The sequence below is a fragment of the Marinobacter maroccanus genome, from assembly GCF_002933275.1.
GTDB lineage: Bacteria > Pseudomonadota > Gammaproteobacteria > Pseudomonadales > Oleiphilaceae > Marinobacter > Marinobacter maroccanus.
Map to the genome: position 1 here is coordinate 282994 of NZ_PSSX01000001.1, position 115343 is coordinate 398336.

The window sequence follows — 115343 nt, forward strand, 5'->3', positions numbered from 1 at the left end:
GAGCAATAAACCGAGTGTGAAACGCATGCCTGGCCATCCGTGCAGAAAATACAGGCAAACAGTCTAACAGTCGGATTCTCGGGAAAGCGTGAGGAAAAGCACGAAAGGGTTATGGAGAGAACAGGAAACGGGCCTACAAGACGAGGCCCGTTTCGGAAAGGCCGGGAATCAGAAGAAAATCTTCATGCCCGCCATAACGCCTTCATCAAGGTTAACGTCTCGTGAGGAGTTCTCGATATCGGTGTTCAGATAACGGTAGCCGGCAAAGAGCTCGGCGTTACGGATAACGCGATAGCTGCCACGCAGCTCCAGGCTGGTCATATCGTCGGAATCGCCGAACGAGAGAATGCTCGGCGCGTAGTGCAGGCCACCGGTAAATGACAGGCCGGGCACATTCGGGATGTTCACGGTGGCGAAACCACCGAGACCCAGAGCTCCACCGTCGGCACGGCTCTGATCCCAGAAGATGCCACGCATACCGATGCCGGCAGTGGTCGGCAGGTTACCGATAGCAGTGCGGCCCTGGGCGTGGAAATCTGCGTTGAAGATGTCGCGGCCACCTTCGTGATAGGTGTAGCCGGTGCCAAGCTGGACATCATTGTTGGTGTTGAAGAAATTCACCTGGCCTTTCACCGAATCGTTGGTGAGGCTGAGGTCGACATCACCTGCAAAGGCAGGCGCGGCAGCCAGTGAGAGAACCATCAGGGAAATCCGGGACGCTTTCATATGTGTGCACCTTTGTTACGTTTTTAGCAGAATTGGCGGTATGTTAACGGGGTGTACCGGGCCACTCAACTTAAATGCCAGTAAGTCCCCGTTAACTTTCATTTTTCGCAGGTCAGTGCCGGGTGGTCTCGCCGCCCTGGTCCAGATCCTCTGGTGATGCGTTCTCTGCGGGTACCCGGTATTCCTCGTTGGCCCAGGCCCCCAGGTCGATCAGTTTGCAGCGCTCGGAACAGAAAGGGCGCCAGGGGTTGGTCTCGGTCCATTCCACGGACTTTTTACAGGTTGGGCATTCAACGTTCATGGTTGCCTTCGGGGTTTGGAAACGTGTCTGGATGTCTGTGCCCTGATTCAAGCAAACAGCTTTCAGGAGGCAGCAGACGCCTGACAATATTGTTCCAGTACTGCCCGCAGCATTTCAATATTGACAGGCTTGGCAACGAAAGAATCCATACCGCACCGGCGGCAGCGTTCCTCATCTTCTTCCATGGCACTGGCGGTCAGGGCGACCACGGGGATTCGCACGCGGTTGTGGGTTTTCTCCCACTCCCGGAGGCGGCGGGTGGCCTCAAAACCATCCACGCGGGGCATTACACAATCCATGAATACCAGATCGAAGGGATGCCACTGCCACAGGCTGGCTGCGGCCTCGCCGTCGTTGGCGGTCATCACGTCGCAGCCGAGCTTCTCGAGCAGTCGGCGAGTCAGGGTACGGTTAACTGGATTGTCCTCAACCAGCAACACCTTCATGCGGCCACAGGGAAGTTCCCGGCGCCGGGCCGTGTCGCTAACCGCCTGCAGGGAAAACCGGGTCAGGAAACGCCGTTCATCCTTGGCAGCATCGGCAAACAACTGGTTAAGAATGGGAGTCAGGCAGGATTCCCGCAGCGATTTGCTCAGGAAGGCATCGGCGCCGGCCTGCCGGAAATGCTCGGCATCGCCCCTTTGCGGGTTGGATGACAGAATCAGCAGGCGCATATCCGACCACAGCGGATTACTACGGATCTGCCGGCACAGCAGGTCGCTGTCCATATCCGGCACAAAACCGTCCAGGATAATCGCGTCGAAGGGCTGCTGGCCATCGAACGCCGTGCGCAGGGACGTCAGTGCTTCGCCGGCGGACTTCACCGCCTCAATGTGCACCTCGTGCCGGGACAGCATTTCCAGTGTGATCTTGCGGGACAGCTCATAGGAATCCACCACCAGAATCCTGCGATTCTTCACCATCCGGGTGTCCGGCCGAACCCGGGCAGCGTTCTCCGGGGCCACGGGCAGGGTCAGCTCCATCCAGAAAGTGGAGCCCTCGCCGGGGCGGCTTTCCAGATCCATAGAGCCGTCCATCAGGCCAACCAGCTGGCGGCAGATGGTCAGGCCCAGGCCGGCACCGGGTAACTGGCGCTGGAATTGCTGGCCAAGCTGCACATAGGGCTCGTAAACCAGGGGAACATCTTCCGGGTTAATTCCCACACCGGTATCTTCCACTGCGATCCGAAGGCGCGCCTTGTCGTCCCGGCGACCCAGCACCTCGATACTGATCAGCACATGGCCGGAATCGGTAAACTTAATGGCGTTTGAGGTGAGGTTCAGCAGGATCTGGCGGAGTCGCACCGGATCGCCCTTCAGGGCCCAGGGCAGGTTCTCGTCAATTCGAAGCTCCAGCGCCAGCCCCTTTTCCCGGGCGCGGGCGCCAAGCATGTGCACCAGATCATTCAGGGTTTCCCGAAGATCAAAGGGAATGTCGTCCAGTATCAGCTTACCGGCTTCCATGCTGGAAATATCCAGTAAGTCATTGATGATGGCAGAGAGGCTTTCGGAGGCACTCAGCAGCGTCTGCACATACTCCCGCTGCTCCTGATCCAGGGGCGTGTCGGTCAACAGGTTGGCGTAACCCAGCACGGATTGCAGCGGAATGCGCAGCTCGTGACTGACATTGGCCAGGAACTGATTCTTCGCGTGGTTGGCCCGCACCGCCTCGTCCCGCTCACCCTGGGACTGGATCGTGGTCTGGCGCAGGGAACGGGTGTCCTCGAGGATCTGCAGGCGCATCTTGTTCAGGGCCTGCTCCAGCTCCGAAAGCTCGTCCGGCGTTTTCCGGCTTTTGCGTTTGAGTTTCAGCGGGTCCACCAGCGCGTCCAGGTTCAGACGGGCGGCGTAATCGGCCATGGCTTCCAGGTGCCGGGATAGCGTCAGACGAACGATTACCAGCAGCCCCAGGGTGCCGAGCATGACCACAATGGACTGGAACAGCAGGTTCAGCAGGGCACGGTTGCGCAGATCTGTGTATATCTGGTCGATGGAGGAGGTAACCGTCAGTGTACCCACGTTCTCCGGGCTGCGGGTACTGGAACGGTCGAACACAAGCGGGAAAGTCTGGGAAAGCACCCGGCCCTCCGGATAGGTGCCGGTACTGAATGTTTCACCAGTGCTGGTCACCACCCGGCCATACTGGACAGCGGGTACCGCCTTCATATCATCCAGGCTGTTAGCCACCTCGCTGAAATTCATCAGCCAGATGTTGTTGCTCATACTCCCGGAAACCAGCTCCGCGGCTCGGGTCTGGTCGTTCAGAAGATCAGTCTTCCGCCGCTCGAATTCGCCGATCAGCTGAACGCCGGTTGCCACCAGAGACAGAAACAGACTGAACAGCAATACGTAGGCGAGCAACCTTGCCGCCAATGGCCGTATTCCCAATCGTTTGAAGAGCCGTTTTGAAGGCAAGGCACAAATTCCCTGTGTCGACTACAAAATCACCAAAAGCAGTTTAACAGACCGTCAGCACTTCGACACGTTTCCGTGAATGATCATTCACGAATCGAAATCGCACGTTCAGATCGTACAGATGCGCACCGTAAATGCGCTCTTCATCCCGCCCTCTGCGAAAGGAGGGGCGTGGATCGTATGCGACCACATCCTCGATCAGCGGGCGCAGTTCCGGATAGTCTTCCGATGAGAGCTGACGGATCTGCGTCTCCGCTTCCGGCAGAAAAACCACCTCCAGCCTTTCCGTGGGCGGAGAATCTGCCCAGCCCAGGGTGGCCTCGGGCACGGAATCGGCAAAGGGAAGGTAGGGTTTGATATCGAGGATCGGTGTGCCTTCGATCAGGTCATGATCGCTGATGCGGAGTATGAGTTCGCCATCTCTGCGAATCAGCCCCTCATTGCGCACCACCGACAGACCAAGACTGTTGGGTCGAAACGGTGAGCGGCTGGCAAACACCCCCATCTTGCGGTTGCCGCCCAGCCGGGGAGGGCGCACCACCGGCCGCCATTCAGCGCGTACAGCTTCGTGAAACTGGAAGGTCAGCCACAGGTGGCTGGCGGTCTCCAGCCCCCGGAACGCATCTTCCCGGTCAAACGGTGGCTGGATGATCAGGTCGGCCCGGGCATGACGGGTCAGCCCCGGTTGACGAGGCACCCCGAACTTGTCCTGAAAGCAGGAGCGTGTGACGGCAACTGGCGTAAGGGTAAGGGCCTCGGCCGCTGGCTTTGAGGGGTGTCTTGGCATTACAAACGATCATCCTCGATAGTACCGGAGAAAAACATCTCCACCCGGAACACCACAGAAGCCCGGTCTTTGAAACTTTCCTCCCGAGGGAATTCCAGAGCGGGAATTAGCTCCGCGTATAGCCAGTTGCTGTGCAGCCGGTAGCGAAATGTAAGATCCGTAAACGCGGAGGTGGTGCGCCAGGAAGGTTTGCTCTCCCCAAGCAGGCCCAGCCTCGGTGTTACAATCAGCCGGTTATTCATGCGCTTACGCATGCTGAAGATCTGGCCCGCCACAAATTCCTTGTCGTTGTGCACCCACTCCAGTTCCGAAGACGAGCGGAAATACCAGTCGTTGCCAACCGGGCGCCCAACGCCAATCCAGGTTCGCTCGCCCCAGCCGTCCTGATGAAAGTAGTAAAACCGCTGCTGAGCGTTCAGAATCCACTTGTCGTCCAGGCGCCAGCGTTTCTCCGCCGTTGCCCGCCAGAAGGCATCCGGAGGGAGCCGCAGGCGCACACCCACGTCGTTGGAGAAATTGATGGCATCGCCAATTTGGGTCAGGTAACGCAGCGCGCCCGTGGCCTCCGTATCGGAGCGTTCCGGCTCGGTAAGCTGCCGGTCCCGCTGGCGCTCCCCGAGAGGAATCAGGTCTTCGCTTTCGCTCTCAATAACGAGCCGCAGCTTTCGCTCGGTGGTAGGGATATCCAGCCGAAATCGAGCCTCCGGCTCAAACTGTGCCGGGTCTCCATATTCGGATTCCGTCGCAAAGCCAACCCGCAGATAGCTCTCATTATTGGGGAGGCTCTGGGCGCTGCCGGAAAGCGTCCGGTCTGCCCACTGGCCAACCGACTGGATCTTCTGCCCGTGAAGGCGCTCCTGCCGCAGCACCCAGTTGCTGAATTTGAGCCAGTAGGAATCCCGCCGATCCGCCCAGTATTCATCCGGCTCAAACGTGTAAAAGCCGATCGGAAGCTGGACCGGAGACAGAAGCTCAGCCACAGAGCGCTCCCGAATCTCAAACACCGGCTCGATGCTGTAGGTTGGGGAAGAGAGTGTCAGGACAAGTGCAGCCGCAAGACCTGCAAAACGAGAGCGGAAAAACCAATCAGCCAAATTCCACCAGCAACCTTTCATGCAGTTCCCGCACCTGACGCGTTACATCATCCAGAGGGCGGTCATTATCAATCACCTCATCGGCGCGCGCCAGCCGATCTTCACGGGACATCTGAGCCGCAATGATCCGTTCAACCTGCTCTTGGGAGTTGGTGTCCCGAGCCATGGTGCGTTCAAGTTGAACGTCCTTGGGCACGTCGATCACGATAATGCGGTCAACCAGCTCGTGTTGATCGGTCTCGAGGAGGAGAGGGGAGACCAGAAGCACATAGGGGAGCTGGTAGTTTTCCGGATTCAATTGCCGAATCAATTCCTCGCGGATGATCGGATGCAACAGCGACTCCAGCCAAACTCGCTCTTCCGGCTCCTGAAAGACAATTGTGCGAAGCTGCGCACGATCCAATGCACCCTCGGGCGTGAGAATCTCCTCCCCAAAGTGCTTGGCAATCTCAGCAAGCGCTGGCGTACCGGGCTCAACCACCTCCCGGGCAACATCATCGGCATCCACCCAGTGCACGCCAAGTTCGCCGAACAGGCGAGCGACCGTGGATTTTCCGGAACCAATCCCGCCGGTGAGGCCTATAACCGCCATTGAAACTCCGTGTTAGGATTATTTGTCGGATTACGCTTCGCTAATCCGACCTACAAAAGAAATGCTGCAAGTTCCGCGTAGGTCAGATTACCAGTAGGTCGGATTAGGCGAAGCCGTAATCCGACAACCAACCCCACGTAGGTCGGATTAGCGCAGCGTAATCCGACGCCCCACTAAACTCCGAGGAATCCGTACCAGAGCGCCTGAATCTCAGTCCCGAACCACAAACAGAGCAGCCCGGCAGTTGCCAGATACGGCCCAAACGGAATCGGTACCTCGCGCCCATGCTTCTTGAACACCATCAGGCTGATACCCACAACCGCCCCAACCAACGAGGAAAGCAGAATCACCGCCGGCAACAACTGCCACCCCAACCAGGCGCCGAGTGCGGCGAGCAACTTGAAGTCCCCGTGCCCCATGCCTTCCTTGCCGGTAACCAGCTTGAACAGCCAGTAAACAGACCACAACGAAAGATACCCGGCCACTGCACCCCAGAAAGCACTGTTGAAGTCCGTAAGCACACCAAAGTAATTCAGCACCAGGCCCAGCCACATCAAGGGCAGGGTGATGCTATCCGGCAGAAGCTGAGTGTCGAAATCAATCACGGTCAGGGCCACCAGAGCCCAAACCAGCAGAAGGGCCCAAAGCGCCGATTCGTTAGGCCCGATGACAGCAATGGTCACCACCGAGAAAATCGCGGTAACGGCTTCAATGATCGGATAACGGGGCGAGATAGGCGCCTTGCACGAAGCGCATTTGCCCCGAAGAACCAGCCAGCTGACCACAGGAATATTCTCCCAGGCCCGAATGCCATGGCCGCAGGAAGGGCAGGTGGAAGCCGGTTTGGAAAGCGTAATCCGGTCTTCTTCCTTACGCTGCTTCTCAGGCAGCTCCAGGAATTCCTCGCACTGGCAGCGCCAGTCCTGGTGCATCATTTTCGGCAGCCTCAGAATGACAACATTCAGGAAGCTGCCGATGCAGAGGGAGAAGAATATAACGGAAACGTAAAGAAGCCAGGTTGTCGTCAGGAATGTGTCTAGCGCCGGCATCAACCCACAACCTGACCCATCTGGAAGATCGGAAGGTACATGGCAATGATCAAACCACCTACCAGCACGCCCAAGACCGACATAATGATCGGCTCCATCAAGGCAGTAAGGTTATCGACCATATCGTCTACTACCGCCTCGTAGTGTTCCGCCACTTTGCCGAGCATCTCATCCAGATTACCGGATTCCTCGCCGATAGCGGTTAGCTGAACAGCCATTACCGGGAAGATATCCTGTTGGCGCATGGATGCCTGCAGTTGTGTGCCGCTGGCCACATCATTCTTAATCCGCTCGATAGCGTCGCGATAGACCGCATTGCCGGTAGCTCCGGCGACAGAATCCAGAGCATCCACCAAGGGCACACCGGCCGCAAAGGTTGTGGAAAGAACTCGGCCAAATTTCGCAACAGCACCCTTGTCGAGAATTTCGCCCACAACTGGAAGTTTAAGAACGTATTTATCCACCAGGTCAGAAAACTTTCTGGAGCGGTGTTTCGCTTCTTTGAAGAGGAAAATGGTGCCCACTATTCCAAGCAGAACAACAAACCACCAACTTTGCATCCATTCAGATAAGCCAACCACCATCTGTGTGAAAACAGGCAGTTCGGCCCCGAAGCCCTGGAATAGGCTCTCGAACTGAGGAACGACTTTAACAAGAAGAATCGCCGTAACAATGATCGCGACCACGATAATGGCCACAGGGTAAGTCATTGCTTTTTTGACTTTCTTCTTCAAAATTTCAGTCTTTTCCAGGTAGGTTGCGATCCGGTCCAGCATGGCCTCAAGTGCACCGGCCTTCTCACCTGAATCGACGAGGTTGCAGTAGAGATCATCGAAATGCCGCGGGTACTTGCGAAGCGCGCCGGCAAAGCTCGTACCTGAAGAAATGTCATTCCGAATACCCATCACCAGTTCTTGAAGGCCCTTGTTCTCAAGGCCATCGGCAACAATATCGAAACTCTGAACCAGCGGCACACCCGCTTTCATCATTGTGGCCAGTTGGCGGGTGAGCATGGCAATATCGAAGGGAGTGATTTTCTTGCTGCCGCCGAACAAGGGCTTGGGCTTTTTCTTCACCTTGTCTGGAATAATGCCCTGCTTGCGCAGCTGCGCTTTCACCAGCGCAAGATTAGAACCGGTGAGTTCACCTTTGGATTTATTACCCTTACGGTCCTTGCCTTCCCAAATGTACGATTCCAGCTTTTGTGCTTTCTCTGCCATGCTTAATCCTTCGTCACGCGATTGGCTTCCTCAAGGCTTGTCACGCCCTCGATCACTTTCATGAGTGCGGACTGTCGCAAGTTGCGGAAGCCTTCTGCCTGAGCCTGCTTTGCAATTTTGATGGAGCTGGCTTCTTCCATAATCATGTTCGCCAGCTCGTCTGTAATCTTGACCACCTCGTAGATACCAACGCGGCCCTTATATCCTCCATTGCATTTATCACAGCCCTTGGGGCGGTACAACGTGAAGCCTGTATCAATTTGTTCCTGTGTGAACCCCTCCTCCAAAAGCACGTCTTTGGGAACATCGAAGGCTTGCTTACAGGAATTGCAGAGCCGCCGGCCCAGGCGCTGGGCAATAATCAGGCTTACGGAGGTAGCGATGTTGAACGAAGGCACGCCCATGTTCATCATCCGGGTGAGTGTTTCGGCTGCACTGTTGGTATGCAGGGTTGAAAGAACCAGGTGGCCAGTCTGCGCAGCCTTGATAGCAATATTGGCCGTTTCAAGATCCCGAATCTCACCCACCATGATCACATCGGGGTCCTGGCGTAGGAAGGCTCTCAGGGCCTCCGCGAAACCTAGCCCGACCCTTGTGTTCACGTTTACCTGGTTGATGCCCTCCAGGTTGATTTCCGCCGGGTCTTCAGCAGTGGAAATATTGATGCCCGGCGTATTCAGGATGTTCAGGCCGGTGTAAAGGGAAACGGTCTTACCAGAACCGGTAGGGCCCGTTACCAGAATCATGCCCTGGGGTTGAGCTAGGGCATCCATATAGAGTTTCTTCTGGTCTTCCTCGTACCCGAGCACGTCGATGCCCAGTTTTGCCTGGCTCGGGTCCAGAATCCGAAGCACGATCTTTTCACCCCACAAAGTAGGGAGCGTATTCACCCGAAAATCGATGGCCTTGGTTTTGGATAGCTTCATCTTGATGCGGCCATCCTGGGGCACTCGACGCTCGGAAATATCGAGCTGCGACATAATCTTCACGCGGGCGGAGATCTTCGGTGCAAGCTTGATAGAGGGTCGAGAAACTTCCTTGAGAATGCCATCCGTGCGGTAGCGCACGCGGTAGATCTTCTCGTAAGGTTCAAAGTGGATATCCGACGCGCCACCGCGAATGGCATCAAGCAACATCTTGTTCACATATTTTACGATTGGAGCGTCATCGACATCGCTGGCAGTTACGGCGCCATCGTCATCTTCCTGCTCGCCACCTTCCGTTTCGACCCCTTCAAGGTCAGCATCGTTAAGATCGCCCATCGTCGTGTCATGGGATTCCAGATACTTGTCGATGGCCTCCCGCAATTTTGCGTCGTCTACCAGAATGGCATCTGTGCTAAGGCCGGTATTAAACTTGATCTCATCCAGTGCCTGGATGTTGGTCGGGTCCGAAACCGCAATAAACAGTCGGTTCCCTCGTTTATACAAGGGAAGCGCATTGTGTTTGCGGATCAGCTTTTCGTCCACCACCTTGTCCGGCATCATCTCCGGCGTAAATGCCGAGAGGTCCAGTACTGAAACCCCGAACTCCATCGCTGCGGAAAAAGCAAGCTTCGAGCTATCCGCCAGGTTGTTCTGGGTCAGGTAGGTGATGAGTGGAATACGATTCTGCGAAGCCTGGAGGAATGCGTCCTTGGCGGTGGCTTCATCAAGAAGCCCATCATCTACGAAGCGCCTGGCCAGCCCGGTTAGAGTCACGTTGGTTTTGTTGGTAGACATAAATCGATTAAAAAAAGCTGCCTAAGTTGCTGAATCGGGTGTTTTGTCAATGCCACTGAGTTTAGATGTCTGGTGTTGGTTTGGAAAGGCGCTTTCTGTATTCATTGAGTGACGATTATCTGGAATGAATCAATCAAGCGCTCCTCGGAACTGACAAAAATCGTCACCTGGTGACGTATCCTGTCGCTGCGGATCCGTTTCCATAGGGTCATGTTCGGCGACACTGGGGAGCGTAGAGGACTGAAAATAAAGCCTTAAAGCAGTAAGTTTCAAAACTGGCACGCCAGCTGCTTTGAATCGCTCAGGCTCAAAGACCGGTCGCGGGGCACGGCTCCACCGGGCCCGGGCCATTGAGAGTTGATAACCGTCAAACACAGAGGTCGACAATGAAGAATATTCAAATCAACCACGCCCAGAAGGGTTTCACGCTGATCGAACTGATGATCGTAGTTGCGATCATCGGTATCCTGGCTGCTGTTGCTATTCCTCAGTACCAGGACTACACCGCCCGTACACAGGTATCCCGCTTGGTGGGTGAGCTTAACGCTCTGAAATCCAACGCCGAAAGCATCTTTAATAGCGGTGGCGTTGTTGCCAACGAAGATGATCTTACCGTCAATCCGCGCGAAATCGGCATTGGCTGGACTGGTTCTAACCTCGTCGCCGGCGCAAACACTGCTCCTAACTTTGGTTTGACCATCAACGACGGCAACCTTGCGACCTTGTCCTGGGAAGCCACAATGGGCACCGATGCCTCTACAGCAGTACGTGGTGCGGTTGTCACTGTATCTCGTAGTGCAAACGGCGCGTACACCTGCACCATCACTGCCCCTGCAGCAGGTGGCGGCTGGAAAGACAGCTACGCACCTGCAGGCTGCCCGGTATCCTAATGTAGGATAGCTGAGAAGTAGTCTCCGCCACGATTCGCCAGAATCAGCGCGGAAGGTGAGAAAGCCCGGGTCTACGGCCCCGGGCTTTTTTGTTACGAAGAACGCTACATTAGTTGATTCGGGTTGGGTTCTATCAACCGATTAGCTGGAGGACCAAAAAGTTGAGAGCCAATCAGGTGGTGTCTGTAGTGGCTGGGTGCGCAGTAATCCTCTGTATGTGTGTCGTGATGTTTGCGGATTTTCTCCCCACCTACGGGGGGGCGTACGCGGATCAGCGCTTTCTTTTGGTGGGTTTAGCTGGTTTTCTCTCCTGCGCGGCCACTATTTGGTTCCTATTCAAAGGATTACCGTCGGCTAAGCTCTCGCAACACTTGTTACCTGCGATTGCGTTTATTCTCGGCTTTTCTGTTCTTTCGCTTGGTTTCATTGAAAAGAATTACGCTTTTGTGGAAGCAGGCCTCTACTCGTTTTATTTCGCTGCAATTGTATTTTCGGGGCTGGTTCTGGCTATGCAGGGGCTGGTCCATCGCTACCTCGAGATTTTCGTTTCCGTTGCTGCCGGTTCGTGCTTTCTCTATGGCGCCATGTCGGTCAATGTGTACCTGTTTGCGTTGGCCGATGGCCAGTCAGAACTTTCAGATCTGATTCCATGGGGCTTCGTGAATATTCGGTACTGGAGTCATGTGGCCACCTGGCTTTTGCCAATTTTGCCGCTCGCCGCTCTTATTGGCCCACTGCGAGATTACCGGCTTTGGCGCTCCTTGGTCGCTATTGGGGCAGGGCTCTGGTGGTGGATCATTCTGTTGTCTGCTTCCAGAGGAACGATGGTGGGTGTTGCGAGCGGTGTACTCTTTGTAACACTGTGTTTTGGGCGTCACAGCTGGCCCTGGTTGCGACAATTCACCATTTATCTCCTTGCTGGGATAGTGATCTGGTTGGTCCTTTCTGTGTTCGTGCCATCAGTACTGTTTGGTGAATCAGAGTTGGGTTCGGTCAGCGCAACCAGCTCTGGAAGGTTGCCCCTTTTTATCGAGGCTTGGCACATGAGCTTGCAGCATTTTCCATTTGGTATGGGGCCCCAATCGTGGTTGACCCACGATATCCTCACTGAGGAGTATTCAGCAAGCCGTAAGTTTGGGCATCCGCATAACATGTATCTGATGTGGGCTGCCGAGTATGGGTGGCTGCTGGTCTTCCTGCTCGCCATATTTGCGGTTCAGTGCACTTTCCTTTTCTGGAAGCGCCGAAGCACCTTGCTTTTGGAAGGCAAAACAAAAGATATCAATGTGTTGTGTGGCGTTGTTGCCTCCGTGATTGGAGCGCTGGTACACGCGGGCGTGTCCGCAGTATTCATAGCGCCGGGGTCAATGTTGGTTGGAGTGTTGGTACTGGCCGGCTTCTGGGCGTTAATTGTCCCGTGCGGTTTGTTTGAAGTGCGAGGCGCACAAACGAACCCAAAATCGTATGGGAGACTTGTGGTTACAGTCTTTTTGGCGCCATTGATTGTCCTGCTTTGGCTTTTATGGCTGGGCCAAGTGCACGCCTATTATGTCGATATGAGGACCGATGAGATTTACTACAAAGAGGAGCTAAGGCAGCCCACAATGCCGCGCTTCTGGTTTCATGGAAATTTTCCTCGAACTGACTCTCCGTAAGTCCAGTCTGGATGCGAAGAAAGAGAATCTTTTCCGATTTGCCAACGCTTTGGTCCAATCTTTGCTCCGTTAAAGATGTCGTAGAGTCTGTGGAATACAAGGCATGTCTGCAAAAAATCGTGGTTTTACCCTTATTGAACTCATGATCGTTGTTGCGATCATAGGGATTCTTGCGTCCTTTGCGTTGCCAGCCTACCAGGGGCACGTGATGCAATCTCAAATTAATCAGGCGCTTGGGGAACTAGCCGCCTACAAGTCGGCCGTGGAGGAGCGCCTTGTCCGGAACGGTACGCTCGCAAACTCCGATATCGGTTATTCCCCTTCACCCTTAACTACGGGTACCCCGGCGACTGATATAGCAGTGTTAAATCCTGACGGTTCTGGGCACCTCCAGGTGACCATGGGCGGCAATGCACACGGCGACCTTTCGGGGTTGGTGTTGAGGCTCGAACGCACGGTCAACGGAACCTGGAATTGTGTGGTTGATACAAGCGGTGCCTCAAACTGGAGAGACAGGTATAGCCCATTAGGTTGTACTGTTATTTAAACCTCCACTTCTTCAAACAGTTCAGGCACCTCTGCATCCCAGCCGAATTTTTCGCAAATCCGCTTGCGCATTACGTCACTCGCAACCAGCTCGCCGTGAGTGACGTACACCTTCTCCGGCTTAAGTGAACCTTGCTCCAGCCAGGTTAGAATCTCGTTGTAATCACCATGGGCGGAGAGAGAGTCGAGGTTATGAATTTCGGCTTTCACCGGCCAGTACTCGCCATGAATCTTCACCGATTCCGCACCATTCACTAACGCATCACCACGAGTACCCGGTGCCTGGAAGCCCGCAAAAACTATGCTGTTTCGAGGATTCGGTAGCAGCGTTTTCAGGTGGTGCAGCACCCGCCCACCACTGGCCATCCCGCTGGCAGAAATAATCACGCAGGGATAGCGCACCGCGTCCAGTTTGATCGATTCTTCCACCTTGCGAACAAACTGGGTTTTCTCATCAATCAGCTCACACTGGGCCGCATTCAGCTTGTGTTCCTTATGGTGCTTGCAGAAAATCTCTGTAGCCTTGATGGCCATCGGGCTGTTCAGGAACACGGGAAGCTTGGGGATCTTCCCGTCTCCCATAATCTTGTGTATCACATAAAGCAGCATCTGCGCCCGGCCAACGGCGAACGCCGGTAAAAGCACAATGCCGCCGCGCCCGGCGGTTTTCGTGATGATTTCGGCCAGCTCCGCTTCCGGATCTGTTTCACCATGGGCGCGATCCCCGTAGGTTGATTCGCACACCAGCACGTCGGCTTTCTGCAGCGGCTCCGGCGGCCGCATGATGATGTCGTTTTGTCGCCCCACGTCCCCGCTGAACACAACCGTTCTGTCTGCGCCCTTGTGATGAACGTGCACACAGGATGATCCCAGAATATGGCCTGCCGGAGTAAAGGTTACCTGGAACCCTTTCACCGGCTCGAACGTCTCATGGTAGTGCAGGGACTCAAAATGTTTGAGCGCTTCCCAAGCGTCTTTCTCGGTAAACAGCGGCTCCGGCTTCTCGTGCTTTGAGAACTTCTTGCGGAAGGCGTATTTTGCATCCTCCTCCTGCAGGAAGCCGGCGTCCGGTAGCAGTACCTTGCACAGTTCATGGGTGGCCTTGGTGCAGTATACCTTGCCTTTGAAGCCGTTTTTTACGAGGGCTGGCAGGTAACCCGAGTGGTCAATATGAGCGTGGGTAAGCACCACCGCATCGATGGTGGAAGGATCCACCGGAAACTTCGCCCAGTTTCGCCGGCGCAGGGTTTTAACGCCTTGGTACATGCCGCAGTCCACCAGCACCCGGTGCTTATCATCCGAGAGCAGGTAGCGGGAGCCGGTGACTGTGCCTGTGCCGCCAAGGAAGCGAAGTTTCATAGAGGCGTCCTTCTGGTTCTTTGTTAAGGGAGTGTTACTATTACCCATCATAGTTCATAACGTTTTGATCTGAAGCAGGAAGCGAATCGCATGCATTACAGCTCCGTTCTCCCGGATGTCATCAAGGTAGCAGACGAAGCCAGCGAAAAAGTGCTGCATATCTACCAGTCTGATTTCAAGGTGAGCTACAAAGCAGACGATTCTCCGATCACGGCCGCAGACACCGCCGCCCACGACATCATCACCCACGGGCTGCGCAGAATTAGCCGGGATATACCCATCCTTTCGGAAGAGGGGAAGGATATCCCCTGGGAAGAGCGCAAACACTGGCGCCGGTTCTGGCTGGTGGACCCTGTCGACGGTACCAAGGACTTCACTCAACGCACCGGCGAGTTCACCGTCAACATCGCCATGATTGAGGACGGTGAGCCGGTTATGGGTGTGGTCATCGCTCCGGCCCTGAAAGAAGCTTATTGGGGGGTGGTAGGTGAGGGTGCCCACATGCGTGATCGAACTGGCAAAGTTCACCGAATTCGGGTGGCAGAACCCAAGGTGGTCAAGCGCGTAGTGGCCAGCAAAAATCACCTTAATAAGGAAACGAAAGCTTTCATTGAGGAAAAGCTAGGTGAGCATGAGCTGATTCAGGCGGGAAGCTCCCTCAAATTCTGCCGAATTGCCGAAGGCCATGCCGACATCTATCCCCGCCTGGGGCCTACCTGTGAGTGGGATACGGGTGCTGCTCAGGCCGTTTTGATGGCGGCTGGCGGAAAAGTGGAAACGCTTGATGGCATGCCATTGAAATACGGTAAACAAGATGTGTTAAATCCGTATTTCGTAGCATCGGGAAGCTGGTACAGTCTCCGGCCATGACCTGGTACGCACTTCAACACAAGCCCGCTCAGGGCGACCGAGCTCTTCAGCACCTACAGAATCAGGACATTGCCTGCTTCTACCCGAAAATCAGTGTTGAGGAAATCAAGGGCGGAAAGCGCTCGAAGAAACTGGAGCCGCTGTTTCCCGGTTATCTGTTCGTAAATCTTGAGCAGAGCGATCCAATGTGGTCGAAGCTCCGGTCTACCCGGGGGGTTCTTCGTGTTGTGGGCTTCGCCAACAAACCTGCACCCATCAGAGATGCTGTGATTCAGCACATAAAAGAGAGCCTGGACTCGGTGGCAGAGCTGGGTGGCATAAAGCCAGGCCAGGCAGTGCAATTGAATGAAGGGCCGTTTGAGGGCATTAATGCCATCTTCCAGTCCTACGACGGCGAGGCGCGTGCAATCGTGCTGATAAACTTTATGCAAAAGCAACAAATGGTAAGGGTTCCTGTCTCTGCTCTAAAAAGGTGAGATAACCTGAAAAAACACCTTCCTTCCCGCTGCGGTGGCTGGCAATAATTGCATCTTCAACTCTTTAACAATTCTTTACTGCCGCAAGTCCCTGAAACCATAGTGTCAGACTTTTTGTCACTTGCTTGTCACAGGCGATGACGTAGAATCGTCACGCTTCTGAAACAGAACATTCATCTACCGACAGGGATACAGTTGGGATTCAGTTGTTCCCTCCCTTTTGCCTGTTTCCTGTCATTTTTCAGATAATCTAATTTTGACCTTAAAACACTGGGCCCTGGTCGGTGGGGCGGTAGCGTGCTTGAGAGATTCCAGCTTAAATGAATGACATGTCCCGAATTCAACCTCCTGTTGAGGCCTTGAACAGAGTGTCGCTTAACAAGAGAACTCACGAGTTTCCTCTCGCGCCACAGGCGAGTGGCCGCGTTCAGTTTGCCTTTTGGATGCAATGGGCTGTAGCCACGTTCATTCAGTGCAGCCTGCTCATCTGGCTTGCGGTTGAAAAAACAGGGAGCGATGTAGCTTCGCACTACAGAATGCTGGCAGTAGTTTCTTCGTTGCTCGCCATTCCTCTTTTCGCTGTCTTCCGCGCTTACAGTATTCGTAGTGGCTATCTGGTGGGTATCGCCAGGATTCTTGCCGCCTGGTCGACGCTGGTGGCCATGCTCGCATTCATTGCGTTCGTAACCAAAACCAGTGAAAGCTATTCCAGGGAAGTCATATTGCAGTGGGTAGCAGCAGGCTTCGGGCTCCAGGCGCTGGCGTTCGTACCAGTACACAAGATTGTTCGTAGAATGGACAAGCGCCACCGCTTTGCGAATGCTTCAGTGATTATAGGCTGTGGCGACATTGCACTTACGTTGGCAACCAAGCTTCGTCACGAGCGCAAGGAAAGTATGTTGGGCATGGTTTGCCTGGACGACGAAGACCCTCACAACGGTAACGCCGAGACCCCTTATTATCCGACTCTGGGAACGGTCAGCCAGTTAAGGTCGATTCTTCGCGATAACCGTGTCAACCGCGTCTACATCGCGTTGCCCGCCAAGGAAACGGACCAGATTGAAGGCCTTTATGTTGACCTTCTCGATGCCAGCGTTGATGTGGTCTGGGTGCCCGATTTTGCCAATCTCAAGCTGCTGAACCACAGTATCTACAACCTGGGTGGAATGCCGGCAATCAACCTGAACGAAAGCCCGCTAACATCCTACCCGGGCAGCGCCTTCCTGAAGTCCATCATGGACAGAACCTGTGCGCTTCTTGGTATTCTATTGCTCAGCCCACTTTTGTTGGGTGTCGCCATTGCAGTGAAACTCAGCTCGCCGGGCCCTGTGCTGTTCCGCCAAAAGCGCCATGGCTGGAACGGCAACATTATCGAAGTTCTGAAGTTCCGCTCAATGCGTATGCACGATGATCAGAAAGTAAAGCAGGCCACCAAGGACGATCCCCGGGTAACGCCGGTTGGAAGATTCCTGCGCCGCTCCTCAATCGATGAGCTGCCGCAGCTATTCAATGTGCTAAAAGGGGATATGTCCCTCGTCGGCCCCAGGCCGCATGCTATTGCCCATAATGACTACTATTCCGATAAAATAATTGCCTACATGGCGCGGCACCGCATCAAACCGGGAATAACCGGGCTGGCACAGATAAGCGGATACCGCGGAGAAACAGAAACCATCGACAAGATGCAGAAGCGGGTAGAGCTCGACCTTGATTACATCAACCACTGGAGCTTGTGGCTGGACGTCAAGATTCTCATCAAAACGCCGCTAACACTGATCTCGAAAGACATCTATTAACCAGACCTTTTCGGCTTGAATCAATGCGACGTGTAATAACAATACTGTCTGCGGGTGTGTTTCTGGCAGCCCCGTTGCAAGCTTTTGCCGCCCCCTGGCTTGGGCCCGGAGACGCGCGGGCGCGCCACTCCATCCAGAAACTGTCCGACCGTGGTCACCTCGATGCATCCACAACCACCTGGCCAATCAATTGGGCAGATCTGGAGCAGGGGCTGGATGAAAGCAGTGACAGCTCGGTGGCCACTCAGCGCGCCTATTTGGGGTTTGAGAGGGAACAGCAGGCGGAAACTGGTTTCCGTGGAGAACTGAAGCTTGAGGGCGCCAACGATCCAGCCTTCCTCCGTGGCTTCCACGATCTGCCCCGGGAGGAAGGCCAGCTTACCGCAACGCTTCAATGGCAGGGCGAAGCCTGGGCAGCAGGGATTTCACCATCGGCAGTCGCAGATCCTGGCGATGGCAAGGAGTTCAGGCTTGATGGCTCTTACGTTGCCGCAACCGCAGGGAACTGGGTGCTCGGTGTTGGGGCTATCGACCGGTGGTGGGGCCCGGGCTGGCAATCCACCATGATTCTCTCTAACAACGCCAGGCCCATTCCAGCCGTATGGATTGACAGAAAAAGCAGCCTGGCACCGGAATCGGACCTGCTCTCATGGATCGGCCCCTGGAAGTTGAACCTGTTTCTGGGGCAGCTGGAAGAAGAACGCACCATTCCCGACGCCAAAATGATCGGTATGAGGGTAACCTTTGTACCCATTGAGCGGCTCGAAATCGGGCTTTCCCGAACCATTATTTTCGGTGGTGAGGGCAGGCCCGAGGGGCTCTCTACAATATGGGATGCACTTATCGGCCAAGACAACACTGTTGCCGGAGAGTCCACGCAGGACGATCCCAGCAATCAGTTAGCAACCATCGACGCCCGGTACGGCTTCCCCCTGGGTGAACAAACCATGGGGCTATACGCCCAGATGATGGGCGAAGACGAAGCGGGTTACTTGCCTTCCCGTAAATCATGGCTCTTTGGCGTAGACTGGACAAGCCAGTTGCTCCGTTCGGATCAACAATGGTTTGTCGAATTTACCAACACTTTGGCGGAGGACCTGCTGGGTGACCCTCGTGCGGATTACGCGTACGATCATTTTTTATACACCACGGGTTACCAATACTATGGCAGAGCGATAGGCTCCACCTTCGATGCAGACGCCGAAGCCCTGTCTCTGGGCCTGCTGAATTTCCTGCCGGACGGAAGTAACCTGACAGCTACATTGACCTACGCCAACCTCAACAAAGACGGCGGTAACCGTGTGAGCCAGCCCGACGACGAGGTTTTTTACAACGTACCGGATGGCGCTCAGAAAGTTGCGATAGCCAATCTCGGTTACGGCAACGAAGTGCTCGGTGGGTGGCTGGATCTGAACCTTCAACTGACCGACAAAGAAATTCAACTTCTGGGCGGGGAAAAGGACCGTTGGTCCCTCTCCGCTTCCTGGAAGTACCGCTTCTAATTCAAATTCTATAGGCCCGGATTGAAAACAGTGACGGTTAAAAAACTACTTATTACCCTTGCTCTTTTGCTGCCGCTTGCCAGCTATGGGCAATCGATATCCCCCGCCCAGATCGAGCAGTTCAAGCAATTGCCCAGAGCCCAGCAGGAATCCCTTGCCCGGCAATACGGTGTGGATCTTGACAGCCTTACTGGCAGCAGCAACCAGACACAACGCCCCCAAAGGCAAGATGTGGTTGAGCCTGTTTCCAGGGCTGCCGATGAAGAGAGGGAACGGGCCGAGGCCGAGAAGCAGAGAGAGGATGAGGAAGCCGAAAAGAACGATGGCCTAAGACCATACGGTTACGATTTGTTTGCTGGCAACCCCACCACTTTCGCACCCGTCACCGAGATCCCTGTGCCTTCGGATTACACCCTCGGCCCCGGCGACGTGCTGCGCATCCAGCTTTGGGGCAAAGAGAACCAGAACCTGGAATTGCCCATAAGCCGGGATGGGTCTATCAGCTTTCCGCAGTCTGGCCCAATGAGTGTTGCAGGCCTGAGTTTCGATGAGGCGCGGCAGCAAATCAAAAAGCGGGTTTCCGAGCAGTATATTGGCGTAGAGGCGAGCGTTTCCCTGGGCGAGCTTCGCAGCATGCGTGTATTCGTGCTGGGTGAGGCGAGGAACCCCGGTTCCTATAGTGTGAGCTCCCTCTCTACCATCACGAACGCACTTTATGTTTCCGGTGGCATCAAGCAAACCGGCTCCCTTCGGAATGTCCAACATAAGCGAGACGGCAAACTCCTGGGCACCCTGGATCTTTACGACCTGCTAATGGCCGGCGACAGCTCGGAAGACAGCCGCCTGCAGCCAGGCGACGTGGTCTTCATCCCGCCCGTGGGACAGCGCGCCGGTATAGATGGCGAGGTTTATCGGCCCGCTCTGTACGAACTTCAGGGAACCAATACCCTTGCTGACCTGATTCGTATGGCCGGTGGCCTGACACCACAAGCCTACCCGCAACGGATCAATATTGAGCGTACTAACGAGGATTTCCTGCGGATTATTGCCGAAGCCGATTACACCTCGCCGAAAGGACAAAGTGCGAGAATCCAGGCCGGCGACAGAGTCCAGATACCCTCTATTTCCGATGTCACAGGGCAGTACGTTGAAGTAAAAGGTGCGGCGACCAGAACCGGTAAATTCGCATGGATGCCGGGAATGCGGGTTACCTCACTTATCGATAATCTGAACAGTGATTTGTTGCCGGTAGCGGACAAGCAGTACGCGGCCATCGTACGAACCAATCCGTCCGATGACAGCATCTCTGTACTGAATCTTCGCTTGCGCAAGGCGGTGCGCAACCCTGGGGGTGAGCACGACCTGCAGCTGGAGGAAAGAGACCGTTTGTTCTTTTTCTCAGATGCAGGGAAGGTGGATATTCTCGATAAGGAAGAGGGTGAGACCACTGAGCGCATGAACGGAGAGAAGGCAGAAATTGAGGAAAAAGAAGCGGGGCCTGAAACCTTCACCCGGGAAATTCTTTTTGCTCCGGTTATCCAGCGGCTCAAGGCTCAGGCGAGCCCCGATAAACCGCAACAGACAATCCAGATAACCGGCCCGGTTCGTTACCCTGGTGAATACCCGATGCCGGCAACCCGTAACCTGACCGATGCCATTTTTGTAGCCGGCGGTTTGAAAGACTCTGCCTCGTTGTACCAGGCAGAAGTGGCGCGTTATACCGTTGATGAGAATGGTACCGGCCAAACCCGGATCCTGAACGTGGATCTGGCCGACGCCATGGCCGGAAAAGCAAACCTCAAGCTGGAAAGCCGTGACAGAATCCTGATCAAATCCATACCCGACTTCGCCAAAACCCGTACCGTTGAACTGAAAGGCGAAGTTCGTTACCCGGGCCAATATACCTTCAGAGATGGTGAGACCCTCAGAGAAGTGCTGGAGAGAGCCGGGGGGCTCACAGACAATGCATTCCCAAAAGGCGCCGTATTCTCCCGTGAAAAACTCCGCCAGTTGGAGGCTCAGCGCCTTAGAGAAGCAGAAGAGCGCCTGCAGGGGGATTTACTGGGTGTTCAGCTGGAGGGCGACAACTTCTCCGGCCAGAGCGCCGATCGAACCCAAGAAGTAAAGAGCTTACTTGAAGAGGTCCAAGGCAGTGAACCGGTAGGCCGGCTCGTGATAGATCTTGCAAGTGTTATAAACGATCCCGATTACCAATCCATTCGATTGCAAGATGGTGACACTCTCACGGTACCAACTATCCCCCAGTCAGTAACGGTCTTTGGAGAAGTCCAATTCCCGACCAGCCACCTGCATCAAGTGGGACTAACGGTGGATGACTATCTCGAGCGCTCGGGCGGACCCACTCGCCAAGCGGATGAGAGCAGGGTTTATGTAGTGAAGGCGGATGGATCTGTATTGTTGCCGGAGAAAAGCCGCTGGTTCGGCGGCAGAAGCCAGCAACTGGAACCGGGCGATACCGTTATTATGCCCATTGATGTGGATCGTCTGAACCAGCTCGAACTCTGGACCAACGTAAGCCAGATCGTTTACCAGATTGCCCTTGGTGCCGCTGCTGTGGGGAACCTGTAATGAATCAAGGAACAGAGCAACAGCACTACCCAGACGATGAAATTGACCTTCGCGACCTTTTTCTTACTCTGTGGCGGGGAAAGTGGATTGTTATCCTGACGACAATCGTGTTCGCTGCCGCTGGCGTTGGCTATGCGCTCAACAAGCCCAATATATATAAAACCAGTGTGCTGGTCGCCCCTGCACAAGAAGACGGTGGCCTCAGTGGCCTTGCCGGCCAGTTCGGTGGTTTGGCGAGCCTTGCCGGTATTAATCTGGGTGGCGGCGGCTCCAATCAGATCGTGATTGCCAAAGAGGTGATGCAGTCTCGGGCGTTCCTCACCGGTTTTTTCCAACGCCACGATATGGAAATTCCGTTAATGGCCGTGGAAGGATGGAACGAGAAGACCGGGGATTGGGTGTACGACCGGGATAAGTACAATCCCGAAACAGGCGAATGGCTGCCCTATAGCGATGGTGAAACCCATAAGCCCACGGATTGGGAGATGGTAGAAGTCTTCCGGGAAGACCACTTCGGTGTCAGCGAAAACAAAGATACAGGCATGATCACGGTGAGCGTTCAGCACTATTCTCCTATTTTGGCTAAGGAATGGGCTGAGAAGCTGATGGAAGACATTAATGAATACATGCGCAAGCAAGATGTGGAAGAAGCCGAGGCCCGTATTGAGTATCTCGAGGAAAAGCTGAACGAGATCACGATTGCTGGTATGCAGCAGGTGTTCTACCAGTTGATAGAAAGCGAAACTCGTACGGTAATGCTGGCGAATGCTCAAAAGGAGTACGTTTTTAAAACCATTGATCCGGCAGTGATACCGGAAGAGAAAAGTGAGCCAAAGCGAGCACTGATGACTATCGGAGCAACTGCATTCGGCCTAATGCTTGGAGTTTGTATCGTTTTGGTCAGAGCGTTTATCGGTAACGGTCAGCAAGAAGAAGGGTGCGCATGAAAGTACTTGTAACTGGCGGCGCCGGCTTTATCGGCTCCGCTGTCATCCGTCACATAATCACCAACACCAACGATGAAGTGGTCAACCTCGACAAACTCACATACGCAGGTAACCTCGAAAGCCTGGCGGACGTGAGCGATAGCGAACGCTACATCTTTGAGCAAGCCGATATCTGCAACCGCGCCGAAGTCGACCGTATACTGTCCCAAAACCAGCCAGACGCCATTATGCACCTTGCGGCGGAAAGCCACGTAGACCGCTCTATCGACGGCCCAGCCGAATTCATTGAAACCAACATTGTCGGCACTTACACCCTGCTGGAAGCCACTCGCAATTACTGGGATACACTGCCGGAAGCAAAGAAAACTGCGTTCCGCTTCCACCATATTAGCACCGACGAAGTTTACGGCGACCTCCCCCATCCAAACGACACCGCCGATGCCGAAGAGCATCTGTTTTTAGAGGAAACCCCCTACGCGCCAAGTAGCCCCTACAGTGCCAGTAAAGCCAGCTCCGACCACCTGGTAAGAGCTTGGCACCGCACCTACGGCTTGCCGGTCTTGCTAACCAACTGTAGCAACAACTATGGCCCGTACCACTTCCCGGAAAAGCTCATCCCGTTGGTGATCCTTAACGCTCTGGAAGGCAAGCCGCTCCCCGTTTACGGCAAAGGCGACCAGATCCGAGACTGGCTGTTTGTGGAAGACCACGCTCGCGCCCTCTACAAAGTTGCTACCGAAGGCAAACCCGGCGCAACCTACAACATTGGCGGCCACAACGAAAGACAGAACATCGAAGTGGTACACACCATCTGCGACATCCTTCAGGAACTCCGTCCACAAAAATACAGCTACCGGGACCTGATAACCTTCGTGACCGACCGCCCCGGCCACGATATGCGCTATGCCATAGATGCGAGCAAAATCCAGAAAGAACTCGGCTGGGCGCCCCGTGAAACCTTCGAAACAGGCATCCGGAAAACCGTTCAGTGGTACCTCAATAACGTCGACTGGTGCCAGCGAGTACAGGACGGCATCTACCAACGCGAACGCCTTGGAGCAGCAGTATGAAGGGAATCGTCCTGGCAGGTGGCTCTGGCACCCGCTTGTACCCGATAACACTCGGCACCTCGAAACAACTCCTGCCAGTGTATGACAAACCCATGATCTACTACCCGCTCTCTGTCCTCATGCTGGCGGGAATTCGGGACATCTTAATCATTACTACTCCGGAAGATCAGGCGGGATTCAAGCGAGCACTGGGGACTGGTGAACAGTTCGGCATTAACATTAGCTACGAAGTGCAGCCAAGCCCAGACGGCCTCGCCCAGGCTTTCATCATTGCTGAGAAGTTCATCGCTAGTGATAGCGTGTGTCTTGTTTTGGGCGACAATATTTTTTATGGGCAAGGGTTCACCCCAAAACTACGCGAAGCCGTCCAAAAAACTCAGGAAAAAGGTGGTGCCACCGTATTTGGCTACCAAGTGAAAGATCCGGAACGTTTCGGTGTGGTGGAGTTTGATGAAAACCACAAAGCGCTTTCCATCGAAGAGAAGCCCAATAATCCGAAATCCCACTATGCCGTAACCGGTCTCTACTTCTACGACAACAGCGTGATAGACATTGCCAAGCAAGTGGAACCCAGCCACCGCGGCGAACTGGAAATTACCTGCGTAAACCGGGCTTATCTTGAACAAGGTAGCCTTAACGTAGAATTGTTGGGCCGTGGCTTCGCCTGGCTAGACACTGGCACGCATGAAAGCCTGCTTGAAGCTGCACATTTTGTAGAAACCATCGAAAAGCGGCAAGGGTATAAGATCGCCTGCCTTGAAGAAATCGCCTTTAACCAAGGGTGGTTAACCGCGCGGCAAATGAAAACTCAGGCGGACCAACTCAAAAAAAACGGTTATGGCGAATACCTGGCGGATTTATTAAAGGGTACGGCGAAATGAGCCTTATTAAATGGTTGGATTTCCCAAGTCTTGGAGATCAGAGAGGAAGTCTCGTTGCGGTAGAAATGGGCCAAGATAAAGTTGTCCCGTTCGACATCAAGCGTGTGTATTACATCTACCACACCGAGCAAGGTGTGAGCCGTGGTTATCACGCCCATAAAAACCTGAAGCAGGTTGCCATCTGCTTAGCTGGCCAGTGCCGCATGTTGTTGGATGATGGTACCACCCGGGAAGAAGTCTGGTTGGAATGCCCAACCAAGGGCTTGTTGATCGAGGATCTGATTTGGCGGGAAATACACGACTTTAGCCAAGACTGCATATTGCTCGTCTTGGCGAGTGAACACTACGACGAATCAGATTACATCAGAAGTTACGAAGACTTTCTAAAGTGGGTGAATCGATGATTTATATCCATCCACTTGCAGACGTTGCCGAGTGCACCATAGGCGAGGGTACAAAGGTCTGGCAATTTGTAGTTATCCTCAAAGGCGCGAAAATTGGTCAAAATTGTAATATTTGCGCCCAAACTTTAATCGAAGGCGATGTAATCGTCGGCGATAGGGTGACAGTGAAGTCAGGCGTTCAATTATGGGACGGAACTCGTATAAAAGACGATGTGTTTATAGGCCCGAACGTAACACTCACAAATGACCCATACCCCCGCTCTCAGGAGTATCCGGAAAAATTCACCGGCGTAGTTATCGAAAGCAATGCCAGTATTGGAGCAAACGCGACATTACTTCCAGGGATAACTATTGGTAAATCAGCTATGGTGGGAGCTGGTGCGGTTGTCACAAAAAACGTTCCAGCTGGTGCCGTTGTAGCTGGCAATCCAGCGAAAGTAATTAGGTATATTGATTAATGATTCCCTTCCTAGATCTCAAAACAATCAACGCCCAATACCGAGATGAACTCGTAGCCGCCGCCACCCGCGTAATCGACTCCGGCTGGTACATCCACGGCAACGAAGTAAAAGCTTTCGAAGAAGAGTTCGCCGAATACTGCGGCAGCAAGCATTGCATAGGCGTAGCTAATGGCCTGGAGGCGCTTATCCTGACCCTCAGGGCTTGGAAAGAAATGGGGAAGCTGAAAGAGAATGACGAAGTCATCGTTCCGGCCAACACCTATATTGCCAGCATACTAGCCATCACCGAAAACCGGTTAAAGCCGGTGTTGGTCGAGCCGGACGAGAGCACCTTCAACCTGTGCCCTGAAAAAACCGCTGCGGCCATCACCCCCAACACCAAAGCCATCGTTGCCGTTCACCTCTATGGACAGATCTCCCCAATGTCAGAGCTGATGCGATTGGCGGATAAAAACGGTCTTTTGGTAATGGAAGATGCGGCCCAGGCCCATGGTGCCAGCATAGATGGTCGCAAAGCTGGCAGCTGGGGCCATGCGGCCGGATTCAGCTTTTATCCAGGCAAGAATCTGGGTGCCCTTGGGGATGCGGGTGCTGTTACCACAGATGATGAAGAGTTGGCCAAAACCATTCGGGCATTAGGTAATTACGGCAGCCAAAAGAAATACGAGAACCTCTACCAGGGCGTAAATAGCAGGTTGGATGAGATGCAGGCCGCCCTACTGAGGGTAAAGCTTGGCTATCTCGATGCCGAAACACGCCGGCGCCAAGAGATTGCTTCAGCATATGTTGTCGGAATCCAAAATGATTTAATCATTCAGCCTACAGGGAGGAACGAAACTCGGGATAGGCTCCAAAGCCATGCGTTCCACCTTTATGTAGTGAGATCCACTCGGCGTGATGCGCTATACGACCACTTGCAGAAAGCACAAGTGCATACGATGATTCACTACCCTATACCACCGCACCAGCAGCAAGCCTACAGAGAGTGGAATACCCAAGCCTATCCGATCACTGAAGCAATACATCACCAAGTTCTGAGCCTGCCGATCAGTCCAGTTATGAGCGATCAGCAGGTTCAGAAAGTTATTGAGGCTTGTAACGACTTTGCTAATAGCAATTAATAGATGACACTTATCAAGACCAGCCTACTTAATGGTATTGCGGTAATCATAAAGATGCTAACCCTGCTCGGGTTAAACAAGATCCTTGCAATCTATGTTGGCCCTGCCGGGTATGCAGCTCTGGGCCAGTTCCAGAACGCAGTACAGATGATTACCACGTTTGCAAGTGGCGCCCTCAATACTGGCGTTACAAAGTACACGGCGGAGTACCATGAGGACGAAGCGCGTCAACACACCGTTTGGCGTACAGCCGGCACAATAGCGTTGATAGGTTCACTGACTACATCGTTATTGGTAACTATTTTTAATCGACAGTTGGCCGCCTCGTTTTTAAAAGACGATTCTCTAGGTAGTGTGTTCATATGGTTTGCCCTTACCTTGGTATTGTTTGTCTTCAATACGTTATTGCTGGCTATTCTCAATGGAAAAAAAGAAATACAGCGTTACGTTATAGCTAACATTGCCGGTAGTCTGTTCTCCCTTGCTGTTACCAGCATTATGGCTATCCAGCTAGGGTTATATGGCGCTTTAGTGGCATTGGCAATTTATCAGTCACTCACTTTCTTTGTCACGCTACTCCTGACCTACAAAGCGCCGTGGTTTAAATTTCGCTACCTATTTGGAAGGGTGGATCGGCCTACGGCCAAGAACCTTGCAAAGTACACTGCAATGGCGCTCACAAGCGCAGCCACTGTTCCTGTAAGCCACATTCTGATTCGCAACCATCTTGGCCAAACTCTTGGGTGGGATGCAGCAGGGTATTGGGAAGCTATGTGGCGTCTGAGCACCGCTTATTTGATGCTCGTTACAACCACTCTAAGCGTGTATTACCTTCCAAAATTAGCAGAGCTGAAAAATAAAAAGGACATTAGGCGAGAAATTCTGCAAGGGTACAAAGTAATCTTACCGCTAGCTTCAGCTGTTGCCTTGATAATTTATCTGCTGCGGGATTTTATCATTCACGTTCTTTTTACTCCGGACTTTTTGGAGATGGAGTCCCTATTCGCCTGGCAAATGTTGGGGGATACATTAAAAATTGGTGGTTGGATACTCGCTTATGTCATGTTGAGCAAGGCAATGATTACACTGTTTATTACTTCTGAAATTACATTTGCGGCATTGTTCTATGGATTAACAGTAATCTTTACCGACCAGATCGGCTTAGAGGGGGTTGCACTCGCGCATGCGGTTAATTATCTGGTTTACTGGATTCTAATGGGAGTGTTCATTGCGCGAGTTTTAGTTAAACAGGTCTAAGATTTAATTTTATGATTTTGATCCATTTTTAAGATCTAAAAAATCCGAAAATTATTAAAAATTTCTTCTTAAAAGCTAAGTGGCCCTGAGAAATGCAAACGCAAAAAGAAGATAGCCTAAATTTGACCAAGCCTTTAGTAAGCGTTGTTGTACCATGCTACAATCATGAAGAATATATTCAGGGCTGCATAAGCAGTATCATAGCTCAGGATTACGACAACATTGAATTAATTATTATCGACGATGGGTCGAAAGATCGGTCTAATAGAAAAATTCAAGAATTAATTCCCGAATGCACTCGGACATTCAAACGGTTCGAGTTTAGGAGCAGGGAAAATAAGGGCCTGTGTGAAACCCTTAATGAAGCTCTAGAGTGGTGCAATGGCGAATACTTCACCATCGTAGCGTCAGACGATATGATCAAAAAGAACAAATTGTCTTTGCAAGTGGATAAGATGAGTGCTGAGAATTCTGATGTGGCGGCAATGTTTTCTGGTTATGAGATTGTTGATGCAATGGGGAATATTTCAGCTAAAGTAGAGTATCCCTTGGAGAAGACTCTAACTTTTTCGAAATACTATGGGCGCTCCTGGCTTTGCGCATCTTCGGCACTTCTTCGAATGACCGCCTTAAGAAAGACTGAAGGTTATGATAACAGCTTGCCGTTCGAGGATCTCGATATGTGGATTCGTTTGTTGAAAGAAGGATACAGATTTACCGTCTTAAGGGAATCTCTACTGTTTCTGAGGAAGCACGATAATAATTTTAGCAATAATAGGTGGGCAATTTTTAAAGGGGAGTTAAAAATTTATTGGAAGCACAATGGAACAGTTCTTTTTCCTTTAGCGATTTTTGCTTCGCTCAAAAGATATCTGAAGTCCCTTCTTTGAAATGATGAAGGTTAAAGTCGTAAGCCGTGAACGGATTGGCTTAAATGCCGTAGGCTTTTATCTTATTGCTTTATATCCTTTGTTGATACAATTGAAGAAGGTTTTTGCAATAGATCTTAAGTATTTTTCTATTACACCCATTTCTCTTGTATTGACGTTAGTTTATTTTTTTTTGCTGGCTAGTCGGCCGATCAAAATTGATTTCATTATCCCATTATTGGTTATCCTCGCGCTTGCCTCAAATGCAGTCATCTGGAATGTCGACCAGGGGATATTAAACTCTTATCTCCAGTATTATGTTTTCGAAATATTGGTATACTTTTCTATTCTGAGAAGATTGCAGCTCGACACATTAGTAAAGGCAATACTTTTTCAGATGATTTTGAGTATTGGTTTTGTTGGCCTTGAAATTGCGCTTGCGGGAGGAATTGATCTTAATGCAATTGCTTCACGGAAAATTGGAATTGGCCAAGGCGGTATCACTGGTTTGTTTGATGAGCCCGCTCTTTTGTCGTTCTCATATATGTTGAACATTTTTATAATTGCTTATGGTATTGAGAGAAGGGTTGTAGCTCAGCGCCTCGGGTTGTTTGTTATAATTGTCGCAGTAGCTATAATAGTTCTCACTCTTACTCGTGCGACGCTTCTGTTTTTCGCAATTGTGTTTTTAATGGTTCTGGGTTTTTATTTTTCTTCGCTATTTAATAAGAGCTTGAAACAGTCTTGGTTGTATCAGCAAAGAAAGGCCTTCTTTCTTTGCTCTGGAATTTCAATTTTTCTAGGTTTTCTGTTGAAAGGTTATATAGATTCTAGATTTGGGGACACTTCCGAGTTGACATATATGACAGAGATTCTCTCGGAAAATTTGGGGCTCCCACTTCCGACAATTACGGCAAATTTGATTTACCGTATTGACCAGACCCAAGCCGCTTTAATGCTCATTGCGCAGAATCCTCTCGGTATAGGTCCTTTGAATAGTGTTGATGCGCAGAAGAATTTTTTAATTTTCTCGAATTTTGCTAACTATAACTCTGGTAATTTAATAACTGATTTTTTTGTAAATTTTGGTATTCCAATATCCCTAATATTTTTCTATGTCCTGTTTCGTATGCCAAGCGGTTGGGTTGCAGGGTCAAGTGCCCAAGTACTGATTGTTCGACTGGGTGTTTGGTTCCTAGTCTTCAACGTATTAATCGCAACAAATTTTTTGGTCGCTGTCACTGCTACTGTTGTTGAATTTATGGGGCAAGCTCCAAATATTTACCTTGGTTTTCCCGTTTATGTGGGGCCACGTAATATTGATGGGTTTATTTTTGTCACCTACCTTTCTTTTGTTTTTAAAGCAAAAAGTGAACCTGATCAGGCTGGGGTGTAGAGGTCTGAAGAGATATTTAGTAATCGTGTTAATATGAATTCTCAATTAGGTGCCCTTCTCTTATGCTATATTTTAACTTTCTGTATTCGCCAGATGGTGGTGGCTACCAAAACTCCGCGAGTTTTCTATCTTCGCTTGTCAATTTAAAGTACGACTTCACAAATGTTTGTGCCCTAGTATATAAGGGTACCAGTATTCATGAAATGTGTAAGCGTCATGGGATACAGCATCGCGCAATTAAGAAAAATGTGATATCTAAGCTGTTGTTTGAGCTTTTCTCAATACGTTTCGTAAAGAAAGGCGATGTTGTTTTTTCGATTTTTGGTCCTCCAATGCTATTGTCAAAAAAGTACTCTTTAAACGTTGGTGGTATGGCAATATCGAATGTTCTGTATCCTGATATTGATTTTTGGGCTCATTTGTCGTTTCTGAAGAGAATGTTTAAAAAGGTGAAGGATAGGTATAGGGTTGCTCGGTATCGTAGCTTGGATTATTTTATTTTTGAAACTGAGCTTCTTCGCGAAAAGGCAATTAATCAAATGGGAATACCAAGGAAGAGGACCTTTGTAGTAAATATGTCACCCAGTACTTTAGTTTCCCCTGAAATGATTCAGGCTTCCCCGGCCGCTAATCTGATAGCCGAGCGTAAATTAAGTAATAAGTTTTTATTTCTATGCGGGCCTCATCCGAATAAACGCTTACATGTGTTGCCGGATATAGCGTTAAAGTTGAGTAGTGCAGGCATTGATTTTAAATTTATTTTAACGTGTAAAAGTAGTCCGTATTTGGAATCTGTTTTTTGCCGAGCGAAGTCATTGGGCGTGTCCGATTATTTCCTAAATGTCGGGTCTGTTAAAGCCGAAGATGTTGCTGGCGTTATTGATGTTTGTGATTATTTATGTTGCTTCAGTGTGTTAGAAAGCTTTAGTAATAACTTTGTTGAGGCTTGGGCCATGTCGAAACCTTTGATGGTTACAGATTCTGATTGGTCTCGCTCATCATGTCGGGATGGGGCTATATACCTAGACCTTTCATCGTTGGACGTTTGTGTGGACCAAATTCTTTCAGTAATTTCTGACTCCATTCTCATCAAACGGACTATAGAGAAGGGCCGGGAGGTTCTGCAAGAATATCCGTCTTCGATCAGGAAAGCTGAGGAATACCTTCAGGTTATTGACGTTGCGCGGCGTTCCGGAAAACCACAGGATGCGAGCTTTTTATGATTCGCCGAATACTTGTCGCGTTATATGAGTTTCTTTTGGTTACTGTGTTTAATCTACCCAGAGTTCTTTTCTTTAGTCGATTAAAGGCTTTGATTCTTAGCGTGGTTGGCGCGAAAATTGGGGCGAGACCTGTTATTTATCCGAATACTTGGATATTTCCCGGGAAGGGCTTGGTGGTTGGTGATGACGTTGACCTCGCTCTTGGCGTGATTATCACCACGAACGGCGGAGTATTGATAGGCGATAGGGTGCTAATTGGTTACCGATCCCAAATATTATCTGCAAACCATCGAATTCCAGAAGGCAAAGGTCAGATTTTTGGCTCGGGTCACAATTATGCGGAAGTTAACATTGGCGATGACGTTTGGATTGGTGCCAACGTGATTGTCTTGCCGGGCGTTACGATTGGAGAAGGTGCCGTGATAGCAGCAGGAAGTGTTGTTACCGGTGACGTGCCAGCCTTTTGTATAGCGGCGGGTGTTCCAGCTCGGGTTATTAAAGAACGCTAATTTCATTGGATAATCAGGGGTATTTATGAAGCAGGTAACCCAAACGCTGCGAACCGGTGTAATTGAGGTAAACGATGTTCCCATTCCTTCGCTATTCGATAACTTCGTTTTAGTTCAGAATTCGACCTCTGTCATCAGTGCCGGCACTGAAAAAACGAAAATTGATATGGGTAAAAAGAGCTTGCTTCAAAAGGCGAAAGCTCGCCCGGACTTGGTTAAGCAGGTGGTTAACAAGGTCAGAACCGAAGGCCTTCAGAAAACTCTGCAAACGGTGAATTCTCGTTTGGACTCTCCCTCTGCGTTGGGATACAGCTGTTCAGGGACCGTTGTAGCCGCCGGAGGTTTCGTTGAGGGTCTTCAGCCTGGTGACCGCGTGGCTTGCGGTGGCGCTGATTACGCCAATCATTCTGATTTCGTTGCTATACCAAAGAACTTGGTAGTAAAAGTTCCTTCCAATGTGTCTGATGAGGAAGCGGCTTTTACGACCGTTGGATCCATTGCGCTTCAAGGCGTTCGTCTTGCGAAGCCCTTGTTGGGCGAAACGTTCCTGGTTGTTGGACTTGGCTTGCTTGGCCAAATTGCTTTGCAGCTATTGAGGGCGAACGGTTGTAATGTAATTGGTACAGATCTTGACTCTTCCTTGGTCGAGCGCGCTGAGGGTTTTGGTGCTGTTGGAGTGGCTCCCGGCGGTGATGTGGAACGTGTTTGCCAGTCCCTCACTGGTGGCCATGGGGTTGATGGCGTCTTGGTGTGCGCAGGCAGTTCCAGCAATGCGATCATTGAAATGTGTGGTGCTGTTACTCGTGAGAAGGGGCGAGTGGTGGTTGTCGGTGCGGTTCGCATGGACATACCCAGAGAGGATTTCTTCAAGAAGGAAATCAGTGTCGTCATCTCCCGGTCTTATGGTCCTGGCCGGTACGATCCCTTCTATGAGGAAAACGGCAACGATTATCCGCTTGCGTATGTGCGGTTTACAGAGCAGCGGAACATGGAAACGTTTCTTAGTCTGGTTTCACAGGGCAAGCTGGATATAAAAAGTCTGATCACGCACCGGTTCCCGGTGGATGATGCGGCAAAAGCCTACGACTTGATTGAAGGAGACAAGACCGAGCCCTACCTGGGCATTCTTCTTCAGTACGATCCGGAGCCCTTTGACCCGGCGGAGTCATCACGGATCCCGGTTGCACCGGAGAAGGTCTCCGGTGACAAGGTAAAGCTCTCGTTCTACGGAGCGGGAAATTACGCAACCGCCAGTTTGCTGCCGCCCTTGCAATCCAGTGGAAAGGTCAGCTTCAGTGGATTGGTCACTGCTAGTGGGCGCTCTGCGCAGGGTGTTGCCAGTCAGTTTGGCTTCGGTTTCTGCGCCGGGAGTTTTCAAGAACTTTTGGAAGCGGACACGGATGCAATCGCGATTACTACCCGCCATAACACCCATGGCGTTGCCGTTCGGGATGCGCTGTATGCGCGCAAGCATGTATATGTTGAGAAGCCGATGGCGATGTCTGTTGAAGAATTGGCAGATATCCATCGTGCGCACTCAGAGTGTGCGGCGGCTCAGGTGATGGTCGGGTTCAACCGTCGGTTTGCGCCGGCTACCCGCCAGGCGGCTGAGCATTTTTCTGGTATTAAAAGCCCTCTTGTGGTGAATATTCGGATTAACGCGGGCCACATCCCAGCAGACCACTGGATCCAGGACCCAGAGATCGGCGGCGGGCGGATGATCGGCGAGGGGTGTCACTTTATTGATCTTGCCTCTGCTCTGGTGGGCAGTAACGCCAAGACCGTCTATGCCGTTGGTACAGGAAAAGCCGAAAAATCGGCACTCCTCAATGATAATCTTTGTCTGTCTTTAACTTTCGACAATGGCAGTGTGGCCAACATTACTTACACGGCCGATGGTTCCAAGGCCATGGCCAAGGAGTACATTGAGGTTTTCGGTGGCGGGCGCTCAGCGCAGATTCATGACTTTAAAGAACTGGTATTGTTTACAGGTGATACCGGTACCAAACGGAAAAAGTTGGGTGTGCAGGATAAAGGCCAGAAATCCATGCTCGCCGCCTGGCTTGATGGTCTGAAGGAAGGTAAACCCTGTGTGGATTATGAGTGCCTTATGGCAACCAGTCTGGCGACGGTAATGGCCGTAGAGTCGCTGGCCTGCGGTATGCCAATGAACGTTGATCCTTCTGTACTTGCCCACGCTGAATAAAGGGAAGCCGGGGGCAGGCACGCCCCAATTCAATTATGGACTCACTTATATTGCTGAACTTCCGCTTGCTGAACAAGCTGCGTGAGGAAGACTTCGCGGGATTTGATCCCTTCGATTCCCTGAATAGCCGGCTCTTATCCGCCACTCCGTTTTACAAAAACAGCTTTATAAGGTTGGCCTGGCTTCAGTTGGGGAAGCGTTCGCCCATTAATCTGAGACCCTTGTTGGGTGTGCCCAGAAGAAGAAACCCAAAGGGAATAGGATTGGTTATTTCCGGGTTGGTCAACGACTATCATCGCACTGGGCAAGGTGAGCTGCTGGCAGAAGCCAGTGAGCTGGCTCAGTGGTTGTTGGAAGAGCGCAGTAACCTTGATGAGTGGGGGCACAGTTGCTGGGGCTATCACTTTGATTGGCAGGCTCGCGCATTCTACGTACCTGCGGGTAAGCCAAATATCATTACTACCTGTTACGTTGCCCGGGCATTGTTTGAGCTCGGCAAGGTTACGGGGAACGAGTCCTTCGTAGCAGCCTCACTGGATGCCGCCCGATTCATCTCCCGGCATTTGTACACCGAGGCGGATGGACGGTGCTTTTACGCCTATATTCCCGGTGAATCGGCATTTGTTCACAATGCCAGTCTTTGGGGCGCCGCCTGGTGCGGTTTTGCCGGCAAGGCGCTAGAAGATGAAACATTAGTAGAGCAGGCCCTTGAGGTTGCTCGTCAATCTGTGAGGGAACAATTGGATGACGGTTCGTGGGTGTATGGGGCCCGGCATCACCATCAATTCAAAGACGGGTTCCACACCGGGTATAACCTCGAGGCGCTAAATCTTTTGCGCGAAGCGGTGCAGACTGACGAGTTTGATGAGTGTATTGCCAAGGGCTACCGGCACTACGTAGAAACTTTTTTCGAGCCTGATGGAACCGCAAAGTATTACGATAACTCTTTGTATCCGCTCGATATGCACAGCTTTGCTCAGGCTATTTTCACCTTGCTGAAGGTAGGCGGACGTGCGGAGGATCTCGCATTCTGTGAGAAGGTAATACAGCGGGCGATTGAGCTGATGTACAGACCGTCTACCGGGCTTTTTATTTACCAGAAGACTCGCCACCTCACCAATCGGATAAATTACATGCGATGGACACAGGCCTGGGCTTACTGTTCCTTCTCTTTTTACAATCGTTTCCGGGCAGAGTTTGAACATGCATCGAATTGATTTATTGGGCTGCCCGATGGATGTGGGCACCATGGACGAAACAGTGGGTGCCATTGACGAGGCTCTGGCGAGCGCGCGTTTCACTCAGCATGTGGTAGTGAATGTCGCCAAACTCGTAAATATGCGCAAAGATCCGGAACTCGATGCCTCCGTTCGAGAATGCGACATCATCAATATTGATGGAATGGGCGTGGTTTTGGGCGCTCGCATGCTGGGGCATGATGTGCCCGAGCGTGTTGCCGGCGTTGACCTTTTCCATGAATTGCTTGCGATGAGTGCGCAGAAGGGATACTCGGTGTTTTTGTTGGGAGCGAAGGATGAGGTGGTGTCGGAAACGGCGCGCCGCGTCCAGCAGCAATATCCTGATCTTAAACTTGCTGGTTATCACCACGGGTATTTCTGGGATGATGAAGAGGCAATGGTCGAGCGCATTCGCGCTTCCGGAGCACAGCTTCTTTTTGTGGCCATTACCTCGCCCAAGAAAGAGAACTTCATCAATAAATGGCGAGACCGGCTGGGCGTTACTTTTGTAATGGGCGTTGGCGGTACCTTTGATGTGGTTGCGGGCAAGGTCCAGCGGGCGCCTGTGTGGATGCAGAAAGCCGGGTTGGAGTGGTTTTACCGTGTACTTCAGGAGCCGGGGCGCATGTGGAAGCGTTACCTGGTTACCAACTCGGTTTTTGCCTGGTTGCTGCTGCGTGAAAAGCTGAAGTTCAAGCGAAAGGCTTGAATACCCCTCTGTTTTCTTTCCTTCCTTTCTATTTTGTCTTTTTCTTTCGTTTTTAAGGAGTCTGTCTGAATGGCGTTCAACCGGATTTCTGTGGTTGGTCTTGGTTATATTGGTTTGCCTACGGCGGCGGTGATTGCTTCCCGTCGTTGTGAGGTGATCGGCTTGGATGTTAGCCCGAAAGTTGTGGATACCATCAACCGTGGGGATATTCACATTGTAGAGCCCGATCTGGACATGATTGTGCATGCTGCTGTGAAGGAGGGCTACCTGAGAGCCACCTTGGATCCGGAACCTGCGGACGCCTTTCTGATTGCGGTACCTACGCCGTTCAAGGCGGAAGATGGGAAAGAGCACGTTCCCGATCTTAAGTACATAGAGTCTGCTGCTAAGGCGATAGCGCCAGTGCTGGAGAAGGGGAATCTGGTCATTCTTGAGTCTACCTCTCCCGTTGGGGCCACGGAACGCATGGCTGAGTGGTTTGCGGAGGCGCGCCCCGATCTGGTGTTTCCGCAAACGGGTGGGGAGGCGTCGGATATCCGTATTGCCCATTGCCCCGAGCGGGTTTTGCCGGGCCATGTTATCCGGGAGCTGGTGTCCAATGATCGCGTGATCGGTGGCATGACACCGAAATGCTCAGACGCTGCTGCCGAGCTTTACAGTCTGTTTGTGGAGGGCGAGTGCGTAAAGACGACCGCCCGAACCGCGGAAATGGCCAAGCTGACAGAGAACAGCTTCCGGGACGTGAACATTGCCTTTGCCAATGAGCTGTCACTGATCTGCGATAAGCTGGAGATCGATGTGTGGGAGTTGATTGAGCTGGCAAATCGCCACCCACGGGTGAACATACTGAAACCTGGCCCGGGTGTTGGTGGGCACTGCATTGCAGTGGACCCCTGGTTTATTGTGAGCGAGACGCCGGAGCAAGCCAGGTTGATCCGCACTGCCCGGGAAGTGAATGATGGCAAGCCACAGTGGGTAATTGAAAAAGTTAAGTCTGCCCTTGGGGATTTCCTGGTGAAGAATCCTGGCCGCTCGGCCAGTGATGTGTCGGTGGCGGTATTTGGTTTGGCGTTCAAGCCGGATATTGACGACCTGCGGGAAAGCCCGTCTCTGGCAATCGCTGAGCAGCTTCATAAAGAGCTCCCACAGCCTTTGCTGCTGGTGGAGCCCAATATTCAGGAGGTGCCCGGGTCTCTGGAAGGTTGCTCCCTGGTTAATGCCGATGCAGCGATTGATAAGGCAGACATCTGTGTCATCCTTGTGTCGCACAAGCAGTTCCGGGGGCTGGACTATTCGGCCATCGCTCCGGGTTGTGTGATTGATGTTGTTGCCAGTGGCCGGGCGTGAACGCCATCGCTAGAGAACGAGTAGGGAGACAGGTTTGAAAGTATTAACGGTGTTTGGTACCCGCCCGGAAGCCATCAAGATGGCGCCCCTGGTGTTGGCCTTGCAGGAAGATAAGCGTTTCGAATCCTTACTGTGCGTTACCGGCCAGCATCGCGAGATGCTGGATCAGGTATTGTCTTTGTTTGAACTGGTGCCGGATTACGATCTGAACATCATGAAGCCGGGGCAAGACCTTACCGATGTAACGACCGGGATCTTGCAGGGCATGAAGGAGGTGCTGAGGGAAGCCCGGCCTGATGTGGTGTTGGTACACGGAGATACGGCAACAACCTTTGCGACTACTCTCGCAGCCTATTACGAGCAAATACCGGTTGGGCATGTAGAGGCGGGTTTGCGAACCGGCAATCTGTACTCTCCCTGGCCGGAGGAGGCAAACCGGAAACTCACCGGCGCGCTGGCAAAGCTGCACTTTGCGCCAACGCAAAAATCTGCCGATAACCTGATGGCAGAAGGCGTTGCCCACAGTGATGTGCACATTACCGGCAATACCGTGATCGATGCGCTGTTCGAGATTGTGGAGCGTTTCGATAAAGATTTTGAGTTGGCAGGCTCTTTGGCAGAGCATTTTCCGTTTCTGGATAGCAGCAGGCGTTTGATTCTGGTCACGGGGCATCGTAGGGAAAGTTTTGGTGACGGTTTTGAACGCATATGTGAGGCTTTGCGCCGCACAGCTGAAGCCTTTCCGAATGTGGATATCGTTTACCCGGTGCACCTGAATCCGAACGTAAGAGAGCCGGTAAACCGATTGTTGCGGGGATTAGATAATATCCATTTGATCGAGCCGCTGGATTACTTGCCGTTTGTATACTTAATGAGCCGCTCATACATGATTCTCACGGACTCAGGGGGTATTCAGGAAGAAGCGCCATCGCTTGGCAAGCCAGTGCTGGTAATGAGAGAGACTACAGAACGGCCTGAAGCAGTGGAGGCGGGCACAGTGGAGCTGGTCGGCACGGATGTCGAGCGCATATGCAATCGACTACAGGTGTTGCTGACTGACCAAAGGGCTTATGATGCGATGAGCCTGGCCCACAACCCCTATGGAGATGGGCGAGCCTGTAAGCGTATTTTGGACATGCTAGCTACTGGATTGTGAATCCTAAGGGTAATTCAAAATACGCATAGCTATCATCAATGACTATCGCTTGGTCGAAACTTGGCAGAAGTTTGGGAAAGGAATTCTTGCATGGTTGAATGGAAGAGTAGCCTCCAGATGAAAGCTTGGCATTGGCCCAGCGCAATCCTCATAGGCGCTCTAATTGGCGTTGTGATCGGGTGCGTTCAACTGCTCGTTTTTAGTGACCAACGGCATACTGCATCACTCAAGCTTTATGAGCGAGTTCTATTCGATGAGTTCTGGGAGGCCGCCCCGCCTTCGTTGTTAAGGGCCGAATTGCGCAGATCAGAACTGTCCAGCCAAGGCTCAGTGAAAAAGGAGCAACGAGACGTTGTTGTTGCAGAGTTGTTGAATGGGTGGTTCAGGCTGATAGATGGAACGCTGTTTCGATTCGCCATTGATGAAGCGTTGAAGTCTGGCTCGATCAGCAGAGATATTCAGCGTTACGCCCGCCTGAATAAGGGGTATGCAGATGGCCTCAACCAGCGTTCTATTTCCTTCCAGGTAGTTGGTGGCGATGAATCGGTTGTTGAACAAGAGCTGGAGCGTTGGGTAGCGAGCGTTCAGGAAACGAGCACCCTGCAAGCCCACTCGGCCGTTAAATCCTGGTTGTCCCGCAAGGCTTCTAGCCTGGAAGCCTTATCGGAAGGAAACGGCGCAGCCCTTTCGGAGGACGCGAGGTTTGAATTCAAACAAATGGCGGCGGAGTTCCACAATGCAGCGGATAGTTTTCCTTTGATCGAACCATTCCAGGCAGCGTTGTCTGAAGTCGAAGTTTACTCACACCCCCGAACATGGGCCCCCAGAATGGCACTTTGGGCTTTGATTGGTGCAGTTATTGGGGGTGTCCTTCTGCTGGGTTTCCGAGCGAAGAGGGCCGGGTGAGTCTGCGCAGTCGGTTCCTGAAGTTGCTGTTCGGTCCGGTTATAACGTTATTGACCGGCATGTTGTCGGGGCCGCTAATCTCCCGCCTTTTTACCCCTGAGGAGTTCGGACGCTACTCGGTTTTATTGGCAATTGTTGGCATTGCTGTTGTTGCCGTTACCATTCGTTTCGAACAACTCATCCCGACCAGTAAAGACCCGGCCGCCAGCTTTTGGATAGTCGTTTTGAGCGCGGTGGTTGGTGCCTTGGCTCTGGGAGGGATAGCCTATCCGTTTTTTGCGTTGGAAGAGGCGCTGTTTATTGCATTGGCTACTCTGGCGGTTGCGGTTTTTAATGGGTTCTATTACCTCAGAGTTAATGCAGATGAACCTTTACGCGCATCTGCCGGCCGGGCAGTGCAGGCAGCCGGGGTTCTTGGTGGTCAGGCGTCGTTTGGAGCTGCGGGCTGGGGAATATTTGGATTGATCTGGGGAGAGCTGGTGGGGCGCTTTGCTTCACTTTTGTTTGTTTTACAGAAAGTAGATGGCCGAAGTGTTGCTGTTTTAAAGCGGGAGTTCGGCGAACAATGGCCCGCAGCGAAATGGCTGCTGCCCGGGTCTCTCCTCGGCGCCCTTGCACTTCAGCTACTTCCTTTAGGTATGGCTATTTCGGTTGGCGCAGCATCTGCAGGCATTTTCTTGCTTGTTTATCGAATGGTAGTCATTCCAAACTCCATTCTTTCGAAGGTTGCAAGCGATACGCTGCTTGTTGAGTTCAGCCGATTGGAAAAGGACGATCTGCCAATTCGCAATGCGGTCGAAAACGGATTTCGCAAGCTTACCCTTACAGCGGTATGTCTGTATGGGAGTTTGGCGATATACGGCGGTTGGTTGTTCTCAGTTCTGCTTGGCGATCAATGGAGCAACTCCAGCGTTTTTATCCCCTGGTTGGCACTTTTGGTGGCATTTTGGTCAATCGCCTCACCGCTTGCCATGGTTTTCGTCTCGCTTCAGAAGACCAGATGGTCGTTTGGTTTGAGCAGTCTGGACGTTCTTAATCGCTGTTTTGCTTTGTTCGTGGGTTTCTTCTATCAGGATGTCTTGGCTGCTGCGGTTTCGCTGGCAATTGGCGGGGCCTTCGTTTACGGAGCTACGGTTGCAAGCGCGATGAGAGTTTCAGGTGCCAGTTTCGCTGGCGCAATTGCCCCTGTCTTGCTCAGTGGCGCATTCGTTGTGTTTTTGCTGATTGTTGCAAACGTTCTCTTTGAAGGCGGTTCATGGGAGCTTTCGATCGTGCCAACAATTCTTGCCTTCAGTATTTGCGGGAAAAAACTGCTTTATGGCTAAAAGGGTGGCTGTAGTTGGTACCTACATGTGGACAAGACGCCTTTCTGCGTTGTTGGAGAAGCACGCGGGGGTAGTCTGTTCTCCTGTGTCAGAGGTTCGACTGCGAGATGTCGTTGGGCTAGTGGGCATGTTCCGTGTTAATACTGCCATCCGTGTTGGCTTCAGGCCCGGCCAGCTACGGCCTAGAGCTCTGATATTGGATCTGGTCTGTCTTCTTTATGTTTTGCTCGGAAAGAATCTGGTGTTTTACTGGACTGGATCAGATGTGCCCAGAACCGCTGGCTTGCTATCTGCCACTGGTTGGTTCTCGAGACTATGGTCGGTTCCCATTACCCGTTTACTCCTCCGAAAGAGTCATCATTGCGCCGCAGCCCCCTGGTTGGTCAATGAGCTTGAGACCCTTGCCTGCAGCGCCGAAAGCTTTCCCTTTCCTACTCCTACAGAACGGTTTGAACGCAAATCGAATGATGGACATGGCTCTTGGCCACACGACTTCACTGTTCTTTCCTATGTACCTGACCACAACTATCAAAATTACTGTGGCGATGAAATTCTGGCTTTGGCGAAAAGAATGCCGCACCTGCAGTTCAGGATAATGGGGGGCGAAGGAAAGTGGTGCCTTAACCCGCCGGACAACCTTTTGTTTCTGGGGTGGACAGATGCATTTGCAGAGTACCAGCGGTGCGTCGTTCTATTGAGAGCGGTGCGTCATGATGCCCTCGGTGGTACTGTAAGAGAGGCTCTTTTGTGCGAACGGTACGTCTTGTACACGTATCCCCATGAGTTTGTAGAGTTGCTTCCCTCGCCGGATGAGTCTATTGATTTTGTTGGGGCAATGGAAAATAAGTTGAATGGGCTTTTCGGTCAGTTTCGGGATGGCCAACTTTCAGCTAACCAAGAGGGTTCTGAGTGGGTGAAGCGAAACCTTTCCGAGCAGGTGCTTGCTAGAAGGCTCGCCAGCCGCTGGATCGAATAGTCGCATGTTTGAAGTTCGCTTGAAGTATTCGATTATTGTAGCGTTATCCTTGGTGGCCACTGCGTTTTTCACTGCTGATTTGTTTGGTATTTTTTATGACACGGCGCTCGCTTCATCTCTTTTATTGATCGTTCTGTGTGTGCCGTTGCTGTCTCGGAACCTTAAATGGTATGAGCCGGTTTGCGCGCTAAATGTAATGTTTGCGCTATTAGCGCTGGCAGGAATCTATCTCGCGTTCACTGGATTTACGACAGCAGAGCATGCTCTCCATCGCTTCCCGTTACTAGCGCAAAGAGCGCCACTGACCCTTTGTTACGTTTCCGTGTGGATTCTTTGCTTCTATGCAGGTTACTACCTCTTTAGAAATGTGCCCGTAGAAGGTTCCGAAGACCGGGCGCTTGTACCTGCCTTGATGGGAAAGCAGGCTGGCGCGATTAGACTATTATCGCTTATCTGTTTCTCATTTGCGTTGATAAATTTGTCTTACAATGTCTGGCTATATAATCCAGTTGACCCTTTTTCCTATTTCACCAGCTTTGGTGTTTCCAGGTATCGGGACCAGGTGAATGAGGGTTTTTATACAACTTTAGGTTACAACCTATTTGTGGTGGCGTTGGTTTTTTATCGCTACTCCTTCCAGGTATGGTCACTAAGAAAATTCATTCTGTTTTCGGTATTGTTGGTAATTTCTTTGATTGCCGTGTTATCTCGAGGACAGATATTTTTTACTTTCTCAATCCTGCTATTTTTGTTTTGTTTGGAATATTTTTTTTCCAGGGATCGAAAGCGGTATTTTCGGTTGGCAACGCGGATTGTGCCTTTGATTTTCGTTCTTATTGTCTTTTCTTATTTTGCAAGGCTTGTAAGTGTTGAACTTTTCCTGGCAGAACAAGCTGGAAATGATCTGAATGTTGTTGAGGCATTTTTCGAGAAGTTTTCGGATTTTGGGGCATTGATTTTTGGCAAAGGTAATGTCCCTAACCTGCCAGCAATGATTGTTTACGAAGATCACTTCGGAAGTGTTGAAGCGTATCTTTACGGTGAGTCTCTTGTCGCCTGGATGGCTGCATTTTTTCCGTTTTTTGATGCTACCTATATTGGATACGGTATTAGTGATACTTGGTATCCAAATAATGTCGGCGGAATCCCCCCGGGTGTTGTTCATGAGATGATAGCAAATTTCGGTTTTTTGGGAGGTTTTCTTTCGGCATTCAGTTTTGGTGTCGTTAGCGTGCTTATATTTAATCTTGTTGTTAAGAAGGCTGGTTTTTTAATTGTTGTTGCTTACTCAGCTTTATTTGTCAGGTTTTGGTTTATTTTGCCAAAAGTTGAATTTTCCGTTCTGAGTAATGCTATCTGGTTATTCCTTCCAACCGCCTTGGTTTATGCAGTCTATTGTTTGGCAAATAAAAATTTTCGTTGGCCGATTAGAGAAAAATTATGATTCATATCTCTAATAACTTTATCAGTAGTACTGTGCACGCGAGTGTTATCTCTGAGTTGTCGAAGACTTTTGAGGATCAGCTGGTAATTGTTCCGATAAGGGAGAAGGCCCAAGAGGGTAAGAATACTGAAGGATTGGTAAATATCCGGTTCAGATTTATTTATTTTAATAATAAGGTTATTAAGTTTTTTCCATTGCTGAAAGTTCTTTTACTGTCGCTAAGAGTTCACTCGCTTCTCAGCGCTGCTGGTAAAGCATGCGGCGGCCGGGGCAAAAAGTTGAATGTTATTGCACACAATTTCTGGTCGGATGGAACGCTCGCTTTTTTCAATTCTTTCTTCATACCGATGCGCTATATGCTGGTTGTAAGAAACACGGACATCAACTATTTCATTGCCAGGTTGCCTCATTACAGATGGCTGATGGCATGGGCTATAAGGCGTTCAGAAGGTTTGACTTTCGTTAGCCGCTCCCACTATCTCCGGTTTAAAGCCCAGTGGCCCAACCTGCTTGCTCATGCCTCTAAGGTAGAGATAATTCCCAATGCGCTCTCGCACTGGTGGCTTGATAACATCGTTGAAAAACGTATTGCCCGTCCTGCACAAGTGTGCTTTGTCGGTCGGTTTGACGCCAACAAAAATCTAGTAAATTTGCTGAATGCTGCCCAGATTGTTCGGGCGGCTATGCCTGATTTCAGGCTGGTACTTGTTGGGGGAGACGAGTCCGAACTTCGGGCGACAACAGGGTATGCCTGTATTCCGGATTTTGTTGAGGTTCGGGGCAGGCTTCAACCAGAGGAGTTGTTGGATGTTTATCGGCGTTCCCGGGTGTTTGTGATGCCCTCTTTTACGGAGACCTTTGGGCTGGTTTATCTGGAAGCTCTGTCTCAAGGCTGCTCGGTAATATGTAGCATCGGGGAAGGTATCGATGGCATGTGGGAAGTGCCTTTCATCCGGGCGGTAGATCCAAAATGTGTTGATGCTCTTGCCAGCGATGTGATTGAGCTGATTAACCGGTTCCCGGAGGGAATACCCGTATCTTGGAGTGTTACTGAAATTCGGCGGTTCGATTGGAAGCGCGTTGCAGACAAGTATTTGGAGTTTTTTTCTTGAAAATTATCTACCTGCATCAGTATTTCCGTACTCCCGCAATGTCCGGAGGCACCAGATCCTATGAGATGGCGCGTCGCCTTGTCGCCGCAGGGCACGAAGTCCATATAGTCACTTCGAGTACCGACCCTGATGAGGCTTTGAATGATTGGTATGAAGAAATGGTGGACGGAATTCATGTTCACTGGTTGCCAGTTCCCTACAGTAACACAATGGGTTTTGCCAAGCGGCTGATTGCGTTTTCTACGTTCGCAAGGAAGGCTGGTAGGTACGCGTCGAAATTGAGCGGAGACATTGTATTTGCAACCAGTACACCCCTTACCATTGCTATCCCCGGTGTTAGGGCCAGTCGCACTTTGAAGGTGCCACTGGTCTTCGAGGTTCGCGATCTTTGGCCGGAAATTCCAATTGCTTTGAACGTGTTGAAATCTCCTATTACCAAATATCTTGCCAGACGCCTTGAGAAGTGGGCATATAAAAATTCAGACAGAGTGATAGGTCTATCTCCCGGGATGTGTGAGGGTGTAGTCAGAGCTGGCTATGATGCTTCGAGAGTGCATTGTATTCCCAACAGTGCCGATCTTGATCTGTTCGCTGTGTCGGAGAAGGCGGGCCAAGACTTTCGTGATAGCCGTGCATGGCTGGGTGACAGGCCCTTGGTGTTATATGCCGGAACATTTGGATTTGTGAATGGTGTCGGTTACTTTGCGGATATAGCACGAGCAGCGCTCCAGCTTGATCCAAAGATTTGTTTTTTGGCGGTTGGTAATGGGGCGGAGTATGAAAAGGTTAAGCAAAGAGCCGCGGAAAACGGGGTCCTTGGGAAGAACTTTTTTATGGAGCCTCCCGTTACGAAAAAAGAGATGCCAGCATTACTCAACGCTGCAACGCTTACGACTTCACTGGTAATTCCTAATCGAGCTCTTTGGCATAACTCTGCCAACAAGTTCTTCGATTCACTTGCGGCCGGCAGGCCCATTTTTGTTAATCACGGGGGATGGCAGGCCGAGCTTCTTGAGGAGGCAGGCGCCGGTTTTGAAGTGCCCCCTGATGATGCTTCGGCATCAGCTGAGAAGATCATAAATTTCCTGAATGATCGGGCCAGAGTAGAATCAGCTGGAAAAGCTGCTCTTGATCTGGCGCGAACGCGGTTCGATCGCTCAGTGCTTGCTGGCCAGCTAGAGAGGGTATTATCTGAAGCAGTGCAGGCAGTTCATGCTTAAGCGGTTTTTTGACATTGTAGTAGCTGGCATCCTCTTGATCGTCTTGGCACCCGCCTTTTTCCTGTTGATTGGGGTTGTCAGGGCGAACCTGGGATCACCGGTTTTTTTCAGTCAGTTGCGGCCTGGGAAAAATGGCAATCCGTTTCGGATGGTTAAGTTTCGTACTATGCTCAACTCTGTTGATCACGAGGGGCGGTCCTTGCCGGATGAGCAGCGTATGACATCTTTTGGTCGCTTTCTCAGGTCTACCAGCCTCGATGAGCTGCCGGAGCTTTGGAACGTTCTGAAGGGCGAAATGAGTCTTGTTGGACCGCGTCCGCTGTTGATGGAATATCTCCCACTCTACTCCAAAGAACAGTTTCGTCGACATGAAGTGCGTCCGGGTATCACCGGATGGGCTCAGGTTAACGGACGCAATGCGATCTCGTGGGAAGATAAATTCAGGCTAGATATATGGTATGTGGATAACCAATCCTTCTGGCTTGATATCAAGATCCTGATTATGACGGTGAGGAAGGTATTGAAGAAGGATGGCATAAGTAGTGAGGGTGCGGCTACGGCGTCCAGGTTCACCGGGAACAAGAACTGATGCGTTTAGCGATTCTTGGGGCCAGTGGGCATGGAAAAGTCGTTGCCGATACGGCAGTTTCGGCCGGTTGGAACGACGTTGTTTTTTTTGATGATGCCTGGCCAGGCGTCACCTGGAATGGCATCTGGCCAGTGGTTGGTTCGACCGGAGACTTGATTTCACAGCGGGGAGATTTCGATGGCGTGGTTGTCGGGATTGGGAATAACTCGACCAGGGCAGTATTGCAGAGAAAGCTGATGGTTGCTGAGCTCAATATTGTCTCGGTATTCCATCCGTCAGCGGTTATCAGTACTCACGCACATGTTGGAAGCGGGGTCGTAGTTTTTGCCAATGCTGTGATTAACGCCTTTGCTCAAGTAGGTGCCGGATCGATTATAAATACCGGGGCCGTTGTCGAGCACGATTGCTCGATTGGTGATTTTTGCCATGTGAGCCCGAACGCAGTCCTTGCCGGTGGAGTGTCTACGGGGTTTCAGGTTTGGGTTGGTGCAGGCGCCTCGGTAAAACAGTTAATTCATCTAGGTAATGAAGTAACGGTGGGTATGGGAAGCGTGGTTTTGCACGATGTTCCAGAGGGCCAAACCGTCGCAGGTGTACCGGCCAGTCCCATTTTTTCTCAGGATTAGGTTTTTATGTTGAACACGACGTTCTCACCCTGGCCATCATTTACCCAGGAAGAAGCCGATGCTGTTTCGTCAGTGTTGTTGTCAAACAAAGTGAACTACTGGACTGGCACGGAGGCAAGGGAATTCGAGAGGGAGTTTGCTGAATTTACAGGTACAGAGCATGCGATAGCTGTGGCCAATGGCACTGTTGCTTTGGACCTCGCTCTCAGGGGGTTGGCAATTGGGCGTGGTGATGAAGTTATCGTAACTTCCAGAAGCTTCCTTGCTTCTGCATCGTGTATTGTTAATGCTGGTGCCAGGCCAGTTTTTGCAGATGTGGATCGCGATTCGCAGAACATCACTGCCGAAACAGTTCGACCGTTAGTGAACGAACGGACCAAAGCGATTATTGCCGTACACCTGGCCGGGTGGCCATGCGATATGGATGCCCTGAATGTGTTGGCACTTGAGCATGGTCTGTACCTGATTGAAGACTGTGCACAGGCCCATGGCGCCACCTTTAAAGGTCGCTCGGTTGGTGGATTGGGGCATGTGGCGGCATGGTCGTTCTGCCAGGATAAAATTATGACAACCGGTGGAGAGGGTGGCATGGTCACCACGAACGATCGGGAGTTATGGTCTCGCATGTGGTCGTTCAAAGATCACGGAAAAAGCTGGGATGCTGTCTACGAAAGGGAACATCCTCCAGGCTTTCGTTGGTTGCACGAGAGTATTGGTACCAACTGGCGCATGACTGAGATGCAGGCAGTCATCGGGCGTATTCAGGTGAAGCGGATGCATGACTGGAACCGTGCTCGGAAGGCGAACTGCGAAAAGATCTGGGCGAGCGCTGCAAAGCAGAGCGGGTTAAGGGTACCTGCAGTGCCAGATGAGATTGGTCATGCCGGTTATAAGTGTTATGTGTACGTGGAGACTGAGCGGCTGAGGGCTGGCTGGAATCGTGACAGGATCATGGCCGCAGTGATTGAGCGTGGTGTGCCATGCTTTTCTGGTTCATGTTCGGAGGTGTATCTTGAAAAATGTTTTCAGGATGCGGGTTTGGCTCCCGCCGCCCGACTTCCCGTGGCTAAAGAGCTCGGGGAAACAAGCCTTATGTTTTTGGTACATCCAACGTTGACTGATGCCGAAATGTTAAAGACGGTTGAAGTGCTTTCCGATGTGTTAGCCGAAGCATCGAAATAAAACAGGGTTTTCAGATTGAGAAATAAACTGATCAACTTTGCTTTACATTTGTCGAGGCCTGAAAAGCGGGCGATTTCTGTGGTGACGGATTTCTTTTTGCTGTCTTTCGCCATTTGGTCGGCATTTGCTCTGCGTTTCGAGAACTCCGCATGGGTGCCCTCGGATAAGCAGTTATGGGTTTCATTGGCTACGGTGATCCTTACCATAGGCGCCTTTGTAAAGCTTGGCCTATATCGGGCGGTTATTCGCTACATTAGTGAGCACGCCTTCCTTGCAATTTTAACTGGGGTTGTTTTCTCGAGCGTTTCTCTCATTGTGCTCGGATTCCTATTCCAGACACTTGTTCCCCGTTCAGTGCCGGTAATCTATGGCGCATTTGCCTTTATGTTGGTTGCTGGTACCCGATTCTGTGTCAGAACCATTGTACGTCGGCGAAGCGACCTTTCGAGGGATGGTGTTCTTATCGTTGGTGCCGGACGAAAGGGCATGCAACTGGCGTCGGCCCTGGCTCAGGGCGTTGAATACCGTCCTCTGGGGTTTGTCTCAACAGTAGAGGGCAATCATAAATCGGTCATTGGCAATCTTCCGGTCTATTCGCTCGATTATATCAATAAGGCAATTCGCGAACTGGGTGTGTGCCGAGTGTTATTGGCAATCGAGGATTCTGAGCAAGTTGACCGCAAGGATTTAATGCGAATTCTCGAGAGTCTGGCCGTTCCAGTTCAGACGGTCCCTTCGATGTCTGAGCTAGTTACAGGGGTTGCCAGGATTAACGATATCCGAGACCTTGAGCTTGAAGACTTGCTGGGTAGAGATCCGGTGAGGCCTGACACCGCGATGGTTTCGCAGGGACTTTACGGGAAGTCGGTATTGGTGACTGGAGCCGGAGGATCGATTGGGTCGGAACTGTGCCGGCAGATTATTCAGCACCGCCCCTCCAAGCTAGTTTTAGTGGAGCAATCAGAATTTTCGCTCTATGCGATTGAACGTGAGCTTCAAGCCTTGAATCGGACTGAGGCGCTCGGGGTAGAAATTCATCCCTTGTTGGGAAGTGCTTCTCATCGTCGCCGCTGCGAGGCGGCAATGCGAAGCTTTGGGATTGACACCGTCTACCATGCGGCTGCATACAAGCACGTGCCCTTGGTTGAGCAAAATGTTATTGAAGGTGTTCAAAACAATGTCTTTGGTACCTTCCACGTTGCAGAAGCGGCCATTGCGGCGGGGGTAAAGCGCTTTGTGCTGATTTCTACCGACAAAGCGGTGCGTCCCACCAATGTGATGGGGGCCAGTAAACGTCTTGCAGAGCTTGTGCTTCAGGGTTTGGCCCAGCGGCAGTCAGATACAATCTTTTCCATGGTGCGGTTTGGCAATGTGCTTGGCTCCTCCGGTTCTGTGGTACCGCTGTTCCGGGACCAGATTCGCGATGGCGGGCCAGTAACCGTGACCCACCCGGATATTATCCGTTACTTCATGACCATTCCGGAGGCAAGCCAATTGGTCCTTCAGGCCGGGACGATGGGGCAGGGCGGTGAAGTCTTCGTTCTCGACATGGGGGAACCTGTAAAAATTGCCGACCTCGCCCGCAAGATGATTCACTTGATGGGTTTGACGGAAAAAACAGACGAACGACCGGACGGGGATATCGAGATTGTGTTCACTGGGCTGCGACCGGGTGAAAAGCTGTATGAAGAGTTATTGATAGGGGACCACCCGCAGGGTACGGCCCACCCTCGGATCATGATGGCCAAAGAAGTCGCGATGCCGTGGGATGAGGTGGAGCAAACCTTGAATCGGTTGATACGAGCAAGTCATGAGTTTGATTGCTGGGAGATCGTTGAGATTCTTAAGACTGCACCCACCGGATTCTCTCATAACGGTGGTGTGGCGGACTTGATTTGGTGTAATGGCGATCGCCAACTTACAGTTTCTCCTTCCGGGGCTGATAAAATAAGGCGGTTCCCTGCCTGAAATATTTTATTGGCCGTTCGCGCCTGACTACAAAGACCAGAGGCACCTGACACCCGATGTTTGAAAACAGCTCCATACTGATCACCGGCGGTACAGGCTCCTTTGGCCATACCTTCGTCCCCATGCTCCTCGAGCGTTTCAATCCCAGAAAAGTGATCATTTTCTCCCGGGATGAAATGAAGCAGTGGGAGATGGCCAAGAAGTTTGCCGGCGATCACCGCGTTCGCTTTTTTATCGGCGACGTGCGCGATAAAGACCGGCTATACCGGGCCCTGGATGGCGTGGACTACGTGGTGCATGCCGCAGCCACCAAGATTGTTCCGACGGCGGAATACAATCCCTTCGAGTGCATCAAGACCAATATCAATGGCGCCATGAACCTGATCGATGCCTGTATCGATAAAGGTGTGAAACGTGTTGTCGCTCTCTCGACGGATAAAGCCAGCAGCCCGATCAACCTGTATGGCGCTACCAAGCTGGCCTCAGACAAATTGTTCGTTTCTGGCAATTCCTACGCGGGTGGCCATGAGACACGCTTTGCGGTCGTGCGCTATGGCAATGTAATGGGATCCCGTGGGTCGGTTATTCCATTTTTCATGTCGGTTAAGGATCAGGGCGTGTTGCCCATTACCGACGAGCGGATGACCCGCTTTATGATTTCGTTGGAAGAGGGTGTGGAGCTGGTATGGCATGCCTTTGAGGATATGGAAGGTGGGGAAATCTACGTGAAGAAAATCCCTTCCATGAAGGTGACCGATCTTGCCCGGGTGGTCTCGCCAGATGCCAAACACGAGATCGTTGGTATCCGCCCCGGCGAGAAGCTGCATGAGCAGATGATTGGTGCCGAGGATTCCTATTACACCTATGAGTACCCGGAGCACTTCAAGATCCTCCCAGCCATTCATGACTGGAGCGCCGATGCTGCGCGCATCAAGGACGGCAAGAAAGTGCCTGAGGGATTCGTTTATTCCAGTGACAACAACACGGAATGGATGTCTCAAGATGATCTGCAGGCCTGGATTGATGCCAACCGGGAAAAGATCGGGAGTATCTGATTGATGATTCCTTACGGGCGCCAGGAAATCACGCAAGAGGACATTGATGCCGTTGTTGAAGTTCTCAAATCGGACTTCCTGACCCAGGGCCCGAAAGTTCCAGAATTTGAGAACACGGTTGCCACTCACGTTGGTGCAAAGTTCGGCGTGGCTGTTAACAGCGCAACGTCGGCCTTGCACGTTGCCTGCGCGGCTCTTGACCTGGAAGAAGGGGACTGGCTGTGGACTTCGCCGGTCACTTTTGTGGCCTCGGCAAATTGTGGCCTTTATTGCGGCGCAAAGGTGGATTTCGTCGATATCGACCCCCGCACCTACAATCTTTGCCCGGATGCGCTTGAGCGGAAGCTGGAACAGGCCAGGGAGCAGGATCGTCTGCCCAAGGTGGTTGTGCCTGTTCATCTGTCTGGCCAGCCTTGCGACATGGAACGGATCAAGGCGTTGTCTGATCGTTATGGTTTTCGCATTGTTGAGGACGCGTCCCATGCCATTGGTGGCCAGTATCAGGGCGAGTTTATTGGCAGCGGCCGGTTCAGCGATATCACGGTGTTCAGCTTCCATCCGGTAAAAATTGTGACAACTGCGGAAGGCGGCATGGCAGTGACCAATGACGCTGAACTGGCGCAGCGTATGGAGATGCTCCGTAGCCATGGCATAACCCGGGACCCCACCCGCATGACCCATGAGCCAGACGGCCCCTGGTACTATCAGCAGGTGGGCCTGGGCTTTAACTACCGTATGACCGAGTTGCAGGCGGCCCTGGGTGTCAGCCAGATGGCGCGGCTCGACGACTTCGTGAAGCGTCGGCATGAACTGGCCCGGCGATACGATGAACTGTTGGCGGATTTGCCGGTACTGAGCCCATGGCAGCATCCGGACAGCTATTCCGGCCTTCACCTTTACGTGATCCGACTGAAATTGGGAGAGATTCGTGCCAGCCACCGTGAGGTATTCGAGTCGCTCAGGAAGCAGGGGATCGGTGTAAACCTGCATTACATCCCCGTCCACACCCAGCCCTTCTACGAGGCCATGGGGTTCGCACCCGATGATTTTCCGGAGTCCATGCGCTATTACAACGAGGCGATCAGCATTCCCATGTACCACGGCCTGACGTTTGAACAGCAGGACGCGGTGGTTGCAGCACTGAAGCAGGCCCTTTCGGTATGAAGGTTGCGGTAATTCCCGCCCGCGGAGGCAGCAAGCGGATTCCGGGCAAGAATATCCGGGATTTCTGCGGCAAACCGATGATCGCCTGGTCCATTGAAGCGGCTCGAGCGAGTGGCTGTTTTGACGAGGTGATCGTTTCAACCGATGACGAGAAGATCGCCGAAGTAGCCAGGCAATTGGGAGCGGCAGTTCCTTTCATGCGTCCTGAGCATCTTTCAGACGATTATACCGGAACACTCCCGGTAATCCGTCACGCGGTTGAGTGGTTCGTAGGTGCCGGCCATGTCGTCGATCTGGCTTGCTGCATCTACGCGACAGCCCCTTTCATCATGCCTGCGGACATTCAGGAGGGCGAAAAGCGGCTTCAATCTGCGGGCTGCAGCTTCGCGTTTTCTGTGACCAGCTACGCTTTTCCTATTCAGCGTGCACTTCGCCTTGCCGATGGCGGCCGGGTAGAGATGATGCATCCCGGGCAGTTTGCAACACGATCCCAGGATCTGGAAGAAGCCTGGCATGACGCCGGTCAGTTTTACTGGGGAACCGCCGAAGCCTGGCTTGAGGAGCGCATGATCTTTGGGAGGGACTCTATCGGAATCCCGATTCCCCGCTACCGTGTTCAGGATGTTGATACCCATGAGGATTGGGAGTCGGCCGAGTATATGTTTGAAGCGTTGAGAGCCCGGGCGCGCAATGGCTGAATCGCTCGCGGTTGCTTTTCGGGTGGATGCATCCACGCTTATAGGGTCTGGCCATGTGATGCGCTGCCTCACTCTTGCAGACGCTCTGGCAGAAGCCGGTGCCCGATGTTTTTTCGTAATGCGGCAGAAGCCGGGAAATCTGGAGGGAGCGGTGCGCAGCAGGGGGCATCAGGTATTGATGCTTTCATCGGGCGGGGCGGAGCAAAGCGCCAACGAATTTGAAAATGAGCCACCCCACGCCGGTTGGCTGGGAGTGAGTTGGGAAGCCGATGCCTCGGACACTCTGCAGGCATTGAAAGGCATCGAGTTGGACTGGCTGGTGGTAGACCACTACGCACTCGATCATCGCTGGGAGTCTGAGGTTGTTGGTTGTTGCCGGCGCCTGATGGCTATTGATGACCTTGCAGACCGAAAGCATCAGTGTGATTTGCTTCTGGACCAGAATCTGGGGCGTAAACCGGATGATTACGATGGTCTGGTACCGGGCCACGCCAAGCGGCTGATTGGCTCTGATTACGCTTTGCTCAGGCCCGAGTTCTCACGGGCACGTGCACTGTCTGTTGAAGAAAGGAAAACCCGGGAGCCCGGGAACATACTTGTTAGTATGGGGGGCGTGGATGCGGCCAATGTTACCGGCGATCTTTTGCGGGTAATGGATACCATCGGGGTTGTTGCCTCTTGCCGGGTTACTGTCGTTCTCGGGGCGGCCTGCCCTCATATCGACGAGGTGATAGAGCAAGCGGAATCAATGCGTCTGGATACACGAGTGGTAGTAAATGCCAGCAACATGGCGGAGTTGATGAGCCAGGCAGATCTTGCCATTGGTGCCGCTGGGGGCTCTGCCTGGGAACGCTGCTGCCTTGGTTTGCCCAGTTTGCTTGTGGTAATGGCGGACAACCAACGGCCGGGCGCTGAGGCGCTGAAACGGGCTGGCGCATCACTCAGTTTGGGGTGGCCGGGCGCTATTGAAGAGACATTGCCCAGGGCGATGCGTGAAGTATTCGCGCCCGGAAGGTTGCTTGAGATGAGTCAGAACGCTGCCGCAATCTGCGATGGCCTGGGTGTGCAGCGTGTGGCTGATGCCCTCCGGGAGGTTTCGGATGAGTAGTGGGCGGCTGAGACTTATGCGCTCCGGGGACCTGGCGAGGGTTCTCAGTTGGCGGAATCATCGCGATGTGCGCCAGTTTATGTACACCAGCCATGAGATCTCTCCCGAAGAGCATGAGCAGTGGTTTGCCCGGAACAGTGAAGCCCCCGGTGTGTGTCTGCTGATCTACGAGGTTGATTCGGCCCCTGTCGGCTTCGTTAATATCTCCTCGAGCCGCTGTGCCCAGGTTGCAGACTGGGGCTTCTATCTGGCACCGGATGCAGAGCCAGGAACCGGGCGGTCGCTTGGTGAGGCTGCCTTGAGGTACGCCTTTGAAGAGCTGGAATTGCATAAACTCTGCGGGCAGGCGCTCGGTTTTAACGAACGATCAATCCGCTTCCATGAGCGTCTTGGATTTACCCGGGAAGGCGTTCTTAGAGAGCAACACTGCGATGGCGAGGGTTATCACGACGTTATCTGTTTTGGCCTTCTGGCTGCCGAGTGGAAAAACGCGAAATAAAAGTTTAAGGGCGTGTTTATGAGTGAAGCAAAAATTGTCATTGATGGTCGTGAAATTTCATCATCTCAGACGCCTTACATAATTGCGGAGCTGTCCGCCAATCATAACGGCAAGCTTGAAACGGCTCTGAAGATCATTGATGAAGCGGCCGAAGCCGGGGCAGACGCGGTAAAATTGCAGACTTACCGTCCCGAGACCATCACCCTGGACTCCGATGCTGATGATTTCAAAATCAAAGGCGGGCTCTGGGACGGTCGTACCCTCTACGAGTTATATGAAGAGGCTCACATGCCCTGGGAGTGGCACAAGCCTCTATTTGAGCGGGCGCGGGAGCGGGGGATTACGATTTTCAGCTCCCCGTTTGATACCACCGCTGTTGATCTGCTTGAGGAACTCGGCGCACCTGCCTACAAGATCGCCTCGTTTGAGGCTGTAGATCTGCCATTGATCGAGTACGTGGCCCGCACCGGCAAGCCGATGATCATTTCCACCGGAATGGCGGATGCGGAAGAAATCCGGGAGGCCATTGATGCGGCGCGCGGAGCTGGCTGTAAACAGCTGGCGATTCTTCACTGTGTAAGTGGCTACCCGGCGCCGGCAGAAGACTACAATCTGCGGACCATTGTCGACATGCAGCAGCGTTTCGGCCTGGTAACAGGGCTTTCCGATCACACCCTGGACAATACAACGGCGATTGCCAGCGTTGTACTGGGTGCATCAATCATTGAGAAGCACTTCACGCTCGACCGTTCTGGCGGTGGTCCGGATGACAGTTTTTCCCTTGAGCCTGAGGACCTCAAAGCGCTTTGCCGGGATAGCAAGACAGCCTGGAGGGCACTTGGCGAGGTGAATTACGGTCGAAAATCCAGCGAGCAGGGTAACGCGCTGTTTCGCCGTTCCCTGTACTTTGTGAATGATATCAAGGCGGGGCACGTCATATCCGGCGAAGATGTACGGAGTGTTCGCCCGGGCTTCGGGTTGGCGCCCAAGCACCTGAAAGCCGTTGTTGGCAAGGTAGCCACGCATGACATAAGCAGGAACTCTCCGGTCAGGGAAGAAGATTTTCGGTAACCGGTAAACGAATAGAAAACCTGGCCGGGGACTGGGGCGGGTTCAGAATTATCAACAAGGACGTTTAAGCATGATTTCGATATCTCACCACGGCGCCACTTCTGGCGTAACTGGCTCTTGTCATGAATTGACTCTGACTCCGGGCATGAAAACGGGGTCTGACCCCATGGGGTCAGACCCCAACTTCACCGCCACAAACTCCGCCGGCATCCTGATCGACTGCGGCCTGTTTCAGGGCCAGGATGAGGGCCGCGGCGCTTCTGCTTCCGATCTCTCCATTGATTTTTCCATCGAACATATCCGGGCCCTGGTGGTCACCCACGTGCATATCGACCACGTGGGGCGCATTCCCTATTTGCTGGCTGCGGGTTTCGACGGGCCCATTATTTGTTCCGAGCCTTCAGCCATTATGCTGCCGGAGATTCTGGAGGATGCCCTGAAAATCGGCTTCACCCGCGACCGGCAGCTGATTGAGCGGGTTCTGGGGCTGATACGTTCCCGCCTGGTGCCGGTCCCTTACGGCCAGTGGCATTCGGTGTTTGCCGAGGGCGACTTCTCGTTATCGGTTCGGCTGCAGAGAGCAGGGCATATTATGGGCTCGGCCTATGTGGAGTGTGATGCGGTAGAGGGGGATGTTGCAGAGCGGATTGTGTTCAGTGGCGACCTCGGGGCGCCCCATGCACCCTTGCTGCCGGCGCCCCAATCCCCGGAGCGGGCGGACCGGCTGGTGATTGAGAGTACTTATGGGGATAAGGACCATGAGGACCGGGAAACGCGGCGCTATCGGCTGAAGGCGGTTTTGGAGCACGCCCTAGAAGATGGCGGCACGGTGTTGGTGCCGGCGTTCAGTATTGGGCGGACGCAGGAGTTGCTTTATGAGATGGAGAGTCTGATCCACGAATTTGGGGATAGGGCTCTGGGTGGGGTGTCGGATTACGCGCCGCATAGCGGCGCTAATCCGACCTACGAAGATGAGTCCGAACCAGTAGGTCGGATTAGGCAAAGCCGTAATCCGACAACCCAAGACAGGCCCGCACCCGTAGGTCGGATTAGGCGAAGCCGTAATCCGACAACCCAAGACAAGCCCGCACCCGTAGGTCGGATTAGGCGAAGCCGTAATCCGACAAAGAAGCTAACGTGGAACGATCTTGAAATTGTGGTTGATTCACCGCTTGCAGCGGAATTCACCCGAATCTACCGAGACCTGAAGCCCTACTGGGATGCTGAGGCCACAGACCTGGTACGCCAGGGCCGGCATCCGCTCTCTTTTGAGCAACTCACGGTCATCAATTCCCACGAAGACCACCTGAATGCGGTGGATTACCTGGCCCGCTCCCATCGCCCTTGTGTGGTTCTGGCCGGTTCCGGTATGTGCGCCGGTGGCCGGGTGGTGAATTACCTGAAGGCGATGCTGGGGGATAAGCGGAACGATGTACTCTTTGTGGGCTACCAGGCCGCAGGAACGCCAGGAAGGGATATTCTTACTTATGGGCATCGCGGTGGCTGGGTTGAGTTGGATGATGAACGCTACGATATCCGGGCACGGATTCATCAGGTCGGGGGGTATTCGGCCCATGCGGGGCAATCGGATCTTGTGGCGTTTGTAGCAGGTATACCTGTACCTCCCCGTGAGATTCGAATTGTCCACGGTGATTCGGTCGCCAAACTGGCGTTGAAAAGGTGTTTTCAATCCCTGGCTGGTACAGACATAATTATTCCATCAGAGTAGGGCGAATGATCGCCGGGCTATACTTTCTGGGAAAGGATTTCAAATGAAGAAAATTGCAGTTATTGGTCTGGGTTATGTGGGGCTGCCTCTCGCCGCGGCCTTTGGTGAAAAGCGGGAAATTGTCGGTTTCGATATCAATAAAAAACGGATTGCCGAGCTGAAAGATGGCGTTGATTTCACCCGTGAGGTGTCCCGGGAAGAATTGGCTGCCGCGTCGGGTTTGTCTTTTACCGATAATCTTGAAGGCATTCGTGATTGCCAGATTTATATTGTCACGGTGCCTACCCCGATTGATGAATTCAAAACTCCGGATTTAACCCCTCTGGTAAAAGCCAGCGAAACCGTAGGCAAGGTTTTGAAGCAGGGCGATATTGTGATTTACGAATCCACGGTATATCCCGGCGCCACGGAAGAGGTTTGCGTGCCGGTACTGGAGAAAGTCTCCGGTCTTGCGTTTAACAAGGATTTCTTTGCAGGTTACAGTCCTGAGCGAATAAATCCGGGTGATAAAGAGCATCGGGTAACCAGCATCATGAAAGTGACTTCTGGTTCCACTCCGGAAATTGCCGATGAAGTGGATGCGCTTTATGCCAGTGTTATTACTGCAGGCACTCACAAAGCCAGTTCCATCAAAGTGGCCGAAGCGGCAAAGGTTATCGAAAACACCCAGCGTGATTTGAATATAGCGCTGATGAATGAGCTTTCGATGATTTTTTCGCGTCTGAAAATTGATACCCATGAAGTGCTGGCGGCAGCGGGCACAAAGTGGAATTTCCTGCCGTTTAAACCCGGCCTGGTAGGTGGCCACTGTATTGGTGTTGACCCTTATTATCTCACTCACAAAGCCCAGGCTATTGGTTACCATCCTGAAATTATTCTGTCCGGCCGGCGGGTAAACGACAATATGGGCCCCTATGCAGCAGCCGAACTGGTTAAGGCAATGATTAAAGCCGGGCATACTGTGGCGTCATCAAAAGTGCTGGTAATGGGTCTTACCTTTAAGGAAAACTGCCCGGATTTGCGGAACACCCGGGTGATTGATGTTATTCGAGAGTTGGAGGATTTCGGCTGTTCCGTGGATGTAACGGACTGCTGGGCGGATAATACCGAAGCCGATCATGAATATGGTATTTCTCTGGTGGAGTCACCGAAATCCGGAGATTATGATGCGCTGTTTCTTGCGGTGCCCCATCGTGAATATGCCGCCAAATCTTCAAAAGAGCTGCGAGCTTATTTGAAAGATAATGGTGTTCTGTTTGATCTGAAGGGGGTTTTGCCGTTGGGTGAAGCGGATCTCAGACTGTAAGTACAAAATTTGTACAGAGTGTGATTTAAAAGCCGGTCAACTTGACTGGCTTTTTTATTAAAGGCTCGTAAATAAATAATTTTGCCAGATCACATTTATTTGATTATTATCTTGGTTGACTTTTGGTCAACTCCAATTAAGTTTTTAAAGCCCCTATTTGAATAAGGTTTTAATTCCATGGCAAAGATTAACGACTATTACCAGAAAAAACAGCTTATGGAAAAGCTTGCTGCAGAGCTGGAACAGCTTGAAAAAGATCAGGCTCTGAAAGGTGAACTGGAGTTTGAAAACAAGGTTCGCGCCTTGATGAAGGAGTATGACAAGTCGCCGAAGGATGTACTTCAGATTCTCTCTGCTATTGATCCCTCAGTGGCGGGTGGCAAGACCGATTCAACTGCTGGTAGCCGCCCGAAGCGCCCAATGAAGACTTACAAGAACCCGCACACCGGTGAAGTGGTCAAGACTCGCGGTGGCAATCACAAGACGCTGAACGAATGGCGTCAGAAGCACGGTAAGGAAGCTGTGCAGAGCTGGCAGCAGGACTGATGCCAGCTGGCCCTTCTCCTTTCGAGGAGAGGGGCTTTTAACCCACCACAACCCGATTCCGACCACCTTCCTTCGCCGCATACAACGCCTCATCCGCTTTCTGCATCCACTGCATATAGTTCTCAGGCTCTTCCGTTAACTGGGCAATGCCAATGCTGATGGTATAGCGGATCGGTGCCCCGCTGGTTTCCACCACGCTTTGTTCAATGGTTTCCCGTATTCGCTCACAGATGATGCGTGCGCCTTCGGCGTCGGTTTCCGGCAGTATGATGCCGAATTCCTCACCACCGTAGCGGCCGGCGCTGTCGGATTGGCGGATGGCATTGCGGGTGATGCTGGCGGTGTGTTTAATCACTTCATCCCCGGCCAGGTGGCCGTGGGTGTCGTTCACCGGCTTGAAGTGGTCGATATCAAACATTACCAGGCTGGTGGTGTGGCCGTAGCGGCGGAAGCGTTCAAATTCAGCATCCACCAGGTTTTCCCAGGTGCCCCGGTTGAGCAGGCCGGTGAGGCGGTCTGTCATGCTAAGTTTGGCCAATTGTTCGTTGGCCCGTTCCAAAGCCATTTTACTGCTGGCGATGTCGGTAACGTCGTACACCATCAGGCACACTTTCTCGACTTCCCCATTTGTGCCGGAGAGCGGGCTGATGGTGAGGTTCTGGAACATGTACTCTTCGGTACCGGTGATAGGCCGGGTATTGCGGAACTGGAACAGGTAGGGGCGTTGCTCCCACGAGGTAAAGGCTTTGGTGTTGAGCAAAGCTACGGCGTCCACTTTGCGGGTCAGCCAGGCTTGGGGGATATCCGGGAATACATCAAACAGTACCTGGCCCTGGATCTTGCTGGCGGTGATGCCGCTGTGGTTTTCCATGAATCCGTTCCAGACTTCGACTTTGAAATCCAGGTCCAGCACCACCAGGCCCACTTCCACAGATTCCAGCATGTCCATCAGCCAGTGAAACGAATTGGCTTCAGATTCTTCTATGGCCATGAGTCAGTCCACCAGATATTGCAGGCGATCTTCGAGAAAAGGCACTGAATCCTCGGTGAGGAGGATCAGCATGTCGCATTCGATGTCGCGGTCTTCCAGGGTGTAGCAGATTTCGATGCACAGCAGCTGTTCTTCCCTGGCGCTGTGGTGTTCCAGCAGTTCGTAGATTTGCCGGTGTTGGCCGAGCACGGTGGGGTGGCCCAGGCCAAGCTTCAGGTCCAGCTGGTCGCCGATGCCTTTGAGGAAGGCGCCGAAGAGAATGCTGGACATATCCATCAGCACTTCCACATTCACCGCTTCACCCTCAAGGGTGTCGTAGTGAAGCATCTCTGCCATTTCCCGGAAGCTGGCGTCTGCGAATAGCAGCAGTGCTTCCCCGGCAATACCGGCTCCCGTGAACCCCTGGCACACGGCGGAATAGGTGTTGCTGTCGCTGACGGAGGAAATGGCCATATGCAGTTCGGAGTTGGCCAGGAAGGCGACCTTGGGAATCGGCTGCTTTACGAACACGCGCAACAGGCGGGCCAGCAGATCCGAGGACCGGCCCATGGCGACGTTGGAGATTTCCTGCAGGTAGTCGTTCAGGGAAACGGAGATTTCAGGGGTAGGGCTGCCTGCGCTTTTAAGACTGGTGTCCTGCAGTGCCGTGTCTTCGAGTTCTCCGGGGCGATACACCCCGTATTCCACCAGCAGGTCGAGCACAATGCAGGTTTCGGTGGGTTTCTTGATAAAGTCGAGGGCGCCCAGCTTTTTTACCCGCTCCCGGGCTTCTGGCTGGATATCGCCGGAAACCACGATGGTCATGACCGGCAGATCTTCCTTGCGAACCTGCTCCAGAACCTGATAGCCGTCCATCTCCGGCATGTTCAGATCCAGGAACATCAGCTCGGCCTCGTGCCGGCGCAATTTCTCCAGTGCTTCCACACCGTCTTTCGCGAAGCTGACATCCCCACGCAATCCTTCTGGCAGGGCCCGGGCCATTTGCTTTCTGGCAAGGGCAGAGTCGTCGCAGATCAGTATGCGGGTGGTCATTGATGGGGCCAGGGGGTTGATCATAAGGTGCGAAAGTATACCAGCAGTCTTTGTTGTGTACACGTTTGCTACAGCACTCGTAACAATGAGTAAGAAGCTGTAAGTATATTAAGCCAAAGGTTTTGTGACTGTATTCAAAGTTGGTTGAGTATTACTGAATTGTAAACGGCGATTGTGACTCTGCTCACTCTATTGGCCGTTCTGCCTTGGTTATAGTGTGTTTGCGGCAAATAAAAAATAATGCAAAACCCTGCCGCCTGTGAGTACCGGAAAATCAAAAATAAACCGGGCTGCAGTGGAGTCGGGCGTCGGAAACTGGCTCAAGGGAGCCTCTGACTAACTCCGGATCACCTCTGGCCTACAGAGCGGTTCACAATCAAGGCGCGACTTTGCAGGAAGGCTGGGTGCCTTTCAAAAAGTCGCAACGCGGAGTGTGAATCGCTCTGCAGGCCCCGGAGGGCGAGTTCTGAGGGCTTCATCTGCTACGTTGCAGCTCTTGCCAAGGGCTACGGCCATTGGCTGCGAACTGCGCCTTGCACCTGAAGCCCTCAGAGCTCGCAGAGGTAATTCGGAGTTAGTCAGAGGCTCCCTCAACACTACTTCAGAGACACAAAATATGAGACAGCGAGCGTATGGATACGCTGCCGTCACCCTGTTCTGCCTGGGTATTGCGCCCGTTGCCCAGGCCGAGCTGAAGCCCATTTCTGAGGAAACAATGGGTGAGGTGACCGGGCAGGCTTTTATGCAGATTGAGAACATACCGGGGGATACCCACGCCTTCACGCGTATGACGCTGACCATGGACGTGGAAACCCGGATGAACGTGGATGACGTGCAGGCCGGCGAGATTGATGGCGGTGTGGACTTCGCTGCACAGCATGTTGCGCTGGGCCATATTGCCCGCAACGACGGTGAGCAGTTCAACGGCCGTACCTACAGTGCCGGCGATACCGTTCATTTCGAGGCGTTCAAACCTTATATCGAGCTGGCGGAAGACCCTGCAGAGGGTAAGCTTTCTGGCTTTCGTATGGGGTTCGGGCAGGCGAGAGGTTCAATTTCCTCGCTGACCAGCAGTTTCAGTGGCGATATCGGACTGAAGCTGGTGAGTGATGGCCAGGAATACGACGCTACGCTTTTTGATGAGAACACCCAGGCCACCAATTACCGGGCCAGCCATATCGGCATTGACGATGGAACGGCAGACTGTGCCTCAGGCACTAACTGCGCACCTCTGACGCACCTTCAGTCGCTGTATGTTGGCGAAGAGGGCGCTGATGGTGTTACCGATTTCACCAGCGATTTCTTCATTGGTTTCCAGCGCGAAGGGGTGGACTGGCAGAGCCCGGACGGTGCCAATGTAATCAACGCTGGCAAAGGGGTGTTTATCAATCTGCCCACGAGTATGAAAGTGGATATGAGCCAATTGATTACCCAAGGCGTCGATCGGCTGCAGACCCATCGGGACGATATGGGTACCCAATTGTTTTAAATGCTAAACTCCTGCCAGTGTTTAACCCATTCGGCAGGAGCTTAGTCCCTTGATCCGTTCGTTTTACTGGCACGATTACGAAACCTTCGGGGTAGACCCGGTTCACGACAGGCCTTCCCAGTTTGCCGGCGTGCGAACGGATGCGGATCTTAATGTCATTGAAGAACCGCTGGTAATCTACTGCAAGCCTGCCGATGACTACTTACCAGCGCCAGAGGCCTGCCTGATCACCGGCATTACTCCTCAAAATGTCCTGGAAGACGGTTTTCCGGAGGCCGAGTTTATCGCCCAGATCAACGAAGCTTTCAGCCAGCCAGGTACCTGTGTGGTTGGCTACAACAGTCTGCGCTTCGACGACGAGGTTACCCGCCACACCCTTTACCGCAACCTGCGTGATCCCTACGCCCGTGAATGGCAGAACGGCAATTCCCGCTGGGACATCATTGATATGGTGCGCCTGACCTACGCCCTGCGCCCGGAGGGCATTAACTGGCCCCGCAAGGAAGATGGCAGCCCCAGCTTCAAACTGGAGGAACTGACCGTTGCCAACGGCATTGCCCACGAAGCCGCCCACGATGCCATGTCGGATGTTGAGGCGACTATTGCAGTGGCCAAGCTGATCAAGGAGAAACAGCCAAAGCTCTTTGATTTTGTTTTGCAGAACAAGGATAAACACTCTGCCCGCGCCATGCTGGACACCGCCACCATGAAGCCGGTGTTCCACATATCCGCCAAGTACCCGGCCAGCCGGGGTTGCTGTGCCCTGGTCGCACCCGTAGCCGAGCATCCCACCAACAAGAACCTGGTGATCGTATACGACCTGCGTGAAGACCCCAGCGAGTTGATAAACGCCAGCCCTGAGCAGATTCGTGAGCGGGTGTTTACTTCCCAGGCGGAATTGGGGGAGGGCGTAAGCCGCTTTCCACTGAAAGGGGTGCAACTGAACAAGTGCCCGGTGCTGGCGCCGGCGAACATGCTCTCCACTCTTTCACAGGAACGCCTGGAAGAACTGGCCTTGGATGGTGATACTTTGCGGGCCAACCTGGCCATCTTGCGCAAGGCCCCGGATCTACCAGCCAGGATTGCCGAGGCCTTCGACCAGCCCCACGAAAGCGACCTCACGGACCCGGACGAACAGCTCTATGCTGGCGGCTTTATCAGCAAAACTGACCGCGAGAAGCTGAACTGGGTGCTTGAGCAGCCGGTGGAAACTCTCGGCGAGCTGGAGGTGACCTTCGAAGATGATCGCCTGCATGAACTGTTGTTTCGCTATCGGGCCCGGAACTATCCGGGCAGCCTGATGGGTGAGGAGCTGGAGCGCTGGGAAGAGTTTCGCAGCCAGAGGTTGATGCACCCGAAGAAGGGATGGCGGTCTTTGGAGGCGTATGCCCAGGAGCTACAGCGCCTGGCGGCGGACCCGGAACTGACGCCGGAGAGGCGGCATATTCTTGAGGATTTGCATTTGTATGGGGAGTCTTTGATTCCTTATATCTGAGGATAAGGATGTTGGCCGTTCCGGCCGCCGCTTTCTTTATTGTTTGGGGGGCAAGGTTTAAACTCCAAACACATACCTGCAAGTGATTGAGTAAAGTATGGCTGCAGCTAATGCACTGGAAATGCTGAAAGAAAAACAGGACGAGATTCGGCGGCTTTGTGAAAAGCACCGGGTAATGTCGTTTGGTGTTTTTGGTTCAGCCGCCACAGGGCATTTCAATGAGAACAGTGATCTGGATTTTCTTGTGGATTTTGATCCGGCTTTACCCGCCACCCAAAAAGCTGAGGCGTTTTTCGGGCTAAAAGAAGATCTTGAAGTGATGTTTTCTCGCTCCGTGGATCTGGTCACTGTGTCCTCCTTGACCAACCCTTATTTCAGAGCCTCGGTTCTTGAAGAGCGGCATTCCTTGTATGCAGCGTGAGGCTCTCAAGTACCTTTACGATATTCTTGAAGCTGCTGAGAAGGTTCAGCGTTTTGTTGCTGGTAGCAGTGAAGACGATTATCTGAGTGATGAGTTGTTGCAGTCTGCTGTTGAGCGCCAGTTCGAAATCATCGGAGAGGCAATGGGTAAGTTACACAAGATTGCTCCGGACGAGGCTGAGCGGTTTGTCGATTATAAAAAGATGATCGCATTTCGGAACGTGCTTATTCACGGCTATGCGACTATCGATCCGGTGATTGTTTGGGGTGTGGTGGAAAGCAATCTGAATGACGTTTTGAATCAGGCGCGGGAAGCTCTGAGCGCTGATTAATCATCGACAATTGATATTGGACGAATGCCTCGAAAATGAGGGCAGACGAAAATTGCATCGGCCCCCGGGTTCACGCCTTTTGCTTTGGAATAAGGCGCTTTCTTGTCGGATTACGGCTTCGCCTAATCCGACCTACATGGCTTCCGAGTACGCGCAGATTCCACCCCGTAGGTCGGATTAGGCGAAAGCCGTAATCCGACACCCCAGGCCCGGAGCTAACTCACCGCCGCTTCACGAAATAAACACTCAAATTCTGCCCCATCAGACTCTGCACCTCACTGCCCAGTGCCTCCGCCTGAATCTGCTTCTGAACCGGCCCGGTTGCCAGGCTGTGGCCATCCACATCCCGGGCTTTCACGAGCTTCCATTCCACCTCATTACTCGCCATGGCCATCAACTCTTTCAGCTGGGCTGTGTCCTGCGGCCTGAACCATCTGTCCCTGCAGCCGCCGAGGCTGTAGAAATCGGCATCAGCGGTCAGGTCCTGCCAGGCGGCATCGTTTCTATTGGCCAGGACCATCCGGCGGAGCTGGCGCAGTGTCTGGCGGGTGGGTTGGAGTTGGTGCTCACTGACCAATTTGCGAATCTGTTTGTCACCGGACGTTTGCTCGGCAATGACGGTGTGCATGTGCACCACAGCGCCCGAGCCGGTGGCCTGGTTAACCAGGGCCGCGAGAGACAGGGTGGCCATGGCCGGTGAGGGCAGGCGACCGACTTCGATCCAGTGCACCTGGTGGCCATCTGCGACAAAACGCTGGGCAATGGACCAGGGCCAGAACACGATGTTATCCATGCCCATCTCGTTCGCCATGCGAGTGGCTTTGGCGATGTTGGCCAGGGATTCATCCACAGCGATCACTTCCACATCGTCCAGATAGCTGGCCAGCTCCATCGCCCGCTGGCCGGACTGCGCACCGCACACCATGAGGCGAAGGGTGGCCGGGAGATAGTCGGTTTCCAGCCCTAGTTCGGTGGCCATCAATGTTTTAAGGCTGCTTTCGGTGCGGTAGGCCAACCGAGACCAGGACGGCCATGCCTGGGGAACATCGGTCTTATCCAGGCAGAGCTCCTCGGCTTTTTCATCGAAATTCTGTTTGATCGCCTCTTCCTTGGCGCGATCGTAGTAGCTGGCGGCCAGAACGGGCTGCAATGACAAAGGCCAGTCAACCAGGTTCCATTGGCCAAGTTGCACCGCGAACTGCTGATGGAAGAGGGCGCCATACATCGCGCTGATCATCAGCGAACCGATGAGGCCATCCTGTTCCTCGCCAAGGGCAAACTGGGCCTGGATGCTGTCGTTGATGGCAGAAACCAGTCGTTCTTCATCGTCTTCAGCTGCCAGGCCATAGCCGGTTCTGTCGGCGTATTGAGCGATGGCCAGTGTCAGTCGCTGAAGTTCGTCCCGAAGTTCAACGGTTTGTGCGACTTCGGCAATGATTGCTCGACGCAGCAGGGTAACCAGCTCTTCCACCGCAGGATTGGGCATCAGGGTTTTCTGGAGGGCAAGGGTCAGCAGATCGTCTTCACTGGCGGCCTCAAGGGAAATCTGTGCTTCCGGGTTATCCAGGCCATACTGGTGATGAACAATGGCGCTGACAAACCGGCCCAATTCCTGATGTGGCAGACCATCCCGCTGGAGAAGGGCGATAGCATCCTGGGCCAGGGCGGAATCCGCCTTGTTTACTTCCAGGTGCTGGGCGCAGGTCAGCATGCCGCTGTATACGGAATCCCATTCGGCGCCGGTTTCCAGCAGCTTGCGGTAATGCAGATAGGCCACATCGAACTGCCCCTGCAATCGTTTTGCGTGGGCAACACCGCAGAAAGCGGCGGCAGATTGCCGCTCGCAGTCCAGGGCTTGCAGGAAATACTGCTCTGCAAGCGCCGGCCGCTCGGTTTTGAGAGCCCAGTAACCCAGGTTGCAGTACTGCTGCGCCTGGTCCGGCTGATGGTCCAGGCTGGCATTGAACAGGGTATGAGCCTTCTCAAGCTGCCCGTCGTCCATCTCCACACGGCCAAGCAGCCCCAGGCCACCGGCATTCTCCGGCTCCAGAGCCAGCGCCTCGTTCAGATAACCCCGGCATTCCTGACGGGCCTTTAGCCGCTGGATATGGCTGAGGCCATTGCTGTTGGACTCCCCGTAGGCAAGATTGGCCTGCAGAAGCAGACGGGCAACCTGGGCCTGTTGGGATTGGGATACCTGGACTTGATGCTTGGCTTGCATGGGACACCTCATAAAACCTGCCGCGGCAGTCACTGCGATCGAAACGTAGGTCGGATTAGCCAAAGGCGTAATCCGACATCACCCGGTCTGCCTCATTAACCCTGCAGCAACTGCAGAACCTGCTGTGGCCTTGCATTGGCCTGTGCAAGAACGGAGAGGCCAGCCTGCTGGAGGACCTGGGTTCTGGCCAGTTCGGCGGATTCTGCGGCGAAGTCCGCATCGCGGATTCGTGAACGCGCTGCCGAGAGGTTCTCGGAGGTGGTGCTGAGGTTTGCGATTGTGGATTCGAGTCGGTTTTGGGCGGCACCCAGATCGGCCCGAATCCCACTGATGGTTTCCAAAGCTGCATCAACAATGGCCAGCGCGTCGGTTGCACCTTCAACAGAGCTGATGTCAATGCTGGCCACATCCTCAGGGTTGGACCCAACGGATGTATTTGCTGCCACGCCTAGAATACTCCCGGTGTCAGCACCTCCGGGTGCTGTTGGTGCGGCACTGGACTGGACCGCGAAACTGACTGCTGAATCAAATGTGATTTCACCAGCTACACGTACGCTGTCAGTCGGAGCGGTGGGGCCGCTAGTGAGTTCCGTGGCTGAGGGGTCTGCGCTGCCTTGGACAGCTAGTTGATCGCCATCCGCTGCAGTGAAGTTTTCGATTAAAACGTCTTTGCCGGTGGGATGTACAAGCGTAATACTGCCATCATCTTCAACTTCAGCAGTGATACCTGTGCGCCCAGAGGCAGAATTGATTTCCTTGGCTAGAGGCGAGAGATCGTTTGCATCGGAAATCTGCGCAGAGATGGTTGCAGAGCTCTCGCCGTTGGAAACGGTCAGTGTGATCGTTTGGGGCGCAGTTATCGGTGTTGTAGCCGTATTACTGACACTGACTTCTGTGCGGCCGTTTGCCCCAACACCGGTCGTTGCGGCTGAATTATTGATGGCAGCTGCGATTTCTTCTGCGGTATCTCCTGCATCTACAGAAACAGTCTGTGTATCAAGTGAGCTTGAAATGGTTAGCGTCTGGCTGCCAATTGTGTTTTCTGTGGCGACTACATCTGTTGCTGTTGTCGACGAGCCAGTTCCCGAATTAAGGGTAGGATTGGCGGCATCCAGTGTATTGTTCGCCAGATCTTTGGTGCGTGCACCTTCAATCGAGACCGCTATGGTTTGGTTTTCGTTAGCCCCCGCCTGGAATTTTTGTGCCTGGAAGGTGCCATCTAGAAGTTTCAGACCGTTGAACTCAGTCGTCGTTGCGATTCGCTCCAGCTCTTCTTTGAGCTGGTTGACTTCCGACTGAAGGGCCTGGCGGTCGGAGGCAGAGTTCGTCGCGTTGGCTGATTGAACAGAGAGTTCGCGGATACGCTGGAGGATATTGCCTGATTCACCAAGTGCGCCTTCCGCAACTTGCGCCAAGGAGATCCCGTCATTGGCATTTCGAATTGCCTGATTGAGCCCTTTAATCTGCGATGTGAATCGCTCACTGATCGCGAGGCCAGCCGCATCGTCTTTTGCAGAGTTGATGCGCAGACCGGAAGACAGTCGTTGCAGCGTGGTGTCAGCGTCTCGCTGGGATGCATTCAGGTTCCGTTGAGCATTCAATGATGCAATGTTGGTGTTAATAATCTGAGGCATGTCGATTCTCCCTGCTCAGAGATGCCGCCGCCCCAATAAACATCGTCATCGGTTTGCCGGCGGAATACATTTAATTGCCGTTTTCTCTGGAGTTAGCGAATCGCGTGCCAGTTCTTGTATTTATTTTCTAAAGTATTGTTTTTAAAGTAAGAGATGGCGGATGAGTGACGACGTGCTATGTGGCCAGTAACGAAAGCTTGGCGAGTCCGAAGGCAGTGCTTTGCCGGTTTTTCAGCCGATTTACAATGTTTAACAAAGAAAAAGTGATTTTTTCTAAAGGAACTTTGAGCAGGGCCGTTAAGCACATCAGCAGGGCGGCGCACCCAAAAAATGAAGACGGGCGCCAGACCTCTTCAAAGAGAAAACTTAACGGTTTTAAGGAGAAGCATTATGGCTCTCGGTATTAATACAAACATCGCGTCAATATCTGCTCAAAATAACCTGACGAAGTCACAGTCTATCTCCGATCAGGCGCTCGAGCGTTTGTCCTCTGGCTTGAGGATCAATTCAGCTAAGGATGACGCCGCTGGTTTGGCCATTTCTCAAAGATTTGAGGCACAAATCAAAGGGTTGAATCAAGCAGTTCGGAATGCGAATGATGGCATATCATTGGCGCAGACCGCAGAGGGTGCTCTTGGGGAAGCAGGCACGATTTTGCAGCGCGTGAGGGAGTTGGCCGTTCAGTCTGCTAACGAAACTAACTCATCTTCCGATCGCCGAGCACTTCAGGATGAAGTGAACCAGCTTGTTTCTGAGCTTGATAGGATTGCTTCAACGACTGAGTTTAACGGAAGCAAATTGTTAGATGGGACGTTCGGCACCGCTCAATTTCAGGTAGGTGCGAACGCGAACCAGACAATTCAGGCCACGACTGCGAACTTCAGCACCGATCAGTACGGACTGCAGCGTGTATCGGGCGCCGCTTCATCAGGTGCTGCAGCGGTAAGATTTGAAGGCTCGAACTTAACCATCAACGGCTCAGACACTGAAACCGTTGCGGTCGCCACTACTGACTCCGCAAAGAGTGTCGCTGAGAAGGTAAACAATGTTTCGGATAGTACCGGCGTCTCTGCAACAGCTAGCACGGAGTTGGATATCACATTTGGTGCTACTGGTGCTTATACCCTAAACGTAACTGGTACGAATGCTAATCCGATTGCAGTCTCGTTTTCTATCAGCGATACAGGGACGGCAGATGGCCTCAGTGCCGCAGTATCTGCATTTAATGAGCAATCGTCACAAACAGGAATTACCGCTCAGGTAAATGATGCTGGAAACGGCATTACTCTGACGCAGAGCGAGGGTGAGAATATTTCCTTGTCTGATACCACCACTGCCAACGCAGGTGCGGTGACGGTAGGTGGAACAAGCCTGGCGGCGGACACAACTGCAGACACGGCAGTGATTACAGGTGAATTGACGTTTGATTCGGATAAGTCGTTCAGTATTACAGATGATGGAACGACTGGTACAACGGTAGTTACCGCTGCGAACTCTGTATCGCAGCTGCAATCTGTTTCAGAACTCGATATCTCTGATGTGGACGGTGCCAACACGGCGATATCAATTGTAGATTCAGCGCTGAGTGCAGTTAACTCACAGCGAGCCAAGTTTGGTGCCCTTCAGTCTCGTTTTGAAAGTACGATTTCAAACCTGCAAACTACATCTGAAAACCTCTCTGCCGCCCAGAGCCGTATCCTGGACGCAGACTTCGCTTCAGAAACCGCTAAGCTCTCCAAGGCCCAGGTTCTGCAGCAGGCTGGTATCTCTGTTCTGGCACAGGCGAACGCCCGTCCGCAGCAGGTTCTGTCCCTCCTGCAGTAAGGGGCTAACGGTAACAGCCGGAGCCTTCGGGTTCCGGCTTTACGCCGTAAAGGATAGCGAGGTGAGCTATGAATGACGTTAACCTGAACAGCCCGGGTCTGAAGCTGGTTCGCACCAGTGAGCAAGCTCCGGGTCGGGCATTTTCGTCATCTCAGGCCGAAGGCAGGAATGCCTCCGACCTTGCTGTTTCGTCGTCCGCTGCAAGCCGTGCTCAGAACTCTCAGATTGCTTCAGAAGTATCCAAGGCTGAAAAGCTGCAGTTACGGAACGAAGCGCAAAGAGAAGAGCTGGATGAGGCGGTCAGTCAGCTGAACGATTTTGTTCAGAATGTGCAGCGGGATCTGCAGTTTGAAGTGGATAATGATCTGGGGCAGACCATTGTGAAGGTGGTTGATCAGCAGACCCAGAAAGTGATTCGCCAGATTCCGGACGAAGTGGCATTGAGGTTGGCAGAGAACTTGCAACAGGATGAACCGCTGACGTTGTTTAACATCAAAGTGTAAAGCGTTGCCGCTTTTGCGTTGATGGAACAATGGCTTTTCAGCACCGCCGCACCCGAGAGGGCCCGGCGGTGCTCTGCTTTATGGGTTATGCTAGCATTTTACAAGTTGTTACAAATTGGCGGATGAAAAGGGCAAAGTTTTGCCGCTTTCTGCCGATACACGGATTATTAAACAGGTTCGCTCCCTCGAGGAGACACGGTTATGGCAGGAATTTCTTCATTAGGCATTGGGTCCGGGGTCCTTAATTCAGACCTGGTGGATCAGTTGGTTTCGGCAGAACGTCGGCCGACGGAACAGCGCCTCAATTTCAATCAGCAGCGCACTGAGGCGTTGATTTCTGCCTATGGAACGCTCAAGAGTGCGATCACCGATCTCCGCTTGCCGATGCGACAGCTCAGTTCCCCGGATAACCTCAAGGCGTTTTCGGGCACTTCTTCCAATGATGGTGTAAGCGTTAGCGTTGATTCAGCGAAGGCCAGCCAGGGTACCTACACGGTCACTGTTGATAGCCTTGCCCAGGCTCAGTCCCTTGCCTCCGCCAGCTTCGGCGATCGTGACTCGACGGCTGTCGGTAGTGGGTCGTTGACGATCTCTGTTGGCGGAAAAACCACTACCCTGGATATCGACAGCTCCAACAACACGCTGCAAGGAATCGCGCAAGCTATCAATGACGCAGATACCGGTGCCAGCGCCGGCATTATAGATACAGGTAACGGGTACAGGCTGGTTCTGTCATCTGATAAGACCGGGGCAGATAACGCCATATCGATAGCCGTCAATGATTCCGATGGTAACAGCACGGATACCGCCGGTCTGTCGCAGTTCGCTTTCGATGGCGTTACCAACAATCTGACCGAAACGGTTGAAGCGAAGGATGCAGTCGTTCAGGTAAACGGTATTTCTATCAGTCGGCCGACGAACAATATTGAGAATCTCATCGATGGTGTTTCGCTCGAAGTTTCTGAGGCGGGCGTTACCTCGACAGTCAAGGTGAGTCAGGATCTCGGAAAGGTTGCAGATCGGGTTGGCGCGTTTGTAGAAAAATTTAACGCACTTCAGCAGACGATCAAGGGGCTTTCCGGATTCAATGCGGAAACCGGCCAGGGAGGAATTCTCTCGGGCGACTCGGCCATCCGAGGCATACAGAATCAGATGCGCCAGATTATGGGGCGTGTTGTGCCGGGGTTGGAGAACGCCTCTGTAAGAACGCTGGCGGATGTTGGCATTACCACGAATTATGAAACAGGTGGGCTTGATTTTGATCGCACCAAATTCACCGAAAAGTTACAGGCTAACCCGGACGATGTAACTGCCCTCTTTGCTGAGCAGGGTCGAGCCTCTGATGAGCAGATCGAGTTTATTCGCAGTGGCGTTAATACCTCGCCCGGCAACTATTCCGTAAATATCTCTCAACTGGCTACCCAGGGGTCGTTATCTGGCGCTAGTGTCGGCGCTGGTGATGTGACGATTGATGTCGACAATGATGAGCTATCCTTCCTGGTAGATGGTGAGACTTCGGTGTCCATCCAACTGACGGCTGGCACGTATACCCGGGAGGCTCTGGCCGCAGAAATTCAGACGCAGCTGAATGACAGTTCGGCACTTGCAGCTACCGGGCGGTCGGTTACAGCTGAATTTGACGCAACTTCCGGAGCCATCAAGTTCACCTCTGAAGCTTACGGGAGTGAGTCCAATGTTAACCTGACCTCCGTGGATACGAATTCCGCCGCTACTCTGGGACTGGATGTTTCGACAGGTATTGCAGGTCAGGATGTTGCCGGAACTGTCAATGGACAGCGGGCAACCGGGGAAGGTCAGGTCTTGTTTGTGGAAGGTACTGGCGGTGCTGCCGGTATGCAGCTGCGGGTTACTGGTGGAACTGTTGGAAGCCGAGGGGATATTAACTTCATTCAGGGGGTTGGCGATCGTTCAGTCGATCTGATTTCCAGTATTGTTGGCTTGGATGGTTCCCTAGAAGCTAAGACAAACGGTCTTCAAAAAGATCTTGAGCGTATTTCGGAGGATCGGGCACGGCTTGATTTACGCATTGAGTCTTACCGCGAACGGCTTGTAGCCCAGTTTTCAGCTGCAGACTCACTGATCGCTCGATTGAATAGCACCCAGGACTACGTAAGCCAGCAGCTTGCCGCGCTTGCACCCCAAAACAACCGGAACAACAACTGATCGGCGTTGGCCGGTTAGCGAACGAAGAGGTCTGATATGAACGGTTTACAGGCATACCAGCGCGTAAACACCCAAACCAGCATCACCGATGCCGATCCCCACAAGCTGATCCAGCTTTTGTACAACGGTGCTCTTGAGCGCATCAACATGGCAAAGGCACGGATGCAGGCGAAGGATTACGAAGGCAAGGGCAAGCTGATCTCCAAGGCGATTGAGATTATCGGCGGCCTGCGCAGCTTCCTGGATTTTGAGAAGGGTGGTGATCTGGCAGTTCGACTGGAAGGTCTCTATGATTACATGGAGCGGACCCTTTTCGAGGCGAATGCGAAGAATGATGTTGCCAAGCTCGATGAGGTTGCTGATCTGCTCCGAGCCATCAAAGATGGCTGGGATGGCATCCGCGAAGAGGCCATGGGCCAGCAGCAGGCTGTTTGAAGCACCAAGCTGCTTGCTATGCTATCCCCGGTTGTTGGGCTGGGTAATACCCCGGCCCAATAGCCATTCCCCCCGCTCTCCCGTACAATACTGCCCTTATTTTCAACACATCCATTCTGTTCAGTCTGGAGCAAGGGCATGTCTGATATCAAAAAGGTGGTGCTGGCCTATTCCGGTGGCCTGGATACTTCCGTAATCGTTCGGTGGTTGCAGGATACCTATAACTGTGAGGTGGTGACGTTCACCGCCGACATCGGCCAGGGCGAGGAAGTTGAGCCGGCGCGGGCGAAAGCCGAGGCGTTGGGCGTTAAGGAAATCTACATCGAGGACCTGCGCGAGGAGTTTGTGCGCGATTACGTGTTCCCGATGTTCCGCGCGAACACCATCTATGAGGGTGAGTACCTGCTGGGTACCTCCATTGCTCGTCCTTTGATTGCCAAGCGTTTGATCGATATCGCCAATGAAACCGGCGCCGATGCCATTTCCCATGGCGCTACCGGCAAGGGTAACGACCAGGTTCGCTTCGAGCTCGGTGCCTACGCACTAAAGCCGGGTGTAAAGGTGATTGCGCCCTGGCGTGAGTGGGATCTGAATTCCCGCGAGAAGCTGCTTAAATATTGCGAAGAGCGCAACATCCCGGTGGAAATGAAGAAGGGCAAGAGCCCATACTCCATGGATGCCAACCTTCTGCACATCTCCTACGAGGGCATCAACCTGGAAGATCCCTGGGCGGAAGCCGAGGAAGATATGTGGCGCTGGAGTGTGTCTCCGGAAGCCGCGCCGAATGAGCCGACCTACGTTGAGCTGACCTACAAGAAGGGCGACATTGTTGCCATCGATGGTCAGGACATGAAGCCTCACGTGGTTCTGGAAACCCTGAACAAGCTGGCGGGTGCCAACGGTATCGGTCGTCTGGATATCGTCGAGAACCGCTATGTGGGCATGAAGTCCCGCGGCTGTTACGAAACCCCGGGCGGCACCATCATGCTGCGTGCCCACCGTGCCATCGAGTCCATCACCCTGGACCGCGAAGTGGCGCACCTGAAAGACAGCATCATGCCGCGCTACGCCGAAGTGATCTACAACGGTTACTGGTGGTCGCCAGAGCGTGAGGCGCTGCAGGCGTTGATCGATCAGACCCAGCACTATGTAAACGGCACCGTTCGTCTGAAGCTCTACAAGGGTAATGTGGATGTGGTTGGCCGTAAGTCTGAGGATTCTCTGTTCGACGAGAAGATTGCCACCTTCGAGGAAGATCAGGGTGCGTACGATCAGAAGGATGCGGAAGGCTTTATCAAGCTGAATGCCCTGCGTCTGCGGATTGCTGCTGGCAAAGGCCGCAAGCTTTAAGTCTGCTCTACGGACGCCCGGAACTCTCCGGGCGTCTTCCCCGTGACCGCTTTGAACTTCCGGTGAAACGACGTGGTTTCACTGTATCCCAGCCTTAATGCGATATCCGGAATGGCCAACTCGCTGTTGCGAAGATAGTCCTCGGCCATTTTTTGCCGCACTTCATCTAAAAGTTTTTGATAAGACACACCTTCCTGGCCAAGTTTTCGCTGCAGAGTCCGGCTGGTCATGCCCAGGTCTTCGGCCACCATGTCTTGTCTGGTAATACCGTGCATCAGTTGTTGCTGGATGCTGTGGCGGACTTTCGAAGTCAGGTCGCTGTCGGTATCCAGGGAGGCGAGCTGGCTCAGGGCATGGGCTTCCAGGGTTTTACGGAGCAGGGGATCCGGTTGACGCAGGCGGGTTTCCAGCAGGGTTTTCTTGAGGGTGATGCTGTCTTCCTCGGCCGAGAAAGTGACCGGGCAGTGCCAGCGCTCCTGGTAGGCCTTTTCAAATTCTGAACCTGGCGAGGATCGGCGGAGTTTTACCGAGCTGGGGGAGGCTTCCTGATTATCCGCAAGCCAGCGGGCGTAGTTCACCCAGGAGGCAAACACGTTATCCACCAGTTGCGGCCGGACGATGGGATCGGTGTAGTTGCAGTTCCAGGTCAGTTTGATGTCTTCGCCTTTCATGGCGAGGCTGGTGGTGCCCATGTCTCCGACGAGTTTTTCGAACGGCGCAATGCGTGCCACGGCTTCTCCCAGGGTGGCGCAGCTCATGGTGATGTAGCCAAGTACGCTGTAGGAGCCAGGCTGAACAAAATCGCCGGTTTCCAGGCCCAGAATGGGGTTGGCGGTTTGTTCGCACAATAAATGAATAAAGTGCTGGAACTGCTCGCCGTTGATGCGGCCGTCGTCGGTATCGAGGATGTTCTGATCCAGTTCGGCCTGGTCGAAAAGGCGGTTGATGTCCACGCCGGCAGATTCGGCAGCACGAACGTATTGGCGCAGGGCAGCGACGGAGGCGGTTCCGAGGGTTTTCATGGTTACAGCACTGTTTTTGGAGTCGTTATCGTTGGAGTATAACGGAACTGGTGCGTAAACGTCTGGAGCAGAAAATAAAAAGGCCAGCTAAAAAGCTGGCCCAAAAAACAAGGAAAGAACGAAAGTGCCTGAAAAATTCGTTAATCCGGTGGATTCGATTCCCCATATGGCGGCGGAGGTACTACTCGGCTCCTCCGCCATGGGGGATACTGCTTAAATCCACAATTGCAGAATAAGTCTTCCGGGCTTTCCTGTCTGTTTGTGAAGTGTGTATCAGTGTTACGGAGTGTGTAGCCGAAATGGCGCTTGGTTGGAGGGGTAGTTGTCGGATTACGCTTTGCTAATCCGACCTACGGGTGGCGCTCAAATTCGGGCGGGGATGTTGGTGTCGGATTACGCTTCGCTAATCCGACCTACGGAATTCTGATGAACTGTGAGGGTGGGGGTAGGTCGGATTAGGCGAAGCCGTAATCCGACAAATCGATTATGCCGTTGCACTAACTTCTGGGGCAGTCTCGGTAAACCGCCGGGTATCGTAGGCATCCACCAGCCCCTGCACCGCAGCCCGTTCCATGTCCTGGATTGAGGGCGTGCCGTTCTGGGCGTCGGCTTTGCAGAGCACCATGCCGGCTTCCACGGAAATGTAGCCGGCCGTGGTTTTCAGGGCCTTGTGGTTGATACCGTCGAACACGCGGCGGAAGGCCGTGGTGGTGCAGTGGTCGCTATTGGGGAAGTAGGCAATGATGGCGAACTGGTTGTCGCCAACGCGGCACAGGGCATCAATAGGGCGTATCAGGGTGCTCAGCCGGCGGGCAATGCCGATGGCCAGTTCACTCATCACGGTGGGCGGGTGTTTGCGCTTGAGCTCCTGCCAGTTGCGAATGCCGCACAGTACATAGGCAGAACAGCCGCCTCGGGATTCAGCGTGGCGCAGCATCTTGGTCAGGCGCTCGCGGCCGTACTTCGTGTTGCAGAGGCCGGTTTCCAGATCGATGATGTTGGTGGATTCCAGTTCCCGGTTGTTCTCGATCAGCAGGGAGTTTGCCTTCAGCAGGGTGTTCTGGCGGTCGGCCATTCGGTCTGCGGCAAAGATGCGGGGAATCAGTTGCTTGGTCATGTCGGACTTGTAGATGAAGTCGTCCACGCCCCGGTCGAAGGCTTCCGAGAGGGCCTCAACGCTTTCGCGGGCAGTGAGCAGGATCACGTAGGTGTAATGATTGTTCTGCTCGTCCTGTTGTCGCACCTGGTCCGTCAGTTCCAGGCCATCCATCTCGGGCATCAGCCAGTCGGCAATCAGAACGCTTACCGGGCGCTGTTCGATCAACTGCAGGGCTTCCGGTGCGTTATTCACGATGCGTACGTCGCGATATCCGGCATTTCGCAGCGTGCGGCCAACCACCATACTGCTGAATTTCGCGTCGTCTACTACGAGGATGGGAAGGTCCAGATTTGGCATTGTTATCTACTTTTACCAGTCCGTTGTCAGGTGCGGGAGATGCCGGGGGTTGGTATCATCCCCAGCAAATTGAAGAAGTATACCTTCTTACCCTGTTGGAGAATAACGACCATGCCTTCTTTTGACATTGTTTCAGAAATTGATATGCACGAAGTCACCAATGCGGTTGACCAGGCCAAGCGCGAATTGGGCAATCGCTGGGACTTCAAGAACGTTGAAGCCGACATTGAACTGGACGACAAGGGCATTACCATCAGTGCCGAGCAGGAGTTCCAGCTCGAGCAGCTGCTGGATATGCTGCGGATGGCGTTTGCCAAGCGTAATATCGATGCCCGCGCGCTGGCCGAGGACGGCGACAGCAAGTCCGGCAAGCTGGTCAAACAGCACCTGCTACTGAAGCAGGGCATTGAAACCGATATGGCCAAGAAGATTGTGAAGATGATCAAGGACCAGAAGATGAAGGTCCAGGCCAGTATCCAGGGCGATAAGGTGCGGGTGACCGGCAAGAAACGGGATGATCTCCAGGAGGCCATCGCCATGCTGCGCGAAGCTGAGCTGGATATCCCGCTGCAGTTCAATAATTTCCGCGACTGATCCGGAGGCTTCACCATCTTAACCGGCACCCGCCTGACCCTGATCCGGGACACGCTCTACACCTACACCCGTTGGCAGGTGATCGCCCTGTTATTCCTGGGCTTTTCGGCGGGCCTGCCGTTCCTGCTGGTGTTTTCCACGCTAAATGCCCGTCTCGCGGATGTCGGAGTGGAAACCGCCACCATCGGCTTTTTCAGCTGGCTGGGTATTACCTATTCCATCAAGGTGTTCTGGGCACCGGTTGTGGACCGCCTGAAACTGCCGTTGCTCGACCGGCTGCTGGGCAAGCGGCGAAGCTGGATTATCTTCGCGCAGGCGGGTATCGCCACGGGGCTGTACCTGATGGCTCACGTGGATGCCACGGCAGCGCCGGAAATGATGGCCCTTTGTGGCCTGCTGGTAGCCTTTTCCTCCGCCACCCAGGACGTGGCAATTGATGCCTACCGCATCGAGATTGCCGAGGAACGGCTGCAGGCGGCGCTGGCTGCAACGTATATCTTCGGTTACCGTCTGGCGCTTCTGGTGGCCGGCGCCGGTGCTCTGTACCTGGCGGAATTCTGGTCCTGGCAGGTGTCCTATGAGGTGATGGCCGCCCTCGTGGGCGTTGGCGCGCTTACGGTTCTCATTGTTCGCGAACCCTCCGTGAACCACTTTGCTGCCGCCCAGGATATTGCCCACAAGATCGAGCAGGAGGCGGCCAAGCGCACTCATCTGAATCCGCGCCTGGCGAGACTGGTTGGCTGGTTCTATGCGGCTGTGGCCGGCCCGTTCCTGGATTTCTTTCGCCGGTACAAGGAATTGGCGTTGGTCATCCTGCTCATGGTCGCGGTTTACCGGATCTCGGACATCGCCATGGGCGTCATGGCCAATCCCTTCTACCTGGATTTCATGGGCTTCAGCAAAACCCAGGTGGCGGATGTCACCAAGATCTTTGGCTTCTTCATGACCATTGCCGGCTCGCTGGTCGGCGGTGTCATGGTGGTTCGCTACGGGGTTCGCCGGATTCTTCTGCTGGGGGCGATCATGACGGCCGCCACCAACCTGCTGTTCGTTGTTCTGGCCCAGTACCCGCCAAACATCATTACCCTGGCCGCCGTGGTGAGCGCCGATAACCTCAGTGGCGGCATTGCCAACGTGGCCCTGATTGCCTGGCTCTCCAGCATGACCAGTGCCTCGTTCACGGCAACGCAGTACGCCCTGTTCAGTTCCCTGATGACCCTTCCCGGCAAGTTTCTTGGCGGTTTCTCCGGCATTGTGGTAGCCGGATTTGGCTATGCGGAGTTCTTCCTGGTCTCGGCGGTGATGGGCATTCCGGCGGTTCTGTTGGCTATATTCATGATTCGAAATGGCCATCGATTGGATGCGCTAGCGCCGCGGAATGAATTAAAGCCTGATGCAGAATCAGGAAGTAGGTCGGATTAGCGAAGCGTAATCCGACAAAAGCTGTTGGATTACGCCTACGGCTAATCCAACCTACGATTGCGAGGAGTTCAACTCAGGGCCGTAGGTCGGATTAGCAACGCGTAATCCGACAAGAAACGAGACGCCTAAATCATGTCCGAACCAACAAAGGACCAAAAAATCTGGCAAGTCGTCGCCGCCATCCCGCCCGGCCGCGTCGCCAGCTACGGCCAGGTAGCCGCCATGGCCGGCCTGGGGCGCCAGGCCCGATACATAGGCCGAGCCCTGGGCAAGTTGCCCGCCGGTCACAGTATCCCCTGGTTTCGGGTTATCCGTAGCAACGGCCAGATTGCGTTCCAGGAAGGCTCCGATGCCTACGAAACTCAGGTGGGCAGATTGAAAGGTGAGGGCGTAGAGGTCGTCAACGGTCGAATTTCCATGCGCCGCTTTCAATGGCAACCGTAGGCCAGAATAGCCAAAGCAACCATTATCCGACTTGATAGTAGGTCGGATTAGGCAAAGCCGTAATCCGACAACCCAGAGCTCAAAAGTCGTAGGTCGGGTTAGGCTCAAAGAGCCGTAACCCGACAAGAACCCAACTCATACAAGGACGTATGATGAATTACCGCAGAAACCGCGTACACGGCGGCACCTATTTCTTCACCGTCGTAACAGCCGATCGCACCCCTGTATTCAATTCACCCGCTGCCGTTGCCTGTCTGCGGACGTCGTTCGGCTCTGTCATGCAACGTTTTCCCTTTGTAATAGATGCCATGGTGGTACTCCCGGATCATCTTCACAGCATATGGACATTGCCCGAAGGCGATCATGATTTCTCCAGGCGTTGGCGATTAATAAAGACAGGGTTCACGAAGGGAGCTAAAGACATCCAAGGGCTTCCAATGTGTGGAAATGGTTCGCTGTGGCAGAAGCGGTTTTGGGAGCATACGATCCGGGATGGCCAGGACTTTGAACGGCATGTTGATTACATCCATTTCAATCCTGTGAAGCATGGATATGTTGCGAGGGCTTCGGATTGGCCGTATTCCAGTTTTCATCGATATGTTCGAGAAGGGGTGTTGCCAGTTGATTGGGCGGTTGATGAGGATTTGCTGGTTGGGGTTGGGCGGGAGTAGGTGCTTGGTTGGCAAATTTCGAGCTGGTTGTCGGATTACGCTTCGCTAATCCGACCTACGCCGCTGGCGTGAAGAGGGCTGTCGGATTCCGCTTTGCTAATCCGACCTACCTGTGACGGATGGTGGGGAGTCTGGATTTTGTCGGATTACGGCTGCGCCTAATCCGACCTACGTGGCTAAGCTAATCGGACCTACGGGGTGCCGGGCCGCGGCGCTGCAATTGTAGGTCGGATTAGGCCCAACGGGCCGTAATCCGACATTTGTCGCTCAGCCTTGGTACCAGGTTACAGCCTCAGAGCACCATCCACCTCAAGCATCCGCCCGGACACATAGTCGTTCTCAAAGATGAACGCAGCGGCCGATGCAATCTCTTCCGGTTTGCCCATGCGCTTCAGCGGAATGCCGGCGGTCATTTTTTCCAGGGCTTCCGGTTTCATCGAGGCGGTCATTTCGGTTTCGATGAAGCCCGGGGCGATACCGGCACAGCGGATACCGTAGCGGGCGAGTTCCTTGGCCCAGACGGGAACCAGGGCGGAGACACCGGCCTTGGCGGCGGAGTAGTTGCTCTGGCCCATGTTGCCGGCGCGGGAGATGGAGGCGATGTTGATGATCACGCCCTGGTCGCCGTTCTTGATCATCTGGGTGGCGGCTTCGCGACCGCAGAGGAAGACGCCGGTGAGGTTTACGTCGATGACGGCCTGCCACTGGGACAGCTCCATGCGGCGCTCAACTTCGCCATCTTTCACTTTGACCATCAGGCCGTCCCGGAGGATACCGGCGTTGTTGATCAGGCCATTGAGGTGGCCGAAATCCTTTACGATGGCTTCAAAGGTTTTTTCGACGTCTTCTTCCTTGGCGACGTTGCAGACGTAGCTTCTGGCCTCGGAGCCCGCGGCCACGCAAGCGGTGACGGCTTCGTCCAGCTTCTCCGGCATCAGGTCGATGAGCGCGACTTTTGCCCCTTTGGCGGCAAGGTATTCGCCCATGGCACGGCCAAGGCCCTGGCCGCCTCCGGTAATTGCAATCACGGAATCTTGAAGTTTCATGTTTTGCCCTAACTACTGTTATCAGGTGGTTTTACGGTTGCTGTGCGTCTGTGTGGTTATTTTTGGTGCGCGGAGTATATCAAATACGACTATGGTGGGGTTTAGCCTTGTCGGATTACGCTTCGCTAATCCGACCTACCAGGCTTTGATCATGAAGATGGGGTCAGAAGAAGGCTTTCTTCTGACCCCTGTGCACGTCGGATTACGGCTTTGCCTAATCCGACCTACGCTTGAAGCATAGGCCGGTACTGTAGGTCGGGTTAGCGAAGCGTAACCCGACAAAAAGACACCCAAGATCAGAGCATAACCGAGGTCGGCTAAGCGAAGTACTGTAGGTCGGGTTAGCGAAGCGAAACTCGACAAGATACGAACCAATGGAGGCACTTTGTCCGTATTCCTTTTTCTCTTCATTATCATGCCAATCGCCGAGATGGCGGTACTGATCCAGGTCGGCGGCATGATTGGTGTGCTCAATACCGTCGGGCTGGTGCTGCTGACCGCCGTTATCGGTGCGTGGCTGCTTCGCCAGCAGGGTCTGGCGACGCTGTTGAGGGCCAATCAGCGGCTGAACAGTGGTGAATTGCCCGCCAAAGAGGTTGCCGAGGGGCTGATACTGGCCATTGGGGGTGCCTTGCTGCTCACTCCGGGCTTTATTACCGATACCGTCGGCTTCCTGTGCCTGATTCCGGGAACCCGCCACTGGCTCGCAGCGCAGGCGCTCAAGCGCATGGTGGTGGCTGGCCAAAGCCGCGGAAGCAGCTTCTATTTTCGTGCCGGTGGTGGTTCGAATCCCTTCGGACAGGATCCGTTTGGTGGCCGGGAAAACCCGTTTGGCCCGCAGCGTCCGTTTGATCGGGACAGTAACGGCAACATCATCGAAGGCGAGTATCAGGACGAGACGGAATCCGATCGGGACCGGATCGAAAAAAAGTGAAAAAATTTTCTCTCCGGGGTGTTGAAAACACCTACCAGCTACCCCAAATAGGAACCACAAGTTCGCCGCAGGCTGATTTCCACTGAAAACAGTTGGTTATCCAGCCGGGCAATTTGTCGGATCAGGCTTGGCCTGTCCGACTTACATCAACAATGTCATTGCCACATTAATCTGACTATTGGAGAAACCGAGCAATGAAAATTCGTCCGCTACACGATCGTGTTGTCGTGCGCCGTAAGGAAGAAGAAGAGAAAACTGCGGGTGGCATCGTGCTGCCGGGTAACGCCAAAGAGAAGCCTTCCCAGGGCGAGGTGATTGCCGTTGGTAACGGTCGCATCCTGGAAAACGGCGAAACCCGCTCACTGGCGGTCAAGGTGGGTGACACCGTGGTCTTCGGCCAGTACGCCGGTAACACCGTCAAGATCGACGGCGAAGAGCTGCTCATCATGAGCGAGAGCGACATCTACGGCGTGCTTGAGTGATCGCTGAGGCGAATCGCACGAACTCTCATTAATCCGATTGATTCAACAACTTCGGTTTAACGAACAGGAATAGAAGACATGGCAGCAAAAGACGTTAAATTCGGTGATAGCGCGCGTAAGCGCATGGTCGCAGGCGTCAACGTTCTGGCAGACGCGGTTAGAGTGACCCTCGGCCCGAAAGGCCGTAACGTGGTTCTGGAAAAGTCCTTCGGCGCGCCGACCATCACCAAAGATGGTGTTTCCGTAGCCAAGGAAATCGAACTGTCTGACAAGTTCGAGAACATGGGCGCCCAGATGGTAAAAGAAGTGGCTTCCCAGGCCAACGACACAGCCGGTGACGGTACCACTACTGCAACCGTTCTGGCTCAGTCCATCGTTAACGAGGGTGTGAAGGCTGTTACTGCCGGCATGAACCCGATGGATCTGAAGCGTGGCATCGACAAGGCCACTACTGAAGCTGTGAAGGCGATCCGCGAGATGGCCAAGCCCTGCGACGACAGCAAGATGATTGCCCAGGTTGGCACCATCTCCGCCAACGGCGACGAGACCATCGGTAAGATCATCGCCGATGCGATGCAGAAAGTTGGCAAGGAAGGCGTCATCACCGTTGAGGAAGGCCGTGGCCTGGAAGACGAGCTGGACGTGGTCGAAGGTATGCAGTTCGACCGTGGCTTCCTGTCTCCGTACTTCATCAACAACCAGGACAACATGTCTGCCGAGCTGGAAGACCCGTACATCCTGCTGGTAGACAAGAAGATCTCCAACATCCGCGAATTGCTGCCGGTGCTGGAGTCTGTTGCCAAAGCTGGCAAGCCGCTGCAGATCATCGCTGAAGATATTGAAGGCGAAGCGCTTGCTACTTTGGTAGTGAACAACATGCGTGGCATCGTGAAAGTCAACGCCGTGAAGGCGCCTGGCTTTGGTGACCGTCGCAAGGAAATGCTGCAGGACATCGCGATTCTCTCCGGCGGTACCGTAATTTCTGAAGAGGTCGGCCTGACTCTTGAGAACACCACCCTGGATGACCTGGGCACAGCCAAGCGTGTGAACGTCACCAAGGAAAACACCACCATCATTGGCGGTGCTGGTGCGCAGGCGGACATCGAAGCTCGCGTAGAGCAGATCCGCAAGCAGATCGAAGACAGCTCTTCCGATTACGACAAGGAAAAGCTGCAGGAGCGTGTTGCCAAGCTGGCTGGCGGTGTTGCCGTCATCAAGGTTGGTGCCGGTTCCGAAGTGGAAATGAAAGAGAAGAAGGCCCGCGTTGAAGACGCGCTGCACTCTACCCGCGCTGCGGTAGAAGAGGGTATCGTGCCGGGCGGCGGTGTTACCCTGATCCGTGCCATCGCGGCTCTGGACAAGGTAGACGCTATCAACGACGAGCAGAAAGCCGGTGTGAACATACTACGCCGTGCCATGGAAGCTCCCCTGCGTCAGATCGTATACAACGCAGGCGGTGAATCTTCTGTAGTGGTTGCCAAGGTTCGCGACGGCGAAGGCTCCTTCGGCTACAACGCTACTACCGAAGCCTACGGCGACATGCTGGAAATGGGTATCCTGGATCCTGCCAAGGTGACCCGCTCCGCGCTGCAGGCGGCCGCTTCTGTTGCTTCCCTGATCATCACCACCGAGGCGATGGTTGCGGACGAGCCGCAGGACGAGTCTGCCGGCGGCGGTATGCCCGACATGGGTGGAATGGGCGGCATGGGAGGCATGGGCGGCATGATGTAGTGCGACGAGAGTCGCGCAGGTAGCTAGCCTGGCGGAACTACTCCCTAGTACCCACCGCATGGTTCGGTGGGTACGCCCAACCTCCGCAGAAAATAGCAATTGAAAAACCCGTTATCCGGGTCTCTCTTGATCCGGGTAACGGTCGTCTTCAATGAAGACGTCGTTCACGGTATTGGTGAGGCCAATATCACCTTCCAAAAGAAGGCGGATATTCAGAGCTGCTGCTGTCTACCCGACAGTCGTTAGTCTCGGGGTAATCGCGTTATCAATAGCTATGCTGGCACCTGCCGGCGTAAGCCATTTCTGTCATTGTCTCACCTACTCCATATCTGGAGTCGGCAGCGAGACCTGTTGTTCAGCCAACAGTAGCCTAGGGATAGTGCATCACTGGTAACGGTGTTGTGCGAAGCTTCCTGACAATGTAGCCCCCGAAAGGGTGAGATCGGCCCGTGAGGGCAGTCTCAGAACCTGCAAGCAACATGCGGGTGAGGCGCTAGGCTGGTCGGTATGGTCAACGTAAGTGAACTGCTGATAAACACCGTCAACCGCAAAGAGCCAAAGTTGCTGTCAGGCTTTGACCAAAAGGTGCGTGGCTGGATACCTCTTTTACATCTGGGGGTACGCTGACACACAGCCACCGGTGGATAGGCAGGACCTAACCCGTCCGTGTGATAGATCTGGAACTCGGTAAGCCCGTATTCCCGCCGCAAGGCAGGCCAACCGTAAGGGACGCTGTTGGGAATGCGTGGTAGAGGAGGTCAGAAAAAGCGAATGTCTGGCTGTAATCGCTGGAATAGGGGTTCGAAATTTGCCCTGACCGGAAACGGTGCTGACTTCTGACTGGTCTTTGATCGCGTTAAGGCTTGTAAAGCCAACAAGAGAGGTCTGATCCCCAAGGGCTCAGACCAAACAATGAATCCCTCGTGGGGTGTTTACTAACCCCGCGAGGGGCTAGTGCGCACTGCCGTCCGAGGGTTAACTCTGGAGGACAGCAAGATGTGTACTTCAACAGAAGTATCTGCGTGCTCCCACCTTGCCAATGGATGGCATTCGATTGACTGGGAAACCTGTCATCGAAGGGTGCGTGGGCTACAGGTACGAATCGCGAAGGCGGCTAAGAATCAGCAATGGCGCAGGGTTTCCTCCCTGCAACGAATGCTGGTTCGCTCCTTCTCAGCAAAAGCAATCGCTGTGAAGCGAGTTACAGAAAACCGGGGCAGGAAAACCCCGGGTGTCGATGGCCAAACATGGAGCACTCCCAGCTGTAAGTGGGAAGCGATTGGTCTGTTGGAGCGTCGAGGCTATAAGCCGCGGCCGCTCAAACGAGTCTATATTCCGAAGTCGAATGGCAAACGCCGGCCGCTAGGAATACCAACGATGCTGGATCGTGCTATGCAGGCTCTATATCTGTTGGCATTGGAACCGGTGTCGGAGACTACGGCTGACCGCAACTCCTATGGGTTTCGTCCTCATCGTTCAACCGCAGATGCGATTGAACAGCTGTTTGTGAATCTGGGGCGCCGTAACTCGGCCACCTGGGTTCTTGAGGGCGATATCAAGGGGTGTTTCGATAACATCAGTCACGACTGGCTCGTTGCCAATGTCCCTTTGGATAGGGCAGTTGTCAGGAAATGGCTGAAGGCAGGATACATGGAGTCCGGCCTGCTGAATCCGACTGAGGCGGGTACCCCGCAAGGGGGAATCATCTCGCCGGTGTTGGCCAATCTGGCTCTTGATGGATTGGAAGAGGTGTTGGAAACCCATTTTGGGAAGAAAAACACCAAAGCCAGCTACAAGACCAAGGTCAACTATGTGCGCTACGCGGATGACTTCGTCATCACTGGTATCTCAAAAGAGTTGCTAGAGGAAGAAGTTCTGCCGCTCGTTGAAGCCTTCATGGCTGAGAGGGGGCTGGAGCTTTCGACAGAGAAAACCGTCGTGACGCATATTGAGGACGGGTTCGACTTCTTGGGTCAGAACATCAGGAAGTACGGGGATAAGCTGCTAATAAAGCCGTCCCACGACAACCTGAGAAGCTTTCTTAAGAAGGTAAGGGACGTGGTGAAAGGTAACAAAACGGTTCCGGCGTGGATGCTGGTGGATATGCTCAATCCGATAATTCGGGGCTGGGCGAACTACCATAGACACGTTGTGGCTAAGGAAACCTTCAACTACGTGGACTATCGTATCTGGAAGTTGCTATGGCAGTGGTGCAAGCGGCGGCATTTAAACCGTCGTAAGCGCTGGGTGCGGGAGAAGTACTTCAAGCGCGCTGGGAAGCGAAGCTGGGTATTTTCCGACGTATACCCCGGTGGCAAGATCGCCGCACTGCTTTATGCAAACGACACGACGATTCAGCGGCACACGAAGATCAGGGCCGAAGCCAATCCGTATGACCCATCGGATGAACAGTATTTCGAGAAACGCATGGACTACGCTTGGAAAATCTCGGAGTACGGTCGACGGAGAGTGCATCAGCTCTGGATTCGCCAGTTCAAACGCTGCCCGATGTGTAATCAGCACATCACGTTCGAGACGGGGTGGAATACCCATCATGTTCACGAGCGACACAAAGGCGGTAGTAACAAGCTGGAAAACTTGGTGCTGTTGCATCCGAACTGTCATCGACAGCTCCACGCGACAAAAATGCCACAATATATGGTGCAAAATGGGAGAAAAATCCCTATATGTTGACTTTTGGTTAAAAAGTGTACATGCTTATGGTGCTTGTTCAGCAATGAGAGGCGAGTAGGTATGTCCGGCAAAAATCAGCATGTTGTACCAAGGGAAAATGGCTGGGGTGTTCGCGGCGAAGGAAACGGCCGAGACACATCCCATCACGCGACGCAGCAGGAAGCTATTGATGCGGCGCGTGAGATCGCAAGGAGACAACAGAGCGAGATGTTAATCCATGGCAGGGACAATAAGATTCGTGACCGTAATTCGTACGGTAACGATCCTTACCCTCCTAAAGGTTAGTCGCTCTGCGCCGGCTTGTTCGTAATCGAACAGGCTTCCAAAGGCTTGAGCCGTATGCGGGGAAACTCGCACGTACGGTTCTTAGGGGAGGGGTGGCCAGCAATGGCTGCTCCTTACCCGACATGCCGGCCTGATCCTGGCCCCTGAAAAACCCCGCGTTGGTTCACGCTAACGCGGGGTTTTTGTTTTTTTGTCATGAACTTGCCCCATGCCTTTGCTAGACTCGGCTTCCGGTCCATTATCTGTGCAACGCCGAATGAGTGACGCTGAACCCAAATCCTTTCTTCGCCCCGGCAAGGTATTTCTGTTCCTGCTGCTGGGCGTTCTGGTATATCTGCTGTCACTGGTTTTTCTGGTACCTGCGGGATGGGTCTGGCAGCAGGCCTCTGGCCATGTATCTTTGCCCGCCCAAGTGCAGGTCCAACAGGTCGCCGGCAAGCTCTGGGACGGCGAGGCCGGAGTTGTTGTTGCTGGCTTCCCGCTACGTGTTGACTGGCGGCTTCACATACCCTCTGTCACCAGTTTCGAGTGGCCAGCCAGAATTTCCGTGGAATCGTCAAAATCGTCGCTCAACGGCAATGTTACGATCGGCTGGCCTGCCAGCGCCCAGCTGGATGCCAATGGTCGGGTTATGGTTGCCGAGTTTGAAGACCTGATCCGCCAGAGCGGCGGCGCCATGATCGAAGGCGAGGTGATGATCGACCGGCTGGAGATGGCCTGGGCCGATAACCGGATCACCCGGGCCGAGGGCCTTGGGCGCTGGGATGGCGGCCTGGTGACCTGGCCAATGGGCGACCAGCGGGGGCAAGCGGAATTTCCGCCCATGCAGGCAACCATGGACACCAGCCAGGGTGGTGTTGCCTTGACCGTTTCCGAGCAGGGCGGACAGGGGCCGGCGGCGGACGCGACGGTAATGTGGAACGGAATGATGGAACTGCGTGTCTACAAGCGCATGGTGGATCTTGCCGGTCAGCCCTGGCCGGATTCGGCCAGCCCCGGCGATGTGGTGTTCCGGGTGCGCCAGCCTCTCGTACCGGGGGCGCGATAATATGGCTCTGTTAAGTACCCCGGCCCAGAGCCGGATTTCGCGGGTCCTCGCGAACCTGTTGTTGCTGGTGCTGGTGGTGTATCTGGCTGTCGCTCTCGCCCGAATGACTTGGTTATTCGCCTGGGACGACAGGCCGGTTCCCAGCGCGCCAGCGTCAAACAGCGCCGGGAACATGGCTGGGGGCAACCGCCTGACGACCTCCATGTCTGTGTATGATTTTTTCGGGCGTTCGGAGCGGCCGGTTGAGGTGGCGGAAGCCGTTCGCCGTTCGGCTCCGGAAACCCGCCTTCGGCTTCGGCTGGAAGGGGTGCTGGTAGCACAGCGCCCGGAGGACTCCGGTGCTATAGTTGCGGGAAGCAATGGTGAAACGGCCTATTACCGGGTTGGGGAGATGTTGCCCGGCAATGCCGAGCTGGCGGAAGTGGAGCCCGGGCGTATTCTGATTCGTCGGGGCGGGCGATACGAGACCCTGACGTTTGAAGAACAGGTAAGCTCAGATCTGGTTGCAGAGGTGGCCGCCGAGCCGGCAGAATCAGGGCCGGATGCATTCCTGGCCAGCGCCCGCGAACAGATTGACAGCCAGGGCATTGCCGCACTGGCGCCCTTCGGGTTGAGCCCGGTGGACGACAGCGGTATGTCCGGGTATGTATACGACGGCTCTAACGCCATGCTCAATGCCGTCAACCTGCAGGCCGGTGATGTGATAACCGCCATCAACGGTCAGCGACTGGGTGATATCAGCCAGGACAAGGCCCTGCTTGAGAACTGGCGGGGCCAGGCCCAGCTGGAAATAGAAATCGAGCGTGACGGATCCATCCTCACCATCAGTTATGCCATACCCGAGCAGTGGCGCTGACCGGGTTCATCGAAACAGGACGAAATCGCCAGATGTATAACCACAAGATCAATCTTTTGCGGGCCATTGTCCTGCTTGTTCTCCTTCCCTTTATGTCCCTCGCGCACGGGCAGGAAGCCGAGACATGGCGGCTGAATCTCAAAGACGCCGATATCCGTGCCTTCGTGACCCAGGTGGCCGATATTACCGGGTACAGTTTTGTGGTGGATCCGAGGGTGAAGGGCAAGGTCACCGTGCTGTCCAGCGCGCCCATGAACAAGGATGAGATTTACGACCTGTTCCTGGCGGTTCTGAACGTTCACGGCTTTACCGCCATCCCCGGGCAGGAAGTGATCAAGGTGGTTCAGCAGGTCGACGCCAAGCAGTCGGCGGAAATCCTGGAGCGATTTTCCGAAACACCCTCCGAGCAGCTGATTACCCGGGTTATCCAGATTGACAACGCCAACGCCCTGGAGCTGGTGCCGATTCTGCGCCCGCTGGTGGCGAAGTATGGCCACCTAGCCGGAGTTGCCGCTGCCAACGCGCTGATCATCAGCGATCATTCCTCAAATATCCAGCGTATCGAGCAGATTGTCCGGGAGCTGGATAGCCCGTCCAAGTACGAAGTCGAAGTCATCCAGCTTAAGGAAGCCTGGGTGGGCGATATGGTTACGCTGCTTCAGGAACTGGCCCCGGATGAACTGGGTCGGGCCGGGGGTGACAATGCCGCCAGAAAGTACAGCATTACCGCGGACGAGCGCAGTAACCGTCTCATTCTGCGGGGCGACGAAACCTTCCGTGACAAGATGCGAGGCCTGATCCGGCAGTTGGATCAGCCTTCAGCCACCGGTGGCGCTACCAAGGTGCTGCGGCTGAAGCACGCCGATGCCAAGAATCTCACTGAAATTCTCAAGGGTGTGATGGGCGAGCTGGTCAAAGAAGGCTCAGGGTCAGGGGGCTCCGCTGGAGGCTCACGGCCGCAAAGCAATTTCGCGGTTTTCGCCGATGAAGGGCTGAACGCACTGGTGGTTCGAGGCGAGCCATCCCTGATGCAGGAAGCGGAACAGATTGTGGCAGCACTGGATGTGCGTCGTGCCCAGGTCATGATTGAGGCAGCCATTGTCGAGATCAGTGACGAACTGGGCCAGGATCTGGGCGTGCAGGTTGCGGTGGGTGACGAGTCCGGCGAATCCACGCCGGTCGCCGGTACCAACTTCGGCAACGTGGGTCGCAGCCTGGGTGAGGTGCTTAGCGCGATTCTGAGCGGATCTGCCATTACCCCCGCAACGGGCGGCATCACCGTTGGGGCCGGCCAGCGAAACGAGAATGGAGTAAGTTGGGGGATTCTCCTGCAGGCGCTTTCTACCTCGGCGGCTGCCAACCTCCTTTCCACGCCGAGTATCATTACCCTGGATAATCAGGAATCGGAAATTATTGTGGGCCAGAACGTGCCGTTCCGCACCGGGCAGTCTACTGTCACCGGCGATGGCACCACCAACCCATTTACCACCATCGAGCGTCGCGATATTGGTCTGACCCTCAAAGTCACCCCGACCATCAGCGCCGATGGCCTGGTTCGACTGGTGGTGGAGCAGACCACGGAGAGCGTGGCCGACAGCATCGAGAATGCCTCGGATATCGTCACCAACAAGCGGGAAATCAAGACCACGGTGCTCGCCGACGACGGTGAGACCATTGTCCTGGGTGGTTTGACCCGTGATGATTATCAGGTCAACAAGAGCAAGGTGCCCCTTCTGGGCGACATACCGTTTATCGGGCGTCTGTTCTCATCGGAATCGGAGCGCCGGGTGAAGCGTAACCTGCTGGTGTTCCTGCGCCCGAAAATCATGCTGGGCAAGGAGGAAGCCGTTGCGGCTACTTCCGACAAGTTCAATCAGCTGTGGGATGTCAATCTGAACATCCGTGAAAAGCTGGGTATCCCCATCGAAGAGCAGCGCCCGACAGTGGACGCGCTGTTCGAAGACGGAAGCTCCCGGGTTCAGTAATTCCTCAGACAGCCAGTGGCGGCATCGGACAATCCATCTGGTCCGCCACCAGTCGCATCAGTTCGTATTCCCGGGTTTCCACTTTCCCGTCGCGGGTGATGCAGTGCCCGCAGGCATCAATGATCGCCGGTTTCAGCAGAGGCGAAAGGCCGTTCAGCGCAGTCAACGCCTCCCGTAACTGGCGCATGGTGACTTTCTCCAGAACAGGTTCAACACCATCCTTCGCATTCATGAAACCTGCCATGGCTTCCCGGTAGAGTTTTTCGGCGTCAGCCCGGGAGGCAGAGCCAGCCCGTGCCATCAGGCTCAGGAGGCGCTGCAGGGCCGGCATGACCGGTTTGTAGCTCTTGTAGCGGACCGGTACTACTCTGGCTGCCTCATCGCCCAGGTGGCGTGACAGGAAGCTTGTCAGAGCCAGTTCGAACAGGGTGACCCGGTTATCCGCGGCGACCAGCTTCTGGACATTGGTGATCAGTATTTCCCGTTCTTCCGGGTCCAGCTTGCGCAGCGCTGGCATGGCCAGCTCAAGAGCAGGGAAGCGGACGCCCTCACCAATGGTTCTCAGCGCCGGCAGCAGTTTTTCCAACAGGTCCGGCTGGCTGCCCAATACCGGGTGAGATGGCAGCAGGTTCAGTCGTTCCATTTGCTGCGGGCGCGGCAGTTCACTGATCAGCATGGCATAGCAAAGCTGTGTTGCTCCCGCGCGGGTGTAGAGCAGGTTTCGGAAGGTGGCTGGCAGTCGCTCCAGGAAGCGCAATGCGAAATCTTCGCTTTGCCGATTGATGGTTCCCACCTGATCTGAAAATTTCCGGCCCGGCTTTATGGTCTTCTCCGGGCTGGATGCGAGTGGCGAGGTTCTCCCGCTCCTACCGGTGACAGACCCGAGGATGTCGGATGCCGCGCCGGTGAACCCCGCTGCTCCGGCTTCCGATGCAGACGCAGATCCGCGGTACAGGCCGGCACCTGGCTCGGTGTCGCGAAGCCGGCTTCGTAGCCTGGCCAGCATTCCCGGTTGAATGGCGTTGATACGCTCATCGATCGGCGGATGGGATGCCAGCAGCGAGGTAAACTTCATCCGGGCACTCTCGCCAAAGCACATGTGGTTCATGTCGCTGGCGTGGCTGGTGGTGTCCAGATAGCCGCCTTTCATGCCGATCTTGAACAGGGCGCCGCCGATACCCTCGGGGTTACGGGTAAACTGCACGGAGGAGGCATCTGCCAGCATCTCCCGCTGCCTGGAGACCGCCGCCTGTATCAGCCGGCCAAAGAAAACCCCCACATAGCCGATCACGAACAGGGCGAGGCCGATAATGCCCATGGCCGCCTGGGCCCGCCCGTCCCGGGACCGGCCCACTCGGTGACCACGGTAAAAGGAAGCCCGAAGCAGGAAGCCACCGATCTGGCCGATCATCAGGATACCGGCGAGCAGGGCAATGAGACGGACGTTCAGCCGCATGTCCCCGTTGAAAATATGGCTGAATTCGTGAGCAACCACGCCCTGCAGTTCGTCTCGCGACAGCTGGGTGATGGCGCCGTGGGTGACGACCATGACGGCTTCGCCGGGCGTATAGCCTGCTACGAAGGCATTGATGCCGGTTTCCTGGTCCATCACATAGAGTTCCGGCACCGAAACACCGCTGGCAATGGCCATTTCCTCGACAATGTTGCGCAGTTTGCGCTCGTCACTGTCCCGGGTATCGGGATCAATCGGTCGCGCGCCGACCATTTTGGCCACCCGGTCGCCGCCGCCGGCCAGGTCAACCCAGCGGAGCAGGGAGCCCAGAACAATCAGGGCGACAACGGTAACGGCCGTCAGAAGGCCATGATTGGAGAGCAGCCAATGATGGAACGCGAGACCGGAGGATTCGCTGCGGGTCACGAAATAGCCGACAAGACAGACGGCGAGCGTAATAAACGCGACCGCCGTCAGGAAAAGGAATACCAGCAGACTGGTGTTGCGCCGGGCGTGGGCCTGGCGCTGAAAGAAACCGGGATGAGCCATGCCTCAGGGCCTCAGAAGGCCACTTTCGGTGCCTGACGGGCTTCCGGTGATTCCAGTTCCAGTTGCGACGTTTCCTTGAACGCAAACATGCCCGCAATCACGTTGTTGGGAAACTGCTCCCGGAAAATGTTGTAGCTCATTACGCCGTCGTTATAGGCCTGGCGAGCAAAGGCGACGCGGTTCTCGGTGCTGGAGAGTTCTTCCATCAGTTGCTGGATGGTTTCATTGGCCTTCAGCTCCGGATAGTTCTCCGCCACGGCGTAAAAGTTGGCAAGGGCTTTGGTCAGCAGGTTCTCGGCGCTGCCCAGGCGCTGGATCTTGGTTCCGTCGCCTGGATCCTTGGCGGCATCCTTTTGGGCGCTGACTGCATTGTTACGGGCTTCCATCACCTGGGTGAGGGTGCTTTTCTCATGGTTCAGATAGGCTTTTGCGGCTTCCACCAGGTTCGGAATCAGGTCGTGCCGACGCTGCAGTTGCACATCTATCTGGGCAAACCCGTTCTTGAACTGGTTGCGCAGGGAAACCAGGCGGTTGTAAATAAAGACCAGATAGAAAACAACGACGGCAATGACAATCACGCCGATAACTGTGGTTCCCATGGCAACTCCTCAGGGTGATGGTTCAGACGTTATTTTCCACGATTTGCTCGTGGAAACCTTTTACAAAGGTCTCAAATTCACGCGGCGGCAACGGCTTGCTGAAGAAATAGCCCTGGGCCAGCTTGCAGCCGCGCTGACTCAGGTAGTATTCCTGTTCGGCCGTTTCCACACCTTCAGCAACCACGGACAGATTCAGACTCTTGCCAAGATCGATGATGGTGTTTGCGATTCGGGTGTCTTCCTCATTGACCAGGAGGTCCCGGATAAACTGTTTGTCGATCTTCAGATGCTGCACCGGCATCTGTTTGAGGTAGGTAAGGGAAGAGTAGCCGGTGCCAAAGTCGTCCACTGCGATGCTGATTCCGGCCTTGTTAAGCCTGTGGAGTTTGGCCACAGCATCTGAAAGGTTGGTCATGAAGCTGGTTTCGGTCACCTCAAGTTCCAGTCGCCCGGCAGGAATCTTGTGTCGTCGCAAGGTGTCGAGGATGTCATCGACGATGGTTTCCTGGCGCAACTGTACCGCTGAGAGGTTCACGGCAATGCGCAGTGGAGTGCCATCGGATGCCCAGCGTGCCGCCTGCCAACAGGCCTGGTCCAGAACCCACTGGCCAATTTCAACAATGGAGCCATTCGTTTCGGCGACGGGAATGAAAAAGTCGGGAGGAACCATGCCGCGAGTCGGGTGATCCCAGCGCAGCAACGCCTCGGCCCCGATCACACGTTTGCTTTCAAGGTTGATCTGGGGTTGATAAACCAGGTGCAACTGGTGGTTGGCCAGCGCCTGGGACAGATCCTTTTCCAGTTGCTTCCGGTCCCGGATTTCCTGATCAATGCTGGCAACGTAGAACTGGAAGTGGTTGTGGCCGTTCTGCTTGGCCAGGGTCATGGTCTGTTCGGCACTCTGAAGTAGCCGGTCTGGCTGGTTGGTGTCAGACGGGTACAGCGCAACGCCCATGGTAGCCGTCATTGAAATGCTCTGCTCCTCGACCAGCATGGGCGCGCTGATACAGGCAAGGATGCGCTCGGCCGTGTCCGCCGCCTGGAACCCGTCCCGGAGTCCTTTCTGAACAATCACGAACTGATCGCTGCCCAGGCGGGCAATGGTAAAGCGGGCGTTGTCCAGCTTGTTGGTCAGCCGGTCTGCGACCGTCTGCAGGATAAGATCGCCAGAGCGGAAACCACACTGCTCGTTCACCGACTTGAAGTCGTCAATGCCGCAGACAATCAGAGACAGCTGAGAGTTGCGTTTGTTGGCCTCCTCAATGTCCCGCTCCAGCAATTCCATAAAGGTATCCCGGCTGGGCAGGCCGGTGAGCTGATCGTAGCGGGACAGGCGGCTTACCCGATCCTCGGCCTCGCGATGACGTTTCTGGCTGTCACCAATGGCGACCAGGAGATTGTTGGTGGCGTTTACCCACAGCCCCAGCTCGTCGCTCTGATGGCCGGGTGGCGTAGTGACCAGGCGGTCATCCGGGTGAGCCGGGTCCACCTGCTTCACGGAACTGACGATTCTGAGAAGTGGGCGCGTCAGAAGCAGATGGAAAACATAAAAAAGCACCATCCCGAGGATGAGGGCCGTCGCTATACCGGACGCGAAGGTGACTGCCGCCCGGTCGAGCCAGGTGCGCGCAGCCGGTGCCGTATCGTAATGAACATCCAGGTAGCCGTAGACATCCTCCGGATTACCTTCCCGGAAAAGAGGTTCCCGGAACATGCGTTCCGCATCGAAGAAGGGATCGGTAACCGGGCGAAAGGCGGTTTGCTGCAAAGGACGGTCGCGATTACCGAGTGGCTCGCCTTCCGGATGAACGATTCGGGCCATGTGTATCGCTTCCTTCGCAAAGAGACCGTCCACCACTTGCTGGGCGAGTTCGGCATCTATGCTGAACACTGCCTGGGTGGCGGCGTCTTTTACCATCGCGATTGTCTGCTCGGCGTCATTGTCCAGCCCCCTGGACACGCGCTGGGCATCCAGAATGACCTGTATGGTGCTGACAATTACGCCACTGACAAGGGCCACGGCAAGAATCCACCGTAAGATTCGATAGCCCAGGCGATGTTCAACCTCGAAGGAGTTTTGCATTCAAGCCTGTCTTATTCCGATTATGCAGGACGATCGTTCCGCACTGCTCAGGGCGAAAATGTCGCACGTCGGGCGATGTGCTTGGGGCCTCACCCTGATTATTGTTGCTAAGTATGGTTCACAGTTGCGATATCTTCATTGAGTATCGGCGATTTTTTCAAAGATTTCAGGGTGTGGTTGTATCAAATTGTAATTGCTCTGGTATGACAGACACAAAAACGCCCGCCGGGGGGCGGGCGTTTCAACACAGCCTGTACAGACTATGTCTGGAAGCGGAGCTTCGATCAGGCCAGGTTTTCGTTCACGAAATCCCAGTTGACCAGGTTCCAGAAAGCTTCCAGGTAGTTCGGACGGGAGTTGCGGTAGTCGATGTAGTACGCGTGCTCCCAAACGTCGACGGTCAGCACCGGTTTGTCGGCGCCGGTCAGCGGCGTTTCAGCGTTGCTGGTGTTAACGATGCCAACACTGCCGTCGGCTTTCTTCACCAGCCAGGTCCAGCCAGAACCAAAGTTGTTGGCGGCCTTGTCGTTGAATTCTTTCTTGAAGTCTTCGAAAGAGCCGAACGCCTTCTCAATGGCTTCCTTGGCTGCACCGGTCGGCTCACCACCACCGTTCGGGCTCAGGCAGTGCCAGTAGAAGGTGTGGTTCCAGACCTGTGCGGCGTTGTTGAACAGCGGGCCGCTGGCGCTCTTGATGATGTCTTCAAGAGACTTGTTGGCGTTGTCAGTACCTTCGATCAGGCCATTGAGCTTGGTGACGTAGGTGTTGTGATGCTTGCCGTAATGGTACTCAAGAGTTTCCTGAGAGATGTGCGGTTCCAGTGCGTTCTTTTCATAAGGCAGTGCGGGAAGTTCAAATGCCATGAGGTCGTTCTCCCTGTCTCTCTGTTTATGTTGATGTACGTGAACCCAATATAGGGTCGATTTGCTTCAGATCAACCCTTTGGTGTTAAAGAACTTTTAAACTCGGGGCTACCGGGCAGGAACTGCGCGCAGTTCTTCACCCGCCACACCAGTTCTTCATAACTGTCGGCCAGTATGTTCACATGGCCCAGCTTCCGGCCCGGCCGTTCACCTTTATTATAGAGGTGAACATGGGCATAGGGCAGTTCGAGAATGCGGTCGATGTCGCCATGCTCGCCGATGATATTGATCATGCAGCTTACGCCACGGGGCGCAACATTCCCAAGAGGGTGTCCGCTCACCGCGCGGATATGGTTCTCGAACTGGCTGGTCATTGCCCCTTCAATGGTCCAGTGCCCGGAATTGTGAACCCTGGGGGCCATCTCGTTGGCTACCAGGCCATCGGCCGTCTCGAACAGTTCCAGTGTTAATACGCCGACATAATCCAATTCGTTCAGCAGTGCCTTGATGTATCGTTCGGCATCTTCCTGAACATGCTTTGCAAGTTTTGGCGCCGGGGCAATCGAGTAACGCAGAATCCCCTCGTGGTGGGTATTCTCCGCCATCGGGTAGAATGCCAGCTCACCGTCTTCAGCCCGGACGGCGATAATCGATACTTCCCGGTGGAAGTCGACAAACTTTTCTACGATCAGGCGCGGGTGGCCGATGGATTCCCAGGCGGCCTCTGCCTCCTCGGGCGTTCTGAGCACAGCCTGGCCTTTGCCGTCATAGCCTTCGGTGTTGGATTTCGCCACTACCGGGCAGCCAAGTTCCTCGGCAGCGGCTTTCAATGAGGCGGCGCTATCGGCAATTTTCCATTCGGGCGTGGGGATGCCCAGTTGGCCGAACAGGGTTTTTTCGGCTTCCCGGTTCTGGCACACCTGCAGGGCGCGAGGACACGGGTGGACCGGTTTGTGGGCGGCGATTTTCTCAGCCACCTCTACCGGCAGGTGTTCAAACTCATAGGTAACGCGGTCGACGCGGGAGAGGAAGTCATCCAGGTATTCGCCGTCCCGGTCGATAATGACTTCACCAAGGCCGGCACTGGGGCTGCCGGACATGTCGTAGAAAACAAAGGTCTTGGCCAGTGGGTATCCGGCCAGTGCCAGCATTCTTCCCAGTTGGCCGGCTCCCAGTACACCAATTCTCATTTGTGTTCTCCTGCCTCTGTTCGGCATTTTTCAAAAGTTGGGGAAGCGGGCGGGGCCGTGTGTCCAAAACTGTAGAGGGCCATGGATGGCCCGAAACAAGCGCACATGGACGTGCTTGTAGCGTGTTTTGGACACACGGCCCCGGGCGCTTCTTGCTCCGAATCTAGCGTCACTGGTCCCGAGGATCAGGATTATCCAGTATGGTCTGCGTTTGGGTAGACCGGAATTCTTCCACGGCTTCCCGTACATTGTTGTCGGAGGTGCCGATAATCTGTGCTGCCAGCAGGCCAGCATTGGTGGCGCCTGCTTTGCCGATGGCCAGGGTGCCGACGGCGATGCCGCCGGGCATCTGGACGATGGACAGCAACGAATCCAGACCGTTCAGGGCTTTGGACTGAACAGGCACACCCAGGACCGGCAGGGCGGTTTGTGAGGCAACCATACCCGGCAGGTGCGCTGCGCCGCCGGCGCCGGCAATAATGACTTTCAGACCGCGGTCTGCGGCGGTTTTGGCGTAGTCAAACAGCAGATCCGGAGTGCGATGAGCCGAGACGACTTTGGTTTCATAGGCCACGCCGAGTTTTTCGAGCATGTTGGCGGCGTGTTCCATGGTGGGCCAGTCGGATTTGGAGCCCATGATGAGTCCTACAAGCGGCTGCATATGCAACAGTCCTGTGATAATTGGAAAGCCGGCCATTGTATGTTTTGCCTACTTACCATGCAACAAAGCCCGGTGCAGGTCGTGGTTGGCATTTCTTTTCCAGAAACCGCTACGAGCACTTCCATGTGCGCTTGACTGAAGCCATCCATGGCTTCAGACATTTCTGGAAAAGAAATCCCAACCACGCCCCAGACCTCAGTGTGGTCTTCCCGTAATGCACCTTTATTTCACCCTGCTTATAAGTATAGGTATTATCGGACCTTATTGTTTTAACCGTCCATAGTCAGGAGCTGTAATGGAACCCATCCGTCCAGATGATGATGAGCTGAGGGCTGAACGACCAATTGGTAGTGCCGAGCAGAAGAAGCCGGCAGTGAAAAAGTCCAGGCCATCTTCCGGTGGGAAAGGCGAGCCGTCGACACCAACGAAGCCTCCCAAAGGTGGCAAGGGCGGTAACGGGAGCAGTGGCGGTAATGGTCGCGGTAGCTCGGCGATGCTGTGGCTGCTGTTGATTGTGCTGGCCGTTGCGGCCGGGGCTGGTTGGTATTCGCAGGAGCAGCGGGTTCAGGCGTTGGAAGGTCAGCTTGAGGAAGCGGATTACTGGGCCCGTCAGAGCAAGCTGGCGCTGGCCCGGTTTGAGGGTGAGCTTTCGGAGACGGGGGAGAACCTGCAGGAGCGGGGGGCGTCGCTGGAGGACCAGCTGGCAGCGAATAAAAAGCGTCTTGATACGGCGGACAGTGAGATCCGGAAGCTTTGGGCGATTGCCAATGAGCGCAACAAGAAGCGTCTGGATGAACAGCAGGAGCGGATTGCTGCGCTGGAATCCGGCCTTGCGGAGGGTAAAAAGTCGATTGGCGCTCTGGAGACGTCGGTAGAGAAGGTTCGGTCGTCGCTTTCAGCGGATATTGCTGCTCTGAAGCAGCAGACGGAGACGTCGATCACAGCGCTGCAGGATGCCAACCGGCAGGCAACGGATCAGTTGACGAAACTGAGTCAGCAGCTGGCGGATGTGGATCAGGTCATCGAGAGCCGCATCCGGCGGTTTGAACAGGAGCAGAAACTCGGGATCAGTGGCATGGAGGGGCGGATTTCGGCCCTGGAGCGGGAGACGGATGAGCTGGCCGGCGATGGCCGGGTTCAGGCGCTCCGGAATGAGGTGGCCAGCCTCAAGCGAACGGTCGAGTCCATCGATGCTTCCCGTTCACAGCTGACTTCCCGTCTGGTTCGGCTGTCTGAAGAGGTGAATCAGCTGCGGAGTCAGGTCAGCGGGCAGTAACTGGCCCGCAGAGCATTTTGGTCTTAGGCATTTCGGGTTTTGTAACGGTTTGTAGCCATCCCTTGCGGTAGCTCTCATTTCTGGCGATTTGCAGTTGTTATGATCAGGCAACTCGCAATCAGGATGAAGAGTTAACAACAATGAAAACCCGAGTGCCTTCCGTTGTTCCCGTTCTCCGGCCGCTGGTGGCGGTATGTCTGTTGCTGGCGGTGTCGGGGTGTACGGTTTATCAGTCCATTGGTAAAAGCGTCGGCTCGTTCCTGCACCCGGTTTCCGGCCATGATTTCGTCCACATTGATAATGACAGCTGGGACCGGCGCAATGCCGTGCTGTATTTCTACCGGACCCATTCCCAATGGGCGGCCGACGAGATCGAAGCGCCCAGTGTCTACATTGACGACACCCACTATTTCAACATCCGCAACGACAGCTTCACCTGGCTGGAGGTAAGCCCCGGGGAGCGCCATATTGCCATGCGCCGGCCGTTGCTGGGGCTGGAGGGGATGAACTCCTTCAGTCTGAGCCTGATCGCCGATGCCACATTGGAAGTTGAGCCAGGCCAGATCTATTACCTGCGTTATAACGAGCTCTCAGAGCCGGGCCAACGGCATCCGGATCTGGATCCGGACCACCCGCTGACTCAGGGCGACCTGCAGCTGGTGACGCGGGAATACGCCATGCAGGCAGAGGAGATTGTTTCCACCCGTTTTCTGAACAGTGATCTGTTGGCACCGAACCACGCGGCTACCTCGATTGTGGAAGTGAACGAAGATCTGGATTACGAGCGGCAACTGGTGTTGCTGGAAGAGGAGCGGGAACTGGAGATCGAGCGCTTGAAGGAAGAGGGCAAGTACGAGTCGGCTTCCTGGTTCTGGCCATTCGGCGGTGGCCCCACGGTTCCCCTGGAGACAGATCGCAAGATTGAGAAACTGGAGCAGGAATACGCGGAACTGGAGCTGGAACGAGAGCGGCGGGAAGAAGCAGAATCCGGCGGCGGCTGGTGGATTTTCTGAGTGCTGACTACACTGACGGCAGGTGAAAGACGCGGGAACTTCAAAAACAATGGCTCTCAAGGATTCTCTCAGACTCAGATTCGAAAAACTGGCAGACGATGTTGTCCCTCAGCTTCTAGAGAGCTGGGGTGATCTGCAGAAACGGCTGGATGACCTGAACTGTTCCCTGGCCAACCGGGCCGTGCCGGAAGACAGGCGCAGCCGTGTCAGCGAGTTGTCCCTGCAGGAGAAAGCGCAGGAGGCGGGACAGGATCGTCCGGTTGTGCGAGCCGTTAAAGCGGCGGGCAAGGGCTCGCGGCAAAAGTGAATTTGCTCAAAAACCGTACGCTTTTGAATGGCTTGCAGGTTTTTTCAGAAATTTCAGGGAAAATATTTGACACCGCCAGCCAAATGCTTAAAATGCGCCTCTCACTTGGTTGAGACAGCAACGCTGGCCAGCAAGTGAGCGCCTTTGAAAGGCTTGAAAGTGGGTGGTTAGCTCAGCTGGGAGAGCATCGCCCTTACAAGGCGAGGGTCACTGGTTCGATCCCAGTACCACCCACCACTTTCAAATGCATCACCGGATCACCCCATCCGGTTTCAGGTTCGGGCCCGAGGGCCGGAATTGATGCGGAGCGGTAGTTCAGTTGGTTAGAATACCGGCCTGTCACGCCGGGGGTCGCGGGTTCGAGTCCCGTCCGCTCCGCCATTTTTATTCAAGAAGTATACCCGGGTGGTTAGCTCAGCTGGGAGAGCATCGCCCTTACAAGGCGAGGGTCACTGGTTCGATCCCAGTACCACCCACCAAAATTCTGAAGAAGGGCCGATCCGCAAGGATCGGCCCTTTTTTTGTGTCTTGGTTGTCGGATTACGCCGTCGGCTAATCCGACCTACAAAGACTTCAAAGACACCCCGTAGGTCGGATTAGGCGAAGCCGTAATCCGACACCGAGGCCCGGTCGATTCTTACTTGCCTATCAAAGACTGCCCGCAAACCCGCACAACATTGCCATTCACTCCATTGGACGCAGGGCTGCAATACCAGGCGATGGCTTCGGCCACATCCACTGGCTGCCCGCCCTGGGACAGGCTGTTCATCCTGCGACCGGCCTCGCGGATGGTGACCGGCATGGCCGCGGTCATCTGGGTTTCGATAAATCCGGGGGCAATGGCGTTGATGGTCACGCCGTTTTTCAGTTGCCGGGCCATGGCCTCCACATACCCGATTACCCCGCACTTGGCAGTTGAGTAGTTGGTCTGCCCGAAGTTACCGGCAATACCACTGATGGAAGAAATGCAGACAATGCGGCCGTTTTCTTTCATAAGCTCGCGCTTTGCAAGTTCCTCGTCGATCAACTCCTCGGCGGTCAGGTTGACCGCGATCGTCATGTCCCAGAAGTGCTCCGGCATGTTGCCCAGGGTTTTGTCGCGGGTAATGCCCGCATTGTGAATAACCAGGTCAACCCCGCTGAAATGCTCTTCGATGAAGTCGGCAATGAGCTTTGGTGCTTTGTCGTCGGTAATGTCACAGGCCAGAGCCTTGCCGTTGATGGCGGAGGTGACCTTTTGCAGATCTTCCATGGCTGGCGGAATGTCGAGGCCAATAACGGTGGCGCCGTCCCGCGCCAGGGTCTCTGCAATGGCGGCCCCGATGCCACGGGAGGCGCCCGTGACCAGTGCGACTTTTCCGGTCAGTGGGGCGACGGGGTTGGTCGTGGGCGCTGAATCGCTTTTGCCGATCTTGACGACCTGGCCGGATACATAGGCAGAGCGGGCAGAGAGGAAGAATCGCACGCTGGAGCCCAGTTGCTTCTCTGCTCCCGGCGCCATCCACAGCAGGTTTGCCGTGGAGCCTTTTTTGCCGATTTCCTTACCCACGCTGCGAACAAATCCTTCGAGGGCCTGCTGTGCAGCGGCCTGGGGCGCTTTTCTGCAGGTGGCGGGGTTCTGGCCAATGACCAGAACGCGAGCGTTACTGCCGAGTTTTTTGATGGTGGGGTGGAAAAAATCGTAAAGGGCCCGGAGGTCGTCCGGTCCTTTCAACCCGGTGGCGTCGAACACCAGGGCCGAGAATTTGTGGTCGATTTCTGACCCCAGATCCAGTGGTCGGGCTTTGTTCCCGGCTTTGGATGAGTCTTTCAGGCGGTCGTTGCCGCTGGCGTGGTGCAGCGTGGCGGCACTGGCGCTGAGGGTGCTGCCAATGGTCGCGATGGCTTTGCCGCCGGCTGCCGCACCAATGAGCACGTCACCTTCAATAAAGGGCTGGTCGGTTCGCTTGAGGCGCTTCAGCGGTACTGGCGCAGGCAGGCCGAGGGATTGTGCGGCGGTTTTGCCTACCGGGGTGTTTACTATTCTAAGATAGAGGTCAGACATGGGTGGCTTCCTTGTGTTTGCATTCGGGTTGCTGGATGCGAATCGTCCTACAGGGTAAAGAATCGGATAGTTTTTGGATTGACTCAATGCCTGTAGGGTGTTGTCAGGGGTGCCAATGAGGCATTGTCGGTTGTCGCTACACTTGTTTTCAGGTTGGGTTCAGGGAGCAATGGGGTTGGGCTTCCCAAAACACGCCCATGAATACCCCTGCGGGGTCCAGCCAGCAATCACAGATTGCTGTCGTTCGGCTGTCGCATGAAGCTTCGCTTCATAAGCGCTCGGCCTCACCGATGTAGGGCTCGGGCGCGCCATCCCTGGCGCTCCACGGTTCTGGGAAGCCTTCCCCCAATGTTCCCCCGGACATCACGGTTACTTCAAAACGGATGAATTGATCATGGCAGAAGCATCGAAAACTCCAAGTAAGAAAACCGCTACATCAAAAAAGACCACTGTCGCCCCCGCAGGTATTCGCCGCGTGGCGGTGATGGGTGGTAACCGGATTCCGTTCGCGCGCTCCAATACAGCGTACAGCAAGATCAGTAATCAGGAGTTGTTGACGTCGGCGCTACGGGGGCTGGTGGATCGGTACGGTCTTGAGGGGCAGCGGCTGGGTGAGGTGGCTGCCGGGGCGGTTATCAAGCATTCTCGGGATTTTAATCTGACCCGTGAGGCGGTGATGAGTTGTGGGCTGGCGCCGGAGACGCCGGCGTACGATATCCAGCAGGCCTGTGGCACGGGGCTGGAGGCGGCTATTCTGGTGGCCAACAAGATTGCCCTGGGGCAGATCGAGTGTGGCATTGCCGGAGGAACCGACACCACGTCGGATGCGCCGATTGGCGTGGGTGAGGGGCTTCGGGAGATTTTGCTGGATCTGAACCGGGCCAAGACCGCGGGCGAACGGCTTAAGATTCTGGGGCGGTTCCGGCCGGGCCATCTCAAGCCTGAGGTTCCGGAAAATGGCGAGCCCCGCACCGGTATGTCGATGGGCGAGCATGCCCAGGTGACGGCAAAGGAGTGGGATATTGCCCGTGAGGATCAGGATAAGCTGGCCTTTGATAGCCACCAGAAGCTGGCAAAGGCCTATGAGGAGGGTTTCTTCAACGATTTGCTGACGCCAATGGCGGGGCTTGAGAAAGACAACATTCTGCGGCCGGACACCACATTGGAGAAACTGGCCACGCTCAAGCCGGTTTTTGACCGGGAAAACGGCACCATGACGGCGGCCAACAGCACGGCGTTGACGGATGGCGCCTCATGCGTGTTGCTGGCCAGTGAGGAATGGGCGAAGGCTAATAATTACGAGGTCAAGGCCTGGCTGACGTTCTCCGAAGTAGCTGCCGTAGACTTCGTGGACAAGAAGGAAGGTCTGCTGATGGCGCCCGCCTATGCGGTGCCCCGGATGCTGGAGAAAGCGGGGCTGACTCTCCAGGATTTCGATTTCTATGAAATTCATGAAGCCTTCGCCGCTCAGGTACTCTGTACCCTGAAGGCCTGGGAGGATCCGGCCTTCTGCAAGGAGCGTCTGGGTCTGGACAAGCCGCTGGGCAGCATTGACCGCGACAAACTCAACGTCAAAGGCAGCAGTCTGGCCACCGGCCACCCCTTCGCGGCCACCGGTGCCCGCATCGTTGCGACGCTGGCCAAGTTGCTGGAGGAGAAGGGCAGCGGTCGAGGCCTCATTTCCATCTGCGCGGCCGGTGGACAGGGGGTTACTGCGATTCTGGAAAGGTAAGTTTGCGGAAAACTGGAACTTTCCTTTGACAGTGTCGGTCTCACCCCTTATCATGCGCGCCACGTTGATCAGGGGTTCCCTGAGAAACAACCAGTTTGATGCGGGGTAGAGCAGTCTGGCAGCTTGTCGGGCTCCCAATCCCGAGAAAGCCGGAGGGAGTCATCGACCTTCGGCTTATGAGCCCGACCAAGAGGCGGACTCATTAGAAAGAATTGATGAAAAGTTTGATGCGGGGTAGAGCAGTCTGGTAGCTCGTCGGGCTCATAACCCGGAGGTCGTTGGTTCGAATCCAGCCCCCGCTACCATTATTGAAGTCAAGCCCGCTTTTGCGGGCTTTTCTGGTTTTTACTCTAGAGATCATCTAGAAGCCCTCGGGCCTCAAAAACCCAGCCAGCCCGGCCTCTTCCAGCAATCCGGCAAACCCGATCGTAGTCAGATCCATCCCCGGTGCACCAATAACCTGAACATTGAAGGGCAGGCCCTCTTTCGTCCGTCCAAGGGGCACAGAAGTCGCGGGCAGACCCAGCAGGGTGGCGAAGGCGATCCAGCAGAACTGGTCCATGTAAGCCCGTGGCTGGCCGGCAACGGTGATTCGGCGTTTGAAGACCGGGTGGGTGTGGTCATGCCGGATGGCGGTGGTTGGCGTTACCGGGGTAAGCAGGACATCCACTTCCTGAAATAATGACTCAATTTCAGCCCGCATTTTCTCGCGCATTTCGCTCCAGGCCATCCACTGGTAGACCGGCTGATTTACGCCTCGTCCGTATTCACCGATAAACGGCGTCATAGGACCCAGGAATTTGAGCCAGTGTTCCAGTCGGGCGATCCATTTCATCTGCCTGCGCTGGGCGGGTTTCAGGGAGGTGCTCAGTAGAGCGCCGAGCAGGTTGAAGTAAGCGGGCAGGATGTGCTCAAGGCTCAGTAAAGGATGGCTGGCCTCGGTAACCATAGCGCCCCGTTCAGACAGTGACTTGCCCAGGGCCTGATAGCCCTCGGTCAGCTCCTGCTCTACCGGGCACAGGGGGTCTTCCAGCCATAAGCCGACCCGGGCCTGGTCGAGGCTTTTAAGTTCTGATGGTGCCATTTGCAGCGCCCAACTGCGCTCGTCGGCTGGCCGGGGGCCGGCAATGACGTTCAGCAGAAGCGCCAGATCCTTGGCATTGCGCGCCATCGGTCCGCCCTCGACCAGGTCCGGTCGGGATTGGGTGCCGGGCGGTCCGGGAATGTGACCGCGAAACGAGACCAGGGAGCGGGTGGGCTTGTGGCCGAAAACGCCACAAAAATGGGCCGGTGTGCGTATGGAGCCTGCCAGGTCGCTGCCCACTTCCAGGGGCGTCATGCCGGCGGCCAAGGCAGCCGCCGCGCCGCCCGAGGAGCCCCCGGGGGTGTGCGCCGGGTTGTGGGGGTTGTTGGTTACCCCGAACAGCTTGTTATAACTCTGCAGGTCGGTGGCATAGATGGGCACATTGGTTTTGCCCAGGATAATGGCGCCGGCGTCTTCCAGCCTCTGCACAACATCAGCGTGGCTTTCGGGAGTATGGTTTCTGAGGGCCGGCGCACCCGCGGTACAGGTCAGGCCCGCCAATTCCCAGGTGTCTTTCAGGGTGAGGGGCAATCCGTGCAGCGGCCCTTTTACTGTGTTGGCTGCACGTTGTTCATCGGCCTGACGGGCACTGGCGAGTGCCCGCTCCTCATCCAGGGCGACAACGGCATTGATGGCCGGATTGTGTTCGCGGATCCGGTTCAGCAGGGCAGTGGTCAGAGCCTCGCTGGTCAGGGTGCCGGCCTCAAGTTGTGCCAAAAGGTCATGGGCGGATTGGTAATGCAGTGGCAATTGCGATGCATCCATGGATGGTCTCTTTATTGTTGGGTTTCTGGAAATCTCGCCAGTTTGTCAGGGCAACTCGGATCGCCAGTGTTTTACCTTTACCTGCCCCTTGATCGCGTCGATGATTTCGATAATCAGATGGATCAGCGCCTCGTTCTGGGCCTCATCGGTTTTCACTTCACCGGGTGTCGGCAGGAATACGTTCACGATGTCTTCAATGAAGGCGTGGTTGGAGGCCGAGGCCAGATCTTCGAGAATCTGGTGTATAACATGGGCTACGATGTCTCCAACGGCCTCTTCCAGGGTTTCCTGAATGGTGGGACCCACCACCGGCAGATACTTCAGCCGCGACAGTTCCAGATTCTGCTTGAGAGCGTTATCAACCCGATCCTCCAGATAGCTGCGCAGCGCTCCGCGATTGGGTACATAGCCTTCCTGGGCCGCCTCGGCAACCCGCCTGGAGATCCAGTCGGAGAGCATGTCCCGCCGGGGGTAGAGAATATCCTCCTGGATCTTGTCGAACAGGGGGGAGCCCCGTTTGACTTCCTGCTGCACGCCGCTCAGTACCTTGAGCACGATACGATCAGAGAGCTCTTCCATAAAGGCTTCGTAATAGAAATTCACGAAGCGGTAAATCTTGCTATTCGTGACATCAATGATTTTATACTGGTGCAGTCGATAGATGATCGAGATCACCCGAAGTATACGGAGGAAGCGCAGGCTTCCTACGGGAATACAGCCCACCAGGTCATACCAGTGTATGAACGGGTAAAAGTACCAGCGGTCATAGATTTTGGCCTTGATGGCGTAACCCCAGCGGACAAAAAACTCGGTCAGGAAGATGCTGACAAAGATCAGATCGTAGAAGATGAAGCGTTCGTGAATGGGGTGGTAGGCGGACTGGATGGCCGGGGCATGTTCTTTCAGCAGATTCTGAACGGCGACAAAATTGTAGATCGAGTCCCAGATAATGAACGCCAGGTTGATGATCAGCAGCCCCAGCATCAGGAAATCAATGATGAACCAGACAAGCTGGTGGCTGGATTTCAGGTTTTCTCGATTTATCTTCAGCATTCGCCAAGGTCCGGTCTGTTGCTAAGTATCTGACAGGTTAGCGTATTTCGAGGCCACAAACGACTCGCCCTGCCGCCGCCCAAAGCATGCCGGAAGGCCAACCATGGATTAACTTGACCGTCTGCCATTAAACTCCCACGCTTGAACGGAAATCCTTCTTGTTACCACCAACACTGAAATAGCCGGATGCTATCAATCTACCAAGTCGTGAATTCGGGCCGAGTCCGGCTTTTCATCGCTTTGCTGTGCTGTCTGCCTGCGTGGGTTTGCGCGCAACAGGTGGTTGTGAACATGGAAGGAGACTATCCGGCGCTGAAATCAAATGCCGAAGCCTTTATAGGTGACGTTGAGGGCCGGAGTGCGGGAAACCTGAGGCGTTACGCCTCCACTGCTTTGGGACAGGCCCGAGAGGCCTTACGCGCTCTCGGCTATTACAGTCCCTTGATTGACTGGCGGATCGAGCAGGGCGATTCGGACTCTACCGCCAGGCTGATACTGTCGATTACGCCCGGTGAGCCGGTGCTGGTTAAGTCCCGTGTCGTTGAGATCAGGGGCGCGGCAGCCTCTGATGACCGGTTTACGTCAAATCTTCCCGCGCAGCCTGCCGAAGGGGATATCCTCAATCATGGCCAGTATGCCAATCTCCGGGACACCATTCAGACCCGTGCCCGCCGGCGTGGATATTTTGACGGAACCTTTGTCACCAGAACCCTGGAAGTGGATCCCGCGACCCGTAGTGCCACTATTACTCTGATCTATGAAAGTGGCGAGCGGTATCGTCTTGGAGAGGTTACCTTTGAAGACGGCCACTGGTTCGAGCTTGGACTGCTGGAGCAGTTCGTCACCTTCGAACCCGGCATTCCCTATCATGCGGATGAGGTAGCCAGGCTGAATCGGGATCTTCAGAACAGCGGCTACTTCAGTGGGGTGGATATTGACGCATCGCCGAGCAGTGCCGAAGAGGGTGTTATTCCTGTGCGCGTGGAGCTGACTCGGCGAGAGGCCCGCTCAGTGTCTGCAGGCGTGGGTTTCTCGACCGATGTCGGGCCACGGTTCCGGGGTAACTGGCGGGAACACTGGATCAATCCCATGGGCCACAAGCGTGGTGCGGAAACGGAGCTTTCGGTGCCAAGGCAAAATCTGAGTACCTGGTACGAGTTGCCTCTGGATCCACCCATGACTGATCTGATCCGGCTCACCGCCGGATATCAGCGGGAGGACATCGAGAATGTCGAATCAGAGCTGCTGACCTTTGGCCAGCAATGGCAGCATCAGCTCGATAACGGCTGGCTTCAGGTTCTTTCACTACGATGGGAAGGTGAGCGTTTCAACATCGGCAACGACGAGAAAGGCACAAGCAAACTTCTGCTGCCGGGCGCTGGCTACTCGAAGATTCACGCAGACTCCCCGCTGGACCCCTCCCGTGGCTATCGCGTGCAGTTCGATGTCACCGGTTCGCACCGGGCGGCCCTGTCCGATGTGGATATCCTGCACGTTAACGCTCTGGTAAAAGGGTTATTCACGTTTGCGGATCGGCACCGTTTCCTCGGACGCGTCCAGGCAGGCGCGGTGGCGACCAACCGGTTTGCTGACGTGCCGCCTTCCCTGCGTTTTTTCGCAGGCGGCGACCAGAGTGTGAGAGGCTATGGCTATGAAACCCTTTCGCCAGAGAACGACAACGGAGTGCCTGTAGGTGGGCGCTTCCTGATGGTTGGCAGTGGCGAATATCAGTACCAGTTTGCGGATAAATGGCGTGCCGCGGTGTTTGTGGATCATGGCAATGCCATCAATGACCTGAACGACCCCCTGGCAACTGGCGCCGGGATCGGCATTCGCTGGATCAGCCCGGTCGGTCCGTTGCGCCTGGACATTGCCAAAGGTCTGGATAGGGAATTTGGCGGGGACTGGCGGATTCACTTTTCCATGGGGCCCGAGCTTTGACGCAGACACCAGAGAGATCGGAAGACAACCACCAGGAGCCACGGACCAGACCGCGTCGGTTTCGCTTCTGGTTGATGGTATCTCTGGGTGTGTTGATCCTCGTTCCCCTGGTATTGCTGGCGGCAGCTCTGCTGGCCCTGCGTTCCGAGACCGGGACCGCCTGGGTTATTGACCAGGTGCCGGGACTGCAGGCGGAGAATGATCGCGGCTCGCTGTTTGGCCAGTGGCAGGCTGACCGCCTGCAATGGCGTGGCTACGGGGTTGAAGTAATCGTTGAATCGCCACTCGTGGACTGGTCGCCTTCCTGCCTGTTCAGAAAACAGCTTTGTGTTGAGAGCCTGAAGGCGGAAACACTCGGGGTCACCCAGTTGCCGCCGGCAGACAAATCCGGGGATGGAGGAGCAATCACACTGCCGGGCGTGGATCTGCCTCTGGGGCTGAATATCAGCGGCGTCCGGATGGGGCCTTTCACTTTCAATGGCAACAGGATCTGGGACCGGCTTGAGCTGGATGCCGGCGGGTCGGGCGCTGACTGGACCATTGACCGCGCCTGGTATCAGTTGGGCGATTACACGGTCTCTGCCAACGGCCGGATCGAAACCCGCCGAGACTGGCCCATCAATCTGGAAGTCAGGGCAGATATCCCGCCGCCGTATGGTGACAAGTGGGTTCTCGACGCCACGCTCTCCGGCAGCGTTCGGGACCTGATGGTAGACGTCACCAGCCGCGGCTACCTGAATGCTGAACTCTCGGGGGAAGTCGAGCCGCTGGATCCAACCTTGCCGGCCAGACTCCGGATAACCTCGGGACAGTTCCGGGCAGTTGAGGCACTGCCGGAGACCCTGGTGCTCAACGACTGGTCTGTGGAAGCCCGTGGCAGCTTGCAGAAAGGTTTTCGCACCCAGGCCCAGGCGAGGTTGCCCGGCACAACGGGGCCGGTGAGCCTGGCGCTGGAGGGCCTCGTGACCACGCAGGCGGCTGAGAACATCCGTATTGAACTGGCCACTGATGGGAGCAATGGCAGCGAACGGAGTACGGTGGTGGCTAACGGGCGTGTGGCATGGAGCCAGGGCCTGGATGCCAGCGCGGATGTCCGCTTGCGTGGGTTTCCCTGGTATACCCTGGTCCCGGGCCTTGAGCCGCCGATAGTCGCGCTTCGGTCGCTGGATGGCAGCGTTTCCTGGCGGGAGGGAAGCTACCACGCGGAGCTCGAAGCCGGCGTTGATGGTCCTCAGGGCCGAGCCGAGCTGTCGACCACTGTCGATGGTGACACCGAGCAAACCACGCTGACCGATCTGACCGTCAGCACCGGCGCCGGCTCGCTTGCCGGGAAGGGATCGGTGAACTTTTCCGGGCCGCTTTCCTGGCAGGCGGCACTGACTCTTCAGGATTTCAATCCCGGTTACTGGGTGCCAGTTCTTGAAGCCAGCCTGAGTGGTGATGTCACTACTGAAGGCCAGCTTGGGGACGGCCCCATACCCGCCATGAATGCCAACTGGAACCTGGAGGGCGAATGGCGTTCCAATCCTGCGTCGCTCACAGGGCGCCTTGATACGTCATCCGGTAGCTGGGAGTTGTCCGGGCTGAGTCTGGCGATTGGCGACAACCGGGTAGAGGGACGTGGCACCTGGGGCAATCTGTTGCAGGGGGATCTGGTTCTGAATCTGCCCGAACCGGAGATTGTCCTGCCCGGTCTGAGTGGCAACCTGCAAGCGACTCTGGCGGCAGAGGGAACGCCGGAGCGACCTGAGGGAGAACTGAAAGCGAGTGCTCAGAACTTCGTCTGGCAGGATCAGCTGAGTATTGAAACACTGAGTCTGGAGGCCAATCTGGAAGAAGGGCTACGCCTTGTCAGTCGCTTGCAGGCGGAAAACCTCCGGGGCTTCGGGCAAGAGCTCGAAACGCTTACTCTCGGAGCCAGCGGTACCCAGGGGCAGCACACGCTGACTGTTCAGGCCAACCATTCCGAAGCGGCTCTGGAGCTGGCTTTTGCGGGTGGGGCTGGCTCTGAGTGGAAAACCTGGCAGGGGGAGCTTTCGCAGGGGCTGATCAATCTCCCGGAGCAATCCCAGCGATGGAACCTTGAGTCGCCTGCAGCGCTCGCATACAGCGACAATGGTGAATTGACCTTTGGCACTCACTGCTGGCGCTGGCAACAGAGCACTGTCTGTGCCGATGACCAGACACTGCTCCCGGTCCCCCGCATTGCCTATCGGATTGACCGCTTCCCGACGGTGGCCCTGGCCCCGTTGCTACCGGAGACTGTTCGCTGGAATGGTCGAATAAACGGAGAGGTCGACTTTACCACCGTGGCGGACGGGCCGGATGGAAGAATTTTCCTGGACGCCGGTGATGGTGAATTCGAACTGCTGGTGGACGGAGAATGGGAAGCTCTCACCTATAACGCTCTGACTACCGAAGTCAGTCTAAAACCTCAGCAAGCAGACCTTGCGTTCCGGCTTTCCGGCCCGGAACTCGGCGAGTTTGTCCTGAATATGGGACTGGACCCGAATTCGGAGAACCGTAACGTAGAGGGGTCGTTCAGTCTGGAAGGGCTGGATATTGCTCTTGCAGGGCTGCTTTCAGGGCTTGATGAGGTCGCCGGTCGGGTAAACGGCCAGGGCCAGCTCTCCGGCCCGTTGATGAAGCCGGCCGTGACCGGAGAATTGAACCTGGTGGATGGCCGGGTTTCAGATCCCCGGTTGCCGGTGCCGATTGAGGAGATGATTGCCAGCCTGCAGTTCTCCGGCTATTCGGCGCGGATCAGTGGCAGAATCCAGAGCAATGCCCGCAGCCAGACCATTGTGGATGGCGAAATCGACTGGCAACAGGCTCCCCGGGGAAAAATTACCATTTCCGGAAGTCGTGTTCCTTTTAACTTGGAGCCTTATGCGCAGCTTGAGGTTGAACCGGATCTGAACATTGTCTTCCGGGAGGGGACACTTGAGGTAACCGGGCAAGTCGGCGTACCCAGGGGCGACATCGAGATCAAGGGACTACCCGAGCAAGCGGTGTCGGTGTCGGAAGATGAGGTTATTGTTGGCGTTGAGCGGGAAGAGCCGGTTGTCCGTTCATTGAACATGGATGTGACCGTATTGGTGGGGGAAGACCAGGTAACCTTTGCCGCGTTCGGTGTTACCGGCGATCTCAAAGGCTCTCTCAGGATCGGAAACGACATGGATACCCGGGGCACGCTTCAGTTGGTCAATGGCCAATACGAAGCCTATGGCCAGGAGCTTGAACTCAGACGTGCGAGACTGCTGTTTGTCGGAAACCTGACCCAGCCTTATCTGGATATCGAAGCAGTTCGAACAGTGGGTACCGTGGTTGCCGGTATTCGCCTGACAGGACCTGTTCAATCGCCCCAGACGGAGGTGTTCTCGAACCCCGACATGCCGCAGACGGACGCACTCTCCTACGTGATTCTGGGCAGGGCGCCCCAGAGCCGGGGTGATGAGGGGCAGATGAGCCGGGCGGCACTGTCACTCGGGCTGACCCAGGCCAGCAAGGTGACCGGGCAGATTGGTGAGGAGTTCGGGATTCGCCAGCTGACACTTGAGGCAGAAGGTTCCGGCGACCAGACTTCGGTGGTAGCCAGCGGCTACCTGACGGACGAGTTGAGCGTGCGCTATGGTGTCGGCATCTTCGAGCCGATCACGACCGTTGCCTTGCGCTACGATCTGGGCCGCTACTTTTACCTGGAGGCTGCCAGCGGGCTGGCGGCCTCCCTGGATATTTTCTACACCCGGGATTTCTGAACTCAATCAAGTTCAAAGGTTGCGGTCACCGAGGCGCGGATCTCGCGCTCGCCCACGCTGGAAACGGCATCTGACATTGATTTGGCTTCCGACATCATCATCGGCACCGGTCGATGCCCGCCATTAATATTGATGGTGACTACATCGCCGCAGGTCTGGTCGAGCCGGCTCGCCACAAATCGGCACCTGGCCTGGGCGTCGGCAATGGCTCTGGCCAGTGCTTCCTGTTCCATGCCGGCTTCATCTGAGTGGAAGAACTGATGGGGCCCAAGCTGGTAATCCAGACCCACGGCCTGGGCCTCCCGGATCAGCGGATTCAGCAGGCTCAGATCATTGATGCTGAAGCTTATGGTCTGTGAGGCTACAGCCTGCTTTTCCGGTTCCTTGCCGCGCTCAGGCGCAGGCAGCGTGCGGGTGTACAGGTTCACCGTTGCGTCGGAATAGTCGTTGAGCCGATCCCGGTAGTCGGAAATGCTCTCACGCCACTGTGCCATCAGTGCAGCCACCCGCTCGGTAGCCTTCTGGGGAAGGGCATGCTCGGCACTGGCAGTAAACTGCAGCCGGGCGCTGTCCGGCTCATAACGAACGCTGCCTTCGCCGGTGAGCGTCACTTCGCCCGCCATGGCAACTGTCGGCAGGATGAGCGCCAGGGAAAGAATAAAACGGGATTTCAGATGTGAACGTGGCTTGAGGTTCCGTCCGTTCATGGTATTTCCTCCTTTGGAAACAGTGAGATTATCAGGCATTGTCGGCGTCCGGTTCCAGGCGGGCCAGCTTGTATCGGCGGGCGGCATCCACGAACTGGCCAAAGATGCGCCGGTGCCCGCCGTGGTAGAGCAGGTATTCCGGATGCCACTGGATGCCTGTCAGCCATTGGCGCCCGGTGCTTTCAATAGCCTGTACAAAAAGATCATTGTCCACGGCCGTCACCCGCAGATTGCGGCCCAGGCGCTTGATCGCCTGACTGTGAATCCGGTTGGCGCCGATTACCGGCGAGCGCATGGCTTGTTCAAGCCGGCTGTGCGTGACCAGGCGGACGGTTTGCAGAGGGAGTAACAGGGGGCGGTGCCGGGTGTTTACCCTCAGCGGAGTCACGTTCTGGCACAGGGAGCCACCATGAAAAACATTGATTAACTGTGCACCTCGGCAAATCCCGAGCACGGGAATACCTATGGCCTCAGCCTGCTCGAGCAGCGACTGATCGGTAGCATCCCGTTTGCGATCATAGTTGGCGGTAACCTGGGGTTCCTGGCCGTATCGCTCTGGATGGACATGGGTGCCGCCGGAGAGCACCAGGCCGTCCAGCATGGCTACGGCTACCCGTGACCCGGGACGAATGTAGTGGGTACGGGCGCCGTGGAGACGCAGTCCGAGGCTGATCAGACGATGGGCCAGGCTTTTCCTGGCGGGGCCGCTGATGCCGATGGTCAGTCCGGGAACCTCAAGCTCCTGTTCGGGATGCTGTTCAGACATACCCGCTCTTGGCC

The 115343-nt window shown here is 54.4% G+C and carries 99 protein-coding genes, 4 tRNA genes and 1 pseudogene (2 of these 104 only partly in view); 74 read left to right on the forward strand and 30 right to left on the reverse strand.

Annotation, left to right across the window (positions count from 1 at the left end; all coding sequences use genetic code 11):
* The 10 genes from KEHDKFFH_RS01305 to pilB all read right to left on the reverse strand — a co-directional run.
* Nucleotides 1-27, reverse strand: the 5' end (the start) of a protein-coding gene (locus tag KEHDKFFH_RS01305; RefSeq protein WP_104320245.1) for a hypothetical protein. It extends 2145 nt beyond the left edge of the window; 27 of the gene's 2172 nt are visible here — the first part of the coding sequence; it begins with the start codon at nt 25-27; the stop codon falls past the left edge of the window.
* 141 nt (nt 28-168) lie between these two features.
* A complete protein-coding gene (locus KEHDKFFH_RS01310) occupies nt 169-726 on the reverse strand; it encodes a YfaZ family outer membrane protein (RefSeq protein ID WP_064228712.1) in 558 nt (185 codons plus the stop codon).
* Between the two features lie 112 nt (nt 727-838).
* On the reverse strand, nt 839-1027 hold the full coding sequence (gene yacG / locus KEHDKFFH_RS01315) for a DNA gyrase inhibitor YacG (RefSeq protein WP_008170214.1): 189 nt from the start codon (nt 1025-1027) through the stop codon (nt 839-841).
* Nucleotides 1028-1089: 62 nt separating this feature from the next.
* A complete protein-coding gene (locus KEHDKFFH_RS01320; protein WP_104320246.1) occupies nt 1090-3441 on the reverse strand; it encodes a response regulator in 2352 nt (783 codons plus the stop codon).
* A 43-nt stretch (nt 3442-3484) separates the two neighbouring features.
* Nucleotides 3485-4228, reverse strand: a complete 744-nt coding sequence (tsaA, locus tag KEHDKFFH_RS01325; RefSeq protein ID WP_104320247.1) for a tRNA (N6-threonylcarbamoyladenosine(37)-N6)-methyltransferase TrmO — start codon at nt 4226-4228, stop codon at nt 3485-3487.
* Nucleotides 4228-5322 carry a hypothetical protein gene (locus KEHDKFFH_RS01330; RefSeq protein WP_104320248.1) on the reverse strand — a complete coding sequence of 365 codons (1095 nt, stop codon included), beginning with the start codon at nt 5320-5322 and terminating at the stop codon, nt 4228-4230. The genes tsaA and KEHDKFFH_RS01330 overlap by 1 nt, the downstream gene beginning before the upstream one ends.
* Nucleotides 5315-5914 (reverse strand): dephospho-CoA kinase, encoded by a 600-nt coding sequence (gene coaE / locus KEHDKFFH_RS01335; RefSeq protein ID WP_104320249.1) that lies wholly within the window; start codon nt 5912-5914, stop codon nt 5315-5317. Before coaE ends, KEHDKFFH_RS01330 begins: the two co-directional genes overlap by 8 nt.
* Nucleotides 5915-6087: 173 nt before the next feature.
* A complete protein-coding gene (locus tag KEHDKFFH_RS01340; RefSeq protein ID WP_104320250.1) occupies nt 6088-6963 on the reverse strand; it encodes a prepilin peptidase in 876 nt (291 codons plus the stop codon).
* Nucleotides 6963-8183: a type II secretion system F family protein gene (locus KEHDKFFH_RS01345; protein ID WP_064228717.1), complete on the reverse strand. Its 1221-nt coding sequence runs from the start codon at nt 8181-8183 to the stop codon at nt 6963-6965. Before KEHDKFFH_RS01345 ends, KEHDKFFH_RS01340 begins: the two co-directional genes overlap by 1 nt.
* Before the next feature lie 2 nt (nt 8184-8185).
* Complete coding sequence (pilB, locus tag KEHDKFFH_RS01350) at nt 8186-9904, reverse strand: type IV-A pilus assembly ATPase PilB (protein WP_104320251.1); 1719 nt, start codon at nt 9902-9904, stop codon at nt 8186-8188.
* A gap of 386 nt (nt 9905-10290) precedes the next feature.
* On the opposite strand from pilB, the gene KEHDKFFH_RS01355 reads away from it, so the two are divergent.
* The 3 genes from KEHDKFFH_RS01355 to KEHDKFFH_RS01365 all read left to right on the forward strand — a co-directional run bounded on the left by KEHDKFFH_RS01355 (nt 10291) and on the right by KEHDKFFH_RS01365 (nt 12996).
* The gene (locus KEHDKFFH_RS01355; protein WP_104320252.1) at nt 10291-10794 is read left to right on the forward strand and encodes a pilin; all 504 of its coding nucleotides are present in this window, start codon (nt 10291-10293) and stop codon (nt 10792-10794) included.
* A 227-nt stretch (nt 10795-11021) separates the two neighbouring features.
* Nucleotides 11022-12449: an O-antigen ligase family protein gene (locus KEHDKFFH_RS01360; RefSeq protein ID WP_158253173.1), complete on the forward strand. Its 1428-nt coding sequence runs from the start codon at nt 11022-11024 to the stop codon at nt 12447-12449.
* Nucleotides 12450-12552: 103 nt separating this feature from the next.
* Entirely contained in the window at nt 12553-12996 is a 444-nt protein-coding gene (locus tag KEHDKFFH_RS01365; RefSeq protein ID WP_064228998.1) for a pilin, read from the forward strand.
* Here KEHDKFFH_RS01365 and KEHDKFFH_RS01370 read toward each other — a convergent pair.
* A complete protein-coding gene (locus KEHDKFFH_RS01370; protein WP_104320254.1) occupies nt 12993-14354 on the reverse strand; it encodes an MBL fold metallo-hydrolase in 1362 nt (453 codons plus the stop codon). The genes KEHDKFFH_RS01365 and KEHDKFFH_RS01370 overlap by 4 nt on opposite strands.
* A gap of 90 nt (nt 14355-14444) precedes the next feature.
* Here KEHDKFFH_RS01370 and cysQ point away from each other — a divergent pair, with 90 nt between their 5' ends.
* The 40 genes and pseudogenes from cysQ (at nt 14445) to KEHDKFFH_RS01570 (ending at nt 58905) form a co-directional block, all read left to right on the forward strand.
* Nucleotides 14445-15224: a 3'(2'),5'-bisphosphate nucleotidase CysQ gene (gene cysQ / locus KEHDKFFH_RS01375; RefSeq protein ID WP_104320255.1), complete on the forward strand. Its 780-nt coding sequence runs from the start codon at nt 14445-14447 to the stop codon at nt 15222-15224.
* Nucleotides 15221-15700: a transcription/translation regulatory transformer protein RfaH gene (rfaH, locus tag KEHDKFFH_RS01380; RefSeq protein ID WP_104320256.1), complete on the forward strand. Its 480-nt coding sequence runs from the start codon at nt 15221-15223 to the stop codon at nt 15698-15700. The genes cysQ and rfaH overlap by 4 nt, the downstream gene beginning before the upstream one ends.
* Nucleotides 15701-16143: 443 nt before the next feature.
* A complete protein-coding gene (locus tag KEHDKFFH_RS01385; RefSeq protein ID WP_146084187.1) occupies nt 16144-17496 on the forward strand; it encodes an undecaprenyl-phosphate glucose phosphotransferase in 1353 nt (450 codons plus the stop codon).
* Between the two features lie 23 nt (nt 17497-17519).
* A complete protein-coding gene (locus tag KEHDKFFH_RS01390; protein ID WP_104320258.1) occupies nt 17520-18998 on the forward strand; it encodes a capsule assembly Wzi family protein in 1479 nt (492 codons plus the stop codon).
* Nucleotides 18999-19028: 30 nt separating this feature from the next.
* On the forward strand, nt 19029-21587 hold the full coding sequence (locus KEHDKFFH_RS01395) for an SLBB domain-containing protein (protein ID WP_104320259.1): 2559 nt from the start codon (nt 19029-19031) through the stop codon (nt 21585-21587).
* The gene (locus KEHDKFFH_RS01400; protein ID WP_104320260.1) at nt 21587-22534 is read left to right on the forward strand and encodes a Wzz/FepE/Etk N-terminal domain-containing protein; all 948 of its coding nucleotides are present in this window, start codon (nt 21587-21589) and stop codon (nt 22532-22534) included. The genes KEHDKFFH_RS01395 and KEHDKFFH_RS01400 overlap by 1 nt, the downstream gene beginning before the upstream one ends.
* A complete protein-coding gene (rfbB, locus tag KEHDKFFH_RS01405; RefSeq protein WP_104320261.1) occupies nt 22531-23604 on the forward strand; it encodes a dTDP-glucose 4,6-dehydratase in 1074 nt (357 codons plus the stop codon). Before KEHDKFFH_RS01400 ends, rfbB begins: the two co-directional genes overlap by 4 nt.
* The gene (rfbA, locus tag KEHDKFFH_RS01410; protein WP_104320262.1) at nt 23601-24485 is read left to right on the forward strand and encodes a glucose-1-phosphate thymidylyltransferase RfbA; all 885 of its coding nucleotides are present in this window, start codon (nt 23601-23603) and stop codon (nt 24483-24485) included. The genes rfbB and rfbA overlap by 4 nt, the downstream gene beginning before the upstream one ends.
* Nucleotides 24482-24889 carry a sugar 3,4-ketoisomerase gene (locus KEHDKFFH_RS01415; RefSeq protein WP_104320263.1) on the forward strand — a complete coding sequence of 136 codons (408 nt, stop codon included), beginning with the start codon at nt 24482-24484 and terminating at the stop codon, nt 24887-24889. The genes rfbA and KEHDKFFH_RS01415 overlap by 4 nt, the downstream gene beginning before the upstream one ends.
* On the forward strand, nt 24886-25347 hold the full coding sequence (locus KEHDKFFH_RS01420) for an acyltransferase (RefSeq protein ID WP_104320264.1): 462 nt from the start codon (nt 24886-24888) through the stop codon (nt 25345-25347). The genes KEHDKFFH_RS01415 and KEHDKFFH_RS01420 overlap by 4 nt, the downstream gene beginning before the upstream one ends.
* Nucleotides 25347-26471 carry a DegT/DnrJ/EryC1/StrS family aminotransferase gene (locus KEHDKFFH_RS01425; protein ID WP_104320265.1) on the forward strand — a complete coding sequence of 375 codons (1125 nt, stop codon included), beginning with the start codon at nt 25347-25349 and terminating at the stop codon, nt 26469-26471. Before KEHDKFFH_RS01420 ends, KEHDKFFH_RS01425 begins: the two co-directional genes overlap by 1 nt.
* 3 nt (nt 26472-26474) lie before the next feature.
* On the forward strand, nt 26475-27728 hold the full coding sequence (locus KEHDKFFH_RS01430; RefSeq protein ID WP_104320266.1) for an O-antigen translocase: 1254 nt from the start codon (nt 26475-26477) through the stop codon (nt 27726-27728).
* Nucleotides 27729-27820: 92 nt separating this feature from the next.
* Nucleotides 27821-28618 (forward strand): glycosyltransferase family 2 protein, encoded by a 798-nt coding sequence (locus KEHDKFFH_RS01435; protein WP_104320267.1) that lies wholly within the window; start codon nt 27821-27823, stop codon nt 28616-28618.
* Nucleotide 28619: 1 nt separating this feature from the next.
* Entirely contained in the window at nt 28620-29993 is a 1374-nt protein-coding gene (locus KEHDKFFH_RS01440) for a hypothetical protein (RefSeq protein ID WP_104320268.1), read from the forward strand.
* A gap of 62 nt (nt 29994-30055) precedes the next feature.
* Nucleotides 30056-31216 (forward strand): glycosyltransferase family 4 protein, encoded by a 1161-nt coding sequence (locus KEHDKFFH_RS01445; RefSeq protein WP_104320269.1) that lies wholly within the window; start codon nt 30056-30058, stop codon nt 31214-31216.
* Between the two features lie 353 nt (nt 31217-31569).
* Nucleotides 31570-31722 (forward strand): annotated as a pseudogene (locus KEHDKFFH_RS20545) (DapH/DapD/GlmU-related protein); the annotation flags it as partial.
* A gap of 28 nt (nt 31723-31750) precedes the next feature.
* Nucleotides 31751-33931: a bi-domain-containing oxidoreductase gene (locus tag KEHDKFFH_RS01455; RefSeq protein WP_104320271.1), complete on the forward strand. Its 2181-nt coding sequence runs from the start codon at nt 31751-31753 to the stop codon at nt 33929-33931.
* A 50-nt stretch (nt 33932-33981) separates the two neighbouring features.
* Complete coding sequence (locus KEHDKFFH_RS01460) at nt 33982-35148, forward strand: glycoside hydrolase family protein (RefSeq protein ID WP_241956403.1); 1167 nt, start codon at nt 33982-33984, stop codon at nt 35146-35148.
* A complete protein-coding gene (locus KEHDKFFH_RS01465; RefSeq protein ID WP_104320273.1) occupies nt 35135-35878 on the forward strand; it encodes a WecB/TagA/CpsF family glycosyltransferase in 744 nt (247 codons plus the stop codon). Before KEHDKFFH_RS01460 ends, KEHDKFFH_RS01465 begins: the two co-directional genes overlap by 14 nt.
* Before the next feature lie 69 nt (nt 35879-35947).
* Nucleotides 35948-37225 carry a UDP-N-acetyl-D-mannosamine dehydrogenase gene (gene wecC, locus KEHDKFFH_RS01470; protein WP_104320274.1) on the forward strand — a complete coding sequence of 426 codons (1278 nt, stop codon included), beginning with the start codon at nt 35948-35950 and terminating at the stop codon, nt 37223-37225.
* Between the two features lie 79 nt (nt 37226-37304).
* Nucleotides 37305-38381, forward strand: a complete 1077-nt coding sequence (gene wecB / locus KEHDKFFH_RS01475) for a non-hydrolyzing UDP-N-acetylglucosamine 2-epimerase (protein WP_241956404.1) — start codon at nt 37305-37307, stop codon at nt 38379-38381.
* Nucleotides 38382-38471: 90 nt separating this feature from the next.
* Complete coding sequence (locus KEHDKFFH_RS01480; RefSeq protein ID WP_104320276.1) at nt 38472-39287, forward strand: hypothetical protein; 816 nt, start codon at nt 38472-38474, stop codon at nt 39285-39287.
* Nucleotides 39284-40612, forward strand: a complete 1329-nt coding sequence (locus KEHDKFFH_RS01485) for an oligosaccharide flippase family protein (protein WP_158253174.1) — start codon at nt 39284-39286, stop codon at nt 40610-40612. The genes KEHDKFFH_RS01480 and KEHDKFFH_RS01485 overlap by 4 nt, the downstream gene beginning before the upstream one ends.
* A 196-nt stretch (nt 40613-40808) precedes the next feature.
* Nucleotides 40809-41588, forward strand: coding sequence for a glycosyltransferase family protein (locus KEHDKFFH_RS01490; RefSeq protein WP_146084184.1), 780 nt, complete (start codon nt 40809-40811; stop codon nt 41586-41588).
* A 4-nt stretch (nt 41589-41592) separates the two neighbouring features.
* Nucleotides 41593-43032: an oligosaccharide repeat unit polymerase gene (locus KEHDKFFH_RS01495; protein ID WP_104320279.1), complete on the forward strand. Its 1440-nt coding sequence runs from the start codon at nt 41593-41595 to the stop codon at nt 43030-43032.
* Complete coding sequence (locus KEHDKFFH_RS01500; protein ID WP_104320280.1) at nt 43029-44144, forward strand: glycosyltransferase family 4 protein; 1116 nt, start codon at nt 43029-43031, stop codon at nt 44142-44144. The genes KEHDKFFH_RS01495 and KEHDKFFH_RS01500 overlap by 4 nt, the downstream gene beginning before the upstream one ends.
* A complete protein-coding gene (locus tag KEHDKFFH_RS01505) occupies nt 44141-45364 on the forward strand; it encodes a glycosyltransferase family 4 protein (RefSeq protein WP_104320281.1) in 1224 nt (407 codons plus the stop codon). The genes KEHDKFFH_RS01500 and KEHDKFFH_RS01505 overlap by 4 nt, the downstream gene beginning before the upstream one ends.
* A complete protein-coding gene (locus KEHDKFFH_RS01510; RefSeq protein WP_104320282.1) occupies nt 45357-45953 on the forward strand; it encodes a sugar transferase in 597 nt (198 codons plus the stop codon). The genes KEHDKFFH_RS01505 and KEHDKFFH_RS01510 overlap by 8 nt, the downstream gene beginning before the upstream one ends.
* A complete protein-coding gene (locus KEHDKFFH_RS01515) occupies nt 45953-46579 on the forward strand; it encodes an acetyltransferase (RefSeq protein WP_198412724.1) in 627 nt (208 codons plus the stop codon). Before KEHDKFFH_RS01510 ends, KEHDKFFH_RS01515 begins: the two co-directional genes overlap by 1 nt.
* 6 nt (nt 46580-46585) lie before the next feature.
* Entirely contained in the window at nt 46586-47761 is a 1176-nt protein-coding gene (locus tag KEHDKFFH_RS01520; RefSeq protein ID WP_104320284.1) for a DegT/DnrJ/EryC1/StrS family aminotransferase, read from the forward strand.
* Between the two features lie 15 nt (nt 47762-47776).
* Nucleotides 47777-49729, forward strand: coding sequence for a polysaccharide biosynthesis protein (locus tag KEHDKFFH_RS01525; protein ID WP_104320285.1), 1953 nt, complete (start codon nt 47777-47779; stop codon nt 49727-49729).
* A 56-nt stretch (nt 49730-49785) separates the two neighbouring features.
* Entirely contained in the window at nt 49786-50784 is a 999-nt protein-coding gene (gene pseB, locus KEHDKFFH_RS01530) for a UDP-N-acetylglucosamine 4,6-dehydratase (inverting) (RefSeq protein WP_104320286.1), read from the forward strand.
* A 3-nt stretch (nt 50785-50787) separates the two neighbouring features.
* On the forward strand, nt 50788-51948 hold the full coding sequence (gene pseC, locus KEHDKFFH_RS01535; protein WP_104320474.1) for a UDP-4-amino-4,6-dideoxy-N-acetyl-beta-L-altrosamine transaminase: 1161 nt from the start codon (nt 50788-50790) through the stop codon (nt 51946-51948).
* Nucleotides 51945-52646: a pseudaminic acid cytidylyltransferase gene (gene pseF, locus KEHDKFFH_RS01540; protein WP_104320287.1), complete on the forward strand. Its 702-nt coding sequence runs from the start codon at nt 51945-51947 to the stop codon at nt 52644-52646. Before pseC ends, pseF begins: the two co-directional genes overlap by 4 nt.
* Complete coding sequence (pseG, locus tag KEHDKFFH_RS01545) at nt 52639-53754, forward strand: UDP-2,4-diacetamido-2,4,6-trideoxy-beta-L-altropyranose hydrolase (RefSeq protein ID WP_104320288.1); 1116 nt, start codon at nt 52639-52641, stop codon at nt 53752-53754. Before pseF ends, pseG begins: the two co-directional genes overlap by 8 nt.
* Nucleotides 53747-54253 (forward strand): UDP-4-amino-4,6-dideoxy-N-acetyl-beta-L-altrosamine N-acetyltransferase, encoded by a 507-nt coding sequence (pseH, locus tag KEHDKFFH_RS01550; RefSeq protein WP_338418378.1) that lies wholly within the window; start codon nt 53747-53749, stop codon nt 54251-54253. The genes pseG and pseH overlap by 8 nt, the downstream gene beginning before the upstream one ends.
* Nucleotides 54254-54271: 18 nt before the next feature.
* Complete coding sequence (gene pseI / locus KEHDKFFH_RS01555) at nt 54272-55324, forward strand: pseudaminic acid synthase (protein WP_104320290.1); 1053 nt, start codon at nt 54272-54274, stop codon at nt 55322-55324.
* Nucleotides 55325-55394: 70 nt separating this feature from the next.
* A complete protein-coding gene (locus KEHDKFFH_RS20335; protein ID WP_104320291.1) occupies nt 55395-57053 on the forward strand; it encodes an MBL fold metallo-hydrolase RNA specificity domain-containing protein in 1659 nt (552 codons plus the stop codon).
* Between the two features lie 43 nt (nt 57054-57096).
* Complete coding sequence (gene tviB, locus KEHDKFFH_RS01565) at nt 57097-58359, forward strand: Vi polysaccharide biosynthesis UDP-N-acetylglucosamine C-6 dehydrogenase TviB (protein WP_064228748.1); 1263 nt, start codon at nt 57097-57099, stop codon at nt 58357-58359.
* Nucleotides 58360-58536: 177 nt separating this feature from the next.
* Complete coding sequence (locus KEHDKFFH_RS01570; protein ID WP_062782058.1) at nt 58537-58905, forward strand: histone-like nucleoid-structuring protein, MvaT/MvaU family; 369 nt, start codon at nt 58537-58539, stop codon at nt 58903-58905.
* Between the two features lie 37 nt (nt 58906-58942).
* Here the strand turns inward: KEHDKFFH_RS01570 and KEHDKFFH_RS01575 are convergent, their stop codons facing one another.
* Together KEHDKFFH_RS01575 and KEHDKFFH_RS01580 are read right to left on the reverse strand one after the other, a co-directional pair.
* On the reverse strand, nt 58943-59896 hold the full coding sequence (locus KEHDKFFH_RS01575) for a sensor domain-containing diguanylate cyclase (RefSeq protein ID WP_104320292.1): 954 nt from the start codon (nt 59894-59896) through the stop codon (nt 58943-58945).
* A gap of 3 nt (nt 59897-59899) precedes the next feature.
* Nucleotides 59900-60928, reverse strand: a complete 1029-nt coding sequence (locus KEHDKFFH_RS01580; RefSeq protein ID WP_104320475.1) for a response regulator — start codon at nt 60926-60928, stop codon at nt 59900-59902.
* A gap of 616 nt (nt 60929-61544) precedes the next feature.
* On the opposite strand from KEHDKFFH_RS01580, the gene KEHDKFFH_RS01585 reads away from it, so the two are divergent.
* The 4 genes from KEHDKFFH_RS01585 to KEHDKFFH_RS01600 all read left to right on the forward strand — a co-directional run bounded on the left by KEHDKFFH_RS01585 (nt 61545) and on the right by KEHDKFFH_RS01600 (nt 64664).
* Complete coding sequence (locus KEHDKFFH_RS01585) at nt 61545-62417, forward strand: hypothetical protein (RefSeq protein ID WP_104320293.1); 873 nt, start codon at nt 61545-61547, stop codon at nt 62415-62417.
* A 49-nt stretch (nt 62418-62466) separates the two neighbouring features.
* A complete protein-coding gene (gene sbcB / locus KEHDKFFH_RS01590; protein ID WP_104320294.1) occupies nt 62467-63912 on the forward strand; it encodes an exodeoxyribonuclease I in 1446 nt (481 codons plus the stop codon).
* Nucleotides 63913-64009: 97 nt separating this feature from the next.
* Entirely contained in the window at nt 64010-64333 is a 324-nt protein-coding gene (locus tag KEHDKFFH_RS01595) for a nucleotidyltransferase family protein (RefSeq protein ID WP_104320295.1), read from the forward strand.
* On the forward strand, nt 64323-64664 hold the full coding sequence (locus tag KEHDKFFH_RS01600) for a HepT-like ribonuclease domain-containing protein (RefSeq protein WP_104320296.1): 342 nt from the start codon (nt 64323-64325) through the stop codon (nt 64662-64664). Before KEHDKFFH_RS01595 ends, KEHDKFFH_RS01600 begins: the two co-directional genes overlap by 11 nt.
* A gap of 220 nt (nt 64665-64884) precedes the next feature.
* On the opposite strand, the gene KEHDKFFH_RS01605 is transcribed toward KEHDKFFH_RS01600, so the two are convergent.
* Both KEHDKFFH_RS01605 and KEHDKFFH_RS01610 read right to left on the reverse strand, forming a co-directional pair.
* On the reverse strand, nt 64885-66885 hold the full coding sequence (locus KEHDKFFH_RS01605) for a tetratricopeptide repeat protein (protein ID WP_104320297.1): 2001 nt from the start codon (nt 66883-66885) through the stop codon (nt 64885-64887).
* A 95-nt stretch (nt 66886-66980) separates the two neighbouring features.
* Entirely contained in the window at nt 66981-68519 is a 1539-nt protein-coding gene (locus KEHDKFFH_RS01610) for a flagellin N-terminal helical domain-containing protein (RefSeq protein ID WP_104320298.1), read from the reverse strand.
* A gap of 390 nt (nt 68520-68909) precedes the next feature.
* On the opposite strand from KEHDKFFH_RS01610, the gene KEHDKFFH_RS01615 reads away from it, so the two are divergent.
* The 5 genes from KEHDKFFH_RS01615 (at nt 68910) to KEHDKFFH_RS01635 (ending at nt 74815) form a co-directional block, all read left to right on the forward strand.
* Complete coding sequence (locus KEHDKFFH_RS01615; protein WP_104320299.1) at nt 68910-70343, forward strand: flagellin N-terminal helical domain-containing protein; 1434 nt, start codon at nt 68910-68912, stop codon at nt 70341-70343.
* 68 nt (nt 70344-70411) lie between these two features.
* Entirely contained in the window at nt 70412-70846 is a 435-nt protein-coding gene (locus KEHDKFFH_RS01620) for a flagellar protein FlaG (protein ID WP_104320300.1), read from the forward strand.
* Nucleotides 70847-71047: 201 nt separating this feature from the next.
* Nucleotides 71048-73030: a flagellar filament capping protein FliD gene (fliD, locus tag KEHDKFFH_RS01625; protein ID WP_104320301.1), complete on the forward strand. Its 1983-nt coding sequence runs from the start codon at nt 71048-71050 to the stop codon at nt 73028-73030.
* A gap of 36 nt (nt 73031-73066) precedes the next feature.
* Nucleotides 73067-73465, forward strand: coding sequence for a flagellar export chaperone FliS (fliS, locus tag KEHDKFFH_RS01630; RefSeq protein ID WP_104320302.1), 399 nt, complete (start codon nt 73067-73069; stop codon nt 73463-73465).
* A gap of 138 nt (nt 73466-73603) precedes the next feature.
* Nucleotides 73604-74815, forward strand: a complete 1212-nt coding sequence (locus KEHDKFFH_RS01635; RefSeq protein WP_104320303.1) for an argininosuccinate synthase — start codon at nt 73604-73606, stop codon at nt 74813-74815.
* Here KEHDKFFH_RS01635 and KEHDKFFH_RS01640 read toward each other — a convergent pair.
* Together KEHDKFFH_RS01640 and KEHDKFFH_RS01645 are read right to left on the reverse strand one after the other, a co-directional pair.
* Nucleotides 74812-75837 carry an AraC family transcriptional regulator gene (locus KEHDKFFH_RS01640; protein ID WP_104320304.1) on the reverse strand — a complete coding sequence of 342 codons (1026 nt, stop codon included), beginning with the start codon at nt 75835-75837 and terminating at the stop codon, nt 74812-74814. The two genes, KEHDKFFH_RS01635 and KEHDKFFH_RS01640, sit on opposite strands and share 4 nt — an antisense overlap.
* A gap of 484 nt (nt 75838-76321) precedes the next feature.
* A complete protein-coding gene (locus tag KEHDKFFH_RS01645; protein ID WP_104320305.1) occupies nt 76322-77293 on the reverse strand; it encodes a response regulator in 972 nt (323 codons plus the stop codon).
* Nucleotides 77294-77404: 111 nt separating this feature from the next.
* Between KEHDKFFH_RS01645 and KEHDKFFH_RS01650 the strand changes: the two genes are divergently transcribed.
* The 4 genes from KEHDKFFH_RS01650 to KEHDKFFH_RS01665 all read left to right on the forward strand — a co-directional run bounded on the left by KEHDKFFH_RS01650 (nt 77405) and on the right by KEHDKFFH_RS01665 (nt 80424).
* Entirely contained in the window at nt 77405-77887 is a 483-nt protein-coding gene (locus KEHDKFFH_RS01650) for a YajQ family cyclic di-GMP-binding protein (protein WP_008171349.1), read from the forward strand.
* Between the two features lie 78 nt (nt 77888-77965).
* Nucleotides 77966-79309, forward strand: a complete 1344-nt coding sequence (locus tag KEHDKFFH_RS01655; protein ID WP_192875725.1) for an AmpG family muropeptide MFS transporter — start codon at nt 77966-77968, stop codon at nt 79307-79309.
* Between the two features lie 132 nt (nt 79310-79441).
* Nucleotides 79442-79753, forward strand: a complete 312-nt coding sequence (locus KEHDKFFH_RS01660; RefSeq protein ID WP_104320306.1) for an MGMT family protein — start codon at nt 79442-79444, stop codon at nt 79751-79753.
* 149 nt (nt 79754-79902) lie between these two features.
* A complete protein-coding gene (locus KEHDKFFH_RS01665) occupies nt 79903-80424 on the forward strand; it encodes an REP-associated tyrosine transposase (RefSeq protein WP_104320307.1) in 522 nt (173 codons plus the stop codon).
* Between the two features lie 284 nt (nt 80425-80708).
* On the opposite strand, the gene KEHDKFFH_RS01670 is transcribed toward KEHDKFFH_RS01665, so the two are convergent.
* Entirely contained in the window at nt 80709-81470 is a 762-nt protein-coding gene (locus KEHDKFFH_RS01670; protein ID WP_104320308.1) for an SDR family oxidoreductase, read from the reverse strand.
* 385 nt (nt 81471-81855) lie between these two features.
* Here KEHDKFFH_RS01670 and KEHDKFFH_RS01675 point away from each other — a divergent pair, with 385 nt between their 5' ends.
* The 8 genes from KEHDKFFH_RS01675 (at nt 81856) to gspD (ending at nt 91485) form a co-directional block, all read left to right on the forward strand.
* Nucleotides 81856-82404, forward strand: a complete 549-nt coding sequence (locus tag KEHDKFFH_RS01675; protein WP_104320309.1) for an FxsA family protein — start codon at nt 81856-81858, stop codon at nt 82402-82404.
* A 194-nt stretch (nt 82405-82598) separates the two neighbouring features.
* The gene (groES, locus tag KEHDKFFH_RS01680; RefSeq protein WP_008171363.1) at nt 82599-82886 is read left to right on the forward strand and encodes a co-chaperone GroES; all 288 of its coding nucleotides are present in this window, start codon (nt 82599-82601) and stop codon (nt 82884-82886) included.
* A 78-nt stretch (nt 82887-82964) separates the two neighbouring features.
* Entirely contained in the window at nt 82965-84617 is a 1653-nt protein-coding gene (gene groL / locus KEHDKFFH_RS01685) for a chaperonin GroEL (protein WP_104320310.1), read from the forward strand.
* Between the two features lie 996 nt (nt 84618-85613).
* Nucleotides 85614-87311 (forward strand): group II intron reverse transcriptase/maturase, encoded by a 1698-nt coding sequence (gene ltrA / locus KEHDKFFH_RS01690; RefSeq protein ID WP_104320311.1) that lies wholly within the window; start codon nt 85614-85616, stop codon nt 87309-87311.
* A 60-nt stretch (nt 87312-87371) separates the two neighbouring features.
* Nucleotides 87372-87596, forward strand: a complete 225-nt coding sequence (locus KEHDKFFH_RS01695; protein ID WP_104320312.1) for a DUF2188 domain-containing protein — start codon at nt 87372-87374, stop codon at nt 87594-87596.
* A gap of 256 nt (nt 87597-87852) precedes the next feature.
* Nucleotides 87853-88644, forward strand: a complete 792-nt coding sequence (gene gspN / locus KEHDKFFH_RS01700; RefSeq protein WP_104320313.1) for a type II secretion system protein N — start codon at nt 87853-87855, stop codon at nt 88642-88644.
* Nucleotide 88645: 1 nt separating this feature from the next.
* Nucleotides 88646-89500: a type II secretion system protein N gene (locus KEHDKFFH_RS01705; protein WP_104320314.1), complete on the forward strand. Its 855-nt coding sequence runs from the start codon at nt 88646-88648 to the stop codon at nt 89498-89500.
* A gap of 32 nt (nt 89501-89532) precedes the next feature.
* Entirely contained in the window at nt 89533-91485 is a 1953-nt protein-coding gene (gspD, locus tag KEHDKFFH_RS01710; RefSeq protein ID WP_104320315.1) for a type II secretion system secretin GspD, read from the forward strand.
* 4 nt (nt 91486-91489) lie between these two features.
* Here gspD and KEHDKFFH_RS01715 read toward each other — a convergent pair whose 3' ends face one another.
* The 6 genes from KEHDKFFH_RS01715 to purE form a co-directional block, all read right to left on the reverse strand.
* Entirely contained in the window at nt 91490-93487 is a 1998-nt protein-coding gene (locus tag KEHDKFFH_RS01715) for a M48 family metallopeptidase (protein ID WP_104320316.1), read from the reverse strand.
* A gap of 11 nt (nt 93488-93498) precedes the next feature.
* Complete coding sequence (locus tag KEHDKFFH_RS01720) at nt 93499-94086, reverse strand: LemA family protein (protein ID WP_104320317.1); 588 nt, start codon at nt 94084-94086, stop codon at nt 93499-93501.
* A gap of 22 nt (nt 94087-94108) precedes the next feature.
* A complete protein-coding gene (locus KEHDKFFH_RS01725; protein ID WP_104320318.1) occupies nt 94109-96169 on the reverse strand; it encodes a putative bifunctional diguanylate cyclase/phosphodiesterase in 2061 nt (686 codons plus the stop codon).
* 284 nt (nt 96170-96453) lie between these two features.
* Nucleotides 96454-97032, reverse strand: coding sequence for a superoxide dismutase [Fe] (gene sodB / locus KEHDKFFH_RS01730; RefSeq protein ID WP_064228770.1), 579 nt, complete (start codon nt 97030-97032; stop codon nt 96454-96456).
* Between the two features lie 71 nt (nt 97033-97103).
* Entirely contained in the window at nt 97104-98222 is a 1119-nt protein-coding gene (locus KEHDKFFH_RS01735) for a 5-(carboxyamino)imidazole ribonucleotide synthase (protein ID WP_104320319.1), read from the reverse strand.
* Nucleotides 98223-98391: 169 nt separating this feature from the next.
* Entirely contained in the window at nt 98392-98883 is a 492-nt protein-coding gene (gene purE / locus KEHDKFFH_RS01740; protein WP_104320320.1) for a 5-(carboxyamino)imidazole ribonucleotide mutase, read from the reverse strand.
* Nucleotides 98884-99178: 295 nt separating this feature from the next.
* On the opposite strand from purE, the gene KEHDKFFH_RS01745 reads away from it, so the two are divergent.
* The 6 genes from KEHDKFFH_RS01745 (at nt 99179) to KEHDKFFH_RS01770 (ending at nt 101958) form a co-directional block, all read left to right on the forward strand.
* Nucleotides 99179-100159 (forward strand): hypothetical protein, encoded by a 981-nt coding sequence (locus tag KEHDKFFH_RS01745; RefSeq protein WP_104320321.1) that lies wholly within the window; start codon nt 99179-99181, stop codon nt 100157-100159.
* A 140-nt stretch (nt 100160-100299) separates the two neighbouring features.
* Complete coding sequence (locus KEHDKFFH_RS01750) at nt 100300-101172, forward strand: DUF2846 domain-containing protein (RefSeq protein ID WP_104320322.1); 873 nt, start codon at nt 100300-100302, stop codon at nt 101170-101172.
* A 49-nt stretch (nt 101173-101221) separates the two neighbouring features.
* The gene (locus KEHDKFFH_RS01755; RefSeq protein WP_104320323.1) at nt 101222-101479 is read left to right on the forward strand and encodes a hypothetical protein; all 258 of its coding nucleotides are present in this window, start codon (nt 101222-101224) and stop codon (nt 101477-101479) included.
* 161 nt (nt 101480-101640) lie between these two features.
* Nucleotides 101641-101716: transfer RNA gene (locus KEHDKFFH_RS01760), tRNA-Val, on the forward strand.
* Between the two features lie 67 nt (nt 101717-101783).
* A tRNA-Asp gene (locus tag KEHDKFFH_RS01765) sits at nt 101784-101860 on the forward strand.
* Nucleotides 101861-101882: 22 nt separating this feature from the next.
* Nucleotides 101883-101958, forward strand: a tRNA-Val gene (locus KEHDKFFH_RS01770).
* A gap of 158 nt (nt 101959-102116) precedes the next feature.
* Here KEHDKFFH_RS01770 and KEHDKFFH_RS01775 read toward each other — a convergent pair.
* Nucleotides 102117-103523 carry a 3-oxoacyl-ACP reductase gene (locus tag KEHDKFFH_RS01775; RefSeq protein WP_104320324.1) on the reverse strand — a complete coding sequence of 469 codons (1407 nt, stop codon included), beginning with the start codon at nt 103521-103523 and terminating at the stop codon, nt 102117-102119.
* 394 nt (nt 103524-103917) lie between these two features.
* Here KEHDKFFH_RS01775 and KEHDKFFH_RS01780 point away from each other — a divergent pair, with 394 nt between their 5' ends.
* Both KEHDKFFH_RS01780 and KEHDKFFH_RS01785 read left to right on the forward strand, forming a co-directional pair.
* Nucleotides 103918-105255 (forward strand): acetyl-CoA C-acetyltransferase, encoded by a 1338-nt coding sequence (locus tag KEHDKFFH_RS01780; protein ID WP_192875726.1) that lies wholly within the window; start codon nt 103918-103920, stop codon nt 105253-105255.
* A gap of 228 nt (nt 105256-105483) precedes the next feature.
* Nucleotides 105484-105560 (forward strand) — tRNA-Met (locus KEHDKFFH_RS01785).
* Between the two features lie 56 nt (nt 105561-105616).
* Here KEHDKFFH_RS01785 and KEHDKFFH_RS01790 read toward each other — a convergent pair.
* Both KEHDKFFH_RS01790 and KEHDKFFH_RS01795 read right to left on the reverse strand, forming a co-directional pair.
* A complete protein-coding gene (locus KEHDKFFH_RS01790; protein ID WP_104320325.1) occupies nt 105617-107104 on the reverse strand; it encodes an amidase family protein in 1488 nt (495 codons plus the stop codon).
* A gap of 45 nt (nt 107105-107149) precedes the next feature.
* Nucleotides 107150-108157 carry a hypothetical protein gene (locus tag KEHDKFFH_RS01795; RefSeq protein ID WP_104320326.1) on the reverse strand — a complete coding sequence of 336 codons (1008 nt, stop codon included), beginning with the start codon at nt 108155-108157 and terminating at the stop codon, nt 107150-107152.
* A 291-nt stretch (nt 108158-108448) separates the two neighbouring features.
* On the opposite strand from KEHDKFFH_RS01795, the gene KEHDKFFH_RS01800 reads away from it, so the two are divergent.
* Together KEHDKFFH_RS01800 and KEHDKFFH_RS01805 are read left to right on the forward strand one after the other, a co-directional pair.
* On the forward strand, nt 108449-110098 hold the full coding sequence (locus tag KEHDKFFH_RS01800; RefSeq protein WP_104320327.1) for an autotransporter assembly complex protein TamA: 1650 nt from the start codon (nt 108449-108451) through the stop codon (nt 110096-110098).
* Nucleotides 110095-113856, forward strand: coding sequence for a translocation/assembly module TamB domain-containing protein (locus KEHDKFFH_RS01805; RefSeq protein ID WP_241956405.1), 3762 nt, complete (start codon nt 110095-110097; stop codon nt 113854-113856). Before KEHDKFFH_RS01800 ends, KEHDKFFH_RS01805 begins: the two co-directional genes overlap by 4 nt.
* 2 nt (nt 113857-113858) lie before the next feature.
* Here the strand turns inward: KEHDKFFH_RS01805 and KEHDKFFH_RS01810 are convergent, their stop codons facing one another.
* The 3 genes in view from KEHDKFFH_RS01810 to KEHDKFFH_RS01820 are tightly spaced (at most 31 nt apart) and all read right to left on the reverse strand, a layout consistent with a single transcriptional unit that may run on beyond the window.
* Entirely contained in the window at nt 113859-114563 is a 705-nt protein-coding gene (locus KEHDKFFH_RS01810; RefSeq protein WP_104320328.1) for an SIMPL domain-containing protein, read from the reverse strand.
* A 31-nt stretch (nt 114564-114594) separates the two neighbouring features.
* The gene (locus KEHDKFFH_RS01815) at nt 114595-115329 is read right to left on the reverse strand and encodes a gamma-glutamyl-gamma-aminobutyrate hydrolase family protein (RefSeq protein ID WP_104320329.1); all 735 of its coding nucleotides are present in this window, start codon (nt 115327-115329) and stop codon (nt 114595-114597) included.
* Nucleotides 115322-115343 carry the end of an amidoligase family protein gene (locus KEHDKFFH_RS01820; protein ID WP_104320330.1) on the reverse strand. It continues 980 nt past the right edge of the window, so the window shows 22 of its 1002 coding nt (coding positions 981-1002); its start codon lies beyond the right edge, outside the window; its stop codon occupies nt 115322-115324. Before KEHDKFFH_RS01820 ends, KEHDKFFH_RS01815 begins: the two co-directional genes overlap by 8 nt.

What these genes read in the sequence shown, in the direction of transcription:
- KEHDKFFH_RS01695 (WP_104320312.1), top strand. Translation starts at nt 87,372, where the DNA reads ATGTCCGGCAAAAATCAGCATGTTGTACCAAGGGAAAATGGCTGGGGT.
- KEHDKFFH_RS01660 (WP_104320306.1), top strand. Translation starts at nt 79,442, where the DNA reads ATGTCCGAACCAACAAAGGACCAAAAAATCTGGCAAGTCGTCGCCGCC.
- KEHDKFFH_RS01415 (WP_104320263.1), top strand. Translation starts at nt 24,482, where the DNA reads ATGAGCCTTATTAAATGGTTGGATTTCCCAAGTCTTGGAGATCAGAGA.
- ltrA (WP_104320311.1), top strand. Translation starts at nt 85,614, where the DNA reads ATGTGTACTTCAACAGAAGTATCTGCGTGCTCCCACCTTGCCAATGGA.
- pseF (WP_104320287.1), top strand. Translation starts at nt 51,945, where the DNA reads ATGAAGGTTGCGGTAATTCCCGCCCGCGGAGGCAGCAAGCGGATTCCG.
- wecB (WP_241956404.1), top strand. Translation starts at nt 37,305, where the DNA reads ATGGCGCCCCTGGTGTTGGCCTTGCAGGAAGATAAGCGTTTCGAATCC.
- fliS (WP_104320302.1), top strand. Translation starts at nt 73,067, where the DNA reads ATGAACGGTTTACAGGCATACCAGCGCGTAAACACCCAAACCAGCATC.
- KEHDKFFH_RS01580 (WP_104320475.1), bottom strand. Translation starts at nt 60,928, where the DNA reads ATGACCACCCGCATACTGATCTGCGACGACTCTGCCCTTGCCAGAAAG.
- KEHDKFFH_RS01445 (WP_104320269.1), top strand. Translation starts at nt 30,056, where the DNA reads ATGCTATATTTTAACTTTCTGTATTCGCCAGATGGTGGTGGCTACCAA.
- KEHDKFFH_RS01515 (WP_198412724.1), top strand. Translation starts at nt 45,953, where the DNA reads ATGCGTTTAGCGATTCTTGGGGCCAGTGGGCATGGAAAAGTCGTTGCC.
- rfbA (WP_104320262.1), top strand. Translation starts at nt 23,601, where the DNA reads ATGAAGGGAATCGTCCTGGCAGGTGGCTCTGGCACCCGCTTGTACCCG.
- KEHDKFFH_RS01385 (WP_146084187.1), top strand. Translation starts at nt 16,144, where the DNA reads ATGCAATGGGCTGTAGCCACGTTCATTCAGTGCAGCCTGCTCATCTGG.
- gspD (WP_104320315.1), top strand. Translation starts at nt 89,533, where the DNA reads ATGTATAACCACAAGATCAATCTTTTGCGGGCCATTGTCCTGCTTGTT.
- KEHDKFFH_RS01400 (WP_104320260.1), top strand. Translation starts at nt 21,587, where the DNA reads ATGAATCAAGGAACAGAGCAACAGCACTACCCAGACGATGAAATTGAC.
- pseC (WP_104320474.1), top strand. Translation starts at nt 50,788, where the DNA reads ATGATTCCTTACGGGCGCCAGGAAATCACGCAAGAGGACATTGATGCC.
- tsaA (WP_104320247.1), bottom strand. Translation starts at nt 4,228, where the DNA reads ATGCCAAGACACCCCTCAAAGCCAGCGGCCGAGGCCCTTACCCTTACG.
- KEHDKFFH_RS01620 (WP_104320300.1), top strand. Translation starts at nt 70,412, where the DNA reads ATGAATGACGTTAACCTGAACAGCCCGGGTCTGAAGCTGGTTCGCACC.
- groL (WP_104320310.1), top strand. Translation starts at nt 82,965, where the DNA reads ATGGCAGCAAAAGACGTTAAATTCGGTGATAGCGCGCGTAAGCGCATG.
- KEHDKFFH_RS01425 (WP_104320265.1), top strand. Translation starts at nt 25,347, where the DNA reads ATGATTCCCTTCCTAGATCTCAAAACAATCAACGCCCAATACCGAGAT.
- KEHDKFFH_RS01435 (WP_104320267.1), top strand. Translation starts at nt 27,821, where the DNA reads ATGCAAACGCAAAAAGAAGATAGCCTAAATTTGACCAAGCCTTTAGTA.
- KEHDKFFH_RS01725 (WP_104320318.1), bottom strand. Translation starts at nt 96,169, where the DNA reads ATGCAAAACTCCTTCGAGGTTGAACATCGCCTGGGCTATCGAATCTTA.
- KEHDKFFH_RS01430 (WP_104320266.1), top strand. Translation starts at nt 26,475, where the DNA reads ATGACACTTATCAAGACCAGCCTACTTAATGGTATTGCGGTAATCATA.
- KEHDKFFH_RS01420 (WP_104320264.1), top strand. Translation starts at nt 24,886, where the DNA reads ATGATTTATATCCATCCACTTGCAGACGTTGCCGAGTGCACCATAGGC.
- KEHDKFFH_RS01520 (WP_104320284.1), top strand. Translation starts at nt 46,586, where the DNA reads ATGTTGAACACGACGTTCTCACCCTGGCCATCATTTACCCAGGAAGAA.
- gspN (WP_104320313.1), top strand. Translation starts at nt 87,853, where the DNA reads ATGAGTGACGCTGAACCCAAATCCTTTCTTCGCCCCGGCAAGGTATTT.
- KEHDKFFH_RS01745 (WP_104320321.1), top strand. Translation starts at nt 99,179, where the DNA reads ATGGAACCCATCCGTCCAGATGATGATGAGCTGAGGGCTGAACGACCA.
- KEHDKFFH_RS01815 (WP_104320329.1), bottom strand. Translation starts at nt 115,329, where the DNA reads ATGTCTGAACAGCATCCCGAACAGGAGCTTGAGGTTCCCGGACTGACC.
- sodB (WP_064228770.1), bottom strand. Translation starts at nt 97,032, where the DNA reads ATGGCATTTGAACTTCCCGCACTGCCTTATGAAAAGAACGCACTGGAA.
- KEHDKFFH_RS01810 (WP_104320328.1), bottom strand. Translation starts at nt 114,563, where the DNA reads ATGAACGGACGGAACCTCAAGCCACGTTCACATCTGAAATCCCGTTTT.
- KEHDKFFH_RS01310 (WP_064228712.1), bottom strand. Translation starts at nt 726, where the DNA reads ATGAAAGCGTCCCGGATTTCCCTGATGGTTCTCTCACTGGCTGCCGCG.
- KEHDKFFH_RS01390 (WP_104320258.1), top strand. Translation starts at nt 17,520, where the DNA reads ATGCGACGTGTAATAACAATACTGTCTGCGGGTGTGTTTCTGGCAGCC.
- KEHDKFFH_RS01735 (WP_104320319.1), bottom strand. Translation starts at nt 98,222, where the DNA reads ATGAGAATTGGTGTACTGGGAGCCGGCCAACTGGGAAGAATGCTGGCA.
- wecC (WP_104320274.1), top strand. Translation starts at nt 35,948, where the DNA reads ATGGCGTTCAACCGGATTTCTGTGGTTGGTCTTGGTTATATTGGTTTG.
- KEHDKFFH_RS01750 (WP_104320322.1), top strand. Translation starts at nt 100,300, where the DNA reads ATGAAAACCCGAGTGCCTTCCGTTGTTCCCGTTCTCCGGCCGCTGGTG.
- KEHDKFFH_RS01345 (WP_064228717.1), bottom strand. Translation starts at nt 8,183, where the DNA reads ATGGCAGAGAAAGCACAAAAGCTGGAATCGTACATTTGGGAAGGCAAG.
- KEHDKFFH_RS01455 (WP_104320271.1), top strand. Translation starts at nt 31,751, where the DNA reads ATGAAGCAGGTAACCCAAACGCTGCGAACCGGTGTAATTGAGGTAAAC.
- KEHDKFFH_RS01715 (WP_104320316.1), bottom strand. Translation starts at nt 93,487, where the DNA reads ATGGCTCATCCCGGTTTCTTTCAGCGCCAGGCCCACGCCCGGCGCAAC.
- KEHDKFFH_RS01635 (WP_104320303.1), top strand. Translation starts at nt 73,604, where the DNA reads ATGTCTGATATCAAAAAGGTGGTGCTGGCCTATTCCGGTGGCCTGGAT.
- KEHDKFFH_RS01755 (WP_104320323.1), top strand. Translation starts at nt 101,222, where the DNA reads ATGGCTCTCAAGGATTCTCTCAGACTCAGATTCGAAAAACTGGCAGAC.
- pseI (WP_104320290.1), top strand. Translation starts at nt 54,272, where the DNA reads ATGAGTGAAGCAAAAATTGTCATTGATGGTCGTGAAATTTCATCATCT.
- KEHDKFFH_RS01665 (WP_104320307.1), top strand. Translation starts at nt 79,903, where the DNA reads ATGATGAATTACCGCAGAAACCGCGTACACGGCGGCACCTATTTCTTC.
- purE (WP_104320320.1), bottom strand. Translation starts at nt 98,883, where the DNA reads ATGCAGCCGCTTGTAGGACTCATCATGGGCTCCAAATCCGACTGGCCC.
- KEHDKFFH_RS01510 (WP_104320282.1), top strand. Translation starts at nt 45,357, where the DNA reads ATGCTTAAGCGGTTTTTTGACATTGTAGTAGCTGGCATCCTCTTGATC.
- KEHDKFFH_RS01585 (WP_104320293.1), top strand. Translation starts at nt 61,545, where the DNA reads ATGAGACAGCGAGCGTATGGATACGCTGCCGTCACCCTGTTCTGCCTG.
- KEHDKFFH_RS20335 (WP_104320291.1), top strand. Translation starts at nt 55,395, where the DNA reads ATGATTTCGATATCTCACCACGGCGCCACTTCTGGCGTAACTGGCTCT.
- KEHDKFFH_RS01610 (WP_104320298.1), bottom strand. Translation starts at nt 68,519, where the DNA reads ATGCCTCAGATTATTAACACCAACATTGCATCATTGAATGCTCAACGG.
- groES (WP_008171363.1), top strand. Translation starts at nt 82,599, where the DNA reads ATGAAAATTCGTCCGCTACACGATCGTGTTGTCGTGCGCCGTAAGGAA.
- KEHDKFFH_RS01705 (WP_104320314.1), top strand. Translation starts at nt 88,646, where the DNA reads ATGGCTCTGTTAAGTACCCCGGCCCAGAGCCGGATTTCGCGGGTCCTC.
- KEHDKFFH_RS01640 (WP_104320304.1), bottom strand. Translation starts at nt 75,837, where the DNA reads ATGAAAACCCTCGGAACCGCCTCCGTCGCTGCCCTGCGCCAATACGTT.
- fliD (WP_104320301.1), top strand. Translation starts at nt 71,048, where the DNA reads ATGGCAGGAATTTCTTCATTAGGCATTGGGTCCGGGGTCCTTAATTCA.
- KEHDKFFH_RS01800 (WP_104320327.1), top strand. Translation starts at nt 108,449, where the DNA reads ATGGAAGGAGACTATCCGGCGCTGAAATCAAATGCCGAAGCCTTTATA.
- KEHDKFFH_RS01600 (WP_104320296.1), top strand. Translation starts at nt 64,323, where the DNA reads ATGCAGCGTGAGGCTCTCAAGTACCTTTACGATATTCTTGAAGCTGCT.
- cysQ (WP_104320255.1), top strand. Translation starts at nt 14,445, where the DNA reads ATGCATTACAGCTCCGTTCTCCCGGATGTCATCAAGGTAGCAGACGAA.
- KEHDKFFH_RS01575 (WP_104320292.1), bottom strand. Translation starts at nt 59,896, where the DNA reads ATGGCCATAGAAGAATCTGAAGCCAATTCGTTTCACTGGCTGATGGAC.
- KEHDKFFH_RS01340 (WP_104320250.1), bottom strand. Translation starts at nt 6,963, where the DNA reads ATGCCGGCGCTAGACACATTCCTGACGACAACCTGGCTTCTTTACGTT.
- tviB (WP_064228748.1), top strand. Translation starts at nt 57,097, where the DNA reads ATGAAGAAAATTGCAGTTATTGGTCTGGGTTATGTGGGGCTGCCTCTC.
- KEHDKFFH_RS01370 (WP_104320254.1), bottom strand. Translation starts at nt 14,354, where the DNA reads ATGAAACTTCGCTTCCTTGGCGGCACAGGCACAGTCACCGGCTCCCGC.
- KEHDKFFH_RS01570 (WP_062782058.1), top strand. Translation starts at nt 58,537, where the DNA reads ATGGCAAAGATTAACGACTATTACCAGAAAAAACAGCTTATGGAAAAG.
- KEHDKFFH_RS01605 (WP_104320297.1), bottom strand. Translation starts at nt 66,885, where the DNA reads ATGCAAGCCAAGCATCAAGTCCAGGTATCCCAATCCCAACAGGCCCAG.
- KEHDKFFH_RS01790 (WP_104320325.1), bottom strand. Translation starts at nt 107,104, where the DNA reads ATGGATGCATCGCAATTGCCACTGCATTACCAATCCGCCCATGACCTT.
- KEHDKFFH_RS01595 (WP_104320295.1), top strand. Translation starts at nt 64,010, where the DNA reads ATGGCTGCAGCTAATGCACTGGAAATGCTGAAAGAAAAACAGGACGAG.
- KEHDKFFH_RS01720 (WP_104320317.1), bottom strand. Translation starts at nt 94,086, where the DNA reads ATGGGAACCACAGTTATCGGCGTGATTGTCATTGCCGTCGTTGTTTTC.
- KEHDKFFH_RS01465 (WP_104320273.1), top strand. Translation starts at nt 35,135, where the DNA reads ATGCATCGAATTGATTTATTGGGCTGCCCGATGGATGTGGGCACCATG.
- rfbB (WP_104320261.1), top strand. Translation starts at nt 22,531, where the DNA reads ATGAAAGTACTTGTAACTGGCGGCGCCGGCTTTATCGGCTCCGCTGTC.
- KEHDKFFH_RS01500 (WP_104320280.1), top strand. Translation starts at nt 43,029, where the DNA reads ATGATTCATATCTCTAATAACTTTATCAGTAGTACTGTGCACGCGAGT.
- KEHDKFFH_RS01365 (WP_064228998.1), top strand. Translation starts at nt 12,553, where the DNA reads ATGTCTGCAAAAAATCGTGGTTTTACCCTTATTGAACTCATGATCGTT.
- KEHDKFFH_RS01645 (WP_104320305.1), bottom strand. Translation starts at nt 77,293, where the DNA reads ATGCCAAATCTGGACCTTCCCATCCTCGTAGTAGACGACGCGAAATTC.
- KEHDKFFH_RS01650 (WP_008171349.1), top strand. Translation starts at nt 77,405, where the DNA reads ATGCCTTCTTTTGACATTGTTTCAGAAATTGATATGCACGAAGTCACC.
- pseH (WP_338418378.1), top strand. Translation starts at nt 53,747, where the DNA reads ATGAGTAGTGGGCGGCTGAGACTTATGCGCTCCGGGGACCTGGCGAGG.
- KEHDKFFH_RS01360 (WP_158253173.1), top strand. Translation starts at nt 11,022, where the DNA reads ATGTTTGCGGATTTTCTCCCCACCTACGGGGGGGCGTACGCGGATCAG.
- yacG (WP_008170214.1), bottom strand. Translation starts at nt 1,027, where the DNA reads ATGAACGTTGAATGCCCAACCTGTAAAAAGTCCGTGGAATGGACCGAG.
- KEHDKFFH_RS01780 (WP_192875726.1), top strand. Translation starts at nt 103,918, where the DNA reads ATGGCAGAAGCATCGAAAACTCCAAGTAAGAAAACCGCTACATCAAAA.
- KEHDKFFH_RS01480 (WP_104320276.1), top strand. Translation starts at nt 38,472, where the DNA reads ATGGTTGAATGGAAGAGTAGCCTCCAGATGAAAGCTTGGCATTGGCCC.
- coaE (WP_104320249.1), bottom strand. Translation starts at nt 5,914, where the DNA reads ATGGCGGTTATAGGCCTCACCGGCGGGATTGGTTCCGGAAAATCCACG.
- pseB (WP_104320286.1), top strand. Translation starts at nt 49,786, where the DNA reads ATGTTTGAAAACAGCTCCATACTGATCACCGGCGGTACAGGCTCCTTT.
- rfaH (WP_104320256.1), top strand. Translation starts at nt 15,221, where the DNA reads ATGACCTGGTACGCACTTCAACACAAGCCCGCTCAGGGCGACCGAGCT.
- KEHDKFFH_RS01440 (WP_104320268.1), top strand. Translation starts at nt 28,620, where the DNA reads ATGATGAAGGTTAAAGTCGTAAGCCGTGAACGGATTGGCTTAAATGCC.
- pilB (WP_104320251.1), bottom strand. Translation starts at nt 9,904, where the DNA reads ATGTCTACCAACAAAACCAACGTGACTCTAACCGGGCTGGCCAGGCGC.
- KEHDKFFH_RS01795 (WP_104320326.1), bottom strand. Translation starts at nt 108,157, where the DNA reads ATGCTGAAGATAAATCGAGAAAACCTGAAATCCAGCCACCAGCTTGTC.
- KEHDKFFH_RS01775 (WP_104320324.1), bottom strand. Translation starts at nt 103,523, where the DNA reads ATGTCTGACCTCTATCTTAGAATAGTAAACACCCCGGTAGGCAAAACC.
- pseG (WP_104320288.1), top strand. Translation starts at nt 52,639, where the DNA reads ATGGCTGAATCGCTCGCGGTTGCTTTTCGGGTGGATGCATCCACGCTT.
- KEHDKFFH_RS01495 (WP_104320279.1), top strand. Translation starts at nt 41,593, where the DNA reads ATGTTTGAAGTTCGCTTGAAGTATTCGATTATTGTAGCGTTATCCTTG.
- KEHDKFFH_RS01355 (WP_104320252.1), top strand. Translation starts at nt 10,291, where the DNA reads ATGAAGAATATTCAAATCAACCACGCCCAGAAGGGTTTCACGCTGATC.
- KEHDKFFH_RS01615 (WP_104320299.1), top strand. Translation starts at nt 68,910, where the DNA reads ATGGCTCTCGGTATTAATACAAACATCGCGTCAATATCTGCTCAAAAT.
- KEHDKFFH_RS01670 (WP_104320308.1), bottom strand. Translation starts at nt 81,470, where the DNA reads ATGAAACTTCAAGATTCCGTGATTGCAATTACCGGAGGCGGCCAGGGC.